Here is a 110,601-nt window from a genome sequence, read left to right as displayed (position 1 = left end):
GCTGGTCGACGATGGCCATAACCGAGTCGGCCTGCAACCGCTCGATCTGATTGCTGACCAGCACCGCCTGCTGGACGGCACTCATGTAGAGCTCGATGACCTGCTCTGAGGACATCTCGTTGCGTGAACGCTTGTTCCTGCGCGCCTTCTGACGTCCCACCCGGGTTCCTCCTTTGTGGCCGCGAAAGCGGCAACGTTTCGCCTCCGACAGAACACAGGCCAGCAGGTTGTGATCCGAAGCCGGAATTACCGTACCGGGATCACGGAGGTGTTCACGGAGACCACCATGTCGGCCACCGAGCTCAGCAGGTCGCCCTCAAGCCCCCTGCCCTACCAGCACTGGCCTGCGCGTTCACGCCGTACGACGGCCAGGAGGTGCCTGAGCGCTGGGCGTCGGCTCGGCTCGTTGGGCACGCTCGGCGCGGGCGCGACGGAGTACCTGGGCGTCCCTAATCTTGGCTTCGCGGCGGCGCTCGGCCTGGGTGATCTCGGCCGGGTCCGGGTCGGGGAACGCGCGTCGGCTCTTTTCGCGGAGGGCGCGGGTTTGTGACTCGATGGCTTCTGCGATGGCCGGGTCGACACGTCGCTCGGGCCGGGCTTCCTGGTGTGCGGCGAGCGCCTGGTGGTAGCCGTCCGAGGCGGTCTCCCGGGTGTGCACCGGTCCGGCGGGCTCGGCCGGGCGCGGGTCCGGGTCGGCGGCCGCCGTGGCGGGGCCGGCCTTGCTGGTGGGCGCCAGGACGTTGAGGGTGCGCACGTTCGCGTCCGGCACCTTCGTGTTGACCGCCGCGATCAGCTTCGGCGCACTCCAGCGGAGCTTCGTGCCGTACGCGGGGGCGTCGGGGGCGACGTCCAGGCGGCCGGTGTCCGCGTCGAACCCCACGGCCTGGACGTGACCGGCGAGTTCGGGCGCGGCCGCGGCGAGGATGTCACCGAAGTCGGCGAGGACGCTGCCGCCGGCGGCCGGGGCGACCATGCCGCGCTCGGTCATCATCATGGTGATCGCGGTGCCGAGCCCGAGCGGCTCGCGGCCGTCGCGCCGCACCGCCTGGGTCCGGGACCGCTTCGGCGTCGTCTTCTGGGTGCTGCCGCCGTTCTTCTTCGCCGCCTCGCGGGCCGCGGCCAGGGCCTGGCGCGCGAGATCGACCCCGCTCACCTCTCCGGTCACGCGATCACCACCCCGGCCATCTCACCGTCCAGCGCCCGCGCGGCCAACTCGGTCAGCCGGGCCGACCACGGCGCGGGCGCAGCCGTCTCGGTGCGCTCAGCCACCCGCTCGCGCAGCTGCTCCAGCCGCGCCGTGAGCAGGTACTCGGCAGTGCGTTGCCGGGCCGTGTCGGCTGCCGTTGTCGCGGCGGCGACCGCGTCCGCACCGTTCGGGTTCGCACGGAACCACCTGCGATTCTGCTCGGTCCTGTACGCGCGGCGGGCTTCCGCCTCAGCCTCGGGAGTACGGCCCAGCCGCCCGAGCGCGCTGCTGCGGTACTCCGGCAGGGCCTGCTGCACCACCTGGAGGGCGTTGAAGGCCAGCACGGACGCCGCCGCGACCGGGTCCGCCTCCAGCTCACCCGGCTCCATCAGCTCCAGGAACTGCTCCAGGGCGGCCTCGATGTCGGCCTCCAGCGTCGCCCGGACATGCGCGGCCACCGCAGCAACGTCGGCGGCGTCGTCCAGGTCGGCCGCCCAGGTCGCCGCGACCAGACCGGCCTCCCCGATCGCCGCCTCGGTCCGACGCCGCAACCCGCACGCCTCGCACAGCCCAGCCGACCGCCGCTGCCCGCAGTCCGCGCACGCCAGCGCCTGCCGCACCGCTTCGGCGGCCGCCGCCTCCTGGCGCTCGCGCTCCCCCCGCTCCCGGGCAGCCGTACGGGCCTCATCGCGCCGGGCCTGCGCCGCTCGGGCCTGCTCACGGCGCGCCACGAAGTCCTCTGCCTCCGCTGCGGCGTACTCGCGCAGACGCTCCTCGAGGACCTGGCGGCGCTCCGCCTCACCGATGCCGGGCAGCTCCCGGTCGATGTCGGCCGCGATCCGCACCCGGCGGGCACGGCGGATGTGGATTACGTTGCCGCAGCTGGCGCAGTCGCCGCCGGTGTCCAGCCGGATCCCGTCGTCGCAGCGCACGTCCGAGCAGGCCGGCCGCTGCACCAGGCCCCGCCGGGTGATCCAGCCGAACGGGCTGCTGACCCGGGCCTCGCCCCCGGTCTCCTCAAGCCGGTCGGTGAGCCGGTCGGCCAGCAGCCGCGGCGCGCCCTCCGGCTGCATCAGCAGGTCCTTCAGCCGCTCCAGCTCCGCATTCGCGACCGCCACGACCTGGTCCTGCTGCCAGCGGTTCAGCCCCGCCCACAGCCACGCGACCGGCCCCAGAGCCACCCGCAGACCAAGATCCTCGGGAAGGTCCACCCTCCCCTGCTGCCGCGTCTTTCCACCTGCCACGGCCTTCGGCCAGCCACCGGCCTGGGTCCCAGCAGCACGCTGCCCACCCTGCTCATCGACCGCGGACTTGCCAGGCTTTTCCCCGCGGAGCGGGCCGAGCTCCGCCACAGGCGACGCAGGCTCGGCAGCGGCGACGTCGCTGCCGACGGCCTGGTCCTCACGCATGCACGCGCGCTCCGGCCGACGGCCTTCACCCCCACGGCCTTCGCCGGAAAAACCACCAGAGAGCTGCAGAGGAACTACCGGAGTAACCCCAGAAGCGTGGCCTGTGTGGAGCTCTGCACCATCGGGACGCTCCTGATCTGCCGCCTTCCCGGTCTCCTCAGCACCGCCGATCCCAGATGTACCAAGGGCACCGGCACCCTCGCCCGGAACAAGATCTCTGAATGCACCATCGGGACGCTCCGAAAACACGGTCTCGGAGCCCTGAACACCCTCCACAGGGGCCATGACACGGCCGTACGCACGGGCGATCGGCAGCAGCATGACTCGGCCACGGCCGTTCATCCGCGTCGCCGTCGCTTTGCGCCCCCGGGAGACGACCCCGGCCTCCGCCAGCCGCGCCAGGACCTTCCTCGCCCCTGACGGCGAGCAGCCCAGCAGCCGCGCCAGCGTGGCCGCCCCGCGCCCCTCCCGCTTCTTCACCGAGCCGCCGCACAGCTGCAGCCAGCCCGACGCCCGCGTGTTCAGCACCATCAGCAGCAGCCCGAGCCGGTCGGTCGCCGCACCCTTGCCCGTGCGGCCGGCCAGCAGCCCCGGCGGCGTCGGCTCCTTGTCCTTTGGCGACCAGCCCGGCCCGAACAGCGCCTCGATCAGGCGCAACAGCGTCGCCAGCTCCACCTTTGACAAGGCCAGCGGGTGCGCGGCCCCGCCGCTCTTGCGGGCGGTCCACAGTGGCATGACCAGGCAGTCCAACCCGGTCGGGTGCCCCTTCGCGTCCGTCACCACCTGGGTGTGCAGCGCGTCCGAGCCGCGCATCGGGGGCAGCACCTTGTGGTGGACCGTGGACTCCTTCACACCCAGCCACCGGCCGAGCTCCGCCCCCCAGATCGACGACTGGTTGTCGTCCTCGCGGCCCTGCGGCGCCCGCGACTTCGCGTACAGCACCACCGCCGCCAGCTTCGGCGCATCCTTCAACCCGGCGATCGACGGGTCCGCCAGTAGCGCCCGGATCGCGGCCAGCAGTCGAAGCCGCATTTTGCGACCGAGGCGCAGCGCGTCGTCCAAGCCGCCATCACCCGGCTGGCCCCCGCCCGGCAGCGACCGCAGCCCATCCGGCCGCGCGGGAACCTCCGGAGCGTCGACCACGGAAGAGTTGATGAATGCCGGCGGCACCGCGGCCGACGCCGCAATGCTGCTCATACCCCGGCCTCCACAACACGCATGGCCAGACGCACCGGGGGCGCCACCCCCTCAAGACCTGAGCTGTCCAGCAAGGTCCGCACGCCGATCCTCAAGCCAGCATCTTCAGCCCCGTCGAGCGCGAGCAGATGCTCTGAACCACGCTCCACAATCGGACTGGCAGTCTCCGCAACCGGATGCACCCAGTAACCCCTTGAGGGCTGCTGTCCGACGGAGACGGTTACGGTCCTCACCTGGGCACCCGAGGGAAACCGCGCACAAGACGGCGTCCCAGTGCGCTCGCATGGCGAAGTGCGCGGGCGATGGGGAAACTGTGATGCGAAAGACGGCGCAAAATGCGCCAACCGGGCATGGATGGGCTGACAAAGGGCAGCGCGATGCTGCAACATAGTCGTGCTCTCTTCTTCAGGGAGGAGGGCATGAAAAAGGCGCCTTTGGCGCTGGTTCGGCTAGAACCAAGATCGAACTGTTCGACCGGCCGCTAACCGGAAGAGCAGAACCTTCGGGAGGGCCCGCTAGCCCGCCCGGTGGCAGATGGGACGCCGTAGCCGAGGTGACCGCAAATCACCTGGGTGGCCGGGCGTCCCGGCGGCTCGAAGACCCGTTTAACGGGCGCCGCCACAGACGACTACGACATCTCGCCCCCTTCCGGGGCGGAGGTGCACCCGCAGCCGGACAGGCGCGGGAAGACAGAGAAGGCACCCTGCCGGAGCGACGTACGCGTCATCGCTGCCACGGCGGGTGCCTTGGAGTGTGTCTGTCGGAGGGTACGGGTACCCTGCTCCATGTCGAGACCTTCCCTGGATAGGTCTGCGGCCGGGCCCCGGAGTGCAGCCTCGCGGGGCTTAACCATGTTCACGATCTTATGCACCGACACGGTACCCCTCTGAGATCCCACGGCGACACCCCGGTACCGCTCGTGTCGCCAATAGGATTGCGTCTCCTGACGGAGCGCCAGAACCAGCCGATGACCTGCCCCGCTCCACACCAGTGGCATCGTGCGGGCATGATGAACGGTATGCATGCGACGAAGAAGCCCCGGCAGGACGATCCTCTTGACGTGGAGACCTTCGCTCACCCTGCGCAGCAGCGCCGCTTCGTTGCGGCCATGAACCGCATCGCTGCGGAGCGCTGTCCTGGCACTCCGGTCCGCGTTTATGTCAGTGCCGGCCCCAAGACGGTCAATGACTCGAACTGGCCGCGCTTGCTGGAGCGCATCACCGAGGACCTGCCGGACGGCGTTGAACTTCTCCACTACCGCACGGCGTTCGAGGATGACTCCTACGACTGGGACACGCTTGCCGGCCAGCTCGACGGCCTCGTCGTCATCGGCCGGGCCAAACGTCTCGGCAGCCGCGTGCACGTCCTCGGCCCCGTAGCGCGCCTTGAGCTCCGCTCGCTCATCGCGAGTAAGCCCGTTTTGCTCTTCACCCACAACCTCGGGTTGGTGCCGGCGATCGACTGTATGAGTCAGGTTATGGCCCCGTCCGAGGCGCCGCGGCTCAAGCTGGTTGCTCCGAAACGTTGGAGCCGTGACTCGGCCACGCTCCACGCTGCTCTGGACGCCCTTCGCCCACTCGGTACCGCCGGGCAGGAGCCTGAACTGCGCGAACGCGTGCAGGCGCACCTGGTGGCTCCGTTCGCCGCTGGGGCGAACTGACCGCTGATGGCGGGATCGTGGTGCCCAGCACTTCGGGAGGGTCATCGAATCCCACCTGCGTGCGACAGCGTGATGTCGTAGTAGTAGGCGAGCACGGCCTCGGCGCCCGATCCCTGTGCGGTGGTGATGCGCTGGTAGCGCGCAGACCGGAGGTCGCCGGCGATCCGGATGCGCCGGTGCTGCTTGTTGGGCGGGCAGTAGCCGTCATCTCCGGACACGAGCCCAGCCACAGCTGCCGGTTTGTTGCCGAGGTTGTTGAGCACTGACGTGGCGGCGTAGGTGGTCTTGGTCCCATCGCTGCCTTCCACCTCGACCGTCCAGCCGCCTCCGTACGTGGGCTTGGTAATCGCGGCGTGTGAGATGGGCACGATCCGTATGCGGCCGTCGGCCTCGACTTCGGCCGCCTTGTATGCGTCGGCCGGTGGGCACAGCACGTGCAGTGTCGTCGTCACATCCGGGTGCGCTCGCAGCCAGGTTCCGAGCGGACGATCAGCGCCGAGGACGTAGGTTCGCGCGGTGAGATCCTGCGGAGTGGCGCGCCAGAGCGGTGGAGCGGAGAACTCGGCGGAAGCGGTAATCCACCCTGCGTCTGCCGGGGCCAGGTCGGTCACGCCTGTGGCGACGACGATGAACTCCGCGGTGAGGACACGTCCGTCGCCGAGGGCGAGTTCGGCACGGTCTTCGTGCCCGCTCACCTTCGAGGCGAGGGCCTGGACCACTGTGCATCGCCCGGCTTTCTCCAGGCGTGCAAGGTCCGCGGCCAGGGCCTCGGCGAGTTGGGGGCCGGTCGACCAGTTGCCGGGGACGTTCTCCAGGGCGCCGATCCGGTGCAGCTTGCCGCCGCCCGAGCTGGCCTCGACGACCATGGTCCGCAGGTTGAGGCTGGCTGCCATGACCGCGGCCGCCATCCCTGCCGGGCCGGCGCCGACCACGAGGACGTCTGTGTCGCATGACCGTGTTTTCACGACTGTGCCCCCGGTGTTTCGCTGATCCGTGACAAGACGACGTCGCTGGTGACCAGGTGGTCCGCACCGATGTTTCGGGCGGCCATCAGCAGCGCTGCGTCGTGGTACTGCGGCCCTCCGGTGGAGGCGCAGGCGTCAGTGACGAGCCACGGCCGGAGCCCATGGTGATAGGCGTCTCGGGCCGAGTCGTACACGCACGCGTCCGTGTCAATGCCGCACAGCACCAGGTCAGTCCATCCCGCGTCCCGAATGAGTTGGGATCCCTCGGGCGTGAAAACGGATGCCTGGTCCTTGTCGATGACGGCGGCCGCGGAATCGGTGAACGGGACAAGGTCGGCGGCGAGGGCCTGCTCCTCGGGAGAGCGCAGCCGAGTCCATCCAGTGATTGTTTCGTACGGAGAACCTGGTGTGTTGTGGAACCGGGTGTACACGACGGGTGCGCCCACTGCGCGCCAGCCCTCAACGAGTTGCACGATCGCGGGGAGAACGCCACGGCTGTGCCGGTTGACGAAGCCCTGCTGAACGTCGATGACCAGCAGCGCTGTCGAACGAGGTTCCACCCATTCCGCCTTCCATATGTCTGTTATGGGTTGCTGTCTCGCAGTGCATCCTGGGCGGCCCGGAGCCGATCAGGGAGTTCACTCGTGGCCAGGATCGCCTCGCGCATCACCCGATGCTGGGCGGTCTCTGTCGGCCGGGCGGTGGTCAGCCGTACGTACGCACCTCGCAGGAAACGCCACCCGTACGCCGGGGGCATAACGGGGTCCCGGCCTTCCTCGATCACGCGCAGGATGTGTGACGACAGCGCCCACAGCGCCTGGACGTCCAACTCCAGGGCAACGATCTGGCTCGTCGTCAGGGCACGCTCGTCCGGCTGCGGGTGATAGGAGACCCCAGACCAGCCGGCCACGCCCCGCGAAGCGCCGCCGTCGAACGCCACCGCTTCCGGGTGCTCCCACCCGTCGCGGAACTTCGCGTCCTCAACACCTGATCCAAGCGGCCGGATGTTCTGCGGATCCTGGCGGTTGACCAGGACCGACGGCGTCGTCAGCAACTGCAAGGCGGGGTCGAGCCCTGCTTTCGTCCACGAGTGATCCCGCAACTCGTACACGGACAGGACGTACTCCGGATCCGGTGACGGATCAACGGCCCCAGGGGTGCACTGCTCCAACAGGCGCGTCATGCGCTGGCCTGCCCAGGCCCGATCCGTCAGGTACGACCGGTAACGCCACACCGCCAAATCCGTAAGGGAGTCAACGCGTTGATGCTCTTCCAGGAGCACCAACGCGATCCCACATGCGAAGACGTGGATCGTGGAACCGTGGGCAGTCCGATGCTCACCAGGTAGAACTCGCTGCTCGAGGCCCCCAGGGCCCGACGGTCGGGGCGCGCCCGCAGCGTAGAGAGAGCCAAGTCGCTCCCCCAGATACACCGGCAGAAACTTGTACGAGACAACCGCGCAGGGCGCCGGCTGGGCTACCTCGACTCCTGAAGAACCGACGGGTTCCCCCCGTTGCGTCGCCAGCCGGAACCGGAACGCTTCCTGCTCTTCCGGCGTGCACCGGGCGAGCGCTGCGTCGAGGATCTGCGCCATGTGGGGACGGCATTCCCGAGTCGGGTCCTCTTTCCAGTGAGAAACCGTCCGAGGGCTGATGCCGAGGTCGTCGGCGAAATCGCGGACGGACTGGCGCTTGACCGACCGCAGTAGCAGCCCCTCTTCACCTGTCCACTGTTCCACGGCGATCACTACACACCTCCTGGGCGGTCCTTGACCAGGCAGACGGGGCCGTATTGCCACGCTGAGTCCACGCCACTGCTACGTGGGGGCATCTCGCTCACGGTCCATGACCCGGAAGCTGTTGTGTGACGGAACCAGCCATTCAGCAATCGGTCGGAGGACCTCATGACGAGGACGCGCCTATCAGGCCGACTCAACGTCGTCCCCCGGCATTTGGGTGCTCGTCCTACTGCTCTGCACCTCGTCATTTCGGGCTTCCTGGTCAAGGAAGGCCAGCAGCCCTTCCGGCTGCCCGTCGTACACCAAGTGTGCTTCCTCGGCGGTTGGCGGGAAGAAGCGGCCCGCGAACCTCTTCAGGTCTTCCTCGCTGAACTCGATCGAGTTCGCGTCGACCGTCGCCAGATGGTTGCGCTCCTTGATCCGCGACCACCGCACCTCGTGCGGTACAGACAGGTAAACGAGCACGGGCACGCCGCCAGCCTCCGTGACGATCGCGCTCCATTCGGCACGCTCCTCTGGGGTCCAGAAGCCATGGTCAACCACGACATCGTGACCAGCCTTCAAGTGGTTCCTGAGCTCGATGGAGATGTCCTTGAGGACCGGCGCCTCCCGGACGCGGAACTCGCCGCGGGGGAAGTCACGGCCGTAGTGGCCGTAGCGGCGGAACATCTCCTCGTCCGGGCAAAGCCTCTGGTAGCCAGCCTCCTCAAGGGCGCGGGCCAAGGTCGTTTTGCCTGCGCCCGGCATGCCTGTCATGAGGACAGCGACGGGACCCCGCTTCAGCCGGCCTGCGAGGGCGTCAGTTATGCGCGTGATCTCGGTTCGTCCTTCCGCGCTGAGGGATCCAGTGCGCTCGGCCCGCATCAGACCATCAAGTCGTGCGTCGAGGCAGCAAACAAGCGTGTCGTCGAGAACCTCGACCCTGTGGGCTATCACTGCGCCAAGTCCGATGTGGTCCGTCGTGTTCTGCCAGGAGCACCCAAGTCCACTCCGTATTCAAGGAGTTCGCCGTCGGCGTCCAGGAATCTCGCGGTGAGTACCAGGATCGCTGCGACCACGTCGCGCTCCAGCTCCAGGAGCTTCAAGTCTTGCTTGGTGGCAATGCGGGCGGTCTCTTCATCTACGCGCTTGACGACTTCTCGACCGGTGGCCTGCGCAATCAGGTCAAGTGACAGGCCGCCCTTGAGCCGCTCGCTCTCCACCAGCTCAGGGAGGACCCGGGCGAATTCCGCTGGGATCCAGGACGTCGAGTGGGCGACGATCCCATGAGCATCACGGTAAACGCGACTCCGGCGGATGACGTCGTCGCCAGCAGCGATGCCGAGCACATCCGCAACGTCCTCGGGGGCGGCGACTATGCCTGCTGTGTGGCCGCTCGACTCCTCGCCCGCGCCCCAGGACGACTTCGTTTTGCCGCTGCGATCGTGACGCTCTGCGCCGGAGGAGATCGACACGGGGCGGCCCATGACTTCCGTGCCTACGCCCGGAATGCCTTGGACGAGCTGCTCATCACGCAGCAGCTTCATGGCCCGGTCTGCCGTGGCAGTGCTGACGTTCCACTGCTCTGCCAGGGCCCTAATGCTAGGCAGCAGCTCGCCCGGCGACAGAGCCCCGGAGCTGATGAGCGCGCGGTAATGCTCCGCGATGCGCGCGTACGGCGGCCGGTTGTCGGCTCGGGGTGCCCCGGGCATATCGCCTCCCTCTCTCTGTCAGATGCCTCACTATACCGCTTGACACCTGAGGGTACCTGAGGCAACCTGATGTAGGTAAGGCGATGGTGATCCTCCGGAACACCGCGTGACGCCTTCGACCAACCAAATAGCGCAGCCTGCTCGCCATCGCTTACATGCGGCGCCGGGGTGACCGACCACCGAGTCGACACGATGTCCCCCGACGGGTTTGAGCAGGGCAGCCAGACAGCAGTTGCGCTGCCTGTCCTCCACGATCTGACCAGCGAAGTTCCGCTGTACGGCTCCTGGTTGGCAGGGAACGCAGCCCATGTCACTCCCCCCGCCAAGGAGCCCGTCTTGCGTGTCAGCCAGTTGCCCCCGTACCGGCTCAGCGACTTCCGGCCCCAGAACGTCAACCTCCGTGAAGGCGAGGTTCCGTCTCTGCGTTGCCCGGAGTGCGAGGCCTGGCACTCGATCAAGCGCAGTCTCCTGACTCCGCACTACCCGGAGCCCGGGAAGCGGTGCTTGGGAAGCGCGCGGCGCATCGTCTTCGACATGACCGTCGAGGAGTGGGGTGCCGCTCTGGTCGACGGTGCTCTTGAGGCGGGTTCGCGGCGGAGTAAGCAGCAGTTCCACAAGCCGGCGACTCCGGCGGGGCAGGCAGTTCACCGTTTGCCCTACACCGGCCAGTTGACGCCGCTCGAAAGGGCTCGGCAGGCGATTGCCGAGCACCAGGCCAAGTGCAAGATCTGCAGTGGCGGGAGGCGGTGCCGGATGCCGCGGATCCTGGCCCAGGCCGAGGCCGGCCGTGCGGGATTGGCGGCGTTGGATCGTGCGCTGCAGGCGGTCGCCCGTCATCGTGTCGCCTGTGCCGACTGCGGGCGGGGCGAGTTCTGCCCGATGGGCTTCGAGTTGGCGGAGCGGAGGGCGTGGACGACGCAGGCTCGCGAGGACGTGGTTCGTCAGCAGGTCCGTGAGCAGCAGGAAGAGCAGGCCTGGGAGCGTCGCCGTGATCGTCGTCTCGCCGGTCGGCGGGCGTCGGACTGGCGCCGGGTGGGGCCCGCGGTGCGGCGTACCGACCAGGAGCGCGTACGGCGCCCGGCGGGCACCGCCGCTCCGAACGATCACACCAGCGTCCCGCTGGAACCGGTCCACGTCTCGCGCTGACACGGAGGGGCTCCATGGAAATCGTCGAACCCGGCACGTACGACTTCGACCTCGACGTCACTTTCCCGGCCGCGATGAAGACGAGCACCTACCGTGGGTCGAGCGGCAGGATCACGGTCAAGGACTCGGTGGAGAAGGACGTGCTGGCCGAGCGGCTCGCCGCTGAGACCCTCACGGGCCTGGCCGGCAAGGTCCTCACGGTCACGCGGCTGGAGCTGACGCCCACGTCGGGGCCGACGGTCGCGGAACAGGCGGTCCTCGACTACATGGACTGCGTCCGGTTCGCCGCCAAGCACGTGGATTCCTGCCTGGCCTGCCAGAACGCGCAGTACTGCGAGGCGGGCGAGCCGATCCTGTACCACTTCGAGTTGGCGTTGGACCGCTACGAGCGGCGCGAGAGCCTCCTCGTCTGCCGAGCGTCGTGAGACCTGCGTTACCTGTGATCGCCGCCCGTGTGACGTGCGGCGATGGCAGGGGGCAGCAGGGCCTCGTCAGGTCAGCAGCCCCCGCTGGGTTGGCCTCCGCCAGGGAAGGCCAACCCAGCCCGAGAACAACCGAATAACGAGAACGGCCCCGGGGTGCATCCCGGGGCCGTTGTCGGTCGCTTGTCGTTCATCGCGAGAGGAACACGACCTTGTTGGAGAACATGATGACATCCCCCAGGCCGATCAGTGCGCAGGGGGACGGGAACCCGAGCCAGGAGGACGAGGCGCTGCGCCGCGCCAAGGAGTTGGACCAGAGGGGTGGGACGCGGTGACCGCCACCGTCTACGGCACGGGCACTCTGCATGCTGTGGCCGTGGACGAGATGCCGTTGCTGCCCGCCCCGGTGCCGGGGCTGATGGTGAGCGAGCGCGAGCGCGGGTTCCGCGCTGACCTGACGGCGTCCCGCGAGGCTGTCAGTAGTGTGCGCAGGCTGACCCGGTCGATGCCGGCGTCGTACGGCGCGGATCTGAGCCTCGCGGAGTCCGCGGAGCTCGTGGTCTCCGAGCTGGTGGGCAACGCGGTGCGGGCGAGCGCCCCGAACGCGGATGTCCCCCTGGTCGTCGAGGTGTACGCCGCTCTGGCTGGCTCGCCGGGCATTGAGGTGATCGTCCACGACACCGTCCCGGGGCAGCCGAACCGCGGTGAGGCCGCGCTGGACAGTGACGAGGCGGAGTCGGGCCGGGGCCTGGGCATCCTCGCCGCGGTCACGGACGGCTGGTCCGTCGAGCCGTCGACGGAGCCGTCCTTCGAAAAGATGATCAGGTGCCGCGTCAGCCGAGCTGAGTAGCACCGCCGCCGTACGGGAGGGCGGGCGCGCGGAAGGTCAGCTCCTTCGGGCGCAGCCCCTCGCGTCCGACTGCGCCGGAGATCACCGCCCGCCCGCTCCCCACCCCCAACAGCCTCAGGGACTCCTCGTTCCTGGGGCTGCCTGAGTCTGCGATTTCAACGGAGGGCCCCATGAAGAACGTCCAGGACCTCGTCGGTCTGTCCGCTGCCCACATGCCCGCCTCCGAGGCCGGCGTCGACTGGCGGCACAACGCGGTCTGCCGCGAGGAAGACCCCGATTTGTTCTTTCCGATCGGCAACACCGGCCCGTCGCTGCTGCAGATCGAGGAGGCGAAGGCCGTGTGCCGTCGCTGCCCGGTCATGGACCAGTGCCTTCAGTGGGCTCTACCGTCTTGATCGGGTTGATCGAGCCATTCGTAGGGTTGGGTCGCCCAGGGGTGCTGGGTGTGGCTATCAGTGGGCTGCCGCTTCGTGGCTTCCAACGCTTCGCCTCCCGGCACCTCACGACGACTCGGCCGCCGATTAGGAAGTGCGAACAAGTCGCTGAGTAGAGCAATGCCGGCGAGGTCGTCCGTGGCACGAACAACACAAACAAGGACGTCAGGAGCACGATGAGCCGGATATGGGTGGGGATCGACAGCGGCAAGGGCCACCATCACGGCCTCGCCCTGGACACCGAGGGCAAGACCTTGTTGTCGCGGCGGGTCGCCAACGACGAGCCCGAGCTGCTGAAACTGATCGGCGACGTCCTCGACCTGGCCGACGGCCGCCCGGTCACCTGGGCCATCGACATGACGGGCGGGGAGCCCGCGCTGCTGCTGGCCCTGCTGACCAACCACGGCCAGGAAGTCCTCTACATGCCCGGCCGGCTGGTCAACCGGGCGTCCGACGGCTACCGCGGCGAGGGCAAGACCGACGCCCGCGACGCCTACGTCATCGCCGACCAGGCCAGGATGCGCCGCGACCTGCGGCCCATCCGCCCCGGCGACGAGGCCGCCATCGAGCTCAAGCTGCTGACCGGACGCCGCGCCGACCTGGTCGAGGACCGCACCCGCGCAGTCAACCGCCTGCGGGGCACCCTGCTGAGTATGTTCCCCGCCCTGGAGCGGGCCCTGGAAGTCACCAACACCGGGCCTCTCAGGCTGCTGACGGGCTACCAGACCCCGGCCGCGATCCGCCGCGCCGGGATCTCGCGGCTGACCACCTGGCTGGCCAACCGCAAGGTCCGCAACGCGAGATCGCTGGCCGAGGCCGCGGTGGAGGCCGCCGAGCGTCAGCACACCGCCGTCCCCGGGGAGAAGACCATCGCGAAGCTGGTCCACACCCTGGCCGAGGAGGTGATGGCCCTCAATCAGCAGGTTTCCGAGATGGACAAGCTCATCGAGGGCCGGTTTCGCGAGCACGAACTCGCCGACATCCTCCTGAGCGTCCCCGGCATCGGCGCCGTGCTCGGCGCGGAGTTCCTCGCCGCTGTCGGCGGCGGGCTGGAGGAATTCAACTCGCCAGATGCCCTGGCGGCCTTCGCCGGAGTCGCTCCCGCCCCTCGAGACTCGGGCAAGGTCAGTGGCAACCTCCACCGGCCGCTCAACTACCACCGAAGACTCCAGCGCGTCTTCTACACCTCCGCACTGGTCAGCGTCCGCTACGACCCGAACTCGCGGCAGTTCTACGACCGCAAACGCGCCGAGGGGAAGAAGCACGTCCAAGCCGTGCTCGCCCTCTCCCGCCGACGCGTCAACGTCCTGTGGGCCCTGATTCGTGACCGACGGTGCTATCAAGTCACACCCCCAGTGACTACAGCCGTTTGACAACAGCATTAGGAAGCGTTCGAGTCCGGCCAGGACCACGGCGTCTGGGGCGGGCTCAGCGAGGACGAGCGCCGCTCCATGAAGCGGCGCGCCGCCCGCAACCGCGCCCGGCAGGCCAGCGCCTGACCGTCCCGCCACCTGCAGCCCTGCGCTGCCCGGGCGCCTCCGGACCAGCCCCTCGTTGGCCCGGTGGCGGCGGAGAACGCAGGGACCAGGCCGCGCCAGACCTTGGCGCGGCCGCTCCCGAACCCGTACTCCTCCGACATCCCCAGGGAGATCCCGATGGTCGCGAACACCCCCTGCAACCACACCCCGTCCTGCCCGCCCGCCAGCAGCCCCGCCCGCGACGCTGCCCGCGTCATCTCCAGCCACCCGGAGCAGGGATGGAGCCTGCTGTGCAACGGGTCCCTCGTCTTCGAGGACACCGGCGAGCTGCTCCCCGACGGACGGGTCATCGCCCCGCACCGGCCCACCGACACGCCCGCCCTCCAGGGCTCGGTCCGTAGCAAACTGGCGTCGCTCCCCATCCACTTCGTGGACACCCAGCGCCTCCTCGGTGGCACGGCCGGCGGCGGGAAGACCAGCGCGGCCGCGGCGATGCACCGGTTCGCCCTGGCCCCGGACCCCGACCGCGCCGACGCTCCCGCCGACCACCCGTCGGTCTGACGGCTGCCTCCCCCGTCCGTCCCGGCCCGGCGCCGGCACGGACGGGGTCGAAGAGAGCCGGACAGCCCGGACGGCACGGCCACAGGTATAAGGGGGAGCACATGCTCCGTGTCATCACGAGCAGCACCCACCGCCGGTTCCAGGAGGCGGTGACCGAGGCCGAGAGGATTCCCGGTCTCGAAACCGAACTCGCTGATCTCCGCAGGAGGTTGGAGATCGCGCGGAACGAGAAGAAGGACGCCGCGTGCACGGCCGAGGATCTGGCGGACGCCCGGGAGGCCGGGGCGGAGATCGCGGCGACGCTCACCCAGCCGGACGCCCGGCAGCGGGAAGCCATCCTCGACATCGCCGCCTCGCTCGTCCGCCACGCCGAGGGCCTCGGTCTCGATGTGAAGCGGCTGCACAGCGGCGATCCCTACAGCACGTCCCCCACCGCCTCCGTCGAACCGGAGTCACAGCCGGCCGGTGCCGAGAGCGGGGACGGCACGGAACCGTACGTGCACGTCTACGTCCACCAGGGGAAGATCCGGTCCGTGCTCCGCTGGGGCGAGGCCGCCGTGCGCCAAGCCCATGCCGACGGCGCTCCCCCGGAGGGCTGGTGCCAGGACCGCAGCTGCTCCGAGATGCCCGGGCCGATGCCGTACTCGCTCTACCCGCTGCCCGTGCAGGTGCCGTGGCCGGACCGCAGCCAGGTGCACCTGCTGCTCCACCGGGACCGGCCGATCGCGGCGTTCGGAACCGAGCAGGCCGCCCACCGCGACTGCGTCATCACGAGCATGGCCGCCACCGAGCCCGCCCTCATCACGGTCGTCAGCCAGCCGATCGCGGACAGCCAGTTGTACCCGACGGCCGCCCCGGATGAGCACGGCCTGGACACCAAGGACGCACGCCGGCATCACGCCCGGCTGCTCGCGGCCATGGCGACCGGACGGTGCGCGGCGATGCGCCGTAAGAAGGTCGAGCCGCCCGAGGACTTCCTCCAGCTCTGCTCGAACCTCAGGGCCGCCGCGGTGAAGCTCTCGGTCACCGAGGCCGAGATCGACGAGTACGCCTCGACCTGGGCGGCCCTCCTCTGATCGCGACTCCACGGAGATCCGACCACGGAAGGACATCTTTGATGCCGATCGTGCTTCTTCTCGTCCTGGTGCTGTTCGGCGGCACCGCGCTCGTCCTGGCCGCCAACCCGAAGCAGCCGTTCTTCCAGCAGCTCTTCGGCAGCCTGCGGTCCGCCGGGCGCACCCCCACACCCGAGCAGCAGTACTGGGCCGAAGCCAACAGCCACCAAGGACTCACCAACGACCAACTGCGCCGCCGGGCCATGCTGCTCGGCGGCACCCTGGGCCGAGGTGCCAGCGGCGACGTCACCACGATCGAAGTGGAGGGCGAGAACGAGCTCGGCCCGACCTTCTCGATGGTGCGCTACATCCGCGGCAAGGACGGCCTGTGGCGGGCCGGTTGACTGCCCGCCGAGTTCCTCCCCTGAGTTGCCTGTCGCTCCCGGCGTTGCGAGTCGCCGGGAGCGGCAGGGAGCAGCAGGGACGTTCCCCCGATCCCGCGCTCCATGGCCGGCCTCCCCCGTGGGAGGCCGGCCTTCATGCTGCCGGGTCCGGTACGACCATCCCCCCGTACCGGACCCGGCTCCTTGTTCTTGTTCCTCCGTATCCAAGGAGCTGCTATGACCAGCCCCCCGCAGGTCGACGAACGCGTCGACCTCGACAAGCCGCCGGTCCGCGCAGGGCTGCCCGGTCAGCCGGACACCCTCGTGAGCCGAGTCGTCCCGGCCGCGCCGACCGGCGAGCCCGAGTCGGACCCGCGCACGATGAAGGCGCTCGCGATCGTGGCCGGCACCGGCGGCGCGATCCTGGCGGCGATCGGGTTCACCGGCTCGTACAACTCGCTGCGGCACCTGGCCGAGGCCAAGGGCTTCGGCGTGTTCTCGTACGCGTTCCCGATCGGTATCGACGCCGGGATCCTGGTCCTGCTGGCCATGGACCTCTACCTGACGCGGAAGCGCGCGTCGCTGCCGCTGCTGCGGTGGCTGGCCCACGGGCTGACCGCCGCGACGGTCGCGTTCAACGCTGCTGCCGCCGACGGGCCGCTGTCCGCGGACCCGCTCGCCGCGTCGATGCACGGCGTCATCCCGGTGCTGTTCATCGCCGCGGTGGAGGCCGCGCGCCACTACATCGGCCGGATGGCCGCGCTGATCGCCGGTCACGACCTCGGCAGCCCGCCGCTGTCGCGGTGGCTGCTCGCGCCGCTGCCCACGTGGCTGATCTTCCGGCGGATGAAGCTGTGGAGTCTCCCGTACGACGACGTGGTGTCGCGGCTGAAGGGCATCACGATCTACCGGCAGCTGCTGAAGAAGCGCTACGGGCGCAGCTGGCGCCGGAAGACGCCGGCCGATGAGCTCCTTCCGATCAAGATGGCCCGTTTCGGGTTGACGGTCGATGAGGCGCTGGAGATTCCGGCACGCGAAGCGGAATCCGCCCGTCGCCGTGAGGAGGAGGCGGAGCTTCGGGAACGCGAAGCCGACGACGCCCGGGCGCTTCGGGCGGCTGAGGCGGAGCTTCGGCAAGTCGAAACGGAGTCTCGGATCGAGACCGCGAAGATCGCCGCCAAGGTCGAGCGGGTCGCCGCCGAGGGCCGGTTGAAGGCTGCTGAGGCGGAGGCCGAGAATGCCGCCGATCTTGAGATTCGGCGATCCGAAGAGCGCCTTCGGGTGCAGCGTGCGGAGGCCGACGCCGAGATCCAGCGGCTGGAGAGCCAGACCGAGGCCGATCGCCTGCGCGCCGAGCGTGAGCTGAAGGAAGAGCAGGTCAAGTGGTCCGTGCGGCAGCGGCAGTTGCAGCAGGAGACCGAGACGCTCGAGTCGGCTGAGGCGGCTGAGGCGCGAGCTCGCGCGGCGCGCGCCGACCAGGAGGCCAACGAGGCGGCACTGGCGGCCGCGAAGGCCGATCGGGAGGCAGCCGAAGAGCGCAAGGGGGCCGCCGAAACCACCCGCGACGCTGTCGAAACCGAGCGGGCGGCCGTCGAAGCGGAGGCCGAGCGTTCTGCTGCCGAGCGCCGCGCGGCGGAGGACCGGCAAGCGGCTGCCGAAGCCCGCCGTCGTGCGGCCGAGGACGACCAGGCCGCTGCCGCTGCCGAGGCGGAGGCCCGGCTCACGCTGCCGGAGCGGGACGCCCGCAAGGTCGCCCGGATGATCGTCGCGGCTGGAGGCGACCCGAAGGCCGTCACTCTCAAGCAGATCGAGCTCGAGCTGGGCGTCTCCCAGACCACCGCCCACGAGCGCAAGACCCGGGCGCTGGAGTACCTCCAGGAGCAGCAGGAGCAGCAGGAAGGAGACGAGCAGCAGGCCGCCTGACCAGCGGAAATGAGCACCTTCGGCGGTTCCACCGGCCCCCGAGATGACGTCAACACCTCGGGGACACGGTGAAGGCGCCGAAGCGCCGGGTCCCACCCTCTCACCCAACCTGCCCGTCAGGAAGGTGAATCGGCTGGTGACCAGCACAAACAGCGGCCGGGTGATCGGGATCGCAGACCGCGAGCCGACCCGGCCGTTTTGACCCTTTTTGACCCGCCGACCGAACGGAGGATCACGGAAACGTGGGCGGAACCGCGTACTGGACAAAACAGATAAGACGGGCGGACGGGAGATCGCCCAAAGCGGGCGCCACTCGACGGGTGGACCGGCTGCGCGGGCTGCTGAAGGACGCCGAGCCGGCCGTCGCCGATCGTGTCTGGCGCGAGGTCGTCGACCTCCTCCAGCGGACCACCGACAGCCACTCGACACGCGGCTCCGCGTACTGGACCAGCGAGATCAAACGGGCCGACAGACGGTCGCCCAAGGAGGGCGCGACCAAGCGTCTGGACCGGCTGCGCGGCGTGCTGCAGAGGGTCGATCCGGTGGTCGCCAACCGCGCCTGGCGCGACGTGAGCGACACCCTCCAGCAGATCACTGTTCGTCACACACGGTGATCGTTCACCCATTCATTCACCCGGGGGAGAGATGAACTCGATCCGGCCCTACACGCGTACGTACGCGCACGAGGGCACGAGTTCACTCCCCCGGTCGCAGACCGTGAGGGGAAAGCGATGGAATTGCTGCTTCTCGCGTGCGCATGGCTCGTGTACACGGCGGGCGCGCAGAGCGAGCAGGCAAAGGTCGGACTGTCCCCGGCGCAGCGGGACATCCTGAGGGAGCGGACGCGGCACGAGAAGGCCGTGCAGAAGATCGCCGACAAGCACGGGGCCGCTGCGCCGGCCGACCGCAAGGCGGGCGTCTCGCCCTGGAAGGAACCGCCGGCCTCGGAGCGCGATCCGGTGCTCACGCTGCCGGAGGCGTTCCGCTCGGGCTACCGCGGACACACCCGCGTCGAGCGCGTGGCCACCCCGATGGGGCGCCGCGCCGGCGGGTGGGCCGCGCGGGGCGTGGCGTGGGGCCAGGACACCGGCCGCGGTGCCCTGCGGGAGTACCGCAAGCGCCGCAAGGCCGCCGGCCATGACGACCCGGCCCCGGTGCTTGTGCCGCTGCCGCCTACCCGACCGCCGGACGTGCCGCCGATGCCAGCGGCACCGCCGACGGCCGGCGCCGACAGCGGTGACGGCGGTGACGGCAAGGGCGTCTCCCTGGAGAGGCCCAAGGAGGCGACCGAGCCCCCGGAGCCGGAAGGCGCCGTGAAGCCGCCTGAGAAGGCCGCAGAGCCTCCCGCAGGCGGCGATGGCTCCCCGGGCGCCCCGGAGGCCTCAACAGGCCCTGAAACGCCGCCAGATGGGGCCGCAGAGGCGCCGACGAAGGAACCCGCGACTCCCGCCTCGGAGGCGTCACCAGGTCCCGAAGCGGCTCCGGCCGGGCCCGAAACCACCGACGCGGCGGCCGAACCCGAGCCCGCCGCCGCCGAAACCAAGGACACCGCGGAGCCGAAGAGCCCCGAGGAGCCCTCCGCCGCCGCCGAAACGGAACCCGACCCGGCCCCGGCCGAGCCGGAAGCCACCCCGGCGGCGCCCGAAAACTCGGCGGCCGCGCCCGAAACCCCGGCCACCGAACCCGAAAGCCCCGCGACGGCGCCCGAGGGCACCACGCCGGGACCGACCCGAGACAGTGAACCGGCTGCCGCCGGTGAAGGAGTTGGGCGTATGGCAGCAGAGGTGACGTACGAGTCCGTCGCGGACGAGAGCGACGAGCTCTCCCTGATGTGCAAGGAGGACTCGCAGAGCTGCGACCGGATCAAGAACCGCGCCGAAAGGGAAGTCGGGCGCGGTGACACCCTGCTCGCGCAGATGGAGGCCACGGGCTTCGGGCAGTCTCTCCAGGCCTGGGTCACCCGCTGCCGGGATGACTACCAGGGGATGGGCACCCATCTCGACCAGCTCAAGACGAACACGATCGCCCAGGACGAGGCCGTGGTCAGGGCCAAGGGTCACCTGATCGCGGGCCAGGGCGTCTACTACGACATCGCCCTGGACATGGAGCAGGTCGCCGAACGCGAGGCGTACATCAGCGACGCCGTCGACTCCGAGGACACCTCCGCCCACACCGAGGTCTACGAGACGAAGGGAGCCTGACCATGAGCGTAGCCAAGGCTGTTGGCTCGTTCGTCACCGTCGCCGCCATCCTGGCCAGGGCGACGGCATACGGAGTCCGAGCCGCCATGACCAAGCGGGCCGTCGAGCGGCTGGAGAAGCGCTACCACGACCGCGCCGACTCGGCCCGGTACCTGTCCGAGGCGATGGGCAAGCTGGAGGTCGACGAGCCGACCACAACCGCCTACATGGAGGTCTCCACGCTGTCGGAGGCCATGGCGGCCAACGTCGCAGGCATCGTCGGCCGCGCCGACTCCCTGCAGGCCAACGCCCAGGGGCTGGCCGAAGCGACCGAAGCGGAACACGGCCGGATGAGGGAAGCCAACCGCACCCACACCGTGAAGATGGCAGACCGGCAGTTCATCCAGCCCCGCTAGGCACCAGACACCACCCCCACCTCGAAGGGCGGGACCGCAATCCGCGGTCCCGCCCTTCGTCTTCGCTGAAAACGGAGAAGAACCGGATGGCCACGACCACACCGACTCAGGAAGAGACCGAAGAGACCGCTCCCCAGGAGCTGACCGGACTGCGCGCGCAGGTCGCCCGGATGCACAACCCGGGCCTCTACGTCGGCTCCGGGCTCGGCATCGCCTCCGGCTGGCTGTCCGGTGACCCGCTGCTGCTCACCACCCTCGGCACCACCGGCGTCGCCGCCAGCTGGGCCGCGCTCGGCATGCACCCGGGCCCGTGGCGCTGGCTGCCCGGGCAGGGCGAGCCGTGGGAGTGGATGGCCCGCAGCAGCCGGCGCGGCTACCGGCGCCGGGTCCGTCGGATGCGCCGCCGCCTCGACCTCGACCACGCGTACGGTCCCGCCGTCGGCTCCGACGGCCTGCTCGTGCCGACCATCAGCATCGCCGACGGCTGGCGCCACCGGGACGACCGTGCCGCCCTGGTCCGCGCGGCGAAAGCCGACGCCTACCGCAAGCGGTCCGCGACGCTGCGCGCCATCTGGGCCAAGGGCCTTCCCGACTGGGAGCGCGGCTGGTGGCGCCGCTACAGCGCGACGGAGATGGTGCTGCGTGCTGGCCCTCTCGCGGCGATACCCGCCAGCAGCTACATCGACGTGCCCTGGTGGGCCCGCCTCCTCATTGCCTCCACCGCGGCGACCTGGGGATCGCGGATGTGGGCCCTGCCGGACTCGGCGACCCCCGCGGCCGCCGAACACCCGGGCGGCATCGACTGGTACCTAGCCCGGTGGGACGAATGGATCGCCTGCGACCAGGGCCCGCTGCCCGCTTCCAAGCTCACCGACGTCCGGCTGGACGATGACCGGCTGACCGCGATCATCGTCTCCACCACCGCCCGGCCCGCCCTCGGCGTGGCCCAGGACTCCGTCTCGATCGCGTTCGAGGTCCCTCCGCGGGCGGTCAACATCTACCGTCCCGACGACATGGCCGCCTCCCGCGCCAAGCTCACCGTCAAACTGCGCAACAGGACCGGCGAGCTGGACATGGACGACCTGTCGGCCGTGTGGGAGGAGTACGGCCCCTACCACGGTAGTGAGCTGTACGACGCGGAGGAGACCGAGTTCGGCCGGCGCTTCAAGCTGCTCATGCCGCGCCGTGGCTCTTCGGTCGCCGACGTGCAGCCCCTCGCCATCGCCCAGGCCCTCGACATGGACGGCGAGGACGCGGTCTCTCACCTGCACCTGCGGGTGATCGACGCCCGCCGCATCGAGGTCAACGAGATGTCCATCAACCCGCTCCAGGACGGCGTCCCTCTCGACCTGGACGCGCTCGTGATGGACGAACAGGGCTACGTCACGGTCGGCAAGGACATCTACGGCGATCCCGCCGCGTGGCGCCTGATGATCCCCAACGCGGGGAAGTTCGGGCTCACCGGCCGCCAGGGCATGTCCGCCGTGCACTCCTTCTCTTCCGGCACCACCGGTTCGGGCAAGAGCTCGCTGGAGGAAACCCTCCTGATCGCCCAGATGATCAACGGGATCGTCGGGTGGCTGGCCGACGGCAAGTTGGGCGCCGGCTTCGCCTCCTGGACCCACGTGCTCGACTGGATGGTCAAGAGCCACTACGGCGCCATGCTCATGGGCCAGGCCTCCGTCGACGTCGGCAAGTTCCGCTTCTCGACCCAGATGAAGATGCAGTGGCAGGACGCCGAAGGCTACGTCATGGACGGCCGCAGCTTCTTTGTCCCCGGCGAGCCGTTCGCCCCGATGCAGGTCACCTGGGACGAGTTCAACGAGATGGTCATGGACCCGCTCAAGGACCACGTCAACCCGCTCCTGGCCTACGCGTCCAACCTCGGCCGCCAGACCCGGTCCGCCGGCATAGGCGCCCGGATCTACGTGCAGATCCCCAACCTCGACTCCATCGGAACCAACAAGCACGCCAACGCCATCCGCGACATGCTCCAGTCCGGCAACATCGCCCTGTTCCGCACCGCACGCGCGGACGTCGACGTGATGTCGCTCGGATCCAGGACACCCAAGTTCCGTCTGGAGCCGATCCCGGAGAAGTTCCCCAACGGCGCTGGCACCGGCGGCCTGGGCTACATCGCCGACGGCTCCGACCAGTACACCCAGTCCCGCATGATGTTCCACCCCAACCCGGTGCGCATTGCCCGCGAACTGCCCCGCCCGACCCTCACTCAGGGCGAGGCAGACGCCATCGCCGACATGAGCCCCGCCGGCATCGCCTACCTGCGGCGGGACGAGTACCGGCACATGGACGCCGGCGAGGAAGAAGAGTTCCTGCGCGACCTGGTCGCGCAGGAGCAGGAAAAGCGCGGCAAGAACACCACCGTCGTCGACCTCGCCCCCGTCCCGGCCATCCCGGCCGGCGTGGACATGGACGCCGAAGACCTCGAGGACGACGACCTGGACGCCCTGGTGCCGCCCAGCCGTTCCGAGCTCGTCTGGCACGCCGTCGACCGCGGCGCCCGCCGCAACGGCGAGATCGCCAAGGTCACCGCCCTGAAGCCGCCCAACGTCGCCAACGCCACGAAGCGGCTGGAGCGGCTCGGCAAGCTCACTCAGATCGACCGCGACTGGCACACCGTCGACCGCCTCGACGCCTGACCCCCATCCCATCCCCCTCACAGAAGTTGGAGATCAGCCATGGAACTCACCGTCTCGGGTCTCGCTCTGCTCGTCGCCATCGGCATCGGCATCTGGATGAAGAAGGACAGCAGCTTCCGCAAGCGGGAAGTCGCCGTCGTCTCGATCTTCTGGATCCTCGTGATGATGACGCCCTTCGGCGCGGACGGCGTCGCGAAGGTCCAGGACATGTTCGGCAACGGCGCCAAGGGCTTCAGCGACACCGTCAACAACGTCTCCGCCAAGTAGCCCCACTCACGCGAGAGGCGGCCCGCTCCGAGCGGGCCGCCTCTTCCGCGTTCACACCCTCGGCCCACCAGTTAGGAGTGACACCGCATGGCCGCCGACGACCTCGCAGGCCGTGGGCGGGGACAGACGGCTCAGGAAGCGTTCGACGAGGCGCGCATGCTGGCCGACTGGTACAGCAGCAGCGTCCCCACGACAACCAGAGCTGTCGCCCCCGTTTCCCTGCCGACCCCGCCCACCGCCGGGGGCACCGTGCCGTTCGATCCTCAGGGACGGCCTCCCATGTCCCAGAAGGCCACCGACCACGCCGCCCTCGTGATCGTCTACACCTGGGGGTCGCTGCCGGTCGGCGGCGCCATCTCCCTGGTGCTGTGGCAGCTGTCCAGCGTCAGCCCGATGCAACTGACCTTCGCCGGCCTTGGTGCCTCCGGAGTGTTCATCGCGATCGGCGCCGCCGCCCGGATGATCGGACGCGCTTTCCGGGACGGCGCCTCCGCCCTGCCGGACAACACGGTCAACCAGTACACCGGCACCGTCTACGTGCAGCACACCGAACTGCACACCGAAACCCGCGGGTTCGGGCGGACCAACAACCAGATCACCGACGGCACGCACTGACCGTCGGACGCCGCCCACCCACGATGCGCTCACGCTGACGTCTGCCTGTCCACTCCCGAACCCCGCCACGGGGGCCGGGGGCGGGCAGGGAGCCGGAACAGCCACACCGCTCCAACAGCCCCACTCCCTCCCGCCCGTCGGCTGTCCCCCTCGCTGGCGGGGCGCGGTGCTGTCCACCGTCCTGCCTTCGTGAAGAGAGGCGAACCCGCCATGACCACCAACTCCGCTGCTGGGAACGGCCACGAGCACACGCTCCGGTGGCCCTCCTTACACAGGGCCCGCGGCTGGATCAGCCACCGGACCGGCCAGTCCCGCACGAAGCTGACGCGACTGTGGCGGCACGAAACCGTCCGCCACTTGGCCTTCAGCGCCGCCGTCACCGTCTTCGGCGCCTGGCTGCTGGGCCAACTCCTGCCCGACATGCCCGGCCTGGCCACGACCCTGGACGCGGTGGGTGCCACCATCGACGACCCCGTACGCCGCTACCTCGTCGCCCACACGCAGGAACTGCCCATCACCGCCAGCACCACCTACAGCATCTGGAAGGCCCTCGGACTCATCGCGTTCGTCCTCGGCGCCCTCCACAACGGCCCCGCCCGGCTCACCTGGACGATGTGGGGCGCCGCCACCGTGATCATGGTGCTGATCGGAACTCCCGGGCCCGGCCGCCCGGTCGCCACTGCGGTCGGCCTCCTGACGTGGGCCGCGCTGTCCAGCCTGGCGCTCCGCGGACTGCGTCTCCCGCCGCTCGCGTTCGTCCACGTCGACGTCCACAACGAGGCATCGCCCCCTCCCGACGTTCAGGTCCACGCGGAGATCCGTATGCCGAGGACCGAGCCGCCCCAGTTCCTGCCCTACCCCCTCCCGTACCTGCCGCCGTCGCCGAACTGACGTCTGCCTGTCCGCCCCTCGACCCCCGCCACGGGGGCCGGGGGCGGGCAGGGAGCCGGAACAGCAAACGCGCCGCTGCTCTCCTCCCATCACTCCACCTGCCGGTTGCCGCCGTCGCCAGCCCGGCTCACGACCGGCAGGCAAGGAGCGGGGCGCCCGGCAACCGTCCGGAAGGACTCCTCGACCATGCGCATCGGTACCAACAACGAGACCTATGTCCTCGACTCCGCACGTGACGGGCAGCGCATCCTCGACGGCATCAACGGCGACGCCGCCGACGCCGTCGACGCGCTCATCCGCGAGTACCTGGAGCTGCGCGACCGCGTCCAGCAGCTCAAGGACGGGCTGCCCCAGCACCACACCGACATCGAACTGTGCCCCGCCTGCGAGCCCTTGGAGCAGCCGTGCCCCTACCACTTGGGACGGGCCGAGGGGTGGATCGAACTCTCCAAGGCGGTACGCCTCCTGGGCAGCGGCGACTCCACCTACGCCACGCTCGTCCTGGAGCACGCGGACGCGGCCGGGGACGACGCATGACCGTCACCACCGACACCACGCTCGCGGCGGCCACGGCAGTGGACACGCTCCAGGACGACACCCTCCACGACGTCGACGCCGCGATCACCCCACCGGAGGCCGCGGGGAACGCGGCCCTGGCCGCCGTACGCACCGGGAACCGCGAAGCCGCCCAGCAGATCATCGCCGAGATGCTCCCCGACGAGCGCGCCGACCTCGCCGACCACCTTGAGGAACTCCGCAAGCTGCTCGGCCCGACCTGCGCCGAGTGCGGCGCACTCACCGAACTCGGCACCTGCACCACCGATCCCTCCAGCGCGGAGTGCCGCTTCCTCTGCAGCCGCTGCACGGCCGCCCGCCGCACCCGCTGAACGACCCCACCGGGGCAGCCGCCGCAGGCCTCACCGGGCCGGCGCGTGCTGTCACCCCGCCTCGACAAGGAGCCCAAGCCCATGGTCCTCGCGCTGTTCAACCGCGCCCGTCGCGCGCCCGTCGAGCCGTCGGCCACAGACCCGTGGCCGGAGCTCGGCGAGACCTGGATGCCCGAAGGCGTCACGGTCGTCGAGCGGCACTGGAACCAGGCGATGAGCGCGATCGCCCTCGTCTACTCCACCGACGACAGCGGCTACCACGTCGTCGCCTGTCTCGGCTGCCACTTCATCGTCGCGCAGGACCCGGACCGCCGCCCCCTCGCCGGCGGACTGAACCTGACGGACGCGAACCGGATCGCCACCGAGCACGCCACCAGCTGCCGGGCGGTGTCCCGCGCCATCCCAGACCGCCCGGACGACGCCACCGCCCGCGAACAGTTACGCAAGTGGACGCTCGCCTGGAAGAGCAAGGCCGACAAGGTCCAGATCATGCTCCGGAACTTCGACCTCCACCGCCTCGCCCTCCAGCGCAGCAACGAGTGGATCGAAGCCGAACTCCAGCAGCTGGCCGTGGACCGGCCCGACGCCTTCGCCGTACAGCTCAGCACCTACGACCACACGACGTTCTACTACTACGTCCTGCCCCCCACCGAGAACTGACCAGCCCCTCCGTGCGGCCTCGCGCGCCGCCGCCGGCAGCTTCGCGTACTACGTACGGTCCGCCCGTCACGCATCCGACGCCCTCTCCGGCCGGGGAGGGCGCTCTTGTGCTCGCGACGTCAGGAGATCAACCCCCGTGAGCCAACGCCACAACTGGACAGGAGGCATCCATGGCTGACACCGCAGCCACTGCGACCAACCGCACCTGGCAGCCGGTCACCCTCGGCACCGGGCACGGCCGCAACAGCGTCATCTGGCACTACGACCGCGTCGACCAGCCCGCCCGCTGGAAGAAGGCCGGACGCGTCCTCGTGCCCCACCTCTTCCACCCTCTAGTGCCGAAGTCCTTCATCACCCGCGTCTTCGACGTGATGGAAGCCAACGCGAACATCACGTTCGTCGCCCCGACGGAACACGCGGCCAGGATGCGTGACTTCGTCCAGGAGCGCGAGGCCCAGATGCGGCAGGAAGCCGCCCGGTTCGATGTCCCCCCGGACGACGGCATGCACGCCAGTCCGGCTGCCAAGTCCGCGCGGGCCCGCGCCGCGAAGCCCCCGGCGAACATCTGGCTCGGGGTGACGGTCAACGACCAATGGACGGCCAAGACGCGCATCCCCGCCCTGCTGGAGACTCCGGCCGCTACGAGGGTCGTCGTCTGCGAGCCGCTGACCGGTCCCGTCGACCTGGACCCATTCCTGACCGAGCGCCGCGACGTCACCCACCCGGATGCCGACGCACCGCAAGACGCCGTCGTCGACGACATGGTGCGCCACGGCGACCAGTGGCACCGCACCGAACGCCTGCACTGGGTCATCGCCGGAGGCGGGTTCGGGCTCAACGCCCGCCCCCTGCACCCGCAGTGGGCCCGCGACATCCGCGACGCGTGCGAGCAGCACAGCGTGCCGTTCTACTTCACCCAGCACGGGGACTACGTCACGGCTTCCGTCGTCGACGACCCTGCATTCGGTGGTGGCCGCGCCTACGACGACCCGCTGCACGGAGGGCGCAGCTCGGCCTCGCTCCGCGAGCGAGGCCCCAGCCGCACCTTCCGGTCGGGCCCCTGGCGCGCGATGGAGCCGGGCGACCGCACCCGACACACCTGGATGCTCGACAAGGACACCATCGCCGTCCGCGTCGGCAGGAAGTCCGCCGGCCGCGAGCTCGACGGCCGACTTCACGACGGCGTGCCCTACTCCTCGACGGCCACGATGCCGTCAGCCGAGGCGGCGGCCACGCACTGAGCGCGCCGGACCGCCGGTGAAGGGCCCAGGGCGGCACCGGCATCCGACTCCACCAACACCCGTCCACAACTGGGACGGGCGACGGAAACACCCCACGGGCGGCGGGCGCGGCTACACCGCGCCCGCCGCCCGCTCACACTCCGATCCCCTACAGGAATCCTGATGACCAGCCACCCCGAGGCCACGGACACCACTCCGTTACCCCACTCCCGTGACCTGCGCTCCGCCGAGAACGACCTGAAGCTGCTGCGCAGCCGTCTCCGTACGGTCGCCGAGTTCATCCACGACTCGGCCCACGACTTCGCGGCCCGCCACGCGCTCGCCCAGCGCCTGGACCTGCCCGTGCCGGCCCCGGCGCCCGCCACGCGGCAGACGAAGGAGGCCACACGGTGAACCAGTCCCCGACCACCGCCGAGCCAGGCACTCAGCACTCGCTCGTCGACCAGAACCTCAAAGACGCGCTCGCCACCGTGGCCTCGGAGATCGGCCGAACCGACAACAAGACCTCCTTCCTCCTCGCCTTCAACGGCGCAGTCATCGCGGGGCTGTTGGGATCGGCCGACAAGGATCTCCCCTTGCTGTGCCTCGTCGCGGGCGGACTCGCGGTCCTCACCCTCGCCGTCTCCACCGTCCTGCTGCTGCTCGTCGTCCTGCCCCGACTGCATGGCGCGGACCGCGCGAGCTTCCCCTACTGGGCCACGTGCGACACCCAGCAGATCCTCGCCGAGATGAGCGACGACCGCCGAGCGGACCGCCTTCGTGTCCTCTCCCAGATCGCGCTGCCCAAATTCCAGGGGCTGGGGCGCGCGATCCGCCTCTCGCTGGCCGCCGTCATCCTCATCGTCATCGCCGTCCTCGTGCCCATCGTGACCGCGCTCGCCTGACGGCAGACGCCCCCGGGCTACGTCACGACGCCGGAAGACAACCGCTCCGCCCGGCCCCGTCACCCGACCCTGCACCACCTGCCTGCCCACCCTCCCTGGAGCCTGCTGTGAAGAAGACCCCCGCCAAGAAGCCGGCCGCGAAAAGGCCCCCCGCGAAGAGGTCACCGGCCAAGACGACCGCCGCGAAAAAGCCCCCTGCGAAAAGGGCCGCGGCGAAGAGGTCACCGGCCAAGAGGCCCGCCGCGAAGAGGACCCCCGCCAAGAGGGCCACGGCGAAGACGTCGCCCAGTACCAGGATCGTGTACTGGCTCTTCCGCAGCATGGGGCGGAGCGCCAAGAACCTCGATCCAGCGCACCGCAAGGACGGCGCCGCGCTGCTCCTGCTCGCCAGCGCGCTGATCGTCGCCGTGGGCACCTGGGCCGACCTGCAAGGTCCAGTCGGCGAGCTCGTCGAGATCCTGGTGACCGGCTCCTTCGGCCGCCTCGACCTTCTGGTGCCGGTACTGCTCGGCGCCATCGCCGTGCGCTTCATCCGGCACAGGGAGAAGTCCGAGGGCGACGGCCGTGTCGTCATCGGCCTGTCCGTCCTGGTCATCGGCGTGCTCGGCCTGGTCCACATCGCCTGCGGCTCGCCGGCCCGCACCGACAGCATGCAGGCCATACGGGACGCCGGCGGCCTGATCGGCTGGGGCGCCGCAACCCCGCTGGCGTACAGCATGGGCGACGTGCTGGCCGTACCGCTGCTGGTGCTGCTCATCGTCTTCGGCCTGCTGGTCGTCACGGCCACCCCGGTCAATGCCATCCCGCAGCGGCTACGGGCGCTCGGCACGCACCTCGGCGTCGTCCAGGGGCAAGCGGCCAGCGTGCCCGGCGACGACGAGCACGCGGAGCAGAAGCGCGAGGCGATGCCCGCACGCTCCAGCCGCGACGGGTCTGCCGAGCAGACGAACGACTCCGACAGCGTCCAGCAGGAAGCCCTCCCACAGCGCGGGAAACTCAAGGCCACAGCAACGCCAGCACCCGCCACCGCCCAGCCACACCGGATCACGCCGTCCCCCCGCGCCGTCCCCGACCTCACCAAGACGCCGCCCGCCGGCCAGTCGCGCGATCTTCCCGCGCGCGCGGAGCAGCTCCAACTGTCGGGCGACATGACCTACGCCCTGCCGGCGCTCGACCTCCTCACGCGCGGCGGGCCCGGCAAGACGCGCAGCGCCGCCAACGACGCGGTCGTCGCCTCCCTCTCGAACCTCTTCACCGAGTTCAAGGTCGACGTCGCCGTCACCGGCTTCACGCGCGGACCGACGGTCACGCGCTACGAGATCGAACTCGGCCCCGCCGTCAAGGTCGAACGGATCACCGCGCTGACGAAGAACATCGCGTACGCCGTCGCCAGCCCGGACGTGCGGATCATCAACCCGATCCCCGGCAAGTCCGCGATCGGCATCGAAATCCCCAACATCGACCGCGAGATGGTCAACCTCGGCGACGTGCTGCGGCTGGCCGCGGCCGCCGAGGACGACCACCCACTGCTGGTCGCGCTCGGCAAGGACGTCGAGGGCGGCTACGTCATGGCCAACCTCGCCAACATGCCGCACATCCTGGTCGCCGGAGCCACCGGTTCCGGTAAGTCGTCGTGCATCAACTGCTTGATCACTTCCATCATGGTGCGCGCGACCCCCGAGGATGTGCGCATGGTCCTGATCGACCCCAAACGGGTCGAACTGACCGCCTACGAGGGCATCCCGCACCTGATCACGCCGATCATCACCAACCCCAAGCGGGCCGCAGAGGCCCTCCAGTGGGTCGTACGCGAAATGGACCTGCGCTACGACGACCTCGCGGCATTCGGCTTCCGGCACATCGACGACTTCAACGCAGCCGTTCGAAGCGGCAAAGTGAAGGCGCCGGCGGGCAGCGAGCGGGAGCTCCAGCCGTACCCGTACCTGCTGGTGATCGTCGACGAGCTCGCCGACCTGATGATGGTCGCCCCGCGCGACGTCGAAGACGCGATCGTGCGCATCACCCAGCTCGCTCGCGCGGCCGGCATCCACCTGGTGCTCGCCACCCAGCGGCCCTCGGTGGACGTCGTCACCGGCTTGATCAAGGCGAACGTCCCCTCACGGCTCGCCTTCGCCACCGCCTCGCTCACCGACTCGCGGGTCATCCTCGACCAGCCCGGCGCCGAGAAACTGATCGGCAAGGGCGACGGGCTGTTCCTGCCGATGGGGGCGAACACGCCTGCCCGCATGCAGGGCGCTTTCGTGAACGAGGACGAGATCGCGGCCGTCGTCCGGCACTGCAAGGACAAGATGGCGCCCGACTTCCGGGACGACGTCGTCGTGGACACCAAGCAGAAGAAGGAGATCGACGAGGACATCGGCGACGACCTGGACCTGCTGTGCGAGGCGGCCGAACTGGTCGTCACCACCCAGTTCGGTTCGACGTCCATGCTCCAGCGCAAGCTCAGGGTCGGCTTCGCCAAGGCCGGACGGCTGATGGACCTCATGGAGTCTCGCGACATCGTCGGGCCCAGCGAGGGCTCCAAGGCGCGCAACGTCCTCGTGAAGAAGGACGAGCTGGACGGGGTGTTGGCGAAGCTCCGCTCCGTCTCCGGCAGTGTGCAGGGAGAGGACGCGGACACCGGCCGCCTCCAGGAGCGGGTCCAAACCGGCACCGGCGGAGAGTAGCTGCGATGAGCCACTCCTGCGGCTGCTTGGACGCCGTGAGCCGGGCACCACCAGGCTGGCGTGTCGACCTGGCCGGGATCCGGCCGCCAGCCGGTCCTGCGCGGCGGTACAGGGTGCGTCCACAGCATGGGGCCGCGCACTCCAGTGTCCGGGCCCGGCATGGTCGGCCCGACCATCCCCCGACCACGGCTGTCCAGGGAACACGTTGCCTCACTGTGACCGATGGTCGGGGCTGATGGTCGCCCGCGTGGTCGGGGGCTCAGGGTGCGGTACCTCCATGGACCCCCGCACGCTTTCGCATGCCAGCACCGGACGGATCGACGTCCGAGTTCCAGACCGCAACACATCGCAGGCCACCTGATCCCAAATCAGGTGGCCCACCTGCGTATCCGTTCCCTTTCCGACTCCAGAAGGAGCACAAATCTCATGAGTAAGCTCACGCGAACCGGCGCCGCTCGTGGCGGTGTCATCGCAGTGGAAGGCCTCGAGTTCATCCTCCTGGCGGTGGTCGCCGGAGTCGGCGGCTGGGTGGGCTTTAACGCGCCTGGTCTCTCGCCCGCTTGGGCCGGAGTGTCTGCCGGCGTCTTCGGGCTCGGCCTCGCCGCCGGAGTCAACGACCTCCTCGACTCGTTCATGGCGTCGCTGCGCGCCCGCACCCGGACCTCACCTTCCCCGGCCATGCCGACGCCGGAGCAGAGCACGGAGAAGGCGACGCTTCCCGGCGACACCGATGATGTCCTGGACCTTCTGACCGAGGCGGCAGAGGCCGGTGCCGCCCACCAGGCCGCCATGTACTCGGGGAAGATCGACCCCGCACGCGCCCTGCTGAACGAGACCGAGCTGTGGGTGGGCGTCAACGGCACCAGCGCCATGTTCCGTCTCGCTGACGGCGCCTACGTGTACTACGAGAAGGACGAGAGCGAGGGCCACCCGACCCACCTGTACTCCTTCATCGTCCCCGAGACCGGGAACGAGCCGGTCCCCGTCACGTCCCTGGAGCAGGTGCGTGACCTCCTGGAGCAGCACGTCACCCGTGAGATGAAGGAAGAGCCGGTCGCGGCCTGACCCTGTCGGCCCCCTGTGCCGCCCCGGCTCTCGCAGGCCGGGACGGTGCGGAGGCCCGGCAGGGCGGATGTGGTGCCAGCGCGCACAGTTGACGCTCGACGGTTCTTTACGCCGTAAAGAACCGATGCCGCCCCGGAGTTGATCCACGAGCCTCTCGTGCGGGCCGCTACGAGGTCACCGATGCGCTGACCGCAGAGTGACTCGCCCTCCCTGCCCCAGCCTCGCCAGCCGTGAGCTGATCAGCCGCCCGTCTGCGCGGCCAGCACACGCCTGCTGCACGGCCTCGCTCTGCCCACAACCCTCGTACCCGACTCCATGAGTTAAGGAGCACACCCGACCATGATCCGGGCCCGCGCCATCGAGCGACTGGCGCTCTTCGGTAGCCTTCTCGCCGCCTTCGGTGAGATCCACCCCTTCTGCGACCACTGGGCGCAAGGAAGTGAAACAGCCCGCTGTAAGCGCCTCTACGGTCCGCAGCTCGTCTACCGCGACGGCTGGCCCGTCGAAGCCGACGCGGGCCGGGCTGCCGAGCCGACGATGACCGCCAGCGCACGGGGCCGTCGGGCCGTCGCGCTTCATGTCGCGACGTACACCGCGATCCAGACCGGCGCGGCCGTCGCCCTCACCCGGGCATTCGGCTACCGCGTTCCGGCCTCCGCCCTTCTGGCCGGGGCCGCCATCAACGGAGTCACCCACGCCGCGATCGACCGCGGCGCCCTCTTCCTGTGGCTCGCGAAGAAGGCGGGCCAGACCGGCTACATCGAGCACTGCCAGGCCGTCCGCCTGGACAAGGACGGCACCCCGAAGAAGGAGATCAACGGGCCCGGCACCGCGTGGATCGAACTCGACGCCGCGCTCCACCGGGTCATCGGCGTTGGGGCCGCCGCGGTCACCACCTGGCTCGCCACCCGCAAGGCAGGCCGTCGATGAAGGAACTCGATCTCAGCCTCGCCCCCGATCCGGTCGAACGCCTCGCCTCCCTGCTGCGCCTGCGCTTCGGGGAAGCCTGGATACCTGAGCCGGACGCCGACGGCTGCAGCGCAGTACTGCGCACCCGGACCGGTCGCGCCATGGGCGCCACCCCCGACCCGGCAGCGAACCGCATCATCCTGCAGGCCTGGGTCGACTGGGACTGGGTGACCCCGGCCACCGTCTTCACGGTCGACCTGGCGGGCCACCGCGACCTCGACCACTGGCTGTCGTGCGCAGACCTCACCGACGCCGGTCACGCCATGAAGAAGCTGATGCGGAACCTGCTCGACCAACTCGAGTCGGTCCCGCCCCTCACGGACGACGGGGAGCCCGGCGACCTGGACGCCGCCGAGCAGCAGCTCGGCAACCTCGCTGTACAGGCGGGGGAACTGGCCCGGCAGGCCAGCCAGTTCACCGCCCGGCTCATCTACCGCAAGCCCGTCGCGGCCGGCGCGAAGGGACTGCTCCGGATGGCCGGGCAGACCGCGCGCACCGCGACCCGCGTCGACCTGCTGCGCGGCCACATCCGCACCGACAACAGCGCCCCCCGCTGCTGACGGCTCCCCGTGCTGTCCCGATCCATCCCGGATCGGGGCGGTGCGGAGGACCGGCCAGACCGGACGGCCCCTGGGACGGCGAATCACCTCCACATCCCCTCGCGACTGCCGCCCCCTGATCCTGCGCACGAGGTGCAGGCGGCTTTGGCCGCCAGTCCTCCGTGCGCCTCCGACGCCCTTCTTGGAGGACTGCGTGCACTCCCAGAGCGAGTCCGTGCTCGCCCCGCGCTCCCTGCCCGACGGCCCGTTCCTGCTCGCACTGATCGGCGCGGCCGGCAGCGGCAAGAGCCGTGTCGCCCGGGCGTTCCCGTCTGACTGGCGGCTCGAAATGGACAACTACCGCTGGCAGGCCACCGGGTCGCCCGGCGACCAGACCGCGACCCCGATCGCGAGCGTGGTGTTCCGCGAACTGCTGGACGCCCGCCTCACCCGAAAGCTGCCCGTCCTGGCGGACAGCACGAACAGTGAGCTCGACGTGCGCCTCTACCTGCTCCGGCGTGCCCGGCACTGGGGGATGCCCACCGTCGCGATCGTCTTCCGGGTCCCGGTGGAGGAGTGCCTGGCCCGGCAGGAGACGCGCACGAAGGCCAAGCAGGTGCCGCCCGACGCCGTCACCCGCCAGGCGGCTGGCGTGCCCACCCCCGACCAGCTGATCGACGAGGGCTTCGACTACGCGCTGTACGCCGACGAACTCGACCTGCTCTGCCTGCTGCTGCGCCGCTCGGCCACCGCCGAACCCGACCCGCTCGCCGACGTACGGCACACCTTCGGCGAGGACCTGGCCGCCGTGTTCGCCTGGCACGGCGAGCGTGAACGCGGCTTCGCCACCGGCACCTTCGCCGTGGCCGGCCGCGAGATCACGGTGCGTTGGATGGACGACGGCGACCCGTACGACCACCACTGGCAGGCTCGCCTCAGCGAGGCCTGCACCTACGGCTGCCCGGGCCCGCTGTGGGTCAAGGTCAGCCACGCGGCGGACTTGCAGAGCGTCTACCTCGACGGCAAGCCCGACGAGCCGTGGTGCGACGGCTGCCACAGCCACGGCCTGGCCGCAGCCGATCGGGAGCGGTGATGGTCGTCGTACTGGCCGCTGGCATCGGGCTGATGGGCGCTCTGCTCGGCTCGGTCCTCACCGTCCTCATCCCGTGGCACACCGCCCGCAAGGACAAATTGCGCACCACGGCGGCCCGGTTCGCGCACCGGCTCGCCGTGCACCGCGGGAACCTCTACGCCCGCTGGGAGCTCGCCCGGCAGGAGAACCCGAGCCCCGCGGAAATGTGGTCCGCGAACTGCGTCAGTGACAGTTCCCGCAGCGACGTGACGCTCGCCCTGTACGAGCTGCGCGTCCTGACCCGCGACACGGCCCTGCTGCGGCTGGCCGAGGAGGCCATCGCGGCGACGTACGCCGTGAAACCGCGCGGCGAGGACCTGGCGACGGTCAGTCGCGCCGAGATGGACGCCCGACACGATCGCGGTGTCGCCGCGGACCACGCCTTCCTGGCGGCGGCCGCCGGCATCTGAACCTCTCGTCTTTACGCCGTAAAGACGAGACGGCACCCGTCCCGGCGAGATGCATCCGCCGCGCCGGACCGGACACGAACTGGCCGCCCCTGAACGGCACATGCGCGGGGCGCACCCTCTGGCCTGCAAGCACTTGGGCGCGCCCCGCTCCCCCAACGAAGGAGGTCCCACGAGATGACCACAGCGCACACCAACACCGCAACCACTCACCCCGGACAGGTCGCTGTCACCTCCAGCGCGCCCGGGTGCATGACGTGCGGCGGCCGCCGGGCCCGGCGCCTCGACTCCTACGGCGGAGGCCAGCCGCGCTCCGACGCCGCCGCCAAGATGGCCGCCATACGCCTCGGGAGCGGCGCCCACGTCCACTTCTCCCTCACCGACGACTCGTTCGTCGTCGTCCGCGCCATCGACCCGGACGAGGTGACCGAGTGATCGCCGAAGCCATCACCGTCACCCTCCCCACCGCGGGCTGGGCCCTGACCGCCGGACTCCTGGGCCGCAAGCTGCGCGCCGCGCGCCGCGATCCGGTCAGCCGTCTGTGGACCCGCCTGCCGTGGATGCGCCGCGCCGACCGGCTGATCCGCCGCCGCCAGGCCAGCCATGTGCTCATGCTCGACCTGGACGGCTTCAAGCCGGTCAACGACACCTTCGGCCACCCCGCCGGTGACGCCGTCCTGCGGGCCGTCGGCGCACGCCTGGACCAGTTCACCGCCGAACACGGCGGACTGCACACCGAGTGCGCGCGCCTCGGCGGAGACGAGTTCGTCGCCACCATCACCCTCAATGAGCACGATGTGGAGGCATTTTCCGAGGGCCTGGCGCACGAGCTCGCGCAGCCCGTGCCGTGGCCCGACGGCCCCCTCGCCGTCACCGCCTCCATCGGCATCGTCGCGATCGCCGACCTGGAGCAGCCGTCCGCATCCACTGCGCTGAAGCGCGCGGACGAGGCCATGTACGCCGTCAAGAAGTTGCGAGGCGGGCAAGGCCATCGCGCCCCGCGCCGAAGCGCCACCACGGACCCCGGCGCCGAAGTGAGCCTTCAGCCGACACAGGGAGGCAAGCCGATGGTCGCAGGCGACGGCGCCGTGGTTCTGGAGGGCTTCCTCGACGAGGAGACGCTGCCCGGCACGCGGGATGACACCGCCCGCTTCCGCATCCATCTGGCTGCGGACGAGGACCGTGTTGACGAGGCCGTGCTGCCCTGTGTCGTGGAGAACCCGGTCCTGGCCGCCTACGTCCTGACCGAACGCGAGCGGGGAGACCTGCTCCGCGTCTCCGGCCACCTCCGCCTCCCCCAGACCCCGGACGGCGCCATGTGGCTGGACGTCCACGCGATCGACGTCCTCCACCTCACCCTGCTCGCCGATCCCACCGACGAAGAGGTCACACCGTTCGTCGAGCGCTACGCCTCCTACGTGACCCTCTACGACCCCGAGGGCCTCACCCACGTGTGGCACGAGAGCGGCGAGGAGGTCGGCATGACCGACGACCCGTCGGAGATCAGCGACCTGATCCACGCCTACGAACGCCCCGCTGCCTCCGGCGAGACAGGAGGCCCAGCATGATCGACATCGCGTACGCCTGCGCCCTCTACCCGATCGCCGGCTACCAACTCACCGCCGCCGCCCTGCGCGCCGCCCTCACGGCAGCCGTCGGCCACAAACACGCACAGACCCACGACCCCCTCGCCCATGAGAAGGAGCGCCCCGATGCAGACTCCTGAGCTCACCCTCAGCGGCGCGCTGGCCGAACCCGCCGTCCTCGACGGCGACGAAGCCCGATTCCGGCTCCTGCTCGCACCCGACGGCGACGATGGCCAAGAGCTCACCCCGCCGGAACACGACGTCCGCGAAGCCGTCCTCCCCTGCTATCTGTCCGATCCTGTCGGCGCACCGGAGGTCGCCGCGCTCTCGCCCGGAGCCCCACTCAAGGTCACCGGCTACCTCGCGCTGCCCGACCAGCCGACCACGCCCCTGCGCCTGGTCGTGCTCACCGTCCAGCGCGAGGACCTGGAGCACGAGGCCTTCGCCACCTCCGCGCCCTCGCAGCGCCCGGCCCTGCGCCTCGTCCCCACCAGCGGAACGACCACCCGCTGAACCCCCGTACCCCGTGTGGGCAGGCCCGCTGCGGCCTGCCCCGCGCCCCCGTGACTGAAGGACGCCCGATGGCTATACCGTCCGACCCCGCCACCCCGCTGGCCCTCACCACCGCCCAGGCCCTCGCACTCGATCTCATGGCCGACGGCTTTTCCGCCGGCGACATTCGGCTGCGCACCGAGATCGCGCCCATCGACCTCTACCGCCTCGCCGCCCTGCACAACGTTCCGGCTCCACACGGCACGGTCGAAGGCTTCGGCTGTCACTGGGCCCGCCGCGAGGCATCCTGCGCGCAGTGCGCCCCCTTCGAGGCCCGCTTCGAGGCCCAGGAGCGGGCCCGGCAGCGGATCGCCGACGCCGAGCGCACCCTCCACCCGCAGCACGGGGGCCGCCGCGCCCGCCGAAACACTCCCGCCCGCGCATAACCCCCGGTCGGCCCGGGGCGGCCGTCGACCTCCGAGCCCGGCCGCCCCGGATGCCCTCCCCCCGTCCCGCCCGCATGACCCCGCCGGGCACAGAGCCAATCGGCTCAAGTGCCTGCTTCTGAACCCCTGTACCAGGAGGAATCATGAACAAGACCCGCTGCACCGATGACGTCGTGGCCCTCGAGGCGGACCGCTACGCCCCGGTCGACCACCCCGGCGTGACCGTGCCCGAGGATCGGCGCTGCTGGTCGGTGAGCTGGCCGGGATACGCACCGGTGACGATCACGCCGCCCGAGCTGAGGCCACTGGCGCTGACCCAGCACGTGCCCGGCTGGGCCGAGCCGCACGCCACGCCGGACATGGTGCGCGACTGGGAGCAGCGCCAGACCGACGCCCTGGTGCCCTTCGAGCTCGATGAGCAGGGGAGGCCGCTGCACCCGCACGGTCGCACCGGTCGCACCGGGCGCAACCTCGGCCGGTGGGGCGAGAACGCTGCCGCCGACCCGATCGTGGTCGCCGGGACCAGTGCGCACCGGTGGGTGCTGCTGATCACCCGCGACGACATAGGGGTGGAGGCCATCCCGGGCGGCATGGTCGATTTGGGCGAGACGGCCCCGGCCGCCCTGGTGCGCGAGCTGCGCGAGGAAACTGGTGTCGACCTCACCGACCAGCAGCCCATCATCCTCGGCCGCCAGGTCGTCGACGACTGGCGCACGACCGACCACGCCTGGGTTGCCTCCACCAGCGCGCTCTTCCAGCTGCCTGGACAGGTCACCGCAACAGCCGGTGACGACGCAGCGGACGTGAGCTGGTTCCCGTTCGGCTCCCTCGACCAGCTCGAGGCAGCGGTCGCCGCAGCCGGACGCACCCTCTACGCCGCGCACCGCCCGCTGCTGCAGCGCGCTCTCGAGTACCTCAACCAGCAGTCATAGCCCCCACTCAGCGGCTCCATCGAGGCCGCTGACCATCACCTTGCTGAAGGAGAACGCGATGCCGGACGGGCGCACACCCGGTCAGGCCAGCCTGTTCCCGCACGACGAACCCATCACCATCCGCGCACTGACCATCCATCCGCCCTGGTCCGACCTGATCGCCCTGGAGGACGAGGTGCTCGCCAAACGGATCGAGAACCGCGGCTGGACCAGGAGTTGGCGCGGCACCCTGCTCATCCATGGCGGACTCACCCTCGACGAGACGGCACTGGAACTGCCCGCCGTACGCGAGGCACTGCCCGACGACTACCAGCCGGTGAAGGGATTCGTCGTCGCGATCGCCGACCTCACCGGCATCCACGCCGACGACGGCCAGTGCACCCCCTGGTCGGAGCCAGGCTGTTTCCACTGGGAACTCACTAACGTGCAGCGCCTCCAGCCGGTCAGGGCCCGCGGGATGCAGGGCTTGTGGACCCCCAAGCGGCCACTGCTCGACCAGGTCGCCACCGCCAACCCGGCCCTCGTGATGCGGCTCGCCGCCTAGGCCAGAGCGCACACAGGGCCAACTCCCTTCCAGGCCTGACGACCCCGGCCGCAACACCACAGACAGGAACCCGTTCGTGAAGCTCATCGTGGAACACTCCGCCCTCGCCGCCGCTATCGGCTACGCCTCCCGCGGCCTCCCCGCCCGGCCTCCCGTCCCCGTCCTTGCCGGGCTTCGGCTGGACGCGAGCAACGGCCAACTGCGCGTCAGCGGCTTCAACTACGAGGTCTCCGCGGACACCTCGGTCGCCGCCACCGTCACCAAGAAAGGGCGTGCCCTGGTCAGCGGGCGGTTGTTGTCCGACATCGTCGCCAAGGTCCACGGGGACGTGCACCTCGAACTCACCGGCCCCCGCATGGTGCTCCTCGCCGGAGCCGCGCGATTCACGCTGCCCACCCTGCCCCTCGGCGAGTACCCGGCCCTCCCCGAACCCGGCCGTCCCTCGGGCACGCTGGCCGGCCCGGCCTTCGCCGAAGCCGTCGCCCAGGTCGCGTGCGCGGTCGGCAAGGACGACACCCTTCCCGTCCTCACCGGCATTCAGCTGCGCCACGACCAAAAGGACGGCACCCTGACCCTGGCCGCCACCGACCGCTACCGGTTCGCAGTGCGCACCGTGCCCTGGAAGAACAGCGACCTCGCCGCCGACTGCACCGCACTCGCCCCCGGCAAGGCCCTCCTGGACGCCGCCAAGACCGCCGCCGCCGACACCACCATCGATCTCACCCTCGCCGGCGTTGCCGGGGCCGACAGCCTGTTCACCGTGCGCGGCGAGCACAGCACCACTACCCTGCGCGCCCTGGACGGCGACCTGCCCAAGTTCAAGGACTTGTTCCCCAGCGAGTTCAATCACACCGCAACCGTGGAGATCACCGCACTCAAGGCAGCGGTCCAGCGCGTCGCCCTGGTCGCCAGCAAGGAATCCCCGGTGCGGCTCACCTTCACCGCCGACAACACCCTCCGGCTGGACGCCGGCACCAGCGACGAGGCCCAGGCTGTCGACACCGTGGACACCACCCTCGAAGGCGGTGAAATCTCCGTTGCCTTCAACCCCGGCTTCCTGCTCGACGGTCTCAACGCCCTCACCGCCGACTCCGTCGACTTCAACTTCGTCAGCTCCACCAAGCCCGCCTTCCTGCGCGGCCACGACACGGACGACCAGGCGCTGCGCTATCTCCTCATGCCGGTCCGCCTCACTGGCTGAACCCCAGCCCGTCCCCGGGTCTCGCGCTCGTGACGACGACCGGCGCGAGGCTCGGTTATTTACGCCGTAAAGACCCCAGGGGCCGTTCCCGGAGACGCCGTGCCTCGCCGCAGGGCCCCCTCCGCTGCGCCAGCCAGTCCGCCCCGCCCCGGTCTGTGCGCGTTGGCAATCCGCCCCTCCCGACCGGGTCCGAATCAGGAGGATGAGACGCAATGGCCCTCCTCTCCCAACAGGCCGTGAGGCCAACTCGCATCCGGCGCAAGCGAACCAAGAACTGGCGCGCTGGAAGCGCGAGGTGTGTGGACCGCAGCAGCCGCTACGGCAACCCGTGGCGCATCGTCGACGACGTCGTTCTCCTTGCGCCGGACGGCACCACTCAGCGTCTGGCCTCGCCCAGCGAAGCCCGCAAGGAAGCCAGCAGCCGCTACCGGGCCTGGCTGCACGGCGAAGGCCCCGACACCTACCGCGTCGGCAAGAGGACCTTCGACCGGCGCCGGGTCCACACGGACCTGTGGCGCCTCGAAAGCCGTGACCTGGCGTGCACGTGCCCACTGCCCGGCGACGGCGAGTCCGACCACTGCCACGCAACCGTGCTCCTGGAACTGGCCAACCACTCCGAGAGGATCAGCAAGTGACCGGCCCCGTACAGGTGCCGTCGCCGCGCGGCTACCGCGCCGCCACCCTGCACCTGACGATCGACCACGCCGAGCACACGCGCCGCCAGTCGGCCGGCCTCGGGCGCATACGCGACTCGCACGGTGCCCTGCTGGATACCCTGATGGCCCTCCCGCCCGGCATTCCCGTCCACCACGACGACCTGACCGAACGGCAGCGGAACGACGTACGGCGCGCCCCGGCAGGGATCCTGGACCTGACCCTCGGCATCGTCACCCGGCACGCAATCCGTCCCTGCCGTGTCGACCTCGCCACCGTCCACGCGGCCTGCACCCGCGACAGCATCGGCCGCGCAACCTCCTACGCGCCGTTCTGCACCCGCGCCGTCGTCACCCCCACACCGCCCCGCCGCAAGTACCTGCTGTCCGAGGCGAACTACTGGGGCGTCGGCGTCTTCCTCGACCACGGAGACGGTGAACCCGAGACCCTCGTCGAGCCCTCGCCGTGGCGACCGAAGAGGCACACCCCCGCCGCCTGGCGCTTCGCGGAGGCCGCGTACGCCTCCTACCTCAGCCACACCCCCAACACCGAGACCACCAAGACCCCTAGCCACGCAGGAGAACAGCCCCGTGGGTGACAACACCGGCATCGAATGGACGGACGCCACCTTCAACCCGTGGTGGGGGTGCTCACGGATTTCACCCGCCTGCCGGAACTGCTACGCGGCCGACACCGCCCGGCGCTGGGGGCACGACGTGTTCCACCTCCGCGGCGAGCGCCGGATGCTCTCCGACGCGTACTGGCGCACGCCCCTCAAGTGGAACCGGGTGGCGCAGCAGACAGGCACCCCCACCCGCGTCTTCTGCGCGTCCATGGCCGACGTGTTCGAGGACCACCCCCAGGTCACCGAAGCACGCGACAGGCTCTGGCACCTCATCGAGCAGACCCCCTGGCTGCGCTGGCAGCTTCTGACCAAGCGGCCGGAGAACATCGCCGCCATGGCCCCGTGGGGCGATGCATGGCCGGACCACGTGTGGATCGGCACCAGCGTGGAAAACCAGCGCTACGCCGAAGAGCGCATTCCCCACCTCCTCAAGATCAACGCGCCTGTCCGGTTCCTGTCGTGCGAGCCGCTCGTGGAGCAGATCGATCTTCAGCCCTACCTGGCCGACGTCACCATCGGCGCAGGCATCCACTGGGTCATCGCCGGCGGCGAATCCGGTGCGAAGGCCCGACCGATGAACCCGGCCTGGGCCCGCGTCCTCCGGGATCAGTGCGACGCGGCGGGTACGTCCTACTTCTTCAAGCAATGGGGAGAATGGGCCCCGTCCGGCCGTATCGCCATCGGCGGGAACCAGCGCGGCCACGCCCTGGTGGGCGACCCGGTCGACGAGCTCGGCCACCGTGTCGAGATGGTCCGCGTCGGCAAGAAGAAGGCCGGACGCCGCCTGGACGGCCGACTGCACGACGCCGTCCCGCCTCTCAGCACCGCCAGGGCGACAGGGCCCGAAGCCTGACTCCCCTGCGGTCTTTACGCCGTAAAGACCGCAGGCCTCCGCCCTCTTCACGTGACCTCCTACGGAGGCACCGTTGATACCCACCCCGGAGACCTGCCAGATCATCGGCCATCCGGGTTGACAGCATGGGCGCCAGCCCCGACCTCGGGAGACATAAATGGACCCGACAGCACCTCCCCCCTTCCTTCCGCTGCCCCCGGTCCCCGACGCGCGGGCAGCTCTCGTCCGTGACGATCCCGCCTGGCCATTCCGATCGGCGTGCGCAGCTGGGGGAGGCATCGCCCACCTCCGGGTCTGGAAGGCCGAAGGCGAAGGCCACGTCGCCATCGTCAGGGAGACCGGACTCGGAGCCTCCACGACCAACAGTGCGGGCGAGATCTGGACGGAACTCGCCGACTGTTTCCCCGGCCCACTGGTTCTCTTCGAGCACTGGCCCGCGGGCAACTGCGACGACCACGACCGCCTCGACCAGGTCGCGATGGAAGGCCGGCGGCCGATCTGGCGCCGCATCTGGCCGACCGCCCCGGCCAACCCGGACCATGACCTCTGCATGGCGTGGATGCAGGCGTACGGACACGACCTGCTCGCCGCATCCAACCCAGCCGTGTGAGCGGCACGAGCAGCAGCGCCCCGCGGTCGCCCACTCAACCCGGAGCGGCTGTGGGGCGCCGCCCTGCTTTGCCCTCCTCTGCGTCGGCACCCGCTCCGGCTCTTCTTCTCCTACGCGCTGCTCGTGGACCAGTCCGATCCCCCCTCCGTCTTTACGGCGTAAAGACTTCCGAGCCGTCGCGCCGGGGGAGCGGGCGGACAGGACGCACACACATGCAGACGGCCCGGGCGAAACAAGGCCACGGCCGTACCCACCGACAACCTGCCTTCAGGGAGGCCACCATGCTCGACAGCACCGACTACATCGAACCCGGCGACCGCCCCGCCGCCTGGATGGCCCTGGCCCGCGAGTACGCCGCACGGAACTGGCCCCGAGGGGACATCGCCTACGCCCTGTGCGTCGACGAGCCCACCGTCGACCGGTTGCTGTCCGCTGGAGGAGCGGCGCAGCAAGAGGTCACTACGCCCGTCCCGTGACCAGCACAGCCGCCCGCACCTGGCGGCCGGACGGACCCGGCTCGTTCCAGGCCCCCGCCGGGGTGCGCGCCGTACGGGACCGTGAGGGACGCCTCTGGACCCGCGGCCCAACCCGCTGGACATGCACAGGCTCGAACTGGATTCGGTGGCGCGTCCTCATCGCAGAACACGGGCCGGTCACCGAGGTGCCCGCCCCGTGATGCAGACAGGCGCACCACCAGAGCCAGCCCGCTCCGCCCTCCCGCCTCAACCCTTCGCGCCGGCCACCCTCGACTCCCATCACGGATGTCGGCATAACGGCCCCGCTCAAGCAACGACCCCTTCGCGAACAGCCGCCGTACGAACGGACAGCCATGGAATCCCTTGAACAGACCCCCACCGCGGCCCCTGAGGTGCGGCGCTCCGCGGTCATCTCGGACTGCGGCCAGTACCGCTATCTCCTGGCGCGGCAATGGGAGAACACCGGCCCCACCGCCGTGTTCGTGCTGCTGAACCCCAGTACCGCTGACGGGACCAGCGACGATCCCACCAGCCGTCACTGCATCCGCTATGCCAGGAGCTGGGGCTGCGGCGCCCTGCTCATCGTCAGCCTGTACGCCTGGCGCGCGACCAAGCCGATCGAATTACGGACGGTCGACGATCCGGTGGGTCCCGAGAACGACGACTTCCTGTACGCTGCGGCCGCCGCCGCAGAGGACTCCGGTGGCCCGCTCGTCGGCGGATGGGGCACCCACGCCCGCCCCGACCGCATCGCCGCAGTGCTCGCGCTGCCCCACTTGCGCCGACTCGGCGCCCTCGAGGTCACCCGACTGGGACAGCCCCACCATCCGCTCCGGTTGAGCAAGAACCGGAGGCCCGTCCATTGGACGCCGCCGAGCGAGCTGGGCCCGGTCACGACACCGCATGGCGAGAGCAGCCCTGCGCTCGCCGTGGTCATCACGCGCCCCGGTCTCCCCGACATCCGGCTGGGTCCATTCGCGTATCCGTACCAGGCGCTCTCGTTCGCCAGCAGCCTGCGCCTCCAGATGCACAGCACCCAGCACGTGGACGGCTCTACCGTGACCGTTCAGCCGTACCGGCCGGACCTCACCTACCAGGATCCGTCCGTCCCGACGGACCCCTTCCAGATCGCCGGCATGCTGGACGAGGAGGCACCGAGCGGGGTGATGGGGCACGACTTCCCTGACCTCTGGGCGCGACTCCACGCGCAAGAGGGGTACGACCGGGCGAGCACCATCTGGCGCGGGGCCTGCGCCATGTACGACGCCATGCACGGCGAGGACGTCTCCGAGTGAGAGCCCACCACGCGTCCGGCCCGCCAACCCTCAGCCCTCCGGCCGGCCTGCGCCACGAAGAGCCCCGCACCCTGGACAGCCTCCAGGGTGCGGGGCTCTTCGTGTTTCACGGCTGATCTTTACGGCGTAAAGAGGCTGCTGGACCTGGCCGCGAGCGGGACCTCCTCCACAGCGTTCGCCTCGCAGCACGCGGCGCCCCCTTGCGGGTGAAGCTCCTTCGATGCCGGCTAGCACTCAAGGGGACCATGCTGATTGGCGAGTTGACGCGACGGGCAGGGTCGCGGTGGCGGATGCCGGGCCCGCCACCACCTCGGCCGCGCCCTCTTTACGGCGTAAAGACCGGGGGAGTGCGAGCTATGGGCCGCTGCGCTCGTTAAGCTCCAGCCCGAGAACCCCCATCGAGTACCACCAGGAGCGTGAATGGCCGGGGCGCAAAACGAGCTGTCCGTAGCGGCGCGACGGAAGGCGCGAGAAGCGGCGCGGCTTGCCGAGGAAGAGCGGCAGCGGCGCGCATCTGAGCAGCAGGATGCAGGCAACGGCTTCGAAGTCGCGATCGAAGAGCTGGCCCACAACCCCCGCAACGCGCGTGAGGAGCTTGAGGGGCTCGAAGGCCTCGCCAGCACCTACGAGTCCTTCGGCCTGCTCCAGTCGGTCGCCGCTGTTCCTGCCGAAGTATTCACCGCGGCCTTCCCAGAGAACGCGGATGCGATCGGTGGCGCCCGCTTCGTGGTCATCGGCGGCAACAGGCGACTTGCTGCAGCCCGGCTCGCGGGCATGGAGAAGTTGCCGGTCCTGGTGAACAGGAAGGCGACGACACGCCAGGACATCCTGGTCGCAGCCGCCACGGAGAACCTCGCCCGTGAAGAGCTCAAGCCCTTCGAGGAGCTTGCGACGATCGAGGAGCTCAAGGCTGAGTTCGGGACGTACGACGCCGTCGCGAAGGTGCTCGGGAAGTCCGCCGGATGGGTCTCTCAACGGAGGCGGCTGCATCACGTGCAGCCTGAGATCCGCGCAGCCCTGGAACAGCGCGTCGACGGCATGACGATCGAGTTGGCCCGCGACCTTGGGAAGATCAAGGACCGCGATCAACAGCTCAATGCCTGGGAAGAAGTGAAGGTACTGGCCGCGGCTCGCGACGCTGAGCCCAAGGCGCCGAAGGGTCAGACGAACGACGGCGGCGAGAAGAAGACCGCTGAGGAGAAGCGCACTGGCGAGAAGAAGGACGTGGACAAGGGGCAGGGCGCCAGCGGGAAGAAGGACCCCAAGGGGCTCCCCAAGCAGGGGGGATCCGGGGGTATCGGCCTGGACGAGGCCACGAAGGCGCGGCGAGCAGCGTGCCAGGAAGCCGTCCTGGACTTCAGTGAGGATGCCTCCCGGCTCCACATCATCGCCCTGCAGGCCTCAACCGACCCGGATGAAGCTGTCGCGCTCGCCTCTCAGTGGCTGAGTGAAGCCGGCGTCGGTGCGTCCGCTCTGAGCCTTCCTGCGCTCCCCGGCGAAGAGGGCAAGGGACGGCAGGCGAGGGCCGCACTCGCACTCTCGCTCGCACACTGCGAGATCCACATGGCTCGCAACGGCGGCGACGACGCTGCACACGCCAGCGCCTACTTGGACTGGCTGGGCACGCACACCGACTACCAGCAGGCCGACGAAGCCGAATCTGCCCTCACCGCGTAACGACGGAGACCTTTCGTGACCACAGATACTCCAACCCTCCCGGAGGACACGGGACGCAAGACCCGCGTTCTGGCCTGTACTAACGGATCCGCAGGATCCGGGAAGTCAACCACTGCCGCCGCCCTTGCCTACGCCGCAGCCAAGAAGAAGAAGCTGGTCTGCGTCATCGGCCTCGACAAGCAGCGCGACATCTCGCGCCTGCTCGGGTACGACGACCCGGACGGAGACGAAGACCTGCCCACCATGTTCGACGTGGTGGACAAGATCTGCTCGCTCGCCGAAGCGGTCGTACCCGCCAAGGACACTAAGACCAAGGAATTCATCCCGAATCTCTGGGTCGTCCTCGAATCGAAGAAGCTCGACAAACTGGAGTTCAAGCTCGCAGACCAGACCGCGCGGGAACTCTGGCTGTACCGGATCATCGGAGAGCTGCGAGGACGCTTCGACTTCATCATCTTCGACTGCCCCGGAGACGTGAAGCAGGCGACGATAGGAGCGATCATCGCCAGCGACGAAGTCGTCGGGTGCACCAAGTCCCAGGAGAAGGAAGCCCGCGGCCTCACCGAACTTGAGGACAAGATCGCCGAGGTGGCGATGGCGTACGGCCACACCGGCATGCCCACAGGTATCAACTGGGTGGTCATCAACGAGGGCGTCGAGCACAACTCGCAGGGCAAGGTCTACAAGGACATGGAGAACCAGCTCCGCGAGGCCTACGGCGACATCGTCCTCGAGACGGTTGGAGACGACGTGAAGGTCCCCGAGGCCTACACGGCGGGCCGGCCCGTGACGCTCTTCAGCCCGCACTGCCGGGCCGCGCAGGCCTTCACGAAGATCGGGCGGCAGATGAAGCTCTACCGATGAGCGCTTTACGCCGTAAAGATCGCCACCGACCCCCGGAGCCCACGTCTCCGGGGGTCTCGTCTTTACGGCGTAAAGATGAAGGCGGCGCGAGGGGGAGGCGCTGAGTGATCACTATTCGCTGACGATCGCCAACGCAACGCCCGCGGGACGCTACAACATGCCGCACATCGTGGGAGTGTGAGAGCTGCTCATTAGTGAGGCTCGAACAGGGGAGTGGTTCGTGAGCGCGGGGAAGGGCGGCATACCCACGCTGACCCGGGTGCACCGGATCTTGATCGGTGTGGTGGTCTTCGGAGCGGTCGTCATCGCCGGGATCGGGTTCGCCGGATCGTACGCGGCCGTCCGGGAACTGGCGTTGAAGAAGGGCTTCGGAAGCTTCGCCTACGTCTTCCCCATCGGGATCGATGCGGGCATCTGTGTACTCCTCGCCTTGGACCTGCTGCTCACCTGGATCCGCATCCCCTTCCCCCTCCTCCGCCAGACAGCATGGCTGTTGACGGCAGCCACGATCGCCTTCAACGGCGCAGCGAGCTGGGGGGATCCGCTCGGCGTCGCCATGCACGCGGTGATCCCGGTGCTGTTCGTGGTCTCCGTCGAGGCAGCGCGGCACGCTATCGGCCGGATCGCGGACATCACCGCCGACAAGCACATGGAAGGTGTCCGCCTCACCCGCTGGATCCTCTCCCCGGTCCCCACCTTCCTGCTGTGGCGGCGGATGAAGCTGTGGGAGCTGCGCTCCTACGAGCAGGCCATCCGGCTCGAACAGGAGCGCCTGGTCTACCAGACCAGCCTCCGCTCCCGGTTCGGACGGGGCTGGCGCCGCAAGGCCCCGGTCGAGGCACTGATGCCGCTGCGCCTGGCCCGGTACGGCGTCCCTCTCGCCGAGACGGCACCCGCAGGCCTTGCTGCCGCCGGCATCGACGAGTTGCCGATCGAGTTCACGTTCACCGTCGAACGGGAGCCCGCTCCTGTCCAGTCGGAGGATCCCGCGCTCGAGGCGGCGGTCGGCTCAGAAGAAGAGCCGGGCCAACTGCGCGCTGAAGCAGCCCAACCCGAGATGCAGACCCCGCCCGCTGAGCCGGAGTTGTCACCCGAGGCAGAGCCGACAGACGGGAATGCGGCCGAGGGATTCGCCGAGGCCTACCAGGCCTGGCTCGCGAACTTCCAGACCGAGCCCACCGCCGCCCAGTTCGCGGACTGGCTCCAGGCGCACGGCATCACCACGGCGGCCGGCGGTCTGCTCACCGACGAACAGCTGCAGCCTCTGCTCCAGGTCCTCAAGCAGCGCTACGGTCCGACGTCCGAACCTGCTGCCCAAGAGCAGCAGGCGGACGATGACGTTTCCTGGCACGACTACTTCTACAACTCCTGGCTCATGTACGCGCAGGAGCACGGGGCGTACCCCGACGCGGCCGCGCTCGCCACGTACGTCTACGAGCGGGACAGCATCACCGGCCCGGGCGGCCACCCCATCACAGGCGAGGACCTGAAGGGCTTCGTTGACGCCTTCCAGCAGCGCGAGTTCGACGAAGCGGACCAGCCCGCCGACGAGGAAGTCAACGAGCCCGCAGAGGACCAGGCGGACGAGTCTCTGCCGCGCGAAGAGGAGCCCGAGGCGGTGGCCGCTGGCGTGGGCGCGCAGCCGGCCAAGGACCAGCGCGGGACCCGCGTGAACGCCCCCATCGACACCCCGCCGCCCGACGAAGAGGAAGAGACGGCCGCCGCGGCTGCTGAACTCACCACCGTCGACCGGTACTACCTGGCGTGGTCGGAGTTCCAGACGCAGCGCGGCGACGAACTACGGTCCTCGACGCAGGAGGCCGAGCAGCTGTCGGCCTTCCTCGCGAAAGAGAAGGGGATGAATGGCCGCGGGGGAAAACCGGTCAGTGCTTCCAACCTGCGCCGCTACCTCCTGCCGTTCAGGATCTACAACCTCTGGGCCGAGCAGCGAGTGCGCAGCGACACTCCGTCGCTCGACGCCATTGCGCAGGACTGCGCAGCCCAGGGGATCACTGCGCAGCACAACAAGCCCATCACCACCGCCTACCTCGCCGAACAGGTCGAGGACTTCGAACGGCGCTGGCAGGCCCTCACGCACCACCATGCGCAAGCACAACCGTGAGACCCCTGCTTGGCACCTGCGCAATGGCCGATCCTGCCCGCCCTCACAGGCTGCGCAACCGTAAGAAATGCCTGGTCAGACGTGCATTGCGCAGCTTTTTTGATCATTGCGCAGCCCGGGCCACCGACAACCTGCGCATTCGGCGTCCTGCGCAGTGAGCACCCCCACCCTCGAACTCGGGAGGATCTATGCGAGCCCTGCTCATCGCACCCATCGGCACCGTCACCGAACTCGACCTCCCGGAGTCCGGCGCACGCGCCGCGATCCGTGACCACGTCGGGTCGTCAGGGGCAGTCGATCAAGGCCGCTACCACCCGCACGCACTTCTGCACGTACACGGCAGCGGGCAATCGATCGGCCTCGACGGCAACCTCACCGCCTGGGCCCTGGCGAGCGCCTGGCGCGGCATGTCCTTGTACCCGTTCCACGGGCCCGTCGTCGTCACCGGCCGTACGCAGGACGGGGAGACGAGCGCGCTGGACGACGATCTCGCCGCGCACGTGCACGCGGTTGCGCAGACTGTGCGGGAGACACGGGAGGCCTGGCAGACCCGACCGCCCGCGTCGAACGAGGCGGGCGTGCGAGAACTGCTCGCCTACGTCGCCCGGGACGTCGCCGCCAACCGGTAGAGGGCACTGCGCAGGTGCGCAACCCGGCTACTGAGCCTTGCGCAGCGCCGATCCGGTCCCGTGGAGAAGATCGTTGATCAGCTGTTCCGTCTCTGTCTCAAGATCGCAGTCCAGTGACCTGTTGACCTGTTGGACCTGCGTGATGGCGGTGTGCAGGCCGGAGCGGTTCCCGGCCGCATGCTCAACCCGCATCCAATCCCTATAGAGGAGCTCGGCGCTGCTGTCGACGTCGAGGCCGGTGGCGATGGCCTGCCGGGCCACGGTGAGGTCATGGTGCGGGCCCGCCGGCGTACGGTGCGTGGCCACCGTGTGGGCGACGTCGATGATCCTCGTGATCATCTCCTGCTGGAACGGTCCCGCCCAGGGCAGCGGCCTGGTGCCGAACGGCCGGCCCCGCACCAGCCCGAGAGCCTTCTCCAGGTCCTGGAGGCCTGCCGGTCCCTGGGGCAGCGCGCGCTCGGCGAGCTGAAGGAACCTCGTCCAGTCGCAGCGCACGGCGGGGGAGAGGCGGTACGGGTCGTCACCAGTGCGGCGACGCGGCACGTAGGCGTCGCCGGCCGGGTCATTGCCCAGGGCGCTCCGCAGGCCACGCAGCCGGGCGTTGAGGGTGCTCGAACTCCACGGGGCGAGCGGGTCCATGTCGGTGCACAGCGCATCGGCGGAGCGGCCGGGCCGGAAGAACAGCAACGACGCGAGCTGAGCGATCCGCGGGCCGTGCCCTGACGCGGCCACGCCGTCCACCTCGACCGGGCCCAGGACACGGATCTCCGGGGCATGCAGGTCGTGTGCCTCCGACTCCTCTGCACCCCCGCCGCTGTCCGGCTGCGGGAGTTGGACGTCGCCTTCCTCTTCCTCCGGTGCTTCATCCTCTACGGGGTCTTCGGCGGGCGCCTGGTCCTCGTCGGGATTGTCCTGCCCGTGAGGCGCCGCGGGAAGGAGACGGAGCCCGGCCGGGTCCGCAGACGCGGCCAGCAGGGCGGGGAACACCTCGCTGTCGCCATCGCCGGTGTGCACCGTCACCGGTGCGACGGAAGCCATGTTGGCGGCGTAGGTGTCGGCGCCGCTGCCCTGGTCGTCGGACTCTGCCCTGGCCGGCGGGGGCGTCATCTCGGGCTCGGGCTCGTCCGGGACATCCTCCCACGGCCCCTCAGCCGGCGCGGCGGGCTGCCCGGAGACGGCGAGCGCCGTGGCGATCTGCTGGTACGCCGCGCGCTCAAGTCGCTGCACCGTGATCTCGATGCCGGCGTACTCCAGTTGCTGCGGATCGTCGAGTTCGGCGTTGAGGATCTCGGCATCGGGAAAGTGCGCCGCCGCAGCTGCCGGTGCGATCAGCGTGACCGGAATCCGGGCCTTGTCGATGACGTCGGCGAACTGCCAAGCCGTGTCCTCGTCGAGAGAGGCCGCGCACAGCAGCAGATAGGGATGGTGGCTGGTCTCCGGCATCTGGTGCACCTCCAGCAGACGCTCGGAGAGATCCCGCAGGGCGTGCACGGCCTCCCGCATGTGCATGATCCGAGAGGTCGGCAGCAGGCGGGGCAGGTCCTCACCGAATCCGACGGCGACGACCTCGGCCACGCCGCCCCAGGGGCTCATCCCGATCTCCACGGCGAGCGACGTGCACACTTCCGTGACGCGCGTCGGGTCGCCGTCGAGCAGCAGGGCGGGCAACTGGGCAAGGTTCACCAGCAGCAGGTCACCGTCCGCGGTGCTGCCGAGGGTCACCAGCCCCGGATACGGTGCCGGCACCTCATGGGCGGCCTCTTCGTCCAGGAGCTCGGCGGCTGTCGGCAGTACCCACCAACTGTCACGTCCCGCTGTGAACGGCTCCAGCGGCTCCAGCGCAAGGTCCTCGGGCAGAACCTCCAGTGTGCGGGCCCCGATCCGGGCGGCCCGCAGTACGGGCAGGCCAGCGTCGTCCTCCAGCTGACGGGCCATCGTCCGCAGCGCCACATCCAGACGCGCTGATCCGCCGAGCTCGGCGGCAGCCGCCAACTGCGCCTCGGCGGAGGAGGTCTCGGAGGCGATCGCGATGGTCTCACCGGGCTTGCGGCGACGGCGCTGCAGCATGCGGCGCGTGGCGAGCGCACCGGTCACGGCGGCGGCAAGCAGCGCACCGGCGCCCAGCACCATCCGCGGCTGCAGCACTTGACCCTCGGGCGACGCCGCGGGCGACTGCGACTGCGGGGTCTCGGACGCCGGCGTCGTGGGCGCTTCCGATGCTGACGGTGCGCGCGACTCGGGTGCGGACGACCCGCTGTCGCCGGTCGAGGGTCCGGGGGGCGTCGCGGCACCCTGGCCCTGACTCGGCTGCTCGGCCGGACCGCTCGACTCGCTGGGAGCAGGAGTCTCCGGACCCGACGTAGCGGAACCACTGGGAGCCGTCGACTCGCTGGCTCCCGTGCCGGCACCCGGCTCCTGCTCGGTGTCGTCCGGGGCCGGGGGAGTGGAGGGCTCGGTCCCGGAGTCGTCCTCTGTGTCCTGGCGGGGATGCTCGGGTCGCTCGGATGCTGCCCGGGGCACCGTGACGTGCTGCCCCGGGTAGATCACATCCGGGTCTGTGATCTTCGGTAGTCCGTCGGGTTGCGCCGTGCCCCGGCTGGCCTCGAACAGCTGCGGCCACCTGCTGCCGTCGTGGAGCTCCGCGGCCGCGATCTCGGAGAGGGAGTCGCCGGCCTCCACGGTGACCACGTCCTCGCCCCCGTCGGGAGCGTCGTGTGTGCTGGAGACGAGCTGCGTGCTGATGCCCGTGTCGGCCGCCTCACTGTGCGCCTCGGCGTGGCCGGGCACGCGCAGGGTCGTGCCCGGCGGAATCACCGTTGCCGTGGTGGGCACTTCAGGGTTGAGGCGCTGCAGTTCGGTGTAGCGAGTGCCGTCCCCCAGCAGCTGCTCGGCCAGTTCCCACCAGGTGGTGTCCTCCGCTCCCACGGTGAACTCCCAGGAGACCCCCGAAGATGCGGTCCTCTCCACGGCCGCAGCCGGGGCCGGGGTGGTCGGCTGGCTGCTCGGCGCCTGGTCGGTCGACGGCATGTGGGTTGCGGTGGCGGCGACCGCCGGGGTGGCGGCACTGGCCGCGGCTGCGGGCGAGGCCAGCACGATGCTGCCCAGCAGGAACCCGGCCAGACGCTGACCGGTCGCCATGCCCGGAAGCCGCGGGGTCGTACGCCGTGCCAGGACGGCGACGATCTCGATCAGGACGGGGACCACGAGCCACAGCCACGCGATCCACGCCGCCACGGTCATCGTGGCCAGCAGCCCCGAGCCGTCGTCGTCCGGGCTCAGCAGCACCTCGCGTGCCTTGTCCAGCGTCGGCACCGTCGCGGGCAGCGTGCCGACGGCGAGCAGCAGCGCGGGCACGCCGACGACGAGCGCGGCCAGCGCGACGAACGCGAACAGGCCGCGCACGACCGTCCGTGGCCAAGAGCGGTCCCGACGGCGCACGGGCGTGGGGGAGTGGGGCATGGGGTCAGCCTCCGGGCTGGTGAAGCAACGTGGCGGTGCCGTGTCCCGTCACGGACATCTCACCGACGCCGATCAGGGACGCGAAGTAGGGGTGGTAGGCGTCGCGCACGGTCACCGTGAGGCTCTGCCCGTCCTCGGCGATGGCGACGTCACCGTCGACGCCCTCGCTGCTGAGGAAGGCGCGGGCGGCGGCTTGGGCGGCGTCGGGGTCGACCACGATCGCCTCGCCGGTGATGGCCTGGCCCGGGTCGATCTGCTGGGCGCCGGCCCGCGCGGCCTCCTGCGCGACGTAATCGGCATCCGACATCCGGTCCAGGGCCAGCCCGCCATCGATGACCAGGCCGACGATGAGGAACGCGATCAGCACGGTGCCCGCGTAGAACAGTTCCATGCCGCCCCGGTCCCGGCAGCCGGAAGGGATACGAAGGAGTCGACGCCACCTGGTCATGAGCCGCCCCGTGTCGCCCACGTGTCCACGACCGACGTCTTGGTGCTGGTGAGCGTCTTGGACCCGGCGACGCCGGGCAGCGCAAGCTCGCTCAGCGGTGCCGTGCACGACACGGTGGCTGTCACGCTGGCGGCCTGCCCCACCGGCGCGGACAGCCCACTGGTGTCCAACTCGACGCTGATACCGGCGCAGTGGATACCGGAGTTGGCCAAACTGGACTGCGCGGCCTGGCGGGCGTCAGCCTCGCCGGAGGACGGGTCGCTCGCCAGCGAGGCGGTACGCGCAGCGTCCCGCGCGGCCGCATCGGCGGCACCCTCGGCCAGAGCCACCCGCCCGCAGGCGATCGTGAAGCCGATCAGCACCAGCGCCACCGGCACGAAGATCGCGAGGCTCAGGGCGGCGCTGCCGCGGTCACGCTCCAGCCGGCCGGGCCACAGTCGCCACCTCATGGCCGGAACTTCTCGACGGGCGCCTGGACGCTCTGGCGGACGTGCCCGCTCCACCCCGGGATCAGGTTGATCACGTTGCCTTCCACGGAGACGCTGACCGTCTCGCCATCGTCGCTGACCCGTACCGCCGCACCGTTCAGCGAGCCGCCCAGCCGGGCCAGGAACTCGTCGGCCGCTGCCTCTCCCGCACCTGGCGCGGCGTCGTAGGCCCGCTGCGCGTCCACGGCCTGCTGGGCAGCGTGGTGCGCCACCGAGCGGCCGTGGAACCAGATGCCGCCTTGAATCAGGGTGAACACCATCAGGAACGCGAGCGGGACGACCATCGACATGTCCAGGGCAGTGGCCCCGCGGTCCTCCCGCCACCACTGCCTGCCGGCCAGGTGCCGCCACGGGCGTACGCGTGTCGCCGGCATGCTCAAAAGCCCAGTATCTGAGTGACTTTCTCGCCGACCGTGGTGTTGGCCGCCGCGTACACCACGCCGACCATCGTGCCCCCGGCGACCAGGATCAGACCCCACTCCATCGCCGAGGCGCCACGGTCCTTCGCCTGAGCGCGGATCACAGCGCCGTGCCGGCGCAGTGCGCCCAGCACGAGAGAGAAGCGGCTTCGTACGGTGTGCATGACTTTCCTCCAGAAGTTCACGGCGCTCACTCGACCACGCCGTGTGGGCAGGTCAGAATGACAGGATGCGGACGAGGGCCGGAGCCAGAAGGAAGACGGCCATCAGGAAGACGATCGCCAGCGACGGCACATGCATCTTCTCCGTGGCCACGTTCGCCTTCTCCTTGCGGTCCGACAGCAGACCCCGCCGCACGACCTCGGCCTGGGACTCCAACTGGTCGTAGACGGCCGCCTGCTCCTCGCCCGCGAGAGACAAGCTGGCCGACAGGCGGGCGATGTCGGGCACGCTGAGCTCGGCACCGAGCCCGCCGAGCGCATCCCATGGGCTGACCCCGGCCAGGCGGGCGTGCTCGACGGTGTCCCGGATCCGGACTGCGGCGCGTCCGTCCCCCGACTCCACGGCCCGGGCGAGGGCCTCGGCCGCGCCGGCGTCGGAGTTACGGGCCAGGGCGACGCGCTCCAGGACCGAGGCGATGTAGTAGCGGTACTCAAGACGGGCGTCGGTGGCCTTGTCGCGTACGTCGTCCAGGCACTTGAACACCATGAACAGCGCGACGCCCAAACCGGCGGCCGCCGGGATGACGAACGGCAGCGTCAGGCCGCCCAACCGCAGAAGGAAAATGATCCACTGCGGGATGAGGAACCCGCCCAGCGCATAGAGGGCGCAGCGGCCCAGCAGCGAGGCGGGCGCCATCTCCAGCAGGTTCAGGTCCCGGGCGGGCAGCCGGGTCACGAACGCGTCGGTCTCCATCAACCGGGCACCGACCCGGTCCGCCCACTGCGTGGGACCCTTCGCCGCCGCCGGGGTGGACGCGGTGCGCGGGGCGGGGGCGTGGGTACGGCGCAGGACCTGGTCGAGCGGGGTCCGCTTGGGCAGCAGGCTGCGCACCGCGAGCGTGCCGCCGAGCGTGGTCAGGCCGCCCAGCAGCATTCCGGGGACGGACAGGCTCATGCCGCCTCACTCTCCTTTTCCTGCTCCTTCGCGCGTTCCTCGGCAGTGAGCAGGGTGCGCGGCTCCTCTTCCATCACGGCCATCTTGCGCAGCCACAGCAGCGACGCGACGAACAGCACGCCCAGCACCAGCAGCCCGAGTTGGCCGATCGGGGTCGCGAACGGTTCGGAGTAGCTGCCGTTGACGAGGATCACCGCGACCACGGCGATTGCGAACAGGGACACCCTTCGGGCCTCGGAGCGGGCCTTCGCGCGCTCGGCGTCGATGTCCCGCAGATCGGCTGCCTGCCGCGCGACCAAGGAGGCCTGCGCGGACAGCGCGCGCGCCAGGCCGGGGCCGCGGCTGGTGACGTGGTCCATGAACAGCTGGGAGATGTCGTCGCCGATGCGGCTGGCGAGGTCGTCGGCAAGTCCCCGGTAGGCCCACCGCGCGGGCATCCCGGAGCTCAGCCGGTCGGCCAGCCGGCCCACCGGCCGCTCCAACAGCGCCGGAACCGTGTCCAGTTCCACGATCGTGGACTCCAGCGGCTTGCCGCCGGCCCGCACACTGGCGAGCTGCTGCAGCCATTCCGCGATCGCCTCCAGCCGGGCCACCTCGGTGCGGCCCGAACCGCCCGGGTAGAGCACGAACGGCAGCCCGGCCACCGTTGCGAACGCGAGCAGCCCGTGCACCGGCCACCCGGTGACCGCCCACATCAGCACGCCCGCGCCGGCGGCCCCGGCCAGCAGCAGCCGGTAGTTGTCCCGCCAGCCGGGCGGCAGTTCCTCGACCGCGCGCACCAGCCGGCCCCGCACACGTCCGGGCCGCAAGCCCCGCATGGCCGGCCGCCAACCGCGCAGTGCGGCGACGACCCCGGTCAGGCTCAGGGCCACCACCGCGCCGGCGAGCATGCCGAGGGCGGACAGATAGGACGAGGTCACGCGGCACCTCCCGCTCGACGCAGCGGCCGCCATTGCCCGTTCGGGTATTCGACCAGCCAGCGCCGGTGGAAGCCCTTGCGTTCCAGCTTGCGCAACCGGCGCTCGTTCATCGGCGTACGGGTGGGCATGGCCCGCGGCTCGACGTCGTCCTCGCGGGGCGCGAAGAGCTGCGACAACGCCACCCCGCCGCCTTCGCTGCGGCCGGCTGTCTCCCACACGTGCGAGACGAACCGGTGCACCTGGCCGCCCTGGTCGGTCTCGTCGATCGCGTCCACGTACACGATGAGGTCGACGGCGGCCGCGATGAGCCGGTAGGAGGCCTGATCGCTGAGCCCGGCCCGGGCCAGCGGCACCATCAGCCGGTCGATCACGGCCTCGGGGTCCTTGGCGTGCAGGGTGCACATCGACCCCGAACCGCCCGCGATCATCGCCTCCAGCATGGCGACGGCCTCATCACCGCGGACCTCGCCGACCATGACCCGGGTGGCCTTGTAGCGCAGGGAGACGGGCACCAGGTCGGCGAGCGTGACCCGACCGGTGGCGTCCCGCTCGCCGTTGCCCTCCCGGGTACGGAAGGCCAGCACGTGTGCGTGCCGGTCCGGGTCGTCGTGGTTCAGCCTCAGCTCCGGCTCGCTCTCCAGCGTCGCCAGCCGTTCGTGAGCGGGCACTTCGCGGCCCAGGGCCCGCATCAACGTGGTCTTACCCGTGGCCATGTCGCCCGCGATGATGATGGACAGGCCGGCCTTCACCGCCGTCGACAGGAACGAGGCGACGATCGTGTCGACGGCGCCCCACTTCTCCAGGTCGGCGAGGGTGGCAGCTTCGGCCACGTGCCGGCGGATTGCGATCGTCACGTCGTCGGTCAGCAGCGTCGCGGCCACACGGGAGCCGTCCGGCAGGTCGAACTCGACCTTGCCGGTGGCGTACGACAGCAGGCGCTCGCCGTGCCCGGACGTCGCGGCCATCTGGTTGACCCACTCGACGGCCTGTGACCTGCTGGCGAACGGGGAGCGGACCCGTTCGCGCGGCCTGCCGTGGGAGTCGATGTACATCCACTCGCCGTCGACCAGGACGTCCTCCACGCCCGGCCGGTCAAGGACCCGCTGCAGCGCACCCGCCAGGAAGATCAGGTTGAAGACCTCGGTGCGGACCCGCTCCAGTTCCTCGCCCAACAGCGGCGGGTTGTTCAGCGACCACGCCTGCGCCCACTCCGCGACCCGGGAGCGCACCCGGGCGCGGACTGCCTCCTCCAGGTCTTTCTCGCCGAGCGGCGCACCGGCCTGGCGCCGGTCCCTCTTGACCTGGTCGACGTCGTCGGCGACCAGCTGCCGCAGCTTCGTTATCTCCCCCCAGGGCACGGGAAGCGCCCCGGGCAGGGCCGTCGCCGCGGCGATGTCGGAAGGTCCGGCCCCCGGCGGGACCAAGGGGGCAGGTGCCGCTGCTACGGGAGTCGGCGCCGGCGCGGGTCCTGGAGGGGCGGCGGGCGGTGCGGGGTGTGCGGAGGGGTGAGTCGCGGCGTGCTCGGACAGCAGGCCTCCCAACCGGGTGGCCACGTTCTGTCCGTTGGTGCCGTTCTGGCCGCGCCAGTCAGCCATGGCGCACCCCCCGCTGTGCGAGCTGCTGGACGATCCGCTCGACCGCCGGGGTGGCCGCCTGGACCTGCCGCATCTGCAGGTGCAGACGCCGCCGGTCGGCGTGCTCACGCAGCGGACCCATCGTGTCCCGCGCGGCGCGCATCAGCCGGGAGCGGGTCACCCCGCGCGGCATCCGTCCGCCGGTGCGCAGGTAGGCGGCAGCTGTCTCGTCCCACGGCAGGGTGGCGAGCACCGGCGCCTCCAGGCCCCGGGCGACGTCGGCGGGCCGGTAGCCCTCGCCGAGGACGAGCAGCCCCAGGGCCCGGGCCCCGGCTCCCTGCGAGGCGAGATCGTCCTGCAGCGCGCGCACCATCGGGTAGGCGAGCGCCTGGGACTCCTCGGTCATGCGGACCACCAGCAGCACCAGGTCGGCCTCGCGCAGTACGGGCGCGGGGGAGAGCACCGGGTGCAGGCGGCCGCCCTCGAGCACCATGCGCCCGCCGTCGACCAGGACGTCCCAGCCCAGTTGCTGGTCCGTCAGCTGCAGCACGTTCAGCAGCGTCGGCCACGTCGACGTCAGGGAGGCGGCCTGCCTCGGATCGATCAGCCCGGGCAGCGCGACCCGGTAGTCGCTGTCGTCCAGCGGCCACAGGTGCTGGGCGACCTGCGGGGTGAAGTCCTGCTCGGCGCTGGCGCGTTCCCAGTCGGCCTGCGGCAACCGGTGCAGACCGATGTTCCCGTCCAGGCGTTCGTGGTGCTCACCGCGCGGCACGTCGCGCAACAGGCCGTGGCGCAACGTTCCGCCGGCCATGTCGAGCTCGGCGAGCAGTACCGGCCTGCGGCTGGCCAGGGCCAGGGCCGCCGCCGAGGTGGTCGCGCCGTCCGACTTCGCGGACACCAAAGCGATCAGAGCCACGGTCAGCTCCCGCTCTGGCGGGGCTGCCGTACGAGCGCGATCTGCTTGGCCGCGGCCTTCGTCGCCAGCAGGGGACCGTCCGCGGGCGCCACCACCAGGTTCACGACCAGGGCGCCGGTCGAGTCCGGCGTGCCGACCGACTTCACGGTCGCCGAGATCGTGTCCGGGGCTGCGCTTCCGGTGGATCCGGATCCCGTGGATCCTGTGTCCGTTCCCTGGGCGGGAAGGACGACGGCGGCCACCTTGTCGCCCGGCCGCAGCTCGTCGCGCGGCACGAAGCCCCGCTTGAGTTCGACCCCGACCACCTGCTCGGTGTCTCCCAGCCCGCCGCGCGCGCTCAGCTGCGAGCGGGTGAGCAGATCGCCGGGGTGCAGGTCAACTGCCGCGCGCTGGCCCACGATCGAGGCACGGTCGGCGGCCGGGATCGGGGAAAGGCCGGGATCGTCGGCGAACGACACGACCTTCACATCCTGTGCGGTGACCTGCTGGCCGACCGGGACATCCCGCGCGACGGCAAGGACATCGGTGCGGTCACCGGCTCGCGCCACGACGACGGCGCCGCCGAGCGCGCCGATCAGCGTGACCAGGACCAGCAGAACGGGTACCGACCACGTACGGCCTGATCGTTTCTTCGTGCCGGTGCTGACGGGTAGGTCGGGCTGTCGCTGCGCGTCGCGGCGCGGCGCAAAGGAGGTCTGTGTGCTGTCCATCGGCCTGAAGGCCCTTCGATCTCGTGCGACGTTTAGGAGTTGACGGCCTGCGACTCGACGATGGTCACGGCCACCGACGAGTTGCGGACCTCGGTCAGCTGGCCGTTCGCCCCGCCGCCGTTCCAGTTGATGACCCAGGTCGAGGTCGCGGTGACCTTGTACGTGCCGCCCGACGTGTCGGTCGACGGCTGGTTGTACACGTGACCGCAGTCCGGCGACTTCTTCAGCCCGAAGGATTTCTGGTAGACCGTGCCGGGCGTTGTGCAGGTCACCGAGGAGCCGTCGCCCATCGACCACACGACCTTCGCCACCTTCGCCGTCGCGGTCACCGTGACCCCGCCGGCCGAGGCGCTCGCCGTGTTCGGACCCCATGTCGTCTGCGACTGGCCCACGGCCATCCACACCGGCATGCCCACCAGCCCCTTGCCGCCGGGCTTGGGGTTGATGTCGATGTCGGGGCCCAGCAGCGTCATGGAGTCGACGGCCTGCTGCGCCAACTCCTGCGGATTGGCCTGCTGCTGAGGCTGCTGGCCGTTGGCAACCGTGACGAACCCGTCGGGGTTGTTCTGGCCACCGTCCGAGCACGAGTAGAAGTACAGGTCGCTCTTCTTCGGGTCGGCGCCCTTCCAGAGCTCCTTCGCACTGGCCGGCGGCTCCGGGTCGATCTTGGTGTACTTGCACTTCAGCTTGCTGTCGCCGCCGCTGTCCTGCGAGCCGGTCTGCTGGTTTTCCCCGCCGGAATTGCCGGGCACGTTCACGTCGACACAGAATCTGACGACCTGGCACTTGCCTGCGCCGACATCGGGGTCGTCGCCAGCCTGGGCGGTGCCCGCGGCGGCCAGGACGAGAGCGGCACCGAGCAGGGCGGGGCGCCTTATCAGCAGGTCTGCTTTTGAGCGGTCAACTCGGTGACCATCCACTTCGTCCCCCACTTCTCGAGCTTTGCGGTGCTGACGTACTTGATGAGCCGCGTTGACGGCAGCGGGACCGGCTTCTTCGTGGCCTTGTCGATCAGAGTCCAGTTCGTGGTGTCGACGCAGTCCGTGAGGGTGGCCTTGGGAATCTCGCCGTCGGTCACCTTGGGATCCCTGGGATGGATCACCGGCTTCCCGGTCGTCACCTGTCCGGCCTTCCGCATGGTCTCCAGGTCCTGCTCGACGAGCCCCAGGGCCCGCAGAGTGGTGGTCTTCCGCAAGTCGGTGCCTGCGGAGGACGCCTTGGCGTAGGCCTCCGTCTGGGCCTGCCAGGACTGGGTGTAGGCGGCGAGGACCGCGGCCTGCTCCGGATCAACCGTGGAACTGGGGGAGGCGGACGGTCTTGCGCTGGGACTCTTGCTGGGGCCGGAGGGCGACGCCTCCGAGCCGTTGTCGCTGCAACCGGCCAGCGCCACCAGACTTCCCGCGAGGAGCACGGCGGTTGCGTGCTTCCGGATGCGAACAGCGGTGATCCCCGCCGGGCGGCGTAGTGCTCGTGTCACGTGGTCTCCCCGTACGACGCGGTGTGGCAGACCGCTGCCCCAGATGCCGCGTACGGCAGTCCACAGCCGCGGCCTGATCCAAGCTGCGGTTATGCGTTTGCGTAGCGGCAAGATTACGCATATGCCAGTCAACTTCCCAGTAGGATATTTGAGTTCACACGCACATCTCGGGACGTATCTGGTCACTTCCGAAAGCGGATGTCGATTTATCGCTCTATCACTTCGCTCGTTACGTGTGCTAATAGCCCCACTCCGGCAGGTACGTTGAAAAGGCCGCCATACCCGGCCACAGACACACGCCCACAAGGAGTGAACCCGCAAGTGAGCACGGGAGACCCCGAACGGTTCGGGCCCTTCCTCGTCCTGGAGCGCCTCGGCGCCGGCGGCATGGGCACCGTCTACCTCGCCCAGTCGCCCGGCGGCCGCCGCGTCGCGGTCAAGACCGTCCACGCCGACCAGGCCTCCGACCCCGGCGTACGGGAACGCTTCCGCCGCGAGATCGACTCCGCCCGCCGCATCAGCGGCTTCTGGACCGCGCCCGTCGTCCACGCCGACCCGGACGCCGCCACCCCCTGGGTCGCCACCGCCTACCTCGACGCCCCCGACCTCGGCGAGCACGTCCGACGCAACGGACCCCTGCCTGCCACCGACCTGCTGGTGCTCGCGGCCGGCCTGGCCGAAGCGCTGGCAGCCATCCACGACGCAGGCCTCACTCACCGCGACCTCAAACCGGCGAACATCCTGATCACCGAAGACGGGCCCCGCATCATCGACTTCGGGATCGCCCGCGCGGACACCGCCGCCACCCTCACCACCGTCGGCGGCATCCTCGGCACCCCCGCCTACATGTCGCCCGAACAGGCCAACGGCCAGGCCACCGGCCCGGCCAGCGACGTCTTCTCCCTCGGCGCCGTGCTCTACTACGCCGCCACCGGCACCGGCCCGTTCGGACACGGCACCGTACCCGCGCTGCTGCACCGGGTGGTGCACCACGAGCCGGACCTCACCGCGATCCCGGACACCCTGCGGCCCGCCCTCACGGCCTGCCTGCACAAGGAGTCCGTACGACGCCCGACCGCCGAAACCCTGCTGGCTCTGCTGACCAACCCGTTGGCCCCTGTTGACGGCGGGCGGCCTCGAGTACCCGAGCCCGCACCAGCGGCCAGGGCCCCTGCGTGGTGGGAGCAGCCCAACCCGACCGTGCGCTACACCGTGCCCCTGCCCCCGCAGCAGCAGCCCTCGCACGACAACGCGCCCGCGCCCGACGGCGGCTGGTGGTCGGCCAAGGCGGCCGTGCCCGAACCGGCCGGCCCCGCCTTCGCGACCGGCGCCCAGGCCGTCATGGAGTACCGGGCCGAGCACCAGGCGGAACGCGGCCGCGCGCCCGGGCCCCGCGTCGACACCGTGGAGGCCGGCGACGTTGTCGAGCACGACCGCTTCGGCATCGGCACCGTGATCGAAGTCGAGGGCGAAGGGCTCCAGGCCGTCGCCCGGGTGTCCTTCGGCCCACAGAAGGACATCAAACGGCTCCAGCTCCGCTACGCCCCCATGCAGAAGATCGGCATCTGACCGCGAGAAGGATCCGGACCCGTACACGACTGCGGTCACTGGTATCCCTCCGGGTTCTTGCTCAGGCGTACGTCCGCGGTCGTGGCGGGAGCGCGCTGGGCGAGGAAGTCGGCGACCCGGCCCTGCTGGGCGGCAGCGGTGGCGGTGAGCTCGTCGAGCGGCGCTGCCCCTGCCGTGTCCCGGGCGGCGCGTTCCAGGGCGCCGACCTTGCGGGGACGGGCGTACTCGGCGAACACCTCGTCCAGGTGCGGGCCGGTGATCCGGATAGGTCCGACACGGCGGCCGCCGACGGTGAACGACACGTAGTGCTCGAACCGGTCGAGCACGGCCACTTCGTCCGGGCTCGGCGTGTCTCCCCACTCCGCGGTGATCGGGGCGATCGCGCTCTTGGATCCCGCCGTGGACGCCAGGGTGGATGCGTTCTGCGTCAGCGACATCCGCACCGGGCCTGGAAGACGGCCCAGCAACTGGGTCATCCCGTGCACGGTGACCCTGAACTTGCGGAAGTCCTCGAACATCGACGCGATGGTCTCCGGGGCCGCACCGGTCAGGGTGATCAGCTCGTCGAAGTACAGCCGGAACGGCCGCCGTTGCTCCTCAGGCGTGTCCCGGCGCGAGCGCACCGCCCGCAGCAGGTCTCGTGCGATGAGCGCGGTCAGCAGCCGGTCGGTGGGCCCGTTCCCGGCCGGGCACACCCACACGATCAGCCCGTTGTCCATGGCGGCTCGGCTGTTGTAGACGCCGACCGGCTGACCGAGGAAGGCGCGGGTGACCGGGTTGGCGGCCAGCCGGGCGAGCGGGTTGAGGACCACGCCGAACGCGTCCGGCGGGAAGGTCGGAAACACGGTCCGCCACCACGCCCGCGTCTCCTCGTCCAGCAGATCCGCCACGGCGGCCAGCGCTGCCCCCCTAAAGCCCGGGTCGGAGATCAGCGACCGTACGTGGAAGATGGTGGCCTGGCTTTCGCGACGTCCGGCCTGGCAGGCGGCCTGGTTGACGGCGACCAGCACCGCCAGGCACGACGTGAGGATGGTCAGCGCCCGGGGAGCGGCGGCATCGTCCCAGCCGAGGATGGCCGCGAAGGCGTCGGTGACCGCCTCGACGACGTCGTGCGGCGCCTGCCCGTGGTGCATGGCGATCGGATTCCACGAACTCAACATCGGCGAGGGCCCTGCCGCGTTGAGGTCGATCAGTGCGATCTTCTGCATCAGGTGGTCGTGGGCGAGGAACGTCGCGGCCCGGGGCCAGGAGTCGCGGTGCGGGTCGATGAACATCAGCCCGCCGCCGGCATGCGCCCGCCCGATCGCCTGTGCCAGAGCGCGTTCCGTCTTCCCGCCGCCGGCCTTGCCCACCCCGCACTCGAACAGCGTCTCGGCCGTGTACGTGGCGACCAGACGCTTCCGGCCGTCGGGCCCCCGGTGGATGCCCTGCAGCAGCAGGTCAGGATTCCCGAACTCGAAGGACGGCAGATCACCGGCGAGCAGCGGAAGCCGGCAGTGAATGGTCGGCGGCTTGAGCAATCCGGTCAGTTCCTCCAAGCGCACCCAGTTCGCGCGGGGCGGCTGGCACTGCCCGAGCTGCCAGCGGCGTTCCCAGCTGCGTTTGGTGGGCCAGTGATCGGCGCCGAGCCGCCACGGTCCCAGCCGCCAGCCGCGCATCGCCCACCGCGAGCGTCCGCCGAACACATCGAAGCCGGCCTGGAGTTGGGCGAGGCGGGCCTCGGCGCGGCCCTCGATGTTGGATGCGCACATCACGAGGAGCTGCACGCGTACGAGGTGGTCGTCCTCGGCGAGCTTGCCGAGTGCCTCGTCACGATCCACCCGGCGCGGCACCGGGGGCATCACCAGCCGCCTCCCGGCGGATCCGTCCTTTCCGGTGAGCAGCGACTGCAGGTTCCAGGCGAGCGAGTCCTCGATCCCTGTGGCGTCCTGGCGCACCACGCGGGACGCGCGCTGGGTCTCGCGGCGCTCGCGCCGGCGGGCGTCACTCATGAGCTGCAGACGGCGAGCGCGCAGCGCCCACTTGGGGGCGCGCTGGATGTCGAGGCGGATCTCGGCGAGGTCGCCCAGTTCGGCGCGCAGGTCGGACACGGCGTCCACGAGTGGCTGCAGCGGGTCGGGCTCCAGCGGCACGTCCCGCAGGGGAGAGGTGAGCTTGCCGCGCAGGATGAACTCGGCCCGAACTACGTGGTCGCGTGGCTTGTCCACGATCGGGCGGGCCCGGTCGACGGTGACGTTCGGCCCGAAGGGGCTGATGGACAGCAGCCGTTCGCCGCCCGCGGGTCCCTCGACGCGGTAGCGCAGCGGCGCGCTGCCGTCCGCACGCAGCCTGATCTGCACCGTCTTCGACCGGCGCGGCGCCCACCACGGCATGCTCGTCGAGGCCCGCGACAGCTGCACCCCGCGGCGGAAGATCTCCTCGAAGCCCGGGTCGAAGTGCCGGGCGGGAGTGAGCTCCAGGGCCATCCGCTCGGCATAGGCCCGCTCCGCGAGGTGACGCACCACCAGTTCCCCCACGCCCCAGGGGATCGCGACGGCCAGGGCGAGCACGTACCAGTGGTCGTAGAGCCAGTCGACGGCTTCGACCAGCCCGGTAATCAGGCCGATTACCTGACCGTAGAGCCCCTCGGAGGCCTGACTCGTCAGATACGAGGCTGCGGAGTCCACGTCGGCTTTCCCTTCTTGATCGTGCGAGTGAAGAAAAGATCGGTGATGCGGCCGTCCGTGAAGGTGCCGTCGCGGTCGGTGCCCGCCCACACCAGGTGCACGACCGCCTTCGTTTGGCTTCCGTCGCGGCGGGCGATCGCGGCCTGGATCCGGAAACGGGCGGAGGCGAAGGCCGGACCCACCGCTCGCCCGGAGTCGCCGAAGACACCGGGCCATTGGGAGCGGCCGATACCGGTGGCGTCCGCGCGCAGCAGGGCCCGGCCGTCGGTGAGCAACTGGCGCTCGTCGTCGGCGGGAAGGTCGGCGGGCCAGGACCTCTCCAGGACCTGCTGGATGGCAGGGTCGCCGGCCGTCCCTTCGCCGTGCGGCGGCAGCGCGGATGCGGGCGCGGACGACGCAGGTGCGGTGGAGCGCGCACCGTCCGTCGACTCACGGGGAGCTGTCGAGCCGCGGGTCGAGGGATCCGCTGGCGCGGCCGCACCGGGCGGCTTCTCGGGAACCTTCGCGTCCTGGCCGTGCGGCACGGCCAGGAGGACGCCCCCGGCGACGGCCAGGACGACGGTGGTGATCAGGAGCAGGCGCGGTGTCGTTGGGGTGGCGGTCATAGCAGCCGGGCCCCTCCGGCGTATCCGTCCATCGCGTCGACCGCGTCCAGCCGGACGACCGTGTTCGGGCGGGCGGCGTTGATCATCCGTCCACTGCCGACATAGATCCCGACGTGATAGATGCTGGAATCGCGGCCAGGGATGTATGCGAAGAACACCAAGTCGCCCGGCTTGAGCGCGAACGTGCCCAGGGCGGCGGGGATCCTCTTGCCGACACTGGCCTGGTCGGACGCGAGGCGCGGCAGGCGGATCCCGGCCCGGGCGAACGCGTACTGCGTCAGCCCGGAGCAGTCGAAGCCCTTGATGGTCTCGCCGCTGAACCCCCTCGGCGAACAGCAGATCCCCGTCGACTTGCCGTTCGCGTTGCCACCGCCCCACGAGTAGGGCACACCCCGCTGGGACAGCGCCGCATCCAGCACGGTGCGGACCTTCGCGGACACGCTCTTCAGGTCCGGGTCCTTGGCGGCCGCCGTGTACTGGTCGATCCAGCCCAGCACGTTCGAGACGTACTCGCCCGACTGGTTGTACTGCAGGATCGCCGCCTTGAGCTGGCCCCGCTGGGTCAGGTCACGCCCCTTGCCGCACAGGTAGATCGCGGCGCCGAGCGCGGCATCGTCCGCGTTGTGTGGATCCGCCTTCTTGTCACCGTTGGCGTCCTCGCCGACGCCTTCCCAGGTGGAGGGCAGGAACTGGAAGGGGCCCACCGCCCGCTCACCCTGAGAGGTGCCGTCCCACTTGCCGCCGTCGGTGTCCGGGAACGAGGTCGTGTTACCGCCGGCGCCGGACCCGTTGAGGAGCACCCCGTAGATCTTCGGGCGGATGTCCCCGTTGTCGGCGACGTTGCGCCCCGTGGCGTGGTTGGACTCGACCTTGGCGATCCCGGCGAGGATCGGCCAGCGCATGCCCTGGCACTTCGGCACGTGCTTGCCGACCTGCTGGACCGCCTTCTTGTAGGCGGTGAGCATGCGCGGCGGGATGTCCGCCGCCGTACCGCCTTCGGCGATCCCGCCGTCGTCGCTGCCGGAGACACCTGTCTTCAGCGCGACGTACGCGCTGATCGCGCTTCCCACCGGCGCGGCGCAGCACACGGCGGCGAACAGCAGCATCACCACCATGAACGCCCACTTGGCCTTCCGCCCGCGACGCCTGCTCACGAACCGTCACCACCGTCACCGGAGCCGTCGTCGTGCCCCCGGTTGAAGGCGTCCCGCATCCGGCGGCGCAACTCGGAGGGAGCGTCCGTCAGCCGCCGCCGGGACGCGGACGGCGTCGGCGCCGAGCCCCGTGAACCGGAACTGCCCGGCCGTGCCGTCGGACCCCCGGTGGGCAGACGACGGCTGTGGAAGGGACCCGTTCCGCCGCGGTCGTCGCCGTGTTCGCGGACCCACTGGGCGGTGCTGCGTCCCGCGTCGCCCCAGGCACGGCGGTCTTCGCGCACGGTGTTGCCCCACACCTGAACCTGCTGGCGGGCGTCCTGGGCGTACCGCGAGCCGCCCTGCCGGGCCCGGCGCACATTCGCCGGCAGACCCGCCGTCGCCCCGTAGGCGGTCCGGCCGCCGCGGTTGAGGATGCGGTAGCCGCGGAACCGCACCAGGCGGTTGTGGGCACGCGTGGACAACAGGGAACGGTCGGTGTTCTGGTCGTGCAGCACCTCACCGGTGTCACGGTCGACGACCTGGCCCTCGTCATCGCGGTAACGGTCCCGCGGGCCACCGCGCCGGAGCCGGCCGCCCTGGCCGTCGCCGTCGCCGCTGCTTGTGGTGTCGCCCTCACCTTCGACGCCGGTGGGCTTTTGCCACTTGGCCAGCTGCTCCTTGTCCGGCCGCTTGCCGATCAGCAGCCAGCCCGCGCCCTTCGCACCGAGCCGCGCGCCGAGCCCGCCCACGGCCGCCCCCGCGGTCAGCGGAGCGAGGCCTCGCCCGGCTTCCGCCGTAGCATCGGCGAACATCCGCCCGGTGTCGACGGGCATGCCGGCCCCGTCGACCAGCGAGGTGAGGGCGCCCATCAGCCGCTGGCGGGTGCCGAGCATGCCGAACCGGCCGCCTCCGCCTCCGGTGAAGGCGCGCAGTCCGCCGCCGTATCCGCCCATCGCCGCAGGGGAGTTCATGGCGAGCGCGGCGCCGAGCTCCGAGGTGTCGCCGGGCATGTGGGTGCCGCCGACCTTGGCGTAGCGCATCCGCATCGCCATGCGCTGGCCGAAGGACGTGATCCCGGTCAGCAGGCGGCGGTGCCCGGCCGCGCCGGCGATGGCCAGCACGTCGATCAGCAGGATGCGTTCCACCATCAGGTCGGGCCCGTTGGTGATGGTGGCGTCGACGGCGATCCCGAAGAACGGGACGAACGCGCACACGCCGACCATGGTCATGATCGCGATGCCCCAGATCGACAACCACTTCCACACCGACTGGCGGGCCGGACCAGGCAGCATGCCCGCAACGAAGGTGACGCCCCCGGCGGCCGCCGCCCCAGCACACACGCCCTGGGTGCCGAGCAGTACGATCGCGCTGGACAGGAGCATGCCGCAGATGAACAGGGCGGCGATCAGCAGCAGGAATGCGCCGCCGACCCGCCACCAGGTGGGTTGCTCGGCGTAGGTAGCGCACGACTTCCCGACGTCCCCGGCCTTCTTCATGTCCGCCATGAAGGCGGCGAACTCCTGGTCCTCTTCGGACACAATCGGGCTGGCGGTGTCCAGCAGATCACCGCCCGGCGTCAGCCCAGGTAGCCCGTCGCTTTCGCAGACCTTCTTGGCCTGGCCGTCGAGGAGGTCGCAGTTGTTGCCCGACTCCTCCTTGTCGCGCTCGCAGTACTTCTTGGCCGGGCCGTGGACCAGCGAGCAGGCGTCCTTCGCCTTCTTATGCTTCGCGTTCTGCTCCTCGCAGTACTTCCGCGCCGGTTCGGCGATCGAAGAACAGTCGGCGTCCCCGTCCCCGTCGTCGCTGTTGAAGGCCTTGTATCCGCCGGCGACCCATTTCAGATGGACGGCGTACGCCTTGCGGTCGGACTTCTTGGCGGGGTCGAGGATGCGCCCGTACTCGAGCAGCATGTAAGGCTTGACGATCAGCGCATTGGTGACCGAGTCCTGGAGCGGGCGGGCCACGTCCGCTGCGGAGACGGGGGCTTCCTCTTCAAGCTCCAGGCACTTGAGCTCAGCGTTGCCAGCCATCTTCGCGCACGGGTCGGTGCTGGCGATCTTGCCGCCCCAGTCGTAGGAGTTGACGCTCTCCTGGGCGACCTCCGCAGCCACCTGCTGGGTCTGCCCCAGCGGCCCGTTCTCGGCGAGCAGGTAGTCGGGGCGGACGAAAGTGGAGGCGGCGAACGCCGCGATCAGCAACGTCAGGAAGATCTCGCCCAGACCGCGGCCAACCCGGCCGCGCACAATCATGAACCCGGCAAAAACGAAACCCCAGGCCAGCAACAGCCCCTTGATACCGAGGGTGTCGACGACCACGTTGTTGTAGGCGTCGGCGACCTTCTGCGCCGGGGCGGTGAGAATCTTCAGCAGCGGAAACCGCAGAGCGACCTCGATGGACCAGCCAGCCAGTCCGACCAGGAGCCGGATGAGGGTGAACAGGCCGGACAGCGCGAAGGCGAGGGACTGCGTCTTGAAGCTGACGATGGAGCCCCCGTCCGCGCCCAACTCGTAGCCGTTGATCGGCAGACCCTCGGAGGAGTCGATGTTCAGCGGCGCGAGGAGGTCACCGGTCTCACTGCTGCTGCTCGCCGCGTACACGACCTGGCTGTTGACCAGAAGGAACACGCCGGAGAGCAGGACGACGACACCGGCCGAGCGGAGCGTGCCGCGGTCTGGGCGCCACATTCAGCGCCGCCCGTGTCCAGCAGCGCCCTGGCGCCGCCACACGACGACGGCGGCCAGGCCCGCCACCGGCGGAATCACCATCCATGCCGCCCTGGCGCCCTCGTGGGTGGCCTCGCCGGCAGAGGCGGACGACGTCGTGGTCGTGGCGGAGTGATTGCCGCGCTCGCAGTACTCCTTGGCCGGGCCCACGATCAGATCGCACGGATCCTTGCGCGCCGCTGCGGTGTGAGGCTGGTCGGCGGCGAAGGCCTGTCCGGTCTGCGGCCACCACGACTCGGGCACGCCCGCCCCCACGACCAGGGCGAGCAGGACGGCCGGGAGGGCGATCACGATCAGGGTGCCCGCCGCGCGGGCGATGCGCCGGGGGCGGGATGAGCTGAAAGACGACGTGGTCATGAGACGTGTTCCTTCGGTCGGGCCGTGTCGGCCTTGCTGGGGGCGTGCGCGGTGCTCGCGCTCGTACGGCGGCCCGGTGTGGTGGCGATGGAAGTGGTGATCCGGTCGATGCGGGGGATGACGGCCTTGATCCGGCCCGTGTTCTGCCGCGGGCAGGCCAGTAGGAACTCCCCTTCGCGGCCGCGCTGTCCGACGGGGGACAGTCCGGTGGTCACCAGCCGCAGCAGCTCCGGATCGTTCGGGTCGAGCCCGACGAACTCCAGGCCGCGGCGGGCGCGTCCACGGTCGGCGGTGCGGGCGAGCGCCCGGTACGCCATCAGCCCGCGGTCGGGGCCGAGTTCCTCGGCGTCGTGGCTCGCTGCGAGCAGGCCGGCGCCGTGCTTACGGCCGTCGTGGAGGATCTCGTGGATCAGCGCGGTGCCCTCGGCCGACGAGGTGAGCCAGTACAGCTCGTCCGCGACCACCGCGGTGAACCGCTCCGGGTCCTCGAACGCGGTCTGCCTGGCCAGCGCTGCGATCAGGTAGAGCACGGCCCGCCCGATCAGGGCCTCCAGCGGCTGCTGGTGCAGGACCTCCGGATTGGCGAACGCCGCCTTGGGCGGCAGTTTCAGACCCGCGGTCGTGATCACGATCATGTCGGAGGTGCTGGAGGCGTCCAGCCGCACCGGGGGCAGGGTGGGGTCGAACACCATCCGGGCCAGGGAGTTGGTGGCGACGACGCGGACGAGACCGGCGAGCGTGGACGCCGCGTCCTGCCGCTTGCCCACCTCGCTCGTGGCCATCTCCTCCAGGACCTCCAGCACGCGGCGCATGGAGGGGGCGTCGCTGGCGGCGGCCTTCTCGACGGCGTGATGCAGGACCTCGCCGTTGGTGCTCATCGGCCCGATGCCGAGCTGCAGGGTCAGGTAGGACAGGGCGTAGTGGCGGCCCTCGGGCCCGTCGAACATGCGCAACGGGTCGATGGACACCTCGGCCTGTGCGGCGTCGATGATCTGAACACGGCCCTTCGCTGCGGTACGGGCGAAGGTCGCCCACTCGCGCACGGGGGTGCGGTCGATACAGATCGCGCAGCCACCGCGCGCCCACACAGCCTCCGCGATCAGCTTCTGCAGGACGGACTTCCCGGCCCCCAGATCACCCACGATGCCCAGGGAGGCGCTGGCGTCGTGCTTCGGCGCGTCCGCCACGTTGATCATGACGGGGCGGGTGGTCCCGCAGTCCAGGTCCAGACCGAGGAACATGCCGTTGGGGTCACCGACCTCACCGAGGGTGAAGGCACCGCCCAACGCCCAGTCCTCCGAGACCTGGTGCTGCGTGAACTCCCGCACCACTCCCGGCCGCGTGGTGCCCGGCAGCCCGAGCAGGAACAGCGCCTCCTGCAGGCCGGCCGGGCGCACGGCCCGGTAGTCCGCGCCGCCGAGCAGCGAGGCCAACGCCCGGGCGCGGGCGTCACAGATCGCCGCGGTCGGCCCCCACACGCTCAGCACGGTCACGGACTGCACCTCCACCTCGACCGAGGTGCGCGACAGACGGGCGTCCAGCTCACCCAGGTCGCGGGCGGCGTCCGTGAGCGAGGCGGGCATGCCGGTCGGCCGAGCGTCGTACTGGTCGGCCTGGTCGACGAGTTCGTTGCGCTTGCGCCTCACCTGATCGCGGGCCTTCTCCGCGGGCACGAGCGTGAGGTCGACGGTGTAGTCGACGGGAAAATCGAGCGTCTCCAGCTGAGCGAACAGATCGGCGGCATCCGCACTCACCGCGGGCGGGCACTCGGCGAGCGCCAACTGTGCCTGGTAGCCGGTGCCGGCGTCGGACTCGATCTGCAGCCACCGCCTACGCAGAGGCGAGGCCGTCTTCACCCGCCACCAGGCCTTGCGGCCCGACCGGGTGAGCTGGTCGGCGCTCTTGAGCTCGTCGACGTCGTCGAGGTCCGGGTCGATGCCGCCCTCCTGGAGGCGGACCTGACCGAGATCGGCGTAGCTGGGGGAGTGCAGCACTCCTTCGCGGACCTGCCCGCCATACAGCTCGCTGCTCTCGGCCTCGGCCAGCAGCGGCTCGTCCATACCGCGGTGCAGAGCGTGCTGGACCATCCACACGATCTCCGCCGGGCGAGCGGGCCGGAACGCGGCGCCGCCGGCGAGAGCGGCCTCCACTCGCGCAGCCTGCTCCTGGTACGCGGTCACTTCGCGCCGCGCAACCGGCGTCGGCCGCATGCCCAGCGTCGGGGCGATCTCGGCCCACATCGCGCCAACCTGAGCAGTCATCTGCAGGCCGGCACCCTCGGTCTGGAGCGGGACCGCCAGCCACAGGGTGCGGCGGTGCATCTCCTGCCCGTCCAGCAGATCCAGCGTGGCCTCGACGTTCTCCACCCACGGGTGCGTCTGGCCCGGCGGAGTATCGGAGGGCTCGATGCCCTCGATCATGCGCAGCGCGACTTCCCCCGGATCGACCCGGGCGCACAGGCCGAACAGCCGCGGCGCCCCGGTCAGGGACCGCACCAGATGAGTGATCTTGGCGAGCTGTTCTTCCCGTACGGCGGCCGGCACATAGGTGCCCTGCACGCTCTCCTCGTGGCGGCCCTGCTCGTCCGGACCCGGGTGCAGCCGGTAGACGGCCCACACACTGCCGTGCGTCGACCACACCAGGTGCCCGGCGATATGACGGATCGGCACCCTCATCGCGCACCCCCCTGTTCGGCGAGCGCGAGCAACTGCTGCACACCCGACACCGGCCGGACCGGCTGAGCGGCGACGGCCGCCGGGCGAGGGCCCGACCGCGACCGTGACGGCTCCCGGCGCTGCGTACCCTCGGCTGCTCGGGGCCGTGGAGCCGAAGGGATCGGCGCGGCCGGGGCGTTGCCCTCGATGACGAAGCCACCGGTCAGGGGTCGGGCGCCGTGGTCGCGGGCCGCGCGGCCGCCGATCCGGCCCCCGCGCGGCTGCCAGAACAGCAGCAGCCAACCCAGGGCGGCCGGGAGCGGTGCGCGCCCCCCGATCTTCGGACGGCGCACCGCCCATATGCCCAGCAGCCAAGCGGCGATCGGGACGGGCCCCAGCCACGACCACAGCGGAATCGTCTTGACCAGAACGAAGCCGCCGCCGACGGCGAGGAGGATCTGCGCAGGCGTGAACGGGCCGAGCGGGATACGCCAGTCGGCAACCTTGCCCAGCACCCACGGGTGGCGGCGGGCCGAGGTGTAGAAGCGGCCCATCCGCACGGAGGCGGTGGTGGAGGCGCTCACAGCCAACCCCCGACGCCTGCGGAGTGCTCACGGGCGGCCGGAGGCTCACCCTGCACGATGCCGGGAACAGCGGGCGCCGACTTCGACGGGTTCTTGACCTCGTCCTCGAACATGTCGGCAAGGCTGTTGCGCGAGTTGTACAGGCCGAGCGCGATCACCATCAGGATCAGCGCACCGATCCCGGCCTTCAACGAGAATTTTTGGATCATGATGACGACGACGAGCACGAGCAGACCGGCCTGCAGGCCCTTGGTCGCCCAGGTCTCGAACATGTTGATCCACGAGTTGCCAAGGTCGTCGAGCTTTCCGGCGAGCAGCACACCAGTCATGACCGAGCACCCCCCGCCTGCGCGGTGCCGGACTCCAGCCCGGTGACCTCCCAGCGGCCCGAGCGGGCCTTGAGCGTCAGCTCGTACGCCAGCGGCCACCGCCCCGCACTGTCGCGGGCCTCGACCTCGGCCATCACCCGCACCCGGGTTCCGTCCGCCGGGACGGACTCGGCGGCCGCCTCCTGGTCGGCGGCCAGCATCTGCTGGACGGTGACCGTCTGGTACGGGGCGGGGGAGACGGGCGACAGACTCACGCCGGGCGCGAGGTAGCGGTCGACCTCACCGGCTCCCGCCAGATACGCGGCCAGGAACTCCCCAGCCGTGGACGACACATCGCTGTCCGTCGGGACCGTCACCGTGTACGGCGACTGAACCCCCTTGGTACGGGCCGGGCCGGCCACCACCCCGGGGGCACCGGACACGGTGAACGAGGCGCCGCTTGAGTCGGCGGCAACCGGCACCGCGAAGTAGCGCACCGAGCCGTCGGCGTACTGCGCAGCCACCGTCACCGACCACGCCGTGCCGGTCTGCTGCGCACTGCGCACCGCCACGACCGAGTCCGGCTCGGGCTGCGCATCCGCCGTCCCGGGAAGATCGACATCCGGGGCCATCGACTGCGCAAGCCGGGCCTGCGCAGTGCTCTCGGCGCCTGCGCGGCTGCGCAGCCACGCGCCGAGGAACACCGTGGCGTACCCGGACGGGTTGGCCGACACGGTCGTCTTCACGGTGGTCGGCTTCGTCGCGGGGGCGGCACGGCCCACGGTCGCGGGCGTGGCCACGGCGACGGCCAGCGCGAGGGGGCCGGCCGACACCGCAGCCCACACGCCCAGGCGGCCCAGGCGGACCCGGCGCCGCATCTGCTGCAGCCGAGCCCCCGCAGCGGTCGGAGGAGCAGCGTGCTCCTCTGCTGCCTGCATGGCAGGAGACATTCCAAACTCCCAGGTCAGAGCGAGTTGTTGCTTCTGACCCGAGGCAACCCGTCGACCCCGACCCGACCACCGACCACGAAGGCCCGACCACGATCACGAAGGGGACACAAACCCGTGGTCTGCGCCATGGTCGCCCCGACCACAGACCCGACCACGACATTTCGCACCCCCGCGGAGTCCCGCTCCGATACGCCGGATCACACGGCGATCGGGGCGGGCGGCGCCCAGTGCGCAACGCGGGGTGAAGCCCGCGGGCGCGCAGCCCCCGGACTCCCGCGCCGGGGGACTGCGCAGCGGCAGGCGGATGCGCAGGTGGCTCCCGAGCACCCGGACGGAGGCTGCGCACTCACACGCGCACGCCGATTGCGCACGATCCGCGACCCGGTGCGCAACGTCTGCGCAACGGCCCGCACGCGGCTGCGCAGTCGGCAGTGCGCACCGATTGCGCAGCCGGAACGGAGCGTCGTTCAACGCGGGCCGAGGGACGCAAATCGGCAGCCGGGCCGCCGAAGCGGGCGGCCTCAATCCGTGCCGGAATCTCCGAGGATGGCGTCGCGGACCGCGGCAGCCACCACACGGAAGGTCCCGGAGAACGCTCCGCCGATCGCAGCCAGGCCGGCCTTCTTCGCGAAGTCCTTCCGATCCGCGGCCTTGTCCCCGGCCTCCGTGACGGGCTGCGCCGGACGCACATCTGCCTCCGTGCCGGACGGATCCGGGCTGGGGGTGCCCTGCTCGTTACTCACTTTGCTCCTCCAAGAGCTGGATCGGATCGGAGAGGTTCGCCGTACCGGACCGGGACGGCGATGAGGACGATGGAGAACTCAGGGGTTAGCGCCGCAACTCGGCGTATCGACGAACGCGAGGTTGGGGCGCGAGCCCTCGACCCACCCGGCCGTGTCGGCACCCGTCGGTTCCGGAGACGCCGCTCGGTGCCTCGATGGCCGGGCACGCAAAAGCCCCTGCCGGCGTGGCAGGGGCTCGCGTTGGGGCTTAAGAGATCAGACCCGAGACCCTCATTCAAGAGCGGGCCACATCTCTTCATCTGGTAGACGATGCGGCGGTGCACCGGCTCGGGGCCGTGCCCCACAAGAGGCCCTGGAGTACGAGCGGAAGGGGCCACCCCCGGCCGTACACGATCACCTAACCCTGCCTGTCCGCAGGCATCGGGGGCGTGGTCGGGCCCGACCACGCCCCCGACCACGGCAGCCCAGCGCGCATGTTGCCGGATCGTGATCGGTGGTCGGGGGTTGTGGCCGCCGCCCTGGTCGGCGTCGGCGGGTGAGCTGCCTGCATGGATCTCACGCACGTCCCCACGACCGCAGGCACCGGCCGTCTCGCTTCCGCGAGCGGTGCCGGATGCCCCGGCTGCCGCGCACACAGCGCACTTGCGGACGCGCGATGACCGGAGCACGGATCCGTCGCGGCCTGATGGCCGGCGACCAGTTCACCCAGATCGCCAACGGCCTGTTCCGCGACAACCGCGTCACCTTCAAGGCGAAAGGCATCTTCGGCTACATCAGCACCCACCAGAACGGATGGCAGGTGACCGTCGCCGGCCTCGTCCGCTCCGGACCTGACGGACGGGACGCGGTGCGCACCGGGCTGAAGGAACTGGAGACCCACGGCTACCTGATCCGCGAACGCCTGCGCCGCACGAACGGCACGCTCGGCGAGGCCGTCTACTCCATCACCGACCACCCCACCTTCGTCGACGCCCTCATGGCGGACGCCGCCACAGCGCTCCACGCGCCGTCGGCACCCGCGGATGGCCGGGGCGATTACGGCATGGGCATCCGCCGCGGCGTGATGGCCGGCGACCAGTTCACGCAGATCGCCAACGGCCTGTTCCGCGACAACCGCATGTCCTTCAAGTCGAAGGGTTTGTTCGGACTGATCAGCACCCATCGCGAGGGCTGGCACATGACGGTCGCGGACCTGGCCCGGCGGGGTCGCGAGGGCGTGGACGCGGTGACGACCGGGCTGGAGGAGCTCGAGCGGCACGGATTCCTGCAGCGGGACCGCGACCGTAATCCCGACGGCACCCTCGGCTCGGCCACGTACTTCATCACCGACCTGCCTGCCCTACAAAACACCAGGTCGCAACCAGAGTCGGGAAATCCAGGACTGGATAACCCTACGTTGGCTGACCGCCCCACAAAGAAGACCATCAGTAAGAAGACCAACAAGCAGAAGACCAGTTCCGTCCCTCTGTGCGCCCGCGACGCTCGCACGAGCGGCCGCCCGGCTGTGCCTCCGCAGCGGACGGACACGCCGGTGCCGCAGGACCTCGATCCGGGCACCCGGCTGCTGCTGTCGATCGGGTCGGCCCACCCCGAACTGCTCCTGCAGGAGAAGGCCTTGTACGACCAGGGCCGGGTCATGACCGCGATGCTCGACGCCGGCTGGAACTCCGAGCAGCTGCGCCACGTCATCACCAGCCGCCCGCTGCCGAGCCAGATCCGCACCTCTGTCGACGCGATCGTCGCCGCCCGACTGCGCTCCGCGCAGCTCTACCCGCCTCCCGCTGCCCGCTTCGACGACGCCGACCCAGGCGAGGCCTCGTGGACGACACAGCCCTCCACCACGTCGTCGTCCGCCGCCGCCCGCACGGTCGACCAGGCGCTCACCTACCGGGCGCTCGTCGAATGCGCGGGCTGCGGCCGGCCCGGCACCGCCCCCGGTGAAGACCTCTGCCCGGCCTGCCTCGACTGGCCGCTGTGCCACACCTGCCCCGGACCGACTCCCCGTCGCGCTCACCCCGACGGCGACGGCCGCTGCGCCACCTGCACCTCCGCCCTGACCGTGACCGACTTTCTGGAAGCGAGCACCTCATGACGGACACGCTCCACACCCCCCGGACCGCACCCCAGCAGCCTCTCCGGCCCTTCGCCCGCGATCCGCGACGGTGGGAGGAAGAACAATCCCGCGCCCTGCTGACCGGCCACGTCTGCAGCGACACCACGTGCACCGGCACGTGCGAGCCCCCGCTCGTGCACGAGCGCACCGGGTGGGGATGGCTGACCTGGACCGTGCCCGGCGACGGCACCCTGCCCGACCTCCCCCGACAGATCGGCGTGCTCACCCCGGACGCGACGCTGAAACAGCGGCTGGCCCTGCGCTGGCTGACCCGGCACCCCGCGCACCGCATCGCGCTGACCGCCACGAGCCCCGCATCCCTGCGGTTCTCCACGGTCCTCGTGGGGATCATCAGCCTCTTCGCAGCCCTGTCCGCCCTCAGCCACGGCGTTCCCACCGACGTCGTCCTGCCGGCGATGCTGCTCGCCCCGCTTCTCGCCGAAGCCCTGCCCGACCGGCTCGACGACCGGGCCCGTGAGCACGTCCGCATCGTCGAAGGAGACGCCGCCTGCCAGTACCTCCAGCGGCTCGCCGCCCTGCACACCAACATCGTCCAGGCCGCCGCCGACAGCGACCGCTACGAACTGCGCCGCTCGGCCGAGATCGGCCAGAACCTCCTGTGGGACGCCGCCGACCTGCTCCAGAACGAGGACACCCGCTCGGCCTCGCCCCGCCTCATCGACCGGGAACGGCTGATGGTCCAGCTCGCCGACCAAGTCGCCCAGACCGTGGAGCGCACCCGTGCCGAGCCGCCTTCCAGCGAGGCCGGCCAGCCCCGTGGCGGCGAAGGCCCGTTGGGCCCGCTCCCGCACGGCTTCGAACCTGCGGCACGGCCAACACCCTCGCCCAACACCGACACGTCACCGCTGAAGGGATACCGACCCATGACTCCGTCCCAGCCCGACGACGCAGTCCGCACCACAGACGTCTATCTGCTCTTCGCGCACGAGCCGTACTACCCCGGCGATGGCGCCCAGGAGATCAACACCACCCTGGTCGCCGCGGCCTCCCTGCTGCACCCCCAGGTGCAACAGCCCGACGGCGCCCGGATTCACGACCGCCTCACGCAGGGACGCAAGCCGGGCGAGATCATCCCGCTCTCCACCCTCACCCACGAACTGGACGGCGGCGCCGACTGGCCGGCGGTCGGCGACTGGGAGAAGGTCACCACCGACCTCGTGCAGCTCGTCCACGCCAGGGAGTGCGACGCCCTCAGCCTCGGCCTCCCCGAGATCGCGCGCGCCCTCATCATCGCCAGCCCGCACAGCCACGTGCGCGCCTTCGACGCCGCAGCCGACGAGCTCATCGCCTACGGACCGAAGGACCGTGCCGCGGTTCTGGCCGAGGTCGACAGGTTCCTCGCCGTCCTCATAGCCGAGCAGGACTTCTGGCCGGGTGATGGCCTGCTGCCCCCGCTCTCCCGCCTGAAGTGAGGCGCTACCGACGAAACACGGCCCGTACGCTGGCCGGCGCCGTCCCGCGCCACCGGCACCCTCAAGGAGACGCAGACCATGTTCCCCACCACAGGACCCGAGGCATCTCTCACGGTCGTGCTCGTCGCCCTGCCCGTGTTCAGCGTCTCGCAATTGTTGATCCCGAGGTGCTTCGGCGCGCGACCCGAACAGGAGGTCTGGGACCGTCACCTTCGCGGACTCGCCATCGCCTGGCCGATCCTGCTGCTCGGTGCTCTCACCCTGCCCGAGTTGTCCCGCAGGGCGCGGGCCGACCTGGGTATGGGCAGCGACTCCTCTCCCTGGTACTTGCGGATCGGTGCCGCCATCGCGGCTCTCCTCATCACCGCAACGGCAGTGGAATCAGTCCGCGCGGCGCGCGCAGAGGTGAAGCTCCGGCCGATGGCCGAAGAACTACTCCAGGACGCACAACCGCTGCGCATCTGGCTCGGCGGTTCCACGGCCGATGATGCGCACAGCGCGCAGATCTGGCTCGACGAGGCTCAGAACGCCCTCGCCTCCGGACGCGGCCGGACGGCCGTGCGCTACCTGCACCACGCCGTTCGCCGTGCCGAGGACGCCACCCGCGCTGATGCTGGGACAGGCGTAGACGCCCCGCTCGGCAGCCTTCGCCAACGCGTGGACGAGGCCGACGAGTCGGCCGGCCCCTTCAGCGGCCCGCCACTCAAGGCGTAGCAGATCCGCCCAACAGCGCGGCGCCCCAGACCGGAGTCTGGGGCGCCGACCTGTTGTTCTCGTCTACCGCCTTGGCAGAGCGCCTGGCGAGCCATGCGGGCACCGGCCAGGCTCAGTAGCTGTGCGAGCACCATCGCTTTGAAGAGGCAACAGGACTTCCCGGGCAACAAGCCGACGGCGCCATCGGTCAGGGCCCGGGAAGTCCTCGCCACGCAGAAGTGTTGTTCGTTCCCTCCAAGCCGAGACCCGGAGAGCGAAACTGGCCGCTGCGCACAGCCAGACAAACTCATGCAACCAGCTCTTGGTGACGATCCGCAACGCGCTCATCTATTCGAAGTCCGCCCCGTTGGGATGATCACAGATCGGTCCACGGGCGGGGCTCGCCCCCAGTAAGCGGCACCCACACCGACCCAGACGGACCGTGCTCTTCGATGTCCTCCAGGACGACGGCTCCGAGCTGAACCTCGCGGGCGAGGGCTGCGACGAGCGGGTGCTGGGTGACCATCGCCTGCAGATCGCTGATTCGGTCGCCCAGCCGGGCCCGGGAGGCGCCGGTGAGCACGAAAAGCAGGCGGGGGAAGACCGGATACCAGCGGAGCCAGGCCGGGCCGGTGGAGACGGGGCGGCGGCGGCCGACGGGCTGGGCCTCGTACTGGAACAATCTGGCGTACTCGATCAACTTCACGGCCAGGCGCTCGCTGCTCATGGTGCTGCGATCGACCTCCACGAACGCGCGCAGCTTCCGCCGGTGGTCGCCGGCAACGACGGTGTAGTGCATGACGGCGTCGGCCACGAGCCGCTCGCCCTCACCGATGGGGTGAGATACCTCGGGAGTCCAGTCCCACGGACCGTGCTCGTGCCCGAGCCGGCGGGCGTCTGCCGCAAACGGCAGGTGGGACCGTGTGACGGTCAGCGTGTGCGGAGTCTTCAGCGACGCCGCGGTAGTTGAGGTGATGGGGTACGGCGGACGCCCCCGCAGGATGGGGAGATCGCGGGTCAGACGCGAGCCCTCCGGCGTGAGGTACCAGGCGTGCGTACGAGAGCGGTCCGAGTCCGGCAACGGGGTGAGGTCGACGAAGCCCGTGGAGCGCAGCTTGTTCAGCACCCGAGAGAGCAACTGGCGGGAGCCGTCCGGCCGCAGCATCTGGCGCAGTTGGCCGGTCGTGGCCATCCGGTGCAGGGCGAGCGCGGTCAGGACCTGCAAGCGCAACGGTTCACGAGGACTGGGGGCCAGCTCGGCGGCCGCGACATCTGAAGTGGAACGGGTCATGGAGGGGAGACAACCCTCAGCCCCCGACCCGACCCCCGACCACGGGACCCCGACCAAGGTCACGACCCAAGAACAACGTCGTGGTCGGGGCCATGGTCGGGGCGGTCAGAAGACAGGCGATGGCCGGTCCGCAGCAGCGTCTGCTGCTGCGGGGCGTGGTGGCGAACCACGCCATGCCGGCCATCGTGCGACACCCGGCCCGCAAGGGACCAACTCCCAAAAACCGGGGGCCGCGTTCATGGGGTGGTGCGCAGAAGTCCGCTCACCACCGGGTACTACCGCTTGGACCGCTGGGCGGCCTGCTCGAGGATGCGCCGGCGCGTCCACCGCCGGCGCCCGTTCTGGCGCCCGGCATTCTCGGCAACCCCGTCCGTGTCTTTCAACAGCGGAAGGTTGCCCTGGGACAGACTGCTGGAGAAGGAGCCGACGCTCTTGTACCCCAGCAAGGCGGCTGCCTGGCTCGCCCCCAGCAGTTCGTCGGGATCGCCGTCGACGGGAACGTCGGGCAGAGGCGGTGCCTCCCTGGCTCCGGCTCGCCTTCCGCGGCCGGGCCGGCTGGCCATCCACTCCTGCAGGGTCTGCACCTTCCAGAGCTGGCGGCGGTAAGGGTTCTCCGCCGTGCCCTTCTCTTCGACGACGTCCGGTTCGGGGAAGTAACCGCGGTGGTCGCGCACGAAGGTGGTGACCTGGTTGGGGTTCTTGTAACCGAGATACCTCGAGGCGTCCGCCGCGTTCAGCAACGTCTCCGGGGCGAGGGAGGGAGGTGCGTGTTCAGCGAGCCGTGCCAGCGCCCGGTGGGCGAACCACTCGGTGACCTCCGCGTGGTCCCACAGGCGGGCGCGGCCGCGCTTGTCGACAGGCTCGGGGAATGTCTCGCCAGCCGCGTTCTCCGCGCGCTCGGTATAGAGGCCGGTGATCCGTGCGGGTGTCAGGCCCTGTTCGGCCGCGATCTCGGCAGCGTCGGCCAGGCGAGGCTCACGTTGCGAGGTCATGGCAGAACCGTCCGTCCTGTCAGCAGTGTGCCGGCCAGTCCGGCTCACAAAGCAAATAATGGCAGAAGTTTCGGTTGGGGGTCTAGCCCGCGACTCAAGGATTTTCCCCGGCTGCCGCGCTCTCGGCTTACGGCCTACTCCTCGGGGATCAGGCAGACACCCCGGCGTGCGGCGTCCGCGGCCATCTCCGTGTAGGCCATGGCGGCCGGCGTCATCTCCCACTCGACCAGGGCCAGCAGCAGGATCACCTCGTCGCGGCCCTGCGAGGCATCACAGGGCATGCCGGCGGTGTCCGCGGCGAACATCAGGTCCGCGATGGCCAGCCCGTCGAGACGTGCTGCCACTTCCCGGTGCAGCTCCTGCAGGCCCTGCTGGTACAGCTCGTTCGCCTCGGCCAGGAGCAGCACCAGGTCCTCGCCGTGGCTGGCCGGTGCCGCTGCAGCGAGATCGAGGATGCGCTGGGTGGTCGTCGTCATCATGAGAAGTATCCCTCCAGAGGGGCGGTGTGCGGGGTGGTGGTCAGTGGCAGCCGTCGCACCCAGCGGCGCTGTGCAGGAGCTCGCCCGGCCCGGTGCGGGCCTTGGAGTCCCATGTGGGCGGCTTGCGCAGGGCGGCGTGGACGTCGCGTTCCATCCGCTCGAAGTCCGCGTTCTCCTCGACCAAGATGCCGGGGTCCGGGGCATCGCGCCGGCGGGACAGCGCGATGAGCTCGGCCATGGTGATGTTCGGGTTGAACGGCACCTGGCGGACCCGTTCGACCAGCGCGCACAGCTCGGCGAGCCGCGGCCGGCGCCCGGCCATCAGCAGTAGATCGCGGTGGTTGGCCAGGGTGCAGGCCGAGCACGAACAACGACTGGAACCACGCCGGTCCTTGGCACCGGGATGCGAGTCGTAGCACCAGTGGTAGGGCAGCCCCGCATTGATCGTGCGCTCCCAGACCTCCTCGGTGCTCACCTGGTGGGCGGGCAGCCACTCGTCGACGACCCGGGCCGAGTTGTCGGTCGTACGGCGCCACATCTCCCGGTTGCGCCGGTCCGGGCTCTCCTCGGCCCGCATCCCGAGCACGTTGGCGAACATCAGGGGGCCGTCCGTCTCCTTCCTGAGTGCGCGGACCTGGGGGGTGAACGCCTGGTACACCATCTTCGTCTTCCACGGGCCGGTGCAGGTGCGGGCCCGGCCGAGCCAGGGCCAGTCGCCTCGTTCCGCGATGAAGGTCAGCAGGTCGAACGGCACCCGTTCACCGTCGACTTCACGGCTGCGGCGGATCTCGATATGCCGCTCGGGCGGCACGCCGAGGGCCTGGCTGTGCTGGGCAGCGAGTTCGCTGGCACTCGGCCAGCGCACTCCGTCCACGGTGACGGCGGGCCACTCCATCGGTCCCAGACTCGCGTGGGCGGTCCAGACGCGGTCGGCGACGCCTGCCTGGCGGGCGGCGTCCATCGCGATCAGGCCGGCCACAGGGCCGTCCTTCCCGCCGGAAAGGTTGATGACGATGCGGTGCCGGGTCGCGGCGAACGCAACCGGGTCGCCATACAGGGGGGTGGGGTGCGACATGGTTCCTCTTTCCTGCTGGGCGGGCTAGCGGGCATCCCTGACGGGGCCCGTCTGGTAGGGCTGGGAATCGGTGAAGTGGGCGCACCGGGCCTCGGGAGGACGGGCTTTGCAGTGCCAGCAGGGCCGCGCCTCGGGGTAGGCACGAATGTGGTGGTGGCACTGGTGTCCGGCGTACGAGCCGCTGGTGCGCAGATGAGTGAGGAGGACGAGGTCGAAACACGCGAGGGAAGCCCAGCCGGTGACGCCTCGTTGGGGGTGCGGGTACTCGGTGCCGCCCCCGAGGACGACGCTGCCGATCGACACGAGCAACTTGTTCTGGGCGGTGTCGACGGCGTGGATGCTGTATCGGGTCCGGTTCCCGGGCCGCGTCGACCAGGGGGCGGTGTCCTTGGGGCCGTGCGCGTGGCCGATCACGGGAAAGCCTTCGAGCTGGTGCACTGAGAGGGTCGGCGGCGGTTTCCAGAGGTCGGGCATGGGTCTCCTCCTGAGGGAGCACGGGACAATGGGCGGTGAGAGGGGCGACCGCGGCGGGCGGCACGGACCGCGCGGCTGAACAGCCCTCAGACCGCGATCGGTTCGGGGTCGGGCTGCTTGGGATAGGGCCGTTGGGCGGGGAGACCGAGCTTGATCTGCTCGCGCTCGCGCCGACTTCGGCCCAGCCGCCATACGTAGCGGTGCGCGCCGCGGTGCCGTACGTTGCGGGCGCCGACCGCGACCAGGGCCTCCCGCAGCCAGACGGCCGGGTTGCACCCGGCCCGCGGAACCGGAGCTCCGAGCGCGATGAGCTGGGCTTCGGCGTACTGGTGGCCCTGCTCCTGGCGGCGGATCTTCTGTGCCGTGCGGTCGTGGAAGACGGTGCCGTCCGGCAGGAGTTTCACCGTCCGGGCGGTGGCCCGGCTGGCGTAGACCGCGTTCGTGGCTGCGTAGATCGTGCCGACGTGCCCAGGCATGACCAGCACTCCCGAAGCGGTCCGGCGCGGGACAGGATCCGCGAACGAGACGACTCCTTGTACACCACTGGCGAGCAGGCGTTTTAGGCAGTTCGCGAGGAACCACGACTCCGAATTCGCCGGGCACTCATCCAGCAGGACGAATCGCGAGCACACCAACGACTCGGTGTACGGCCGGAGCTCGGGCAGTGGCTTGGTGAGGACGGCGGTGCTGACCGGCACCCCGAACACGGCCACCCCGCAAAGCCGCCGCTCGCCGTCGACGACGTCGTACAGGCCGAACTGCACCGTCACCGCCGGGTACGAGCCGGAGTAATGGTGTGCGAGCACGAACCCCTTGGCGGGCTCCTCGTCGGGGATGACGTCCACGGTGTATCGGCGGGCGTCGAAGCCTCCGTCGCGGACATGCGCCCAGGAGTGCCTCCCCTCGCGCCACCGCTGGCACCAGGGCGACGCGGTCGGTACCTCCGGCAGGTCCTCGAACGGCAGGGTCTCCTGGACCGGGAACCTCACGGTGCCTCCCCGTCCCCGTGCTCCTGCGAGCCGCTCGCGAAGAGGGGGAGCTGTCCCTCCGGGGCGGCTGCAGGCCGCTGCGCGGGGACGGCGTGCTGGGCGGCAGGGGGTTTCTCGGGTTTGCCCGTCTCGGCGGTCTCTTCGATGGCCGCCGGGTGAGGGCAGGGGCAGAGCCACCGGCAGGGCCGCTGGCCCGGTCCGTACCGGATCACGGCGACGACGAACCCTTGGGCGTCGGTGATGGTGTCGGCGTGCTCGTCGACGCGTGGGCCCCGGGCGCTGACGCACCGGTCGTGGTGCCCGGAGGCACAGCCGGGGCAGATGCCGCGCTCGCAGGAGCACCAGCGGTGGAAGCCGCGGGGGTAGGCGTCGTCGATCTTGCGCAGGGCCTCGGTCCAGGCGTGCGCGCGGACCCAGGCGCCCTCCTCCTCACTCATCGGCGAGGGCACGGTGGAGGGAATGGGGTCGAGGATGCCCATGATCGCGGCGCCGATATGGCGCAGGCGGGTCGTCATGATTCGTCTCCGAACAGAGTTGGGATGGTGTGGAGTTCGTTCATCCAGGCCAGGAGGCGGGGGAGGTTGGTGTCGGGCCCGAAGGCGAGGTAGGTGCCGTCGCAGCTGGTACAGCCGAAGGCCTGCGCGATGCGCAGCCGACGACGCGAGTTCACGCGGCCCATGTGGACGGCCAGGCCGCGCTCCCGGGCCTCAACGGCCAGCCGGTGAGCGGCCGGTGAGGTCTTCCACTCGGTGCCGCCGGCGAGGAACAGCACGTCGATCGAGTCCCGGGGGATGAGGCCGTGCTCGCTGCCGTCCTGAGCGGCGAACGCGGCCGGGATGCCCAGGGCGCGGATGGGCTCCAGCCAGGGCAGCGACTCGGCGAGGGTGGCCGCGGCGTCCATCGGGACGTCAGGGGCGACGGCCCACAGACAGCGGCCTCGGCCGTAGCGGTTGACGGTCGCCGTCAGCCACGCGAACCAGGCCTGCTCGCCGGGCCATCCCTTGCCGAACTTGCCGTTGTCGCACGCGTACAGGGCGCCGGGCGGGATCACGTTGCCCTGGGCCGGGGTCGTCATGCAGGCCAGGAGTCCGGCCTGCATGGCGGCCCGTACGTCAGCTCCGGACGGCGTGGCCAGGTACAGCACGGCGGAGACGCGGCGGAGGAGCAGGGGCTGAGGGCATGGGTGCGCGCACGGGAAGTCCTTCCGGAGGTGGCGGTGAGGGGCGGCTCAGAGGAGGGGCAGCTGGGCAGTGGGGCCCGAGACGAGGGCGTCCCAGTGCTGCTCGAAGTTCTGGTCCTGCTTGTCGATCACGCGGGCGGGGGCGGTGGCGAAGAGTTCCTCCGCCATCGGCCAGCCCTTGGCGCGGGGCCGGACCCAGGCCCGGGTGCGCCCGTATACCGGGTCGTGCTCGACGTCGACGCCGTGCCGCTCGGAGATGGAGATCAGGCGCCGGGCGAGCTGGTGCGGGCGGCCGAGGTCGACGCGCTCCGTGGAGCGCTTCACCGGGCGTCGCCTGCCGTCCTCCGTCAGGAGGAACAGCCGGCGCACGTGGTAGAGCGCCCACGGCATGTCGAGCTCGCGCTCGAACGCCTCCAGGCACGCCCGGTCCCGCGGCTGGGTCGGGTCGAACATCTCCAGGAGGGTCTTGCGGCCGTAGAGCTTCGCGTTCGGGTTGAGGCTCATCGCCGTGTACTCCAGGCGCAGCACCTCGCCGGCGATGTCCGGGTGGGAGCGCATGCGCTCCATGTGGGCGGGCAGCGATCCCATGGAGGCGGAGAAGCAGCAGAACGTGCAGTACGACTTCGGCCAGTGCACGCCGAACCGCTCCAGCAGGTAGGCCTCGCACCGCTGCCGGTTCCAGCCCCAGTCGATGAGCGGGAACTCCCCGGTGCGTCCGGGCATCTTCGAGGTGACCTGGTCGCCGAGGCGGCGGCCTTCCTCGTCGGCGTTGAAGCCCATGATCTGCCTGAACGGCCGGCCGCCGAAGACCTGCTTGAGCCACCAGTCGCCGACGTCTCCCTTCGCCCACAGGGAGCATTTGCGGGTGCCGGCCACCTGGGGCACCGTGCCGACGGACTCCTGGTCGTCCCACAGCGTCCACGGCCCGCGCGCGATGAGCTGCTCGGGGGAGCGGGAGTCGTCGAGGATCGTGAACCCGTCGGCCTGGAGGTGCCCGTTGCGCGCCAGCTGGACGAAGCGCACGCCGTTTTCGCGCAGCAGCGGGATCATGAACTCGTCGGCCAGGAGCCGGGTTTCGGGCCACTCGCTGCCGGTGGCCATGTAGAGGACGGCGGTGCGGTCGAGGTCGATGCCGTGCGCGTCCGGGGCGGTGAGCATCTTGGCGATGTAGGCCGAGGAGTCAGCGCCGGCGCCCCAGTTGATGATGGTGTCCAGGTCGTCGTCGGCGGCGCTGAGGCCGGGCAGTGACGGCGTGTACGTCGTACGGGGCATGGCGGCTCTCACTCCTCGAGGGGCCGGTCGGTCAGCCGCTGGGCGGAGACGATTAGAAGGCGGTCGTCGGCGGGCCACGGGTCGCAGGACTCCCAGGGATCGCCTTGGGACAGCACCACCACCTCGCCGGGCTTCGTGATGAGGCAGCACACGCCGCATTTGCACGACGGGTCGAAGGGCTCGGGGTGGGCGGTGTAGGGGGTGTTGAAGTAGTCGGCGCCGTCCTTCCCGACCGCGGCCAGGAGCAGGTCGCCGTCCGCGACGTCTCCGGCGCGGGCCACGCGCGCGTGCGGCAGGGCGAGCGCGAGATGGGGGTCCGGGCTGTTCACGGCGAGCTGTTTGTCGATGAGGCGGGCGTTGCCGCTGGAGCGGACGTCGCCGGTGGCGGGCGCGGCGAGCAGGGGCCGGTGCAGGTCGACCGCGGTCTCGGCCGCGTGCATCGCCACGACGTGGTCCAGGGCCTCGACGAGGATCACCGCCCGGGCGAGCGCGGCCAGCAGGGCGGCGCTGGCCTTCAGCGTCGCGCCGCTGGCTGCGGTGCCGGGCCGGTAGAGGCTGACGGCCGCGCCGCCGTTGTCGAGGATGGAGCGCAGCAGCGGGGCGTGTGCGTGGGGGTGGGCGCCGTCGAGGCCGCGGGGCAGGACGGCGAGGGTCGCCCGGCCTGTCTCGGCGGCGGCCTGGTGGGCGGTGGAGTCGACGCCGTAGGCGAGCGTGGCGGTGACGGTGTGGCCGGCTTCGGCGAGGGCGGTGGCGAAGTCGTGCGCGCGGGTGACGGCCTGTTCGGTGGGGGCCCGGTTGCCGGTCACGGCGACGGCGCTGTCGGTCAGCCGCGCAAGTCGCTCGCGGCCGCGGACCCACAGGCCCAGCGGGCCGGCGGGGCCCAGGTCGGCGAGGGCGGTGGGCCACTCCTCGTCCGAGGGGATGACGAACGGGCAGGTCAGCTCTGCTTGGGCGAGTTCCTCGGATGGCCGGTAGGAGGCAAGGAGTCCGCTGCCGTCGCTGCGGACGCGCCGGTCCCACACCTCGGCCGGGGTGTACTCGGTGAGGTCGGCGGCGAGTTGGCCTGGAGTGAAGTGGGCGGCGAGCGCGGCGCGTGCGGCTCGTTCGGACAGGGCGTGTGCGGGCATGGGCGGCCGGCCTTTCGGGCAGGGCGCGGCACCGGCAGGCGAACCGGTGCCGCGCTGGGGCGGGCGAAGGGGGAAGTGATCAGCTGCCGACGGGAAGGGGAGTGCCGTCGGCGGCTGCGGTGGAGTGGCCGGGCTAGGACCAGTTGGCGGACCGCTTTTGCTCCCACCAGGCGGGTGGGCCGCCCGGTCCGGTGGCGGGCTGAGGCGCCGGGGGAGCGGTGACCGGTGGAGCGGTGACCGGGCGGGCGGCGATCGGGCTGGGCAGGCTGGTCTCGGTGTAGGCGATGCGCCTGCGCAGGCTGATGCCGAGGTCGTCGATGCTCAGGTAGATGGAGTCGTCCTTGACCCCGGTGATGCGTCCTTTGACCAGGACGTTGACCCCGTCGACGAGCGATTCGGCGGCGTTGCTGGCCAGGTCGCGCCAGGCGGTGCAGATGTAGGGGATCGGCTCCAGGTCACGCCACTTCTGCGCGGTGGCATCCCACTGCGTGGGGGTCTCGGTGAGGCGGAACCGGCAGACGGCGATGCCGTCTTGGGTGAAGCGGACTTCCACGCCACCGGCGACGGTGCCGGTCACGTGCGTGACGGACGGGGCCATGCGAACACCTCCTATTTAAAATAATAGTGTCTTTCGGGGGATGGTCAACCCCCCTGTCGGCACTTCCCGCCGCCGGAGGGTGCGGTACGGCGGGTGAGACGCCGGAAGCGTGCCTTCCACCCGGTCGGCTGCGCCGGGGCCGGCGGGGTGAGGTTGTCGAACACCGTGGCGTCCCCGATCTCCACCAGCAGCGGCACCGTGCTGTCGGCCCGGACCAACTGCTCGTCGGTGGTGTCCAGATGAACGGAGACCCGTACGGCCCCGCGGTCGGCGTCGAGGTAGGCGAACACGAGGATGCCCGCGATCTCCATGCAGGGCAGGCCCTCATCGTCAGGCCCCCGCATCGCGTGGAACACCGCCGCACTGTTCGCCTCCGCGCACTCCTCGGCGTCCGAGAGGCTGGGATTTCGGGGCGCGAGCACGCAGCGGGAGATGTCCGCGTCGTACAGCGTGTAGCCCTCGATGTCCTCCCTCGACCCGTAGAACAGGTCCACGGCCCTGCGGTCGTCGGCGGGCGGACGGAACGGGACGCCGTCCTCGCCCGCCACGTCGTCCCAGGTGCTGCGCACTTGCTGCGCCAGCGACGCAAGGGCGGAGGCCTCGTCGGACCAGAGCGTGACATCGTCGCTGTGCCGGTCCCACTGGCGCAGCACCCACGCGCGGCCTGTCACCTGCGGGGTGAGGTTCTCGTGGACGGCGAAGCTGAAGCGGCTCAGCCACCCTCCGAGGATGTCGACGGTGTCTGCCCCCGGCCATTCGCCGGTGCGCTCCTGGAGGCCGTCCATCAGGTCGGCCAGGTCGATGATGGCCCCGCCTGTGGGCGTGGCCGGGTCCGGGTTGATCGGCATGGCGGTTTCCTTCCGTGCGGAACGGGCGGTCAGGCCCCGCCCATCAGGGCGTTCCAGAGGTCCATCAGGTGTTGCGCATCCGGGCTGAGGGTCGCGGTGCGCAGTACGCGTTTGCGCAGGACGGGGGCGTCGAGGCTGATGCCGGAGGGCACGTCGGGCCGGTCGGGCAGCGAGACCAGCTGGTAGTTCCAGGTGTGGATCATCCAGGCCTCGTACCGGTCGGCGGGGCTGCCGCTGCGGGCGGCGTGCCCCTCGTCCGTCGTGCGGGACAGGCAGAGGCAGGACGGATCGGTGCAGGGCCGTCCGGCCGGGTGGCTGACCAGGACCGGGCTGCGGCGGTAGTGCGTGCGGCTGCCGTTCAGCATCGGGCAGTGGTCGGCGGTGTACGGCAGGCACTCGGGGTGCAGCGCCGGTTCCGGGGAGCAGCCTTTGACGACGTCGGCGGGGCGGACGAGCAGGAAGCAGCGTTCGTCCAGCGGGTGTTCGCAGATCTGGCACAGGCGTCGCCGGAAGGCGTTGATGGTTTTGTCGGCGTCGAGGACGCCGAAGGCGGCGTGACCGTCGTGGATCAGGGTCACGTACGGCACCACCAGCCCGCCCGACAGCGGCCGGTGGGCACAGCGTTGGGGGATCGCGTGCATGGGGTGAGTTCCTTCGGATCGCGGGGGCGTGCCACGGGGGCTCGTCTGCCGGATGTCAGCTGCTGGCCGGTGGGGGAGGGTCGGCGGGGCCGCCGGCCAGGAGCGCTTCCCAGTGGGCGTAGCGGCAGCCGGTCGCGTCGTGCAGGCGCAGGTGCAGCCAGCTGAGGTTGTCTCCGGCCCGGATGACAGCCTCCGCGCCGATGGCGGCGGCCCGGGGGTAGATGGTGCCGTCGTCGGGGTCGACCAGGACGACGATCAGTCCCCGGCGGTGCGGCACGTGGCGGAGCGTGAAGTCGGTGTAGCTGCGGTCGTCCAGGAGCACGAGCGGAGCGCGCTGGTACTCCTCGGCGCTGAACAACGGCGATGGCATGTGCAGGCGGGGGACCGGGCTCGTCCGCAGGCCGACCGGATCGTCGTCGGTGCTGTCGCTGATCACCAGCACCGGGGCCTGCGGTCCTTCCCGGGGGGCTTGTGGTGGGGCGGACATGGCGGTGACACGTCGCTTTCGTGAGGACCGTGGCCAGGAAGAGGCCTCGGGAAAGGGGGAGTTGACGGCCCGCGGGCGGGGCGGCCGACGGGGGCGCCCCGCCCGCAGGCGTTCGCTCAGCCGAGCGGGTAGAGCACCAGCGCGGGGAGGGCGGTGTCGGGGATGCGGTCCCCGTACAGCTCGCGCAAGGACTGGTCCGCCTTGAGCTCCTCCGGCAGCGGGAAGATGTCGCCGACGAGCTCGCTGAGGGTCGGCGCGTACCGCGAGTGGCTGTAGGTGGAGAACGGCGAGAAGAAGTTGCCCGAGGCGTCCCGGGACAGCACGACGAGCGTGTCTCCGGGCAAGCCCTTCCAGTCCTCGCGGACCAGATGGCGCAGCACCGCGAGGGTCAGGGGGCGGTCGGGGGCCTCGCCGTCCGGGTCGGGGGACGGGGCCTGCTGCTGGTCGGTCATGACGGCCTTTCACGTGCGGGCCGGACTGGGAGGCCCGGCCGGTTGATCGGCGGGGTGCGGGCGCCGCCCCGTTGCCGGGGCGGCGCCGTGCGGGCCCGTCAGTCGTCCTCGATCTCGTCCAGGCAGGAGACGGGGATACCGCTGCCCGGGATCCGGAAGCGCGTCACGTCCTCGGGGATGCGGTACTTGGGCTTGCCCGGCAGGCCGTTGCGCGGGTCGCGGCGCAGGATGCGGGTGGACTCTTCGTCCAGCAGGAAGCCCGCGCGGCTGCCGGTGCGGTTGCGCTCCTGCACGGTGCCGGTGAGACCGCGCAGCAGGGCAGGGCGCAGCGACTCGTTGATGCGGGCCTTGCGTCCCGCCACGAGTCCGGCGAACGCTTCCTTGTCGATCGCGCGGAGCCGCCGCGCGGACGCCTCCTGGACCTTCGAGACCTTGATTGCGTCCGGCAGTTGGCCGATGAAGTCTAGGACTTCGTCCATGGTGACGGTCATGCTGGGTCGCCTCTCTGTGACGCGGGGTGGGGAACCGGCCGGGCACGGGCGTGCCCGGCCGGGGCTTGCGGGGAGGTTCGGTCAGGCGGCGGTGTCCGGCCGGTGGCGGGCGACCGCCTCGTCCTCGACCTCGGACAGCCGGTAGCTGCCGTTGTCGTCCTGACCGAGCGCTTCGAGGAGCAGCAGGTAGCGGGCCTGCCGCACGTTGAGGTTCGACCACGTCTTGGGCTCGCGGATGTCGTGCTCGCAGGCAGCGGCGACGTGCGCGAACAGCGCGTTGACGACGCGCGCCTTGGGCAGCTGCGCTGCTGTCTCCGTCAGGTCCGCGTGCTCGGGCTCCTTGATGCCCAGGAAGCGGGCGACGGTCTCGGACTCGTGCTTGTCGGTCCAGGAGCTGTAGAAGTACGGGACGGTGAGCACGATCTCCTGCGCGAAGACGCGGGCCGCATCCGGAAGGGTCTTCTGGCGCACGAGCCGGGCGACGAAGTCCTGACGGGGACCTGCGGCGGCCTTCCACGCCCGGTTGCAGGCGATGACCTTGCGGCGCTCCTCCGCCCGCTGCTCGTCCTGCTCCGTCCTGGGCTTCTTCGGCTGCGGGCGGACCTTGTGACCGTGCGCGGCCGGGTCGGAGCAGTGCCACACGGGCTGGTGCTCGTCGTCGAGCCGGGCACTGTGGCCGGGGCAGTTCTTGTGGTTGTCCTCGGTGAGCGGATTGCCCAGCCCGGTGGTCAGCTCGGCCAGCGGCTTGGACGTGTCCTTCTGCCCCCAGCTCGGCTGCCCCAGCAGCGGGATGTCCGCCTTCTTGAGGTCTTCCTCGGCCTTGGTCCGGGCGTCGTCGTCGGCCTGCTCGGCCTTGAGCAGCGCCATCTCCTGGTCCCAGTGGCCGCGCCCGCCGTTGCCCTCCTCGTGGTCGCGCCCCAGCGCTCGCAGCAGACGGCGCTCCGCGCCGGGCACGTGCTCGACCTCGGCGAGCTGGGCGGTCTGCTCCAGGTCCATTCCTCCGGCCGTTGCCCGGCGAAGGGTGGCGTCGTCGAGCTTCTGCGCCGTCTTGGCATGCTTGGCCGCGTTGCGGCTGACGCCGAGAGCCCTGGTGGCCTGGCGTCGTTCGACGTCGCTCATGTCGATCAGGGACAGCTCCTGCGACTTCAGGATGTCGCGCTCGCTCATCCCCTCGCGGTGCTTGTTCTCGACCAGGGACAGGAACCGGGTCCAGCCGTCACGGCCGACCAGGTCTTCCCGCACGTGTGCCTTGATCCTGCGCACCGGGCGGCCGTCCTGTTCGGCGGTGTCGTTGGCGATCTTCTGTGCCTGCGCGCGCCGCCAGCCCTTGAATGCGCCGTACGTGCCGTCGGGCCGGGGCCGGACACTGATGGTCTCCTCGACACCGATCTCCTTGACGGAGGCGATCAGCTCCTCGTCCGGTTCGGTGTCGGTTTCGCGGGCGTTCTGCTCGTCACGCACCACCTGCGCCGGGTCGAGCAGGACGATCTGCGGCGCGTCTTCCTCCTCGTGCGTGACGGGTTCGGTGGGCTGGGTCGAGACGGCGGTGGCCATGGGGCTCTCCTTCTCCTTGCCTGTTCGGCGAATTGGGGCGGTTGGGGTGTCGCCCCCTCGCTTCAAATATAATAATAGTGTGATTTTGGGGGAGGGCTAGATACCCTCTGACCTGCGAAAACGTGGCTTCTTGTGGGGGTCTGAGGTGCTCCGCACGGCGGTCTCGGCCGACGAGTCCCGGCGTCAGCTCAGGTCGTGCACGACGTGCCAGCACGGACCGGACAAGACCGTGAGCCCCAGGTTCCCCACCTGCTCAAGCAGGGCGTCGTCCCACCCGGCGCTGACCGGGAGAGAGGGAACTGCCCGGTACGTGTTGGGTCCGAGCTGCTCGTAGCCCGCTCCGAGAACGATGTGCTCGTCGTCGCCGACCGTGAACAACTGCACGCGCGCGTCGGCAGAGTTCCCGCTGGCCGGGCGGTGTGCCTGGGCTCGCAGCGACTCGTCCAGCGCTTCCTGCTGCCGGGGCGGCGCGACCACGACGCCGTAGACGGCGTAGACGGAGTGGGACACGGACATGGTTCAACCTCTCTGGCTCGGGGGCCGGTTCGGCGTGCGGGCGCGGCCGGCCGGAGCGGACGGGCACGGTGGCAGCGCTCGGGGCGTCGTGGCGCTCACGTGGCGCGCGGGTGCCGGCTGCGCGTGCGGGCGGCCCGGATCTCCGCGTCGAAGTCCGGGTACTGCCTCGCCGCCGACGGCAGCAGCGCGTTGCGGACGTCCATGGCCCGGGTGAGAACCCCCAGTTGCGCAGGAGACAGCACCCAAGGGCCCCGCTCGTCGGCGTCCAGGACGGACAGCAGGTCCTCGGCGGTGCCGACGTCCTCGGCCTGCCGGAACACCGGGTGTGTCCGGTTGACCCGCAGCGCGAGGCTCAGGCTGGCTCCCAGATGCGGGGCGTAGCAGCGCCGGTCGGGGGTGATCACCTGGTGGCCGTGGGGCACGGAGAGGATCTGGAGTACTCCCGCGAGCACGACGAGCCGTTCGTCGCTCTGGACGGGGAACGTCGACTCCGTCGCCGGGCTGCCGCAGGAGCGGCAGCGGTAGGTGCCAGGACTCTGGGGCTGGTAGCGGCCGCTGCGGCAGACATGGCAGAGGATCGGAACGGGCACGGTGCACCTCCGCGCGGTCGCCCCGGGGCCGGGGCGACCGCAGGCATGGGCGGTCAGGGCGTCATGCGGGTGACGCGGGAGGTCGGCAGGTGGACGCGCAGGACGTCAGCGTGCGCGGGCGGGTCGAGTGCCGCGAGCCGGTGGAGCGCTTCGGACAGCTTCGGGTCCGCGAAGTCCTCCTCGGCCTCCGCTGCTTCGCCGACCGGCACCATGCGCGCCGTGGTCTCGGTGTGCCTGAGGTCCGGCACATCCTCGGTGGGCGTGAGAGCCGCGATGAACGGGCTCCAGCCCACAAACATCCCGCTGCCCGTGCGCTGCTCCGTCGTCGTGAAGTATGCGGCCACGGCCTGCGGTCCGTCGCCCGGCTGCTCGTCGGCGAAGGCCCGGACGCGGGCGGCGACAACCTGCCGCCATCCCTGCTCCGCCGCCTGGTCGGCGACGGTGGCCAGCGTGTCCAGGGTCTTGGGCGGAAGATCGCGGAGCGCGGCGCGCATCAGGGGCGTGGTCGGCTCGGCCAGCAGCGCGGCCAGTTCCTCGTGTTTCATCGCCGGTGTCCTTCCGTGGCGTGGCGGCGAGGGGGTCCGTACGGCGGGGTGGTGGCCCCGCCGTACGGGGTGTTCCGCAGGACCAACAACATCAATAATAGTGTCTTTCGGGGTGAGGTGAACCCACCCCTGACCTGCGGTTTTACGGCCAGTCGTGCTCTCGGCGGGGCGGTAGCGGGAAGGTGCGCCGGGGGTCCATGCGTACGCAGCGTTCGCAGTAGGCCGTGACGCGGTTGGCGGTGCACTCGCCCCACTGGCACTCGAAGCGCTCGCGCGGCCCGCAGATCAGGCACCGCCACAGCGTGATCCCGTGCAGCTCGCACGGCTCGTAGCGCTTGCGCGCGGGCAGCAGCTCCAGGGCGGGGCGGGGCGGGGGCGTTCGAGGCGGGCGACGTCGGCGGCGGGGAAGGACTCGCTGCCGTCGCGTATCCAGCGGGGCGACAGCTGGGTGTACCGCTCGGGCGTGGTGTAGTACGGCTGACCGGCCGGGCTGAACACCATGGCCAGATGTCCGCCGGTGATCAGGGTCTCCAGCCGGTCTTGGCTGAACTCGCCGCGCAGGGACAGCATTTCGTCCTGGCGCAGGCTCCAGGCGTACCCGTACCGGCGCAGGATCCGGCGCTCGGTGGCGGCCGGGCCCGTCTGGGCGGCGTCGAGATCCTCGACGGCCTCGATCGCGGCCGTCGGGTTGGCGGTCAGCTCGCGTACCGCGTCCTCGGCGGCCGTGGCGGTGGGATGGCTGCCGAGGGTGTACCCGTGGAGCTGGTCCACGACCTGGTGGCGTCCGTCGTGCTCGGCGGCGGCGTACCGGTCGGGCCGTTGCGGCTGGGTGCGGCGTCGGGGCATGGCGGAACTCCATCTGCGCAAGGGGCGGGAGGTGGCGCTCGAGGCCGGCCGGGCGGCGGTCACCTCCTGGGCAGCGGCCTGTATGCGGAGAAGACGTAGTGGCCCAGCTCGCGCAGCATGCCGGCGGTGCCGTCCACGGCCGCGGGGTCGTGGTCGGCCTGGCGGGTGTACGCCTCGATCTCGCTGTTCCAGGCGAACCCCTGGGCGGCAAGGGACTGTTCGGTGACGGGCGTGAGGTCGTCAGAGGACTCGGGGGCGGCGACGAGTCCGTGGGCGGGGTCGGGTACGACGAGAAACACCGTGGCCTCCTTCCCTGTGGGCCGCCCGGGCGGGCGGCCCACAGGCGGGGTGGATGGGTGGTCAGCGGGTGACGGTGACGGTGTAGTCGGCGTCCAGGACGGCGAGCGCGGCACGGATGGACGCGCGGGTCTCCGCGCTCGGCACCGAGTAGGGGAAGTCCAGGGCGAGCACCGCGTCGTCCAGGTCGTCGTCGGTCATCGGCAGCGTGTATCCGCTGCGGTAGAGGGCGACGGCGGTCGCGGTGGCGACACGGACGCGGTTGTAGGCGATGGCCTCCCCGGCCGTGACGTCGATGCCCAGCGCTTCGCGCGCGGTGGGCGGCAGTTCCGCGATTCCGGCGGCGAACCGGCGGCCGGGAATGCGGATGCGTGCCGGTCGCAGGGCGCGGCGCAGCGTTCGAAGCATGGCAACTCCTGGGGCTGGAAGGGGGAAGGGGGTCGTCACCTGGTGAAAGAAGCGGGGGAGGCGACGGTGGCCTCCGGCTCACTATTAATAATAGTGTAAGTCAGGGGTGTGTAAACCCACCCCTGACCTGCACAAACGGGGAATCGGGCGAGCCCGTGCGCGGTACGTCAGAGCTGCGGGGCGTGCGCGGCCAGGGACTTCGGTGCCGCGCTGGTGTAGATGCCCTCCAGGCCCGACGGGGCGATCAGGCCCCAGGTGAAGGTGTCGGTGTCGGCGTAGAACTGCCCGCGCCGGGGGTGCGGCGGGGTAAAGGCGCGCAGGGCTCCGACGCCGTAGACCTCCAGCGTGCCGTCGAGCAGCGCGTCGCGCGGCTCCCCGGTTACCTCCGGTCCGTACTTATCGAACTGCTCGTCGCCGACGACGGCGAAGACTGGGCTGAGGTCGTCGTCGATGGGGCCGAACATGCTGCGCCAGTGGGCGAGGTCGGCCATGGCCTCCGCGCGGCTGGTGCGGGTGCTGCGGTAGCTCACACCGTCGCGGTGGTCGGCGAACTCGTCCGTGTCGTACAGCCACGCCTCGAACTGGTGCTCCGTGTACATCCCGATGCCGTTGTGGCGGCGGCGCAGGAACCCGAAGGGCTCGCCGTCGACCGTCACGGGGTGGCGTTCCGTGCAGAACTCGCAGGTGACGCCGACGTGGCGCAGGAAGCGTTGCAGGCGGGGGAAGCGGGCGAATCGGGTGGCGCAGTTGCAGCAGGTGTACACCTCCCAGCGGGAGGGGTCCGCGACCGTGTCGTGGTGGCACTGCGGGCACTGGTAGGCCTTGTTGCTGTACCAGTCGATGACCGGCGTCAAGTTCCCTTGCACGGCGAACTCCTGGGGTGGGAATCGGGGGGAGGGGGCGGGCCGTCGCCCCGGAGGGCGTGGTGTCGGCGTGGCGACGACCCGGGCTCACTATCTATAATAGTGTGAGCTGGGTTGGTGTGAACCCCCGTCTGACCTGCTGGTTTACGGTGTCGGCCGGGGCTTTCAGCGGTGGGCCGACGGCGGGAGGTCCGGTCCGAGGTCCGGCGGAACGCAGTAGTCGACGTCCGATTCCGGGGAAACGAGATCGCCGGTGTCAGCGTCCGTGCAGTACGCGTCGAAGACCTCGCCTGCGGTGAGGGGTTCGAACTCGCCCGTGCGCAGCCGCCAGCCGTAGACCCGGTCCGGGGAGCTCGGGGCGGAACTCCGCATGACCAGCCCGCCGGGACTCCGGGTCGCCAGACCGAGGGCGAGAACGGTGGTGAACTCGAGGGCCTCGGCCTCGTCGAGCTGACACGCGCCGTCCGGGTCCGTATCCGCGTGGAGAACGGCGACCAGGGTTTCCGGTGCAGCCGAGACGCTGCAGACGAGGTGCCGCTTGCCCGGCTGGGCCGCGTCGAGGATGCGAGCCAGCAGGCCCGATGCCCGGGCGAAGGCCGTCCGGCCGATGTCCTCGCCACAGGAGGCGCAGGCCCCGAGCCGGGCCAGGAGCGTGGAGGCGTACTCCCAGGTGGCCTGCCGGACGGCTTCGTCGACCAGGGCCGGGATCAGGTCGGCCAGGGGCTGGCCGTCGTACGGGATGGCCGGGCCCGTGGCGGCGAGTTGGGCAGTGAATCGGGCGCGGCTCGACGGACTGTCGGGGTCGAGGCCGGTGTCGGCACAGAAGTCGGCGTACTCCTCCGGGTCGAAGAGGGCAACCGTGGTGGGGGCACCCTGGGAGGCGCGGCTGCTGAGAAGGTCTTCGAACGCTTTCAGGTAGGTCTCGAAGTCGGCGAAGGCGAAGGTGCGGTAGTGCCGCATGGCGCGGAAATCGTGCTCGTCGGCGAGCAGGCCGATGGTGCCGGCTACTTCGCGGCGCAGCGCGCGCCGCATGGTGTGGTGGTCGGTGTGCGCCGTGTTGCCCGCCGCGTGCGACAGGCGCTCGGGGGACTGGGGTGCGTGGGTCACGTGCGCGCCTTTCTCGTGGGTGGGTTGAAGGGAACTGCTCGTGCCCAGCCGGGCGGCGGGAACTCGCGGCCTGCGCTGGCCGGTCGCCGGGGACGTCATGAGGTGGTGGTCCACAGCGGATAGCCGGACCGGATCTCGACGTGCCAGCCGCGTCCCTGGAATACAGGCGTGTACGGGTCGCCGCAGTGCTCGGTGACCATGGAGCTCACCGCTCGCGTGAACTCGTGGCCCGTGAGCTCGGAGGCGTTCTCGACCGTCGCGCACGGCTCGTCGGCCGTGATCGAGGGACCCATGCCGGTGGGCGGGTAGTTGTACCCGAACATCTGGCCGTCGGCGTTGATCGTGTGGAACATCCACTCGCACCGCTTCATGGGGGCCTTCCTGACGCAGGGGCGGCCTCTCCGCCTCACAATTTCAATAATAGTGTCTTTTGTGTGAGGGGGAACCCTCCCCTGACCTGCGGTTGCCCGGTCCGCTCGGGTCACCGTCCGTCGTGGGCGTCGGCAGGGCCGGGGCTCCAGTGCATTCCGTCGACGGCGAGTGAGGCATCCACGGGCACGGTCCCCAGAAAGTGAGGGTCGTTCGGTTCGTCGTCCTGGGCGTGGGCGTCGGTCCACTCGTCGGCGGCCTGCTCGGCACCGAGGGCGCGGAGCAGGCCGGTCAGAGCGTCGACTTCGGTGCATCCGAGGCTGGCGGCGACGTCGGACGTGATGACGGTGGTGCACCATGCGTCGGTGAACGCGTGGGCGACGTCGGCCGGGATGCTGACGGTGTCGGCCATCGTGTGCTCCCATGGGCGGTCAGGTGGGTGCGATGTGCCTGCCTGCGAGGGGATTTGAACCCCTGACCACCCACAAGTGGAGCCGCTCTACCGCTGAGCTACGCAGGCTTGGGGCCGCCGGTGCGACGGCCGGGTGACGGCGGGTCAGCGTCCGGCGATCTCGCGCAGCCGCTTCAAGGCGGTGGGCTCGTCGACGTACCAGAACGTCTCGCTGGGCCTCAGGCCGAGAGCCTTGGCGGCAACGTCACAGATCAGGCGGCGCTCCTCGCCTCGCTCCGCGTAGACGCTGGCGAGCGTCTCGTACTCGTCGCCGTCGTCGTCCGTGCCGGTGACCTCTGCCTGTTCCTCCTCGGGCAGGGATACGAGCGTCCAGCCGGTGAGGTGCGCCGTCCATCCGGCCGCGCACAGCAGGGAACCGCATACCGGAGCCTCCTCGGGGGCCAGTCGCAGGGCCTCGGCAAGAAATGCCCAGTGGTCCATGTGGAAGACGTCGGGCTGCGCCTCGATGGCATCCAGGACGGCAGCCGCCACGGTTGCGGGCGTCTCGGGCTTCGGGGTGACCTCGGTGTCGGTCATCACAACTCCAGTCATGGGGAACGGTGTTGGAGTAGTGCTGGCGGGACTCGAACCCGCGACCTCAGGACTTATAAGATCCGCGCTCTACCAACTGAGCTACAGCACCTTGGTGTTCGGTTATCGGGGCCGCGCCCCTCGGCCTGGTCGGGCGGGGCGCGGCCCTGCTCTGGGGGCCTGGCTGGGGGAGCCGTCTTGGCTGCCAGGTCGGTCGGGGGAGTGCCTGCGGAGGTAGCGCGGGAACCGGGGGCGTCAACCGCTCTCAACATCTAATAATAGTGTCTTCACGTTGAGAGGGAACCCACCCCTGACCTGCGCTTCTTACTCCTGTGACGCCTGGGCGAACGCGGCCAGCATGGCAATCACGGAGCTGGGGCGCCCGGACGCTTCGGCCTGCACCCCCTCACCGGAGGGGCCGACGAGCACGGTGACGCTGTCGACCTGGACGGGGCCGCGCTCGCCGGGCGGCCTGGTGTCGTGCTGCCAGATGATCCGGGTGCGCCGATACTGCTCGTCGATCCGGGCCCCGGGGAGTGCGCCGGCCACGGCTTCGGCGACGGCGCGGCGGCTGCTCTCCTCCGCCTCCTGCCGTGCCGCGATTTCGGCGGCCTGCTGCGCGGCCTCGGCGTGCAGGGGATACAGCCGCCGGGTGATCTCACGGGCCACGTGGCGGGCGCTGCGGGCTGTGACCCCGATCGACGGCGCGATCATCTTGGTCTCGTCCGGCAGTGCGGCGTGGATCTTCAAGCGGTCAGGGTGGCGGTCGTCGGGCTGGCACAGGCGCAGGGCGCGGCCGTCTCCGTCGACGATGAGCCGTCCCAAACCGCTCTCGTAGTCGGTGAGTTCGGCCGTACGGCAGTGCGTACCCAGCTCCCGCGCCACTTCGTCGGCGAACGCGTTGAACTGCTCCTGTGTGGTTAACTCGCGTGTCATGGCTCTCTGTTCACTCCTTCGGGTGGCTGGGGGGTGTGCTCGGCGCGGGGTTCCGCGCGCCCTGGCCGCGGATCTCGGCATCGCGGCGGGCGTCCTCGGCGGTGTAACCGGTGTCGCACCATGGGTGGCACAGCTGGCCTGGGGGTGCGCCGCACGTCTCGCACCGGTCCTCGAAGTCCTCCGGGCGCCATGGGCGCAACTGGCCGCTCACCCGGGGCTCTCCCGGATGCGGTCGGCCAGAGCGCGGGCGGACATGACAGGGCTCTGGTGGGGCGGGGCGGCACGGACGGCCCGCCACAGATTCGACGGCTGCCACGGGTCGAAGTCGATTCCGGCGACGGGCCGGATGGACCACTGGCAGCCGCGGGGGCCGGTGACGGTGTACGTCAGACGCCGTGGGGTGGCCCGGCGTCCGTTGTTCTCCCAGGAAAGGCCGGCGGCCGTGAGCGCGCTGCCCAGCTCGTTGCGGCGCGACCGGGTGATGTGCTCGAACTCGGCCGGGATCAGGTGGAAGTCGGCCATGTCGTGGCCCCGCCACTCCTCCTCGTGGCCGTCTTCACGGGTGACGACATACACGCAGGCCTGCTGCTGGAGGGGGCGGCCTCCCCACGTCCATACACGCTGGGAGCTGGTGATCTCCCACACTCCCTCAGGGCTGCGCAGCTGCTCACCCACCCGGAGCGGACGGGGCGGCTGGGTGTGGAAGCTGCGGGGGCCGGGCGTCAGACCGTTGTCCTTGAGATCGGCGCACTGCGAGCACATCCATGCGGTCTCGCCGTGAAGCCGGTGGATGGCCCAGCAGTCGGTGTAGCAGGTCGAGCACACGAACCGGCAGTCCGCAGAGGCGAGGACCGTTGCCATGTACGTCAAGCGGGGCATGCGGCTGATGACCATGCCGAAGTGGCGTCCGACGGACACGGTTTCTCCTTCCAGGGGGGGTGAGCGACGCGAGCGGCCTGCCGGACGGGTCAGGGTGCGGCGGTCCACAGAGGGAGGCCGGTGGTGGTGCGGGCGCTGATGCCGGGGCGCTCGGGCACCTCGCGGTAGTCGGACACCTTCACGTAGCCGCCCCGTTCGATGTCGAGGCGGACAGGGGCGCCCTCCCATTCCCACTGCTCGATGAGTTCCGCGGGGAGGTTCTCGACGTTGTCGGCCTCGACCTGTACGGCCCACGCGGTCAGCTCCTCGCCGTACTCCCGGTGCCACTCCTTCAGGACGGTGAAGAGGTGGGCGAAGTCGTCGACCAGGGCCAGGGCGCGCGCCTGGTCGGGGGCGGGGTCCTCGGCGTAGGTCGGTGCGTCGGGGCGGGTGCGCTCACCGAGGCTCATCAGCCAACGCATGATCGGGGCTCCTGTCTTCGGTGTCGGGTGGTCACGCGGCGGTACAGGCAGGAGCGTTGCCCATGTAGGCGGTGTCGATCTCGGCGGGCCACTCGCAGTCGACGCACGGGCGGCGCTCGCACCACCGCCAGTCGTGGCCGTGGGGGCAGCGGGGCGCCCGGTAGGTGACGTGCACGACGGCCGAGTACGTGAAGTGCGCGTGGTCGACCGGGTCGGCGTACTGGTGGCGGACGGAGTTGGAGTCGTCGAGGTGCTCGGTGACGGTGGAGACGGTGTCCTCGTGGCGTTTGTTGTCGAGGTCGGTGGTGATGTAGCGGTCGCCGGTGTCGAGGGTGCGGGCGTACTGCCAGCCGGTGGTCAGTGCCATCTCGGGATCCTCCGTGGGCAAGTGCCCTTGCGGTCACGGGTGGTGGTGAGGGGCGGTCAGCGGCGCCTGGACGGCTCGGGTTTGCGGTAGCGGTAGAGGAGGCGGGCGGCCCATTCGCGGCTGGTGAAGCCGGGGATGCCGCCGCCTTGTGAGGTTGCCTCCCGTCGCGCCTCCCTCAGCTCTCCGTCGGAGCCGGGTTGGCCCGGATCACTGCCGTGATGGCCTTGAGGGACGGGGTGTCGTGCTGACCCCTGCGGTCCGGCGTGACGCACAGCCCGGACCGGGTCCGGCGCGCGACACCTGAAGCGACGAAATAGGGCAGGTCGTACTGCCACTTTCGGCCCCCCGTCGGCCGGTCGACCTACACGGAGGTTCAGGAGGAAACCCCCGTCAAGGGGCGCCCACGCCTGCTGTGTCTGCCAGCCGTGGGCCTCCGCGAGCGCGAACAGGACAGCAACCGGCTTCGGTAGGGCGTAGCCCTCGGGAGCCGTATCCGTGATGCCTGCCTCTAGCCGGCCCTGTGTGACATCACGGACGTGCCGCTCGGCCGGAGTCAGAAAGCTGTCGCGCTCCAGGGCGGCGGCCAGGGTGACGGTCCGTCCGCTGTAGCGGCAGGTGATCCCGACGCCGTACGCGTCACGGATAACCGCACGCCGCGTGCCGTTCATGTCCCACGTCGACCTCGGCTCGTGCGTGGTCAGGACGCCGTTGCGGACGCTCGTCGTATTGCCGCACGGGCACACCGTCTCCACGGTACGCAGCAGGGCGTACCACACGTTCGGCAGGAGGATCGTGGGATCGTGCTTCTCCCCAGTGGCGAGCTGTTCGAGCATGGTCGGCACGATGTTCTCCTCAGTCCCTGGTCTCGATCAGTTCGGGGGCTGTCACGCCCCCCTGCCATTTCTAATAATAGTGTCTTTTGGGATGGTGTGAACCCGCCCCTGACCTGCGCTTTCCTCCGTCTGTCAGGGGGTGCCGACCAGGGCCGGGCGGCGGCCGCGCGGGCGCCTGCGCTGCTGGGCACGCAGGGAGTCGGCTTCCTCCTGGGCGCGGCGGGCGCGCTCGTGCTCCTCGGCGGCCGCGCTGACGCAGTAGGGGGCCCACCACTGCAACCCCCTGATCTTCTGGGTCAGTGAGTCGGGGCGGTCGGCCAGCATCAGCAGCAGGACCGGGTCCGGGGAGAAGGAGAGCCACCGTGCGGCGGTCCGCCATGCGGCCTCGGCGGCCTTCCGCTCCGGGAGCGCGGTACGGGCCTCGCGCTCCAGGCGGACGGCTTCGGCCTGGTGGTGGGAGGCGGACCAGGTGAGGAAGCGCAGCAGGCCGGGGGTGTCACGCTGCCGTGAGGCCTCCAGGATTGCGGGCAGGTCGGCGCGCTGCGCGACGTGCTCGGCGCAGCCGCGCAGGACGGCGGTGAGTACCGCGGCCGTCTTCTCCGACGGCGGGTGATCAGCGGCGGAACTCATCGGATACACCGACTCCGCGGGGCGGTTGGCGTAGCGGTAGAGGGTGAGGCTGCCCCGGTAGCCGGTGCGGCTGCTGGCGAGCCGCGGGAGGTCCTCGTCGGGGGCGGTGGTCTTGAAGGCGTTCACGGGGCCGAGACAGGCGCGGACGGCGGTGAACTGGTCCCAGTGGTGGGGGTCGGTGGTGCCGGTGACGTGCACGCTGCCGCGCATCGCCCCGCCCAGCTCGAACACGACGGCGTCGTCCTCGCGGGGGCCGGCGGTGGCGCGCACGGGGCCGGCGGGCGTGTCGATGGTCAGGATCGGACTGGTCATGGGCTGCGACTCCTCGGGACTCGACTGGGTGGGCTGAGGGGGCGTGCCGCCCCGCACTCGCCGAAGGGGAGGGTGCGGGCGCGGGGCGGCAGTCGGCCAGTGGCGCGCTGGCCGGGGCGGCCGTCCACGCCCCCGTACCGGGGGAGGGGCGTGGACGGCGTCTGCGGGGGTTACTCCTTCGGCGGCTTGTGTCGGCGGAGGTTGCCCCGGTCGGTCAGGCTGGGGCGGCGGCCACAGGGACAGTCCGCGTAGCGGCGGCCGTGCATCTTGAAGAACTTCCCGCCGAGTGCATGGCCGTTGACCTGCTCGATCGTGCCGGAAACCGGCTTGGTGTTGGTGCAGTAGCCGTCCGGCGTGACGGCGGGCTTGTCGCTCATGAGCGCTCCTCGGCGGTCCCGTGGGGGCGGTGCAGGACGGGGGCGTGACAGACCACGTGCGGCGCGGCGTCGTCTGCGGGGAGGGACGTGGCGGCCTTGTGGAGTTCGGCCGTGTCCATGGGGTGCAGCCATCCGGCCCGTACCTCCCACCCGCACGTGCGTATGCCTGCGTCGGCGGTCGTGGCGACCAGGACGGCGTCACGCACGGTGCTGTTCTCCAGCGCGAACGTCAGCAGTACGAAGAACTGCACGTACTCCTCGGCGGAGTGCTCCACGCGACACGATCCCGGCTCGACGGTCACGTACAGGTCGGCGCTCACCTCCGTGCCGTCCGTGCGCTCGGCGTTGATGTGCAGCTCGTGGCTCCCCTCACCGATGGCCGGGAACAACGCGGTCAGCGCGTGCAGGGCGCGGCCCATGGCGGACGCCGTGGCGGCGTTGTCGGGCCGGGGGAGCTCCGGTTCAGGCATGCGGGGCCTCCTCGTCGGAGTCGGGGAGCTGGATGAGAACGGGGGCGGGGTAGACCTCGCGCTCTACGGCGGCGACGTCGGGGCACGGAATGACGGCGGCCTGGAGGCCGTCCGTGTCCATGGGGTGGAGCCACCCGTCACGCACGGACCAGCCGCACGCGCGGGGGTTGGGCTCTGCGGCCGTGGTGGCGATCAGGACGGCGCTGCGCATCGTGCTGCCCTCCAGCGCGAACACCAGCAGCATGCGCAGGGCGCAGAACTCGTCTTCGTCCAGGACGGCCAGGCGCAGCGGCTCCATGCCGATCGAGAGATCGGTTCGGCCCGTGACGAACGCGTTGTCGGTCCGCTCGGCCACGAGGTTCAGCGTGTGCTCACCGTCTCCGAGTGCCTGGAACACGGCGGAAAGGGCGGTCAGGGTGCGGTTCATGGCGGCCGCGATGGCGTCGTCTCCGGGGTGGGTGATCTCCGGGCGTGCAGACAAGAGGACTCCTCACGGGGCGGGGCGGGGCGGTGGGCGGTGGGCGACGGAGGCCGGCCGCACTGCGCCCCTGGGCACAACGGGCTTCTTGTGGGCGCGCGGGCGGCTCCGCCGACGCGTCGCGCTGCCGCTACGCGGCAGGGCCCGGGCGGGCGCGCTCCGCGCTCCCTGCGGGGCTGGGTCGCGCGCTCCGCGCTCTGGGACGGTCGGGCCCGTGCGGGCCGGGCTGGGGGAGTTGCCCGGCCCGCACGGGGGTCTGTCAGCCGTGCGCGGCGGCGGCCGTGAGGGCGGGAACCGCGAGCGCTTCCAGGGCGGCGGCCTGGTCGGCGTCGGTGAGGGTCTGCGCGGTCGACGTGACAGCCTGCATCACGCCCCCGGCCGTCATCTGCCCACCCCGGATGAAGTGGGAAAGGATCCGGTCCTTCGTCTCCGTGCCGATGCTGAGCGACTTGGTGACGTGCTCGATGGTCTTCGTCGGCTCGTCCAGCGTCTTCCCGGCGGCGGCCTCCATCTCGTACACCTTGGCCTCGACGTACTCCCGTGACAGGAAGGTGCGCACGGCGTCGGTGGTCTTGGAGGTGATCAGCTCCAGCGTCTTGCGCTGGGTGTGGCCGGACCAGTTCACAACGCCCTCGTCCTGCTTGCCTCCGAGGTGGACGGCGCGCATGACGTCCTTGGTCTGGGTCAGGCCGTTGCGGCAGACCTGGATGACGGCGCGCGGGGTGATGGTGTACGCCCCCGCGCCAACCTCGCTGTTGGTGATGACGAACCCTGCGGAGATCATCGGGAGTTCGTCACCGCTGCGGCCGTCGAACGGGGAGCGGTAGCCGCGCAGCAGGTTGCGGGCCTGGATCGCGACCGCTTCGGACTCGACGCGCACGTACATGCGCCGGTCGGTGAGGTCGCACCCCGTGATGCGGGTCGGGTGCCCGGACTTCTCCACCCCGTCCAGGGCGGCCAGCAGCATGTCAAGGTTGTCCATCAGCTTGTAGCTGTCGGACAGCAGCGCGCGGGCCACGCCCTCGCCGGGCATGCCGGGGCCGTTCTCGCTCCGGAACGCGCGGAGCAGGAAACGGCGCTCCGGGCCCTCACGGAGCCACGCGTTGACGTTCTCGTCCAGCAGCGGGACGTTTTCCGCGCGCATGCGGCGCAGGTAGGCCAGCGGGATGCGGAGCTTGTCAGAGATCCCCTCGTCGGCAACGACGGTGGGGCGGTAGATGCCGTCAACGACGGTCACACCGCTGGTCGTGAGCTGGGACTCGACGCCTTCGACGTGCACGTTTCCCTCACGCATCCGCAGCGCGGACGCGGGGGCGATGACGTCCAGCTTCCGGCGCTGTCCGTCCTCCAGGATGCGGACCAGGTCGGACGCGTCGGCGTTGCGGGCACCGGTGGGGGCTACGTTCGTAGCGCGCTCGGCGAACTGCTGAGTCATGCGGTTTCCCCTTCGTGTTGGTCTCTGCGGGTCGGGGGGCGGAGCCACCGCCCCCCGAACAATTTCAATAATAGTGTGTTTCAGGGGTGAGTGAACCCACCCCTGACCAGCACACTTAGACCAACGGCGCGCGGAACTCGGGGAGCGGCGTCACGCTCTGCCCCCGCACGTTCGTGACGGCGGGCACCGGAATGCGGCCGATCACCTCGCACAGGTCGTAGCGGACTTCGTGCGCTCCGCCGACCGGCCCGGCCTCCGCCTTGATCGCCTGCACCCAGTAGTCCCCGTGACGCCGTGTCACGCTGCCGTGATACCTGACCTTCTGCCACAGGACCGGCCCGGAGTCCTGCGGGTCAAGGATGCGCGCCAGTGAGAGCGCAAGCTGATTCGCCACCCGCTCAGACAGCAGTAGGCCCAGGAACGCGCGGTCAACCGTCGCCTCATCGACCGGCACGTCAGCCATGGCCGGGCCCGTGTGGCCGGTGCGTACACCCATGGCCCAACCCAACTCGAAGAACGACCGGACAACGTCCAGTTGCTCGGGAGACACCCTCTGGGCGTCCGGGTCCCTCTCGCTGCGCGCCAACTCGGCCAGCGCGTAACGGGCCTGCTCCTTCTCGGCGTCCGTGAGCGGCGCTCCGATTTCCCGGGCCTGCCCTGCAATCCGCGTGTTCTCCATGGTGCCCTTCTCCTTTCGTGATGCCGGGTGGAAGGGGGCACCCCCGGCCGGGGGTGCCCCCGCGCGGATTACCTCAGGAACCCGTTCGACCGGAGGAATTCGGCCGTGATGAGCGCGATTCCGTGGGGCTTGTAGATCTGCGGGAATCGCCGCAATTCAACTTCCATGCGCCCCGACTTGTCCGGGTCGATGAATTCCTGAACGAGACGGTACGGCTCCTCGCCCGTGGGCATTTCCAGCACGACCGGACCGGCGGCCTTGGTCTCGAACCGAATTCCGGTGTAGGTCCGGTCTGCGTTGTGCACGATCTTCACCCCTGCTCGCGCGCACAGCAGCGGCAGGAAGTTCGCGATCGTGCGGGCCCGAACTGCAAGCTCGGTCATGGGTGCGTCTGCGCCACGTACTCCGCGCACGATCCCGTCAGTGATCGTCAGTTCCACGTTCTTCCCCTTCGTTGGTCCCTTGCGGTTCCCGGGGGTCGCCTCCCCCAGGATTTCAAATAATAGTGTGTGTTCCGCTCGGATGGAACCCCCGTTGCGCTACGGGTTGCGCTAGATGTTGCGCCACGGTGTTGCGGTAGAGGTTGCGCTAGACGTTGCGCGGCCTCCTGGGCCGTCTCCGCGTCACCCCTGCTCACCCCAACAATCCAGCCTGGTACGCCTGCTGACATCCCCTCTGCGGCCGCTGCTCCCTGCCCAAGTAGAAGAAGAGAAGGGGTGGGGGCGGGGCGTGGTCGGCGCGGCGGCATCGGGGATCGGGCGCGGCTCTCTCCTGTTGCGCGTCGGCTCCGCCTCCGCGCGCTGGGGGCCGTGGGGGGTCGCTGGTGCTGGCGACTCGGGCTGAGCTGGGGATGACCGACAGACGGAATTCACACGGCGATTGATAGAGTTTCAATTCACCGCGCACGGCGCAGATTTCGAGGCTGGGACCGAGAAACCTAAATGGGATGCGGGGTGGCGTGTCTCGCGTTCAGGGCCCTGGGGGCCGTTCGGCTTCGGTGCCTCCGTTCGCTGTATTCCGGGGTTCTGAATTCGGGGGTTCTGTTCTGTGGCCGGGGTATTCGACTCCTGTAATTCGGAATTCTGCGTGTGGTTTTTCTGCGGGGTTGGGGGTGGTGTGCGCTGCCCCCAATCACTACACAGTGCCTGCGTATGATGCATCTCGGGCGCGCCGGTTGCTGTGTCGGGTTGATGCTTCGTCATGCTGCATCGGTGGCGGTAGGTTGGGGCGTAGGTTTGTCAGGGTATTGGTGAGGGTGACGGTAGAGGGTGGGGGAGTTGGGGAATCGGTTCGGGTGGAGCGTAGCGGAGCCCGTCACCGTGTCGGGGGCGTGAGGGTCCGGGTTGGATGGTTCGTCAACTGTCTGGGGGTGGTGGTCTGGAATCCCAATCGCTACACAGTGCGGCACGTGATGCACTCGCCCCTTGCTGCCAGCTTCGGCACCCGCGCTTGCGCGGGTGCCTCCAATTCCCGCTTGCGGGAATTGCATTGCGGTTTGAATTCCGTTTACGGAATTCAATTCCCGCGCTTGCGCGGGAATTTGGCGGAGCGTCAGCGGAGCTTTTCGCTTTGCAGCGGCTTGCCGCTGCAATACCCGCTCCGCGGG

General features: G+C 70.3%; 119 protein-coding genes, 2 tRNA genes and 4 pseudogenes (1 of these 125 only partly in view). 53 read left to right on the top strand and 72 right to left on the bottom strand.

Going from position 1 to position 110,601, the window contains the following annotated elements; translation table 11 throughout:
- The 3 genes from ACGFYH_RS20400 to ACGFYH_RS20390 all read right to left on the bottom strand — a co-directional run.
- On the bottom strand, positions 1 to 160 hold the 5' end (the start) of the coding sequence (locus tag ACGFYH_RS20400; protein WP_393804539.1) for a hypothetical protein. Its footprint begins 329 nt before the window's first position; only the first 160 of its 489 coding nucleotides appear in the window; it begins with the start codon at positions 158 to 160; its stop codon lies beyond the left edge, outside the window.
- Positions 161 to 352: 192 nt separating this feature from the next.
- On the bottom strand, positions 353 to 1,165 hold the full coding sequence (locus ACGFYH_RS20395; RefSeq protein WP_393804538.1) for a DUF721 domain-containing protein: 813 nt from the start codon (positions 1,163 to 1,165) through the stop codon (positions 353 to 355).
- The gene (locus tag ACGFYH_RS20390) at positions 1,162 to 3,792 is read right to left on the bottom strand and encodes a hypothetical protein (RefSeq protein ID WP_393804537.1); all 2,631 of its coding nucleotides are present in this window, start codon (positions 3,790 to 3,792) and stop codon (positions 1,162 to 1,164) included. The genes ACGFYH_RS20395 and ACGFYH_RS20390 overlap by 4 nt, the downstream gene beginning before the upstream one ends.
- Before the next feature lie 1,006 nt (positions 3,793 to 4,798).
- On the opposite strand from ACGFYH_RS20390, the gene ACGFYH_RS20385 reads away from it, so the two are divergent.
- A complete protein-coding gene (locus ACGFYH_RS20385; protein ID WP_393804536.1) occupies positions 4,799 to 5,452 on the top strand; it encodes a hypothetical protein in 654 nt (217 codons plus the stop codon).
- 41 nt (positions 5,453 to 5,493) lie between these two features.
- Here ACGFYH_RS20385 and ACGFYH_RS20380 read toward each other — a convergent pair whose 3' ends face one another.
- From ACGFYH_RS20380 to ACGFYH_RS20360, 5 genes are all read right to left on the bottom strand, one after another.
- Positions 5,494 to 6,345, bottom strand: a complete 852-nt coding sequence (locus ACGFYH_RS20380; protein ID WP_393804535.1) for an oxidoreductase — start codon at positions 6,343 to 6,345, stop codon at positions 5,494 to 5,496.
- A gap of 68 nt (positions 6,346 to 6,413) precedes the next feature.
- Positions 6,414 to 6,977 (bottom strand): isochorismatase family cysteine hydrolase, encoded by a 564-nt coding sequence (locus ACGFYH_RS20375; RefSeq protein ID WP_393804534.1) that lies wholly within the window; start codon positions 6,975 to 6,977, stop codon positions 6,414 to 6,416.
- A 23-nt stretch (positions 6,978 to 7,000) separates the two neighbouring features.
- On the bottom strand, positions 7,001 to 8,164 hold the full coding sequence (locus tag ACGFYH_RS20370; protein WP_393804533.1) for an XRE family transcriptional regulator: 1,164 nt from the start codon (positions 8,162 to 8,164) through the stop codon (positions 7,001 to 7,003).
- Positions 8,165 to 8,338: 174 nt separating this feature from the next.
- The gene (locus ACGFYH_RS20365) at positions 8,339 to 9,091 is read right to left on the bottom strand and encodes an AAA family ATPase (RefSeq protein ID WP_393804532.1); all 753 of its coding nucleotides are present in this window, start codon (positions 9,089 to 9,091) and stop codon (positions 8,339 to 8,341) included.
- Entirely contained in the window at positions 9,088 to 9,846 is a 759-nt protein-coding gene (locus ACGFYH_RS20360) for a GntR family transcriptional regulator (RefSeq protein WP_393804531.1), read from the bottom strand. Before ACGFYH_RS20360 ends, ACGFYH_RS20365 begins: the two co-directional genes overlap by 4 nt.
- A gap of 534 nt (positions 9,847 to 10,380) precedes the next feature.
- Between ACGFYH_RS20360 and ACGFYH_RS20355 the strand changes: the two genes are divergently transcribed.
- From ACGFYH_RS20355 to ACGFYH_RS20125, 47 genes and pseudogenes are all read left to right on the top strand, one after another.
- Entirely contained in the window at positions 10,381 to 10,992 is a 612-nt protein-coding gene (locus ACGFYH_RS20355) for a hypothetical protein (RefSeq protein WP_393804530.1), read from the top strand.
- Between the two features lie 14 nt (positions 10,993 to 11,006).
- On the top strand, positions 11,007 to 11,417 hold the full coding sequence (locus ACGFYH_RS20350) for a hypothetical protein (RefSeq protein ID WP_393804529.1): 411 nt from the start codon (positions 11,007 to 11,009) through the stop codon (positions 11,415 to 11,417).
- 328 nt (positions 11,418 to 11,745) lie between these two features.
- Complete coding sequence (locus ACGFYH_RS20345; RefSeq protein ID WP_393804528.1) at positions 11,746 to 12,264, top strand: ATP-binding protein; 519 nt, start codon at positions 11,746 to 11,748, stop codon at positions 12,262 to 12,264.
- Positions 12,265 to 12,476: 212 nt separating this feature from the next.
- A pseudogene (locus ACGFYH_RS20340) lies at positions 12,477 to 12,656 on the top strand (WhiB family transcriptional regulator); the annotation flags it as partial.
- 218 nt (positions 12,657 to 12,874) lie between these two features.
- Positions 12,875 to 14,071, top strand: a complete 1,197-nt coding sequence (locus ACGFYH_RS20335) for an IS110 family transposase (protein ID WP_393804527.1) — start codon at positions 12,875 to 12,877, stop codon at positions 14,069 to 14,071.
- Positions 14,072 to 14,086: 15 nt separating this feature from the next.
- A pseudogene (locus ACGFYH_RS20330) lies at positions 14,087 to 14,197 on the top strand (WhiB family transcriptional regulator); the annotation flags it as partial.
- A gap of 156 nt (positions 14,198 to 14,353) precedes the next feature.
- Positions 14,354 to 14,542: pseudogene (locus ACGFYH_RS20325) on the top strand (DUF5999 family protein); the annotation flags it as partial.
- Positions 14,543 to 14,838: 296 nt separating this feature from the next.
- On the top strand, positions 14,839 to 15,813 hold the full coding sequence (locus ACGFYH_RS20320; RefSeq protein WP_393804526.1) for a hypothetical protein: 975 nt from the start codon (positions 14,839 to 14,841) through the stop codon (positions 15,811 to 15,813).
- A gap of 41 nt (positions 15,814 to 15,854) precedes the next feature.
- Positions 15,855 to 16,196 carry a hypothetical protein gene (locus ACGFYH_RS20315; RefSeq protein ID WP_393804525.1) on the top strand — a complete coding sequence of 114 codons (342 nt, stop codon included), beginning with the start codon at positions 15,855 to 15,857 and terminating at the stop codon, positions 16,194 to 16,196.
- Between the two features lie 216 nt (positions 16,197 to 16,412).
- Positions 16,413 to 18,098 (top strand): DUF2637 domain-containing protein, encoded by a 1,686-nt coding sequence (locus tag ACGFYH_RS20310; protein WP_393804524.1) that lies wholly within the window; start codon positions 16,413 to 16,415, stop codon positions 18,096 to 18,098.
- Positions 18,099 to 18,418: 320 nt separating this feature from the next.
- Positions 18,419 to 18,712 carry a hypothetical protein gene (locus ACGFYH_RS20305; protein ID WP_393804523.1) on the top strand — a complete coding sequence of 98 codons (294 nt, stop codon included), beginning with the start codon at positions 18,419 to 18,421 and terminating at the stop codon, positions 18,710 to 18,712.
- 117 nt (positions 18,713 to 18,829) lie between these two features.
- Positions 18,830 to 20,299, top strand: coding sequence for a hypothetical protein (locus tag ACGFYH_RS20300; RefSeq protein WP_393804522.1), 1,470 nt, complete (start codon positions 18,830 to 18,832; stop codon positions 20,297 to 20,299).
- A 2-nt stretch (positions 20,300 to 20,301) separates the two neighbouring features.
- Positions 20,302 to 20,694 carry a hypothetical protein gene (locus ACGFYH_RS20295; RefSeq protein ID WP_393804521.1) on the top strand — a complete coding sequence of 131 codons (393 nt, stop codon included), beginning with the start codon at positions 20,302 to 20,304 and terminating at the stop codon, positions 20,692 to 20,694.
- 86 nt (positions 20,695 to 20,780) lie between these two features.
- Entirely contained in the window at positions 20,781 to 23,354 is a 2,574-nt protein-coding gene (locus ACGFYH_RS20290; protein ID WP_393804520.1) for a hypothetical protein, read from the top strand.
- Positions 23,355 to 23,393: 39 nt separating this feature from the next.
- Positions 23,394 to 23,621, top strand: coding sequence for a hypothetical protein (locus tag ACGFYH_RS20285; RefSeq protein ID WP_393804519.1), 228 nt, complete (start codon positions 23,394 to 23,396; stop codon positions 23,619 to 23,621).
- Between the two features lie 87 nt (positions 23,622 to 23,708).
- The gene (locus ACGFYH_RS20280) at positions 23,709 to 24,236 is read left to right on the top strand and encodes a hypothetical protein (protein WP_393804518.1); all 528 of its coding nucleotides are present in this window, start codon (positions 23,709 to 23,711) and stop codon (positions 24,234 to 24,236) included.
- Between the two features lie 210 nt (positions 24,237 to 24,446).
- Positions 24,447 to 25,127, top strand: a complete 681-nt coding sequence (locus ACGFYH_RS20275; RefSeq protein ID WP_393804517.1) for a hypothetical protein — start codon at positions 24,447 to 24,449, stop codon at positions 25,125 to 25,127.
- Between the two features lie 186 nt (positions 25,128 to 25,313).
- Entirely contained in the window at positions 25,314 to 25,664 is a 351-nt protein-coding gene (locus tag ACGFYH_RS20270) for a hypothetical protein (RefSeq protein ID WP_393804516.1), read from the top strand.
- Complete coding sequence (locus ACGFYH_RS20265; RefSeq protein ID WP_393804515.1) at positions 25,661 to 26,014, top strand: hypothetical protein; 354 nt, start codon at positions 25,661 to 25,663, stop codon at positions 26,012 to 26,014. Before ACGFYH_RS20270 ends, ACGFYH_RS20265 begins: the two co-directional genes overlap by 4 nt.
- A gap of 45 nt (positions 26,015 to 26,059) precedes the next feature.
- Complete coding sequence (locus tag ACGFYH_RS20260) at positions 26,060 to 26,674, top strand: hypothetical protein (RefSeq protein WP_393804514.1); 615 nt, start codon at positions 26,060 to 26,062, stop codon at positions 26,672 to 26,674.
- A 170-nt stretch (positions 26,675 to 26,844) separates the two neighbouring features.
- Positions 26,845 to 27,915: a DUF5131 family protein gene (locus tag ACGFYH_RS20255; protein WP_393804513.1), complete on the top strand. Its 1,071-nt coding sequence runs from the start codon at positions 26,845 to 26,847 to the stop codon at positions 27,913 to 27,915.
- 162 nt (positions 27,916 to 28,077) lie between these two features.
- Positions 28,078 to 28,308, top strand: coding sequence for a hypothetical protein (locus tag ACGFYH_RS20250; protein WP_393804512.1), 231 nt, complete (start codon positions 28,078 to 28,080; stop codon positions 28,306 to 28,308).
- Positions 28,305 to 28,799: a Pycsar system effector family protein gene (locus ACGFYH_RS20245; RefSeq protein WP_393804511.1), complete on the top strand. Its 495-nt coding sequence runs from the start codon at positions 28,305 to 28,307 to the stop codon at positions 28,797 to 28,799. The genes ACGFYH_RS20250 and ACGFYH_RS20245 overlap by 4 nt, the downstream gene beginning before the upstream one ends.
- 107 nt (positions 28,800 to 28,906) lie before the next feature.
- The gene (locus ACGFYH_RS20240; protein ID WP_393804510.1) at positions 28,907 to 31,486 is read left to right on the top strand and encodes a DNA translocase FtsK 4TM domain-containing protein; all 2,580 of its coding nucleotides are present in this window, start codon (positions 28,907 to 28,909) and stop codon (positions 31,484 to 31,486) included.
- A 426-nt stretch (positions 31,487 to 31,912) separates the two neighbouring features.
- A complete protein-coding gene (locus ACGFYH_RS20235; protein WP_393804509.1) occupies positions 31,913 to 32,551 on the top strand; it encodes a hypothetical protein in 639 nt (212 codons plus the stop codon).
- 339 nt (positions 32,552 to 32,890) lie between these two features.
- Positions 32,891 to 33,481, top strand: coding sequence for a hypothetical protein (locus tag ACGFYH_RS20230; RefSeq protein ID WP_393804508.1), 591 nt, complete (start codon positions 32,891 to 32,893; stop codon positions 33,479 to 33,481).
- Positions 33,478 to 34,080, top strand: coding sequence for a hypothetical protein (locus ACGFYH_RS20225; protein WP_393804507.1), 603 nt, complete (start codon positions 33,478 to 33,480; stop codon positions 34,078 to 34,080). Before ACGFYH_RS20230 ends, ACGFYH_RS20225 begins: the two co-directional genes overlap by 4 nt.
- 193 nt (positions 34,081 to 34,273) lie before the next feature.
- Complete coding sequence (locus ACGFYH_RS20220; RefSeq protein ID WP_393804506.1) at positions 34,274 to 35,152, top strand: AAA family ATPase; 879 nt, start codon at positions 34,274 to 34,276, stop codon at positions 35,150 to 35,152.
- Complete coding sequence (locus ACGFYH_RS20215) at positions 35,152 to 35,601, top strand: hypothetical protein (RefSeq protein ID WP_393804505.1); 450 nt, start codon at positions 35,152 to 35,154, stop codon at positions 35,599 to 35,601. The genes ACGFYH_RS20220 and ACGFYH_RS20215 overlap by 1 nt, the downstream gene beginning before the upstream one ends.
- Positions 35,602 to 35,775: 174 nt before the next feature.
- Positions 35,776 to 36,033, top strand: coding sequence for a hypothetical protein (locus ACGFYH_RS20210; protein ID WP_393804504.1), 258 nt, complete (start codon positions 35,776 to 35,778; stop codon positions 36,031 to 36,033).
- Complete coding sequence (locus ACGFYH_RS20205; protein WP_393804503.1) at positions 36,030 to 37,166, top strand: GGDEF domain-containing protein; 1,137 nt, start codon at positions 36,030 to 36,032, stop codon at positions 37,164 to 37,166. The genes ACGFYH_RS20210 and ACGFYH_RS20205 overlap by 4 nt, the downstream gene beginning before the upstream one ends.
- Entirely contained in the window at positions 37,163 to 37,324 is a 162-nt protein-coding gene (locus ACGFYH_RS20200; protein ID WP_393804502.1) for a hypothetical protein, read from the top strand. Before ACGFYH_RS20205 ends, ACGFYH_RS20200 begins: the two co-directional genes overlap by 4 nt.
- Positions 37,311 to 37,697, top strand: coding sequence for a hypothetical protein (locus tag ACGFYH_RS20195; RefSeq protein WP_393804501.1), 387 nt, complete (start codon positions 37,311 to 37,313; stop codon positions 37,695 to 37,697). The genes ACGFYH_RS20200 and ACGFYH_RS20195 overlap by 14 nt, the downstream gene beginning before the upstream one ends.
- 68 nt (positions 37,698 to 37,765) lie before the next feature.
- On the top strand, positions 37,766 to 38,122 hold the full coding sequence (locus ACGFYH_RS20190; protein ID WP_393804500.1) for a hypothetical protein: 357 nt from the start codon (positions 37,766 to 37,768) through the stop codon (positions 38,120 to 38,122).
- A 143-nt stretch (positions 38,123 to 38,265) separates the two neighbouring features.
- The gene (locus tag ACGFYH_RS20185; RefSeq protein WP_393804499.1) at positions 38,266 to 39,054 is read left to right on the top strand and encodes an NUDIX domain-containing protein; all 789 of its coding nucleotides are present in this window, start codon (positions 38,266 to 38,268) and stop codon (positions 39,052 to 39,054) included.
- A gap of 58 nt (positions 39,055 to 39,112) precedes the next feature.
- Positions 39,113 to 39,598 carry a hypothetical protein gene (locus ACGFYH_RS20180; protein ID WP_393804498.1) on the top strand — a complete coding sequence of 162 codons (486 nt, stop codon included), beginning with the start codon at positions 39,113 to 39,115 and terminating at the stop codon, positions 39,596 to 39,598.
- A 76-nt stretch (positions 39,599 to 39,674) separates the two neighbouring features.
- Positions 39,675 to 40,799 carry a DNA polymerase III subunit beta gene (gene dnaN / locus ACGFYH_RS20175; protein ID WP_393804497.1) on the top strand — a complete coding sequence of 375 codons (1,125 nt, stop codon included), beginning with the start codon at positions 39,675 to 39,677 and terminating at the stop codon, positions 40,797 to 40,799.
- A gap of 212 nt (positions 40,800 to 41,011) precedes the next feature.
- The gene (locus ACGFYH_RS20170; RefSeq protein ID WP_393804496.1) at positions 41,012 to 41,434 is read left to right on the top strand and encodes a DUF4326 domain-containing protein; all 423 of its coding nucleotides are present in this window, start codon (positions 41,012 to 41,014) and stop codon (positions 41,432 to 41,434) included.
- Complete coding sequence (locus ACGFYH_RS20165) at positions 41,431 to 42,051, top strand: hypothetical protein (protein ID WP_393804495.1); 621 nt, start codon at positions 41,431 to 41,433, stop codon at positions 42,049 to 42,051. Before ACGFYH_RS20170 ends, ACGFYH_RS20165 begins: the two co-directional genes overlap by 4 nt.
- Positions 42,044 to 42,931, top strand: coding sequence for a DUF5131 family protein (locus ACGFYH_RS20160; RefSeq protein WP_393804494.1), 888 nt, complete (start codon positions 42,044 to 42,046; stop codon positions 42,929 to 42,931). The genes ACGFYH_RS20165 and ACGFYH_RS20160 overlap by 8 nt, the downstream gene beginning before the upstream one ends.
- Positions 42,932 to 43,088: 157 nt before the next feature.
- Positions 43,089 to 43,541, top strand: coding sequence for a hypothetical protein (locus ACGFYH_RS20155; protein ID WP_393804493.1), 453 nt, complete (start codon positions 43,089 to 43,091; stop codon positions 43,539 to 43,541).
- Positions 43,542 to 43,822: 281 nt separating this feature from the next.
- Positions 43,823 to 44,017, top strand: coding sequence for a hypothetical protein (locus tag ACGFYH_RS20150; RefSeq protein WP_393804492.1), 195 nt, complete (start codon positions 43,823 to 43,825; stop codon positions 44,015 to 44,017).
- A 353-nt stretch (positions 44,018 to 44,370) separates the two neighbouring features.
- Positions 44,371 to 45,312 carry a DUF1643 domain-containing protein gene (locus tag ACGFYH_RS20145; RefSeq protein ID WP_393804491.1) on the top strand — a complete coding sequence of 314 codons (942 nt, stop codon included), beginning with the start codon at positions 44,371 to 44,373 and terminating at the stop codon, positions 45,310 to 45,312.
- Positions 45,313 to 45,732: 420 nt separating this feature from the next.
- Positions 45,733 to 46,989, top strand: a complete 1,257-nt coding sequence (locus tag ACGFYH_RS20140) for a ParB/RepB/Spo0J family partition protein (protein WP_393804490.1) — start codon at positions 45,733 to 45,735, stop codon at positions 46,987 to 46,989.
- A 15-nt stretch (positions 46,990 to 47,004) separates the two neighbouring features.
- Positions 47,005 to 47,853, top strand: coding sequence for a ParA family protein (locus ACGFYH_RS20135; protein WP_359434166.1), 849 nt, complete (start codon positions 47,005 to 47,007; stop codon positions 47,851 to 47,853).
- Between the two features lie 241 nt (positions 47,854 to 48,094).
- Positions 48,095 to 48,775: pseudogene (locus ACGFYH_RS20130) on the top strand (DUF2637 domain-containing protein); the annotation flags it as partial.
- 1,388 nt (positions 48,776 to 50,163) lie between these two features.
- Positions 50,164 to 50,604 (top strand): hypothetical protein, encoded by a 441-nt coding sequence (locus ACGFYH_RS20125; RefSeq protein ID WP_393804489.1) that lies wholly within the window; start codon positions 50,164 to 50,166, stop codon positions 50,602 to 50,604.
- 27 nt (positions 50,605 to 50,631) lie between these two features.
- Here the strand turns inward: ACGFYH_RS20125 and ACGFYH_RS20120 are convergent, their stop codons facing one another.
- From ACGFYH_RS20120 to ACGFYH_RS20065, 12 genes are read right to left on the bottom strand one after another with little or no spacing between them, the layout of a single operon-like run.
- Positions 50,632 to 54,063, bottom strand: coding sequence for a LysM peptidoglycan-binding domain-containing protein (locus ACGFYH_RS20120; RefSeq protein ID WP_393804488.1), 3,432 nt, complete (start codon positions 54,061 to 54,063; stop codon positions 50,632 to 50,634).
- A 4-nt stretch (positions 54,064 to 54,067) separates the two neighbouring features.
- Positions 54,068 to 54,454 carry a hypothetical protein gene (locus ACGFYH_RS20115; protein WP_393804487.1) on the bottom strand — a complete coding sequence of 129 codons (387 nt, stop codon included), beginning with the start codon at positions 54,452 to 54,454 and terminating at the stop codon, positions 54,068 to 54,070.
- Between the two features lie 53 nt (positions 54,455 to 54,507).
- On the bottom strand, positions 54,508 to 54,960 hold the full coding sequence (locus ACGFYH_RS20110) for a TadE/TadG family type IV pilus assembly protein (protein ID WP_216586646.1): 453 nt from the start codon (positions 54,958 to 54,960) through the stop codon (positions 54,508 to 54,510).
- Positions 54,957 to 55,373 carry a TadE family protein gene (locus ACGFYH_RS20105; protein WP_393804486.1) on the bottom strand — a complete coding sequence of 139 codons (417 nt, stop codon included), beginning with the start codon at positions 55,371 to 55,373 and terminating at the stop codon, positions 54,957 to 54,959. The genes ACGFYH_RS20110 and ACGFYH_RS20105 overlap by 4 nt, the downstream gene beginning before the upstream one ends.
- 2 nt (positions 55,374 to 55,375) lie before the next feature.
- Entirely contained in the window at positions 55,376 to 55,582 is a 207-nt protein-coding gene (locus ACGFYH_RS20100) for a hypothetical protein (protein WP_216586648.1), read from the bottom strand.
- A gap of 52 nt (positions 55,583 to 55,634) precedes the next feature.
- Positions 55,635 to 56,534, bottom strand: coding sequence for a type II secretion system F family protein (locus tag ACGFYH_RS20095; protein WP_393804485.1), 900 nt, complete (start codon positions 56,532 to 56,534; stop codon positions 55,635 to 55,637).
- Positions 56,531 to 57,454 (bottom strand): type II secretion system F family protein, encoded by a 924-nt coding sequence (locus tag ACGFYH_RS20090; protein ID WP_393804484.1) that lies wholly within the window; start codon positions 57,452 to 57,454, stop codon positions 56,531 to 56,533. The genes ACGFYH_RS20095 and ACGFYH_RS20090 overlap by 4 nt, the downstream gene beginning before the upstream one ends.
- Entirely contained in the window at positions 57,451 to 59,049 is a 1,599-nt protein-coding gene (locus tag ACGFYH_RS20085) for a CpaF family protein (protein WP_393804483.1), read from the bottom strand. The genes ACGFYH_RS20090 and ACGFYH_RS20085 overlap by 4 nt, the downstream gene beginning before the upstream one ends.
- A complete protein-coding gene (locus tag ACGFYH_RS20080; RefSeq protein WP_393804482.1) occupies positions 59,042 to 59,944 on the bottom strand; it encodes a hypothetical protein in 903 nt (300 codons plus the stop codon). The genes ACGFYH_RS20085 and ACGFYH_RS20080 overlap by 8 nt, the downstream gene beginning before the upstream one ends.
- 2 nt (positions 59,945 to 59,946) lie before the next feature.
- The gene (locus ACGFYH_RS20075; protein ID WP_393804481.1) at positions 59,947 to 60,654 is read right to left on the bottom strand and encodes an SAF domain-containing protein; all 708 of its coding nucleotides are present in this window, start codon (positions 60,652 to 60,654) and stop codon (positions 59,947 to 59,949) included.
- Between the two features lie 32 nt (positions 60,655 to 60,686).
- The gene (locus ACGFYH_RS20070) at positions 60,687 to 61,574 is read right to left on the bottom strand and encodes an ATP/GTP-binding protein (RefSeq protein ID WP_393804480.1); all 888 of its coding nucleotides are present in this window, start codon (positions 61,572 to 61,574) and stop codon (positions 60,687 to 60,689) included.
- Positions 61,532 to 62,131, bottom strand: a complete 600-nt coding sequence (locus ACGFYH_RS20065) for a hypothetical protein (protein ID WP_393804479.1) — start codon at positions 62,129 to 62,131, stop codon at positions 61,532 to 61,534. Before ACGFYH_RS20065 ends, ACGFYH_RS20070 begins: the two co-directional genes overlap by 43 nt.
- A gap of 321 nt (positions 62,132 to 62,452) precedes the next feature.
- Between ACGFYH_RS20065 and ACGFYH_RS20060 the strand changes: the two genes are divergently transcribed.
- Positions 62,453 to 63,700 (top strand): serine/threonine-protein kinase, encoded by a 1,248-nt coding sequence (locus ACGFYH_RS20060; protein WP_393804478.1) that lies wholly within the window; start codon positions 62,453 to 62,455, stop codon positions 63,698 to 63,700.
- A gap of 35 nt (positions 63,701 to 63,735) precedes the next feature.
- Here ACGFYH_RS20060 and ACGFYH_RS20055 read toward each other — a convergent pair whose 3' ends face one another.
- The 10 genes from ACGFYH_RS20055 to ACGFYH_RS20010 all read right to left on the bottom strand — a co-directional run bounded on the left by ACGFYH_RS20055 (position 63,736) and on the right by ACGFYH_RS20010 (position 76,426).
- Positions 63,736 to 66,366, bottom strand: coding sequence for an ATP/GTP-binding protein (locus ACGFYH_RS20055; RefSeq protein WP_393804477.1), 2,631 nt, complete (start codon positions 66,364 to 66,366; stop codon positions 63,736 to 63,738).
- On the bottom strand, positions 66,342 to 66,971 hold the full coding sequence (locus tag ACGFYH_RS20050; protein ID WP_393804476.1) for a hypothetical protein: 630 nt from the start codon (positions 66,969 to 66,971) through the stop codon (positions 66,342 to 66,344). The genes ACGFYH_RS20055 and ACGFYH_RS20050 overlap by 25 nt, the downstream gene beginning before the upstream one ends.
- Positions 66,968 to 68,125: an NlpC/P60 family protein gene (locus tag ACGFYH_RS20045; RefSeq protein WP_393804475.1), complete on the bottom strand. Its 1,158-nt coding sequence runs from the start codon at positions 68,123 to 68,125 to the stop codon at positions 66,968 to 66,970. Before ACGFYH_RS20045 ends, ACGFYH_RS20050 begins: the two co-directional genes overlap by 4 nt.
- Entirely contained in the window at positions 68,122 to 70,791 is a 2,670-nt protein-coding gene (locus tag ACGFYH_RS20040; RefSeq protein ID WP_393804474.1) for a hypothetical protein, read from the bottom strand. Before ACGFYH_RS20040 ends, ACGFYH_RS20045 begins: the two co-directional genes overlap by 4 nt.
- Positions 70,792 to 71,187, bottom strand: coding sequence for a hypothetical protein (locus ACGFYH_RS20035; RefSeq protein ID WP_393804473.1), 396 nt, complete (start codon positions 71,185 to 71,187; stop codon positions 70,792 to 70,794).
- On the bottom strand, positions 71,184 to 73,862 hold the full coding sequence (locus tag ACGFYH_RS20030) for an ATP-binding protein (RefSeq protein WP_393804472.1): 2,679 nt from the start codon (positions 73,860 to 73,862) through the stop codon (positions 71,184 to 71,186). Before ACGFYH_RS20030 ends, ACGFYH_RS20035 begins: the two co-directional genes overlap by 4 nt.
- Positions 73,859 to 74,395: a hypothetical protein gene (locus ACGFYH_RS20025; protein ID WP_393804618.1), complete on the bottom strand. Its 537-nt coding sequence runs from the start codon at positions 74,393 to 74,395 to the stop codon at positions 73,859 to 73,861. The genes ACGFYH_RS20030 and ACGFYH_RS20025 overlap by 4 nt, the downstream gene beginning before the upstream one ends.
- A gap of 26 nt (positions 74,396 to 74,421) precedes the next feature.
- Complete coding sequence (locus tag ACGFYH_RS20020) at positions 74,422 to 74,754, bottom strand: hypothetical protein (RefSeq protein WP_393804471.1); 333 nt, start codon at positions 74,752 to 74,754, stop codon at positions 74,422 to 74,424.
- Positions 74,751 to 75,671, bottom strand: coding sequence for a conjugal transfer protein (locus ACGFYH_RS20015; RefSeq protein ID WP_393804470.1), 921 nt, complete (start codon positions 75,669 to 75,671; stop codon positions 74,751 to 74,753). Before ACGFYH_RS20015 ends, ACGFYH_RS20020 begins: the two co-directional genes overlap by 4 nt.
- A 533-nt stretch (positions 75,672 to 76,204) precedes the next feature.
- Positions 76,205 to 76,426 (bottom strand): hypothetical protein, encoded by a 222-nt coding sequence (locus tag ACGFYH_RS20010; protein WP_143674033.1) that lies wholly within the window; start codon positions 76,424 to 76,426, stop codon positions 76,205 to 76,207.
- A 655-nt stretch (positions 76,427 to 77,081) separates the two neighbouring features.
- On the opposite strand from ACGFYH_RS20010, the gene ACGFYH_RS20005 reads away from it, so the two are divergent.
- From ACGFYH_RS20005 to ACGFYH_RS19995, 3 genes are all read left to right on the top strand, one after another.
- Positions 77,082 to 78,518 carry a hypothetical protein gene (locus ACGFYH_RS20005; protein WP_393804469.1) on the top strand — a complete coding sequence of 479 codons (1,437 nt, stop codon included), beginning with the start codon at positions 77,082 to 77,084 and terminating at the stop codon, positions 78,516 to 78,518.
- Positions 78,515 to 79,972, top strand: a complete 1,458-nt coding sequence (locus tag ACGFYH_RS20000) for a hypothetical protein (RefSeq protein ID WP_393804468.1) — start codon at positions 78,515 to 78,517, stop codon at positions 79,970 to 79,972. The genes ACGFYH_RS20005 and ACGFYH_RS20000 overlap by 4 nt, the downstream gene beginning before the upstream one ends.
- A gap of 78 nt (positions 79,973 to 80,050) precedes the next feature.
- The gene (locus tag ACGFYH_RS19995; protein ID WP_393804467.1) at positions 80,051 to 80,686 is read left to right on the top strand and encodes a hypothetical protein; all 636 of its coding nucleotides are present in this window, start codon (positions 80,051 to 80,053) and stop codon (positions 80,684 to 80,686) included.
- A gap of 355 nt (positions 80,687 to 81,041) precedes the next feature.
- Here the strand turns inward: ACGFYH_RS19995 and ACGFYH_RS19990 are convergent, their stop codons facing one another.
- From ACGFYH_RS19990 to ACGFYH_RS19785, 42 genes are all read right to left on the bottom strand, one after another.
- Complete coding sequence (locus ACGFYH_RS19990) at positions 81,042 to 81,956, bottom strand: replication-relaxation family protein (RefSeq protein WP_393804466.1); 915 nt, start codon at positions 81,954 to 81,956, stop codon at positions 81,042 to 81,044.
- A 275-nt stretch (positions 81,957 to 82,231) separates the two neighbouring features.
- Entirely contained in the window at positions 82,232 to 82,948 is a 717-nt protein-coding gene (locus ACGFYH_RS19985; RefSeq protein ID WP_393804465.1) for a hypothetical protein, read from the bottom strand.
- A gap of 134 nt (positions 82,949 to 83,082) precedes the next feature.
- Entirely contained in the window at positions 83,083 to 83,424 is a 342-nt protein-coding gene (locus tag ACGFYH_RS19980; RefSeq protein ID WP_393804464.1) for a hypothetical protein, read from the bottom strand.
- A gap of 43 nt (positions 83,425 to 83,467) precedes the next feature.
- Positions 83,468 to 84,502: a phosphoadenosine phosphosulfate reductase gene (locus ACGFYH_RS19975; RefSeq protein ID WP_393804463.1), complete on the bottom strand. Its 1,035-nt coding sequence runs from the start codon at positions 84,500 to 84,502 to the stop codon at positions 83,468 to 83,470.
- A 24-nt stretch (positions 84,503 to 84,526) separates the two neighbouring features.
- Entirely contained in the window at positions 84,527 to 84,976 is a 450-nt protein-coding gene (locus ACGFYH_RS19970; RefSeq protein ID WP_393804462.1) for a hypothetical protein, read from the bottom strand.
- Positions 84,977 to 85,062: 86 nt separating this feature from the next.
- Entirely contained in the window at positions 85,063 to 85,965 is a 903-nt protein-coding gene (locus ACGFYH_RS19965) for a hypothetical protein (RefSeq protein WP_393804461.1), read from the bottom strand.
- Positions 85,962 to 86,480, bottom strand: a complete 519-nt coding sequence (locus ACGFYH_RS19960) for a DUF6248 family natural product biosynthesis protein (RefSeq protein ID WP_393804460.1) — start codon at positions 86,478 to 86,480, stop codon at positions 85,962 to 85,964. Before ACGFYH_RS19960 ends, ACGFYH_RS19965 begins: the two co-directional genes overlap by 4 nt.
- Complete coding sequence (locus tag ACGFYH_RS19955) at positions 86,477 to 87,109, bottom strand: hypothetical protein (RefSeq protein ID WP_393804459.1); 633 nt, start codon at positions 87,107 to 87,109, stop codon at positions 86,477 to 86,479. Before ACGFYH_RS19955 ends, ACGFYH_RS19960 begins: the two co-directional genes overlap by 4 nt.
- Positions 87,110 to 87,193: 84 nt before the next feature.
- Positions 87,194 to 88,417 carry a hypothetical protein gene (locus tag ACGFYH_RS19950; protein ID WP_393804458.1) on the bottom strand — a complete coding sequence of 408 codons (1,224 nt, stop codon included), beginning with the start codon at positions 88,415 to 88,417 and terminating at the stop codon, positions 87,194 to 87,196.
- 8 nt (positions 88,418 to 88,425) lie between these two features.
- Positions 88,426 to 89,544, bottom strand: a complete 1,119-nt coding sequence (locus ACGFYH_RS19945; RefSeq protein ID WP_393804457.1) for a DNA-processing protein DprA — start codon at positions 89,542 to 89,544, stop codon at positions 88,426 to 88,428.
- A gap of 133 nt (positions 89,545 to 89,677) precedes the next feature.
- Positions 89,678 to 90,142 carry a single-stranded DNA-binding protein gene (locus tag ACGFYH_RS19940; protein WP_393804456.1) on the bottom strand — a complete coding sequence of 155 codons (465 nt, stop codon included), beginning with the start codon at positions 90,140 to 90,142 and terminating at the stop codon, positions 89,678 to 89,680.
- Positions 90,143 to 90,186: 44 nt separating this feature from the next.
- Positions 90,187 to 90,990 carry a hypothetical protein gene (locus ACGFYH_RS19935; protein WP_393804455.1) on the bottom strand — a complete coding sequence of 268 codons (804 nt, stop codon included), beginning with the start codon at positions 90,988 to 90,990 and terminating at the stop codon, positions 90,187 to 90,189.
- A 29-nt stretch (positions 90,991 to 91,019) separates the two neighbouring features.
- Positions 91,020 to 91,631, bottom strand: a complete 612-nt coding sequence (locus ACGFYH_RS19930) for a cell envelope biogenesis protein OmpA (protein ID WP_393804454.1) — start codon at positions 91,629 to 91,631, stop codon at positions 91,020 to 91,022.
- Positions 91,632 to 91,686: 55 nt separating this feature from the next.
- Positions 91,687 to 92,073 carry a hypothetical protein gene (locus ACGFYH_RS19925; RefSeq protein WP_393804453.1) on the bottom strand — a complete coding sequence of 129 codons (387 nt, stop codon included), beginning with the start codon at positions 92,071 to 92,073 and terminating at the stop codon, positions 91,687 to 91,689.
- Positions 92,074 to 92,234: 161 nt separating this feature from the next.
- On the bottom strand, positions 92,235 to 92,570 hold the full coding sequence (locus ACGFYH_RS19920; protein ID WP_393804452.1) for a hypothetical protein: 336 nt from the start codon (positions 92,568 to 92,570) through the stop codon (positions 92,235 to 92,237).
- Positions 92,571 to 92,668: 98 nt separating this feature from the next.
- The gene (locus ACGFYH_RS19915) at positions 92,669 to 93,061 is read right to left on the bottom strand and encodes a hypothetical protein (RefSeq protein ID WP_393804451.1); all 393 of its coding nucleotides are present in this window, start codon (positions 93,059 to 93,061) and stop codon (positions 92,669 to 92,671) included.
- Between the two features lie 81 nt (positions 93,062 to 93,142).
- Positions 93,143 to 94,615: a ParB/RepB/Spo0J family partition protein gene (locus tag ACGFYH_RS19910; protein WP_393804450.1), complete on the bottom strand. Its 1,473-nt coding sequence runs from the start codon at positions 94,613 to 94,615 to the stop codon at positions 93,143 to 93,145.
- 183 nt (positions 94,616 to 94,798) lie between these two features.
- Entirely contained in the window at positions 94,799 to 95,131 is a 333-nt protein-coding gene (locus tag ACGFYH_RS19905; protein WP_393804449.1) for a hypothetical protein, read from the bottom strand.
- A gap of 95 nt (positions 95,132 to 95,226) precedes the next feature.
- Positions 95,227 to 95,721 carry a hypothetical protein gene (locus tag ACGFYH_RS19900; RefSeq protein WP_393804448.1) on the bottom strand — a complete coding sequence of 165 codons (495 nt, stop codon included), beginning with the start codon at positions 95,719 to 95,721 and terminating at the stop codon, positions 95,227 to 95,229.
- Between the two features lie 53 nt (positions 95,722 to 95,774).
- Entirely contained in the window at positions 95,775 to 96,266 is a 492-nt protein-coding gene (locus tag ACGFYH_RS19895; protein WP_393804447.1) for a hypothetical protein, read from the bottom strand.
- A gap of 285 nt (positions 96,267 to 96,551) precedes the next feature.
- Positions 96,552 to 97,112, bottom strand: coding sequence for a hypothetical protein (locus ACGFYH_RS19890; protein ID WP_393804446.1), 561 nt, complete (start codon positions 97,110 to 97,112; stop codon positions 96,552 to 96,554).
- 59 nt (positions 97,113 to 97,171) lie between these two features.
- Complete coding sequence (locus tag ACGFYH_RS19885; protein ID WP_210549075.1) at positions 97,172 to 97,411, bottom strand: hypothetical protein; 240 nt, start codon at positions 97,409 to 97,411, stop codon at positions 97,172 to 97,174.
- 61 nt (positions 97,412 to 97,472) lie between these two features.
- On the bottom strand, positions 97,473 to 97,817 hold the full coding sequence (locus tag ACGFYH_RS19880; RefSeq protein WP_393804445.1) for a hypothetical protein: 345 nt from the start codon (positions 97,815 to 97,817) through the stop codon (positions 97,473 to 97,475).
- A 167-nt stretch (positions 97,818 to 97,984) separates the two neighbouring features.
- Positions 97,985 to 98,683, bottom strand: a complete 699-nt coding sequence (locus ACGFYH_RS19875) for a hypothetical protein (RefSeq protein ID WP_393804444.1) — start codon at positions 98,681 to 98,683, stop codon at positions 97,985 to 97,987.
- A gap of 162 nt (positions 98,684 to 98,845) precedes the next feature.
- Positions 98,846 to 99,712: a hypothetical protein gene (locus tag ACGFYH_RS19870; RefSeq protein ID WP_393804617.1), complete on the bottom strand. Its 867-nt coding sequence runs from the start codon at positions 99,710 to 99,712 to the stop codon at positions 98,846 to 98,848.
- A 170-nt stretch (positions 99,713 to 99,882) separates the two neighbouring features.
- On the bottom strand, positions 99,883 to 100,158 hold the full coding sequence (locus ACGFYH_RS19865; protein ID WP_210549068.1) for a hypothetical protein: 276 nt from the start codon (positions 100,156 to 100,158) through the stop codon (positions 99,883 to 99,885).
- 110 nt (positions 100,159 to 100,268) lie between these two features.
- Entirely contained in the window at positions 100,269 to 100,568 is a 300-nt protein-coding gene (locus ACGFYH_RS19860; RefSeq protein WP_393804443.1) for a hypothetical protein, read from the bottom strand.
- A 39-nt stretch (positions 100,569 to 100,607) separates the two neighbouring features.
- Positions 100,608 to 100,676, bottom strand: a tRNA-OTHER gene (locus tag ACGFYH_RS19855).
- Positions 100,677 to 100,712: 36 nt separating this feature from the next.
- Complete coding sequence (locus ACGFYH_RS19850; protein ID WP_393804442.1) at positions 100,713 to 101,144, bottom strand: hypothetical protein; 432 nt, start codon at positions 101,142 to 101,144, stop codon at positions 100,713 to 100,715.
- Positions 101,145 to 101,176: 32 nt separating this feature from the next.
- A tRNA-Ile gene (locus tag ACGFYH_RS19845) sits at positions 101,177 to 101,250 on the bottom strand.
- A gap of 212 nt (positions 101,251 to 101,462) precedes the next feature.
- On the bottom strand, positions 101,463 to 102,074 hold the full coding sequence (locus ACGFYH_RS19840; protein WP_393804441.1) for a hypothetical protein: 612 nt from the start codon (positions 102,072 to 102,074) through the stop codon (positions 101,463 to 101,465).
- 207 nt (positions 102,075 to 102,281) lie between these two features.
- Entirely contained in the window at positions 102,282 to 102,992 is a 711-nt protein-coding gene (locus ACGFYH_RS19835; protein ID WP_393804440.1) for a hypothetical protein, read from the bottom strand.
- A gap of 50 nt (positions 102,993 to 103,042) precedes the next feature.
- Positions 103,043 to 103,414 carry a hypothetical protein gene (locus tag ACGFYH_RS19830; protein ID WP_393804439.1) on the bottom strand — a complete coding sequence of 124 codons (372 nt, stop codon included), beginning with the start codon at positions 103,412 to 103,414 and terminating at the stop codon, positions 103,043 to 103,045.
- Between the two features lie 31 nt (positions 103,415 to 103,445).
- Positions 103,446 to 103,781 carry a hypothetical protein gene (locus ACGFYH_RS19825; RefSeq protein WP_393804438.1) on the bottom strand — a complete coding sequence of 112 codons (336 nt, stop codon included), beginning with the start codon at positions 103,779 to 103,781 and terminating at the stop codon, positions 103,446 to 103,448.
- Positions 103,782 to 103,837: 56 nt separating this feature from the next.
- On the bottom strand, positions 103,838 to 104,623 hold the full coding sequence (locus ACGFYH_RS19820; RefSeq protein WP_393804437.1) for a hypothetical protein: 786 nt from the start codon (positions 104,621 to 104,623) through the stop codon (positions 103,838 to 103,840).
- 123 nt (positions 104,624 to 104,746) lie between these two features.
- Positions 104,747 to 105,556, bottom strand: a complete 810-nt coding sequence (locus ACGFYH_RS19815; protein WP_393804436.1) for a hypothetical protein — start codon at positions 105,554 to 105,556, stop codon at positions 104,747 to 104,749.
- Positions 105,557 to 105,726: 170 nt separating this feature from the next.
- Positions 105,727 to 105,933, bottom strand: coding sequence for a hypothetical protein (locus ACGFYH_RS19810; protein WP_393804435.1), 207 nt, complete (start codon positions 105,931 to 105,933; stop codon positions 105,727 to 105,729).
- The gene (locus ACGFYH_RS19805; RefSeq protein ID WP_319710352.1) at positions 105,930 to 106,403 is read right to left on the bottom strand and encodes a hypothetical protein; all 474 of its coding nucleotides are present in this window, start codon (positions 106,401 to 106,403) and stop codon (positions 105,930 to 105,932) included. Before ACGFYH_RS19805 ends, ACGFYH_RS19810 begins: the two co-directional genes overlap by 4 nt.
- The gene (locus ACGFYH_RS19800) at positions 106,396 to 106,884 is read right to left on the bottom strand and encodes a hypothetical protein (RefSeq protein ID WP_393804434.1); all 489 of its coding nucleotides are present in this window, start codon (positions 106,882 to 106,884) and stop codon (positions 106,396 to 106,398) included. Before ACGFYH_RS19800 ends, ACGFYH_RS19805 begins: the two co-directional genes overlap by 8 nt.
- A gap of 256 nt (positions 106,885 to 107,140) precedes the next feature.
- A complete protein-coding gene (locus tag ACGFYH_RS19795) occupies positions 107,141 to 108,316 on the bottom strand; it encodes a DUF932 domain-containing protein (RefSeq protein ID WP_393804433.1) in 1,176 nt (391 codons plus the stop codon).
- A gap of 115 nt (positions 108,317 to 108,431) precedes the next feature.
- On the bottom strand, positions 108,432 to 108,995 hold the full coding sequence (locus ACGFYH_RS19790) for a hypothetical protein (protein ID WP_393804432.1): 564 nt from the start codon (positions 108,993 to 108,995) through the stop codon (positions 108,432 to 108,434).
- 68 nt (positions 108,996 to 109,063) lie between these two features.
- Positions 109,064 to 109,435, bottom strand: a complete 372-nt coding sequence (locus ACGFYH_RS19785; RefSeq protein WP_216586686.1) for a hypothetical protein — start codon at positions 109,433 to 109,435, stop codon at positions 109,064 to 109,066.
- Positions 109,436 to 110,403: 968 nt separating this feature from the next.
- On the opposite strand from ACGFYH_RS19785, the gene ACGFYH_RS19780 reads away from it, so the two are divergent.
- On the top strand, positions 110,404 to 110,601 hold a 198-nt coding region (locus ACGFYH_RS19780; RefSeq protein WP_393804431.1), incomplete at its 3' end, for a hypothetical protein.

The organism is Streptomyces sp. NPDC048392 (genome assembly GCF_043200575.1).
Taxonomy (GTDB): Bacteria; Actinomycetota; Actinomycetes; order Streptomycetales; family Streptomycetaceae; genus Streptomyces.
The sequence above is the reverse complement of the archived record's forward strand: the minus strand, read 5'-3'. Positions and strand labels throughout refer to the sequence as shown.

Excerpts from the sequence above, each read along its gene's own strand:
- ACGFYH_RS19985 (WP_393804465.1), bottom strand. The coding sequence starts at position 82,948 with ATGACCTCGCAACGTGAGCCTCGCCTGGCCGACGCTGCCGAGATCGCG.
- ACGFYH_RS19890 (WP_393804446.1), bottom strand. The coding sequence starts at position 97,112 with ATGCCCCGACGCCGCACCCAGCCGCAACGGCCCGACCGGTACGCCGCC.
- ACGFYH_RS19975 (WP_393804463.1), bottom strand. The coding sequence starts at position 84,502 with ATGTCGCACCCCACCCCCCTGTATGGCGACCCGGTTGCGTTCGCCGCG.
- ACGFYH_RS20035 (WP_393804473.1), bottom strand. The coding sequence starts at position 71,187 with ATGACCACGTCGTCTTTCAGCTCATCCCGCCCCCGGCGCATCGCCCGC.
- ACGFYH_RS19995 (WP_393804467.1), top strand. The coding sequence starts at position 80,051 with ATGTTCCCCACCACAGGACCCGAGGCATCTCTCACGGTCGTGCTCGTC.
- ACGFYH_RS20280 (WP_393804518.1), top strand. The coding sequence starts at position 23,709 with ATGGCCGCCGACGACCTCGCAGGCCGTGGGCGGGGACAGACGGCTCAG.
- ACGFYH_RS20315 (WP_393804525.1), top strand. The coding sequence starts at position 15,855 with ATGCCGATCGTGCTTCTTCTCGTCCTGGTGCTGTTCGGCGGCACCGCG.
- ACGFYH_RS19815 (WP_393804436.1), bottom strand. The coding sequence starts at position 105,556 with ATGACCAGTCCGATCCTGACCATCGACACGCCCGCCGGCCCCGTGCGC.
- ACGFYH_RS20380 (WP_393804535.1), bottom strand. The coding sequence starts at position 6,345 with ATGGCAGCCAGCCTCAACCTGCGGACCATGGTCGTCGAGGCCAGCTCG.
- ACGFYH_RS20185 (WP_393804499.1), top strand. The coding sequence starts at position 38,266 with ATGAACAAGACCCGCTGCACCGATGACGTCGTGGCCCTCGAGGCGGAC.
- ACGFYH_RS20190 (WP_393804500.1), top strand. The coding sequence starts at position 37,766 with ATGGCTATACCGTCCGACCCCGCCACCCCGCTGGCCCTCACCACCGCC.
- ACGFYH_RS19880 (WP_393804445.1), bottom strand. The coding sequence starts at position 97,817 with ATGCTTCGAACGCTGCGCCGCGCCCTGCGACCGGCACGCATCCGCATT.
- ACGFYH_RS19860 (WP_393804443.1), bottom strand. The coding sequence starts at position 100,568 with ATGGCCGACACCGTCAGCATCCCGGCCGACGTCGCCCACGCGTTCACC.
- ACGFYH_RS20270 (WP_393804516.1), top strand. The coding sequence starts at position 25,314 with ATGCGCATCGGTACCAACAACGAGACCTATGTCCTCGACTCCGCACGT.
- ACGFYH_RS20300 (WP_393804522.1), top strand. The coding sequence starts at position 18,830 with ATGGAATTGCTGCTTCTCGCGTGCGCATGGCTCGTGTACACGGCGGGC.
- ACGFYH_RS20050 (WP_393804476.1), bottom strand. The coding sequence starts at position 66,971 with ATGACCGCCACCCCAACGACACCGCGCCTGCTCCTGATCACCACCGTC.
- ACGFYH_RS20030 (WP_393804472.1), bottom strand. The coding sequence starts at position 73,862 with ATGAGGGTGCCGATCCGTCATATCGCCGGGCACCTGGTGTGGTCGACG.
- ACGFYH_RS19810 (WP_393804435.1), bottom strand. The coding sequence starts at position 105,933 with ATGAGCGACAAGCCCGCCGTCACGCCGGACGGCTACTGCACCAACACC.
- ACGFYH_RS20105 (WP_393804486.1), bottom strand. The coding sequence starts at position 55,373 with ATGCCGGCGACACGCGTACGCCCGTGGCGGCACCTGGCCGGCAGGCAG.
- ACGFYH_RS19865 (WP_210549068.1), bottom strand. The coding sequence starts at position 100,158 with ATGAAGCGGTGCGAGTGGATGTTCCACACGATCAACGCCGACGGCCAG.
- ACGFYH_RS19825 (WP_393804438.1), bottom strand. The coding sequence starts at position 103,781 with ATGGCACTGACCACCGGCTGGCAGTACGCCCGCACCCTCGACACCGGC.
- ACGFYH_RS20075 (WP_393804481.1), bottom strand. The coding sequence starts at position 60,654 with ATGGACAGCACACAGACCTCCTTTGCGCCGCGCCGCGACGCGCAGCGA.
- ACGFYH_RS20125 (WP_393804489.1), top strand. The coding sequence starts at position 50,164 with ATGCGAGCCCTGCTCATCGCACCCATCGGCACCGTCACCGAACTCGAC.
- ACGFYH_RS20085 (WP_393804483.1), bottom strand. The coding sequence starts at position 59,049 with ATGGCTGACTGGCGCGGCCAGAACGGCACCAACGGACAGAACGTGGCC.
- ACGFYH_RS20000 (WP_393804468.1), top strand. The coding sequence starts at position 78,515 with ATGACGGACACGCTCCACACCCCCCGGACCGCACCCCAGCAGCCTCTC.
- ACGFYH_RS19960 (WP_393804460.1), bottom strand. The coding sequence starts at position 86,480 with ATGACGACCCGCCTGCGCCATATCGGCGCCGCGATCATGGGCATCCTC.
- ACGFYH_RS20250 (WP_393804512.1), top strand. The coding sequence starts at position 28,078 with ATGACCAGCCACCCCGAGGCCACGGACACCACTCCGTTACCCCACTCC.
- ACGFYH_RS20200 (WP_393804502.1), top strand. The coding sequence starts at position 37,163 with ATGATCGACATCGCGTACGCCTGCGCCCTCTACCCGATCGCCGGCTAC.
- ACGFYH_RS20110 (WP_216586646.1), bottom strand. The coding sequence starts at position 54,960 with ATGAGGTGGCGACTGTGGCCCGGCCGGCTGGAGCGTGACCGCGGCAGC.
- ACGFYH_RS20100 (WP_216586648.1), bottom strand. The coding sequence starts at position 55,582 with ATGCACACCGTACGAAGCCGCTTCTCTCTCGTGCTGGGCGCACTGCGC.
- ACGFYH_RS20140 (WP_393804490.1), top strand. The coding sequence starts at position 45,733 with ATGGCCGGGGCGCAAAACGAGCTGTCCGTAGCGGCGCGACGGAAGGCG.
- ACGFYH_RS19790 (WP_393804432.1), bottom strand. The coding sequence starts at position 108,995 with ATGGAGAACACGCGGATTGCAGGGCAGGCCCGGGAAATCGGAGCGCCG.
- ACGFYH_RS19950 (WP_393804458.1), bottom strand. The coding sequence starts at position 88,417 with ATGCCCCGTACGACGTACACGCCGTCACTGCCCGGCCTCAGCGCCGCC.
- ACGFYH_RS20150 (WP_393804492.1), top strand. The coding sequence starts at position 43,823 with ATGCTCGACAGCACCGACTACATCGAACCCGGCGACCGCCCCGCCGCC.
- ACGFYH_RS20350 (WP_393804529.1), top strand. The coding sequence starts at position 11,007 with ATGGAAATCGTCGAACCCGGCACGTACGACTTCGACCTCGACGTCACT.
- ACGFYH_RS20295 (WP_393804521.1), top strand. The coding sequence starts at position 20,302 with ATGAGCGTAGCCAAGGCTGTTGGCTCGTTCGTCACCGTCGCCGCCATC.
- ACGFYH_RS19850 (WP_393804442.1), bottom strand. The coding sequence starts at position 101,144 with ATGACCGACACCGAGGTCACCCCGAAGCCCGAGACGCCCGCAACCGTG.
- ACGFYH_RS20020 (WP_393804471.1), bottom strand. The coding sequence starts at position 74,754 with ATGACTGGTGTGCTGCTCGCCGGAAAGCTCGACGACCTTGGCAACTCG.
- ACGFYH_RS19805 (WP_319710352.1), bottom strand. The coding sequence starts at position 106,403 with ATGCCTGAACCGGAGCTCCCCCGGCCCGACAACGCCGCCACGGCGTCC.
- ACGFYH_RS20115 (WP_393804487.1), bottom strand. The coding sequence starts at position 54,454 with ATGGAACTGTTCTACGCGGGCACCGTGCTGATCGCGTTCCTCATCGTC.
- ACGFYH_RS19915 (WP_393804451.1), bottom strand. The coding sequence starts at position 93,061 with ATGACCGTCACCATGGACGAAGTCCTAGACTTCATCGGCCAACTGCCG.
- ACGFYH_RS19935 (WP_393804455.1), bottom strand. The coding sequence starts at position 90,990 with ATGCCGATCAACCCGGACCCGGCCACGCCCACAGGCGGGGCCATCATC.
- ACGFYH_RS19920 (WP_393804452.1), bottom strand. The coding sequence starts at position 92,570 with ATGACCGACCAGCAGCAGGCCCCGTCCCCCGACCCGGACGGCGAGGCC.
- ACGFYH_RS20120 (WP_393804488.1), bottom strand. The coding sequence starts at position 54,063 with ATGCCCCACTCCCCCACGCCCGTGCGCCGTCGGGACCGCTCTTGGCCA.
- ACGFYH_RS20015 (WP_393804470.1), bottom strand. The coding sequence starts at position 75,671 with ATGCAGGCAGCAGAGGAGCACGCTGCTCCTCCGACCGCTGCGGGGGCT.
- ACGFYH_RS20095 (WP_393804485.1), bottom strand. The coding sequence starts at position 56,534 with ATGAGCCTGTCCGTCCCCGGAATGCTGCTGGGCGGCCTGACCACGCTC.
- ACGFYH_RS20215 (WP_393804505.1), top strand. The coding sequence starts at position 35,152 with ATGGTCGTCGTACTGGCCGCTGGCATCGGGCTGATGGGCGCTCTGCTC.
- ACGFYH_RS20180 (WP_393804498.1), top strand. The coding sequence starts at position 39,113 with ATGCCGGACGGGCGCACACCCGGTCAGGCCAGCCTGTTCCCGCACGAC.
- ACGFYH_RS19905 (WP_393804449.1), bottom strand. The coding sequence starts at position 95,131 with ATGTCCGTGTCCCACTCCGTCTACGCCGTCTACGGCGTCGTGGTCGCG.
- ACGFYH_RS19910 (WP_393804450.1), bottom strand. The coding sequence starts at position 94,615 with ATGGCCACCGCCGTCTCGACCCAGCCCACCGAACCCGTCACGCACGAG.
- ACGFYH_RS19895 (WP_393804447.1), bottom strand. The coding sequence starts at position 96,266 with ATGAAACACGAGGAACTGGCCGCGCTGCTGGCCGAGCCGACCACGCCC.
- ACGFYH_RS20025 (WP_393804618.1), bottom strand. The coding sequence starts at position 74,395 with ATGGGCCGCTTCTACACCTCGGCCCGCCGCCACCCGTGGGTGCTGGGC.
- ACGFYH_RS19830 (WP_393804439.1), bottom strand. The coding sequence starts at position 103,414 with ATGCGTTGGCTGATGAGCCTCGGTGAGCGCACCCGCCCCGACGCACCG.
- ACGFYH_RS20290 (WP_393804520.1), top strand. The coding sequence starts at position 20,781 with ATGGCCACGACCACACCGACTCAGGAAGAGACCGAAGAGACCGCTCCC.
- ACGFYH_RS20385 (WP_393804536.1), top strand. The coding sequence starts at position 4,799 with ATGATGAACGGTATGCATGCGACGAAGAAGCCCCGGCAGGACGATCCT.
- ACGFYH_RS20355 (WP_393804530.1), top strand. The coding sequence starts at position 10,381 with ATGACCGTCGAGGAGTGGGGTGCCGCTCTGGTCGACGGTGCTCTTGAG.
- ACGFYH_RS20275 (WP_393804517.1), top strand. The coding sequence starts at position 24,447 with ATGACCACCAACTCCGCTGCTGGGAACGGCCACGAGCACACGCTCCGG.
- ACGFYH_RS19970 (WP_393804462.1), bottom strand. The coding sequence starts at position 84,976 with ATGCCCGACCTCTGGAAACCGCCGCCGACCCTCTCAGTGCACCAGCTC.
- ACGFYH_RS20285 (WP_393804519.1), top strand. The coding sequence starts at position 23,394 with ATGGAACTCACCGTCTCGGGTCTCGCTCTGCTCGTCGCCATCGGCATC.
- ACGFYH_RS19990 (WP_393804466.1), bottom strand. The coding sequence starts at position 81,956 with ATGACCCGTTCCACTTCAGATGTCGCGGCCGCCGAGCTGGCCCCCAGT.
- ACGFYH_RS20310 (WP_393804524.1), top strand. The coding sequence starts at position 16,413 with ATGACCAGCCCCCCGCAGGTCGACGAACGCGTCGACCTCGACAAGCCG.
- ACGFYH_RS20170 (WP_393804496.1), top strand. The coding sequence starts at position 41,012 with ATGGCCCTCCTCTCCCAACAGGCCGTGAGGCCAACTCGCATCCGGCGC.
- ACGFYH_RS19870 (WP_393804617.1), bottom strand. The coding sequence starts at position 99,712 with ATGCGGCGCGCGCTGCGCCGCGAAGTAGCCGGCACCATCGGCCTGCTC.
- ACGFYH_RS19795 (WP_393804433.1), bottom strand. The coding sequence starts at position 108,316 with ATGACTCAGCAGTTCGCCGAGCGCGCTACGAACGTAGCCCCCACCGGT.
- ACGFYH_RS20360 (WP_393804531.1), bottom strand. The coding sequence starts at position 9,846 with ATGCCCGGGGCACCCCGAGCCGACAACCGGCCGCCGTACGCGCGCATC.
- ACGFYH_RS20230 (WP_393804508.1), top strand. The coding sequence starts at position 32,891 with ATGATCCGGGCCCGCGCCATCGAGCGACTGGCGCTCTTCGGTAGCCTT.
- ACGFYH_RS19940 (WP_393804456.1), bottom strand. The coding sequence starts at position 90,142 with ATGGCCCCGTCCGTCACGCACGTGACCGGCACCGTCGCCGGTGGCGTG.
- ACGFYH_RS20235 (WP_393804509.1), top strand. The coding sequence starts at position 31,913 with ATGAGTAAGCTCACGCGAACCGGCGCCGCTCGTGGCGGTGTCATCGCA.
- ACGFYH_RS20210 (WP_393804504.1), top strand. The coding sequence starts at position 35,776 with ATGACCACAGCGCACACCAACACCGCAACCACTCACCCCGGACAGGTC.
- ACGFYH_RS19980 (WP_393804464.1), bottom strand. The coding sequence starts at position 83,424 with ATGACGACGACCACCCAGCGCATCCTCGATCTCGCTGCAGCGGCACCG.
- ACGFYH_RS19840 (WP_393804441.1), bottom strand. The coding sequence starts at position 102,074 with ATGACACGCGAGTTAACCACACAGGAGCAGTTCAACGCGTTCGCCGAC.
- ACGFYH_RS20005 (WP_393804469.1), top strand. The coding sequence starts at position 77,082 with ATGACCGGAGCACGGATCCGTCGCGGCCTGATGGCCGGCGACCAGTTC.
- ACGFYH_RS20145 (WP_393804491.1), top strand. The coding sequence starts at position 44,371 with ATGGAATCCCTTGAACAGACCCCCACCGCGGCCCCTGAGGTGCGGCGC.
- ACGFYH_RS20225 (WP_393804507.1), top strand. The coding sequence starts at position 33,478 with ATGAAGGAACTCGATCTCAGCCTCGCCCCCGATCCGGTCGAACGCCTC.
- ACGFYH_RS20320 (WP_393804526.1), top strand. The coding sequence starts at position 14,839 with ATGCTCCGTGTCATCACGAGCAGCACCCACCGCCGGTTCCAGGAGGCG.
- ACGFYH_RS19945 (WP_393804457.1), bottom strand. The coding sequence starts at position 89,544 with ATGCCCGCACACGCCCTGTCCGAACGAGCCGCACGCGCCGCGCTCGCC.
- ACGFYH_RS20155 (WP_393804493.1), top strand. The coding sequence starts at position 43,089 with ATGGACCCGACAGCACCTCCCCCCTTCCTTCCGCTGCCCCCGGTCCCC.
- ACGFYH_RS20195 (WP_393804501.1), top strand. The coding sequence starts at position 37,311 with ATGCAGACTCCTGAGCTCACCCTCAGCGGCGCGCTGGCCGAACCCGCC.
- ACGFYH_RS20335 (WP_393804527.1), top strand. The coding sequence starts at position 12,875 with ATGAGCCGGATATGGGTGGGGATCGACAGCGGCAAGGGCCACCATCAC.
- ACGFYH_RS19930 (WP_393804454.1), bottom strand. The coding sequence starts at position 91,631 with ATGCACGCGATCCCCCAACGCTGTGCCCACCGGCCGCTGTCGGGCGGG.
- ACGFYH_RS20040 (WP_393804474.1), bottom strand. The coding sequence starts at position 70,791 with ATGTGGCGCCCAGACCGCGGCACGCTCCGCTCGGCCGGTGTCGTCGTC.
- ACGFYH_RS20265 (WP_393804515.1), top strand. The coding sequence starts at position 25,661 with ATGACCGTCACCACCGACACCACGCTCGCGGCGGCCACGGCAGTGGAC.
- ACGFYH_RS20255 (WP_393804513.1), top strand. The coding sequence starts at position 26,845 with ATGGCTGACACCGCAGCCACTGCGACCAACCGCACCTGGCAGCCGGTC.
- ACGFYH_RS20390 (WP_393804537.1), bottom strand. The coding sequence starts at position 3,792 with ATGAGCAGCATTGCGGCGTCGGCCGCGGTGCCGCCGGCATTCATCAAC.